The sequence below is a fragment of the Actinoallomurus sp. CA-142502 genome (assembly GCF_050936355.1).
GTDB lineage: Bacteria > Actinomycetota > Actinomycetes > Streptosporangiales > Streptosporangiaceae > Actinoallomurus > Actinoallomurus iriomotensis.
The window spans coordinates 5300531-5413233 of the sequence record NZ_JBNJMY010000001.1 but is presented as its reverse complement, the minus strand read 5'-3'; the positions used below and the strand labels follow the sequence as shown (position 1 = coordinate 5413233).

Here is a 112703-nt window from a genome sequence, read left to right as displayed (position 1 = left end):
CCGCGCCCCGCGCCACGTACGCCCGGCTCCGCGAACAGGGACCGGTGCACCGCGCCCTGGCGCCGGACGGCACCCGGGTCTGGCTGGTCACCCGGTACGAGCACGTGCGCCAGGCGCTCGCCGATCCACGCCTGTCGCTCGACAAGGCCCATTCCAGCGGCGGGTACAAGGGGTTCTCGCTGCCGCCCGCCCTGGACGCGAACCTGCTGAACATGGATCCGCCGGCCCACACGCGGCTGCGCCGCGTCGTGGCGAAGGGATTCACGCCGCGTCAGGTCGAGCGTCTCCGGCCCCGCGTCCAGGAGATCGCCGATGAGCTGCTGGACGCCCTGGACGGACGCGAGGAGATCGACCTGCTCCCCGCGTACTGCGCCCCACTGCCGATCAACGTGATCTGCGACCTGCTCGGCGTCGACGCGGCCGACCGGCGTGACTTCCGCTCCTGGACCGACGGCCTTCTCGCGCCGGACACCCCGCAGCAGGCGCGCGACGCGTTGAGCTCGCTGTACCGCTTCATCCTCGACCTGATCGCGGCCAGGCGAGCCGCGCCGGGCGAGGACATGCTCAGCACGCTGGTCCGGCTCCGCGACGGGGAGGACCGGCTCAGCGAGAACGAACTGACCTCGGCCGCGTTCCTGGTCCTGTTCGCCGGCTATGAGAACACCATGAACCTGCTGGGCAACGGCCTCGTCGCGCTGCTGACCCGGCCGGACGCGCTGGCCCGGGCACGCGCGGGGCTGACCCCGGCGGCGGTGGACGAGCTGCTGCGGTTCGACCCACCGCCGCAGCTGGCCATCCGGCGCTTTCCCGTGGCGGACGTCGAACTCGGCGGGGTGACGATCCCGGCGGGTGAGACGGTCATGCTCTCCCTGGTGTCCGCGCACCACGACCCGGACCGGTTCCCCGACCCCGAACGGCTCGACCTGGGCCGTGCCGACAACCCGCACCTCGGCTTCGGGCACGGCCCGCACTACTGCCTCGGCGCGTCGCTGGCACGGATGGAGGTCGAGGTCGGCATCGGCGCGCTGCTGCGGAGGTTCCCACACCTCGCGCTCGCCGTCGCCGAGGACGACCTGCACTGGCGGAACTCCTTCCGCAACCGCGGGCTCCGCACTCTCCCGGTCACCCTGCGGGCCGCCGACGGCCGGCGCCAGGCCTAGGCGACGAGGGAGCGCAGGCGGGCCAGGTCGACCTCGAGCAGGGAGGACACGACCGTACGGCCCGGGGCCTCGGGGATCGGGACGACGCTGGGCACGGCGACGACGTGGCAGCCGGCCGCGGTGGCGCTGTCGGTGCCGCTCGGGGAGTCCTCCAGCGCGACGCAGCGGCGCGGGTCGACGTCCAGGAGCCGCGCCGCGGTCAGGTACGGCTCGGGATGGGGCTTAGTGTGGGCGACCTCGTCGCCCGCGACCGTGAGGGTCAGACGGTCGCGGCCGATGCCGTCCAGGGCGTACTCCATCAGCGCGCGATGGGTGGAGGAGACCAGCGCGGACGGGACGCCGGCCTCGCGTACCTCATCGAGCAGTTCCTTGGCGCCCGGCATCATCGGGACGTTCGCGCGCAGCCGCTCGGCCATGCCGGCCAGCAGCCGGCGGCCGAGCTCCTCCGGGTCGGCGACCGGGCCGGTACGCGCCAGCATGTAGGCGACGGTGCGGGCGATCGAGCCGCCGACCAGCGTCTCCTGGTCCTCCGGGCCCCACGAGGCGCCCAGGTCGGCCATGATCTCGGCTTCGCTCTCGAACCAGAGGCGCTCGGAGTCCACGAGCAGCCCGTCCATGTCGAACAGGACCGCCTGAAGCACCTGTATCGCCTCCTCGGCGAGCGGGGGAATCGGGATGCCCGAGCCTACGTGAGGCGCGTGACCGTTCACGCCACCGGCCGTCCCGTACGGCGGGTACGGGACGGCCGGTGGCGTGAACGGGCCCTGGTCAGACGGAGGCGCTGGTCAGCCGCTCCAGCTCGTCGGCGGACAGGGTCAGGTCGGCGATGGGCAGCAGCCCGGCGAGCTGCTCGGTGTTGCGGGCGCTGGCGATCGGCGCGACCACGGTCGGCTGGGCCAGCAGCCACGCGAGGGCCACCGCGCCCAGGCTCGTGTCGTGGGCGGCGGCGATCTCGTCGAGGGCGCCGAGCACCGCCACGCCGCGGCGCTCGTTCAGGTACTCGCGGGCGCGTTCGGCGCGCGGGCTGTCGCCCTCCGGCCCGCCCGGCCGGTACTTGCCGGTGAGGAACCCGCGGGCGAGCCCGAAGTAGGGCAGCACGCCGAGGTTCTCCCGTGCGCACAGGTCGGCGAGGTCCTCCTCGAAGCCGCGCTCCATGAGGTTGTAGTGCGGCTGCAGGGCCACGTAGCGGGCCAGGCCCTCGGTCTCGGAGATCTTCAGGGCGGCGGCGAGGCGCGGGGCCTCGTAGTTGGAGGCCGCGATGTGACGGACCTTGCCCTCGCGGACCAGCTCGTCGAACGCGCTCAGGGTCTCCTCGATCGGCGTGCCGAGGTCGTCGCGGTGCGCGTAGTACAGGTCGATGTGGTCGACGCCCAGGCTCCGCAGCGAGTCCTCGGCGGCGGCGCGGATCGTCTCGGGCTTGAGGTTCGCCCGCTCCCCCGCCATCCCCACCTTGGTGGCGATCACGATGTCGTCGCGGCGGCCCCGCCGGGCCAGCCACCGGCCGATGATCTTCTCGGACTCGCCGCCGGCGTACAGGTCGGCGGTGTCGATGAAGTTGCCGCCCGCCGCCACGTACGCGTCGAGCACCGCGAAGGACGCGTCCTCGTCCGCGGTCCAGCCGAAGACGTTGCCCCCCAGGCAGAGCGGGAAGACGTCGAGTTCGGTATCAGAGATCTTCGTCATGTGGCCGACTCTACGACCGCGTTCCCGCTCGTCGCCGGGCAGGTTGGGGTGTCGGGACCCGGCCGGGTGATCGACCTCACGGTCGCCGCGTCACCGTTGGGGCCCCGGCGCGTTGTCCTACTGACAGAATCTCCAACAAGCAGACAAACGGCGGCCCTAAGGAGCATCCGTGGCTTCGTACCGCAAGGTCCTCGTCGGCACCGACGGTTCCCCCTCATCGTTCCGCGCCGTCGAGGCCGCGGGACGCGTCGCGGCCGACGCCGGGGCGAAACTGATCATGGTCTGCGCCTACCATCCGATGTCGGACCGCGAGCGCGCCCGCGCCGGCGATCAGCTCGGCGACCTGGCCTACAAGGTGGAGGGGTCCACCCCCGCCGACGACGCCCTGCGGGCCGCGCGCGACCGGGCCATCGCCGTCGGGGCGAAGGACGTCGAGGAGGTCGCCGTGGCCGGCGACGCCGTCGACACGCTCCTCGAACTGACCGAAGAACGCGGCGTCGACCTGCTCGTCGTCGGCAACCGGGGGCTCAACAGCCTCGCCGGCCGTCTTCTGGGTTCCGTCCCGGCCAACCTGTCCCACCGGGCCCGCTGTGACGTGCTGATCGTCCGTACGACCGACGGCAAGTGACGCTCTCCGGCCCACCCGGATGATCTCGGGTGGGCATCGAGCGGCTTACAGGACATAGGCTTGAGATGTCGTGTAACGGACGCACCGATGGGGAGGCAGCGTGGTCGAGCTCGACGATGTGCCCGAGCTCGTCGAGCCGGTGGTGATCGCCGCCTTCGAGGGGTGGAACGACGCCGGTGAAGCGGCGAGCGGTGTGATCCAGCATCTGGAGGAGAGCTGGGGGGCCACCCCGCTGGCCGCGCTGGACCCGGACGACTACTACGACTTCCAGGTGACGCGGCCCACCGTCGAGCTGGTCGACGGCAAGACCCGGCGCATCAGCTGGCCGACGACGAGGATGTCCCTGGCCAAACTGCCCGGCTCCGACCGCGACGTGGTGCTCATCCACGGCATCGAGCCGAACATGCGCTGGCGGTCGTTCTGCCAGGACATCGTCGGGATCATGCTGGAGCTCGGCGTCGAGACGGCCGTACTGCTCGGCGCGCTGCTGGCCGACGCGCCGCACACCCGGCCCGTGCCGGTGACCGCGGCCTCCTCCGACACCGGCCTGACCAGCCGTCTGCAGCTCGAACCGGCCCGCTACGAGGGCCCCACCGGCGTGCTCGGCGTGCTGCAGGACGCCTTCGCCACGGCCGGGCTGGAGACCGTGTCGCTGTGGGCGGCCGTCCCCCACTACGTCGCCCAGCCACCCTCCCCCAAGGCGACGCTGGCGCTGCTCCGCTGGGTGGAGGACCTGCTCGACGTGTCGGTGCCCATGGGCGACCTGCCGGAACAGGCCCGCGCCTGGGAACGCGGCGTCAACGAACTGGCCGAACAGGACACCGAGGTGGCCGAGTACGTCCGGGCGCTGGAGGAGCAGAAGGACGCCACCGAACTCCCGGAGGCCAGCGGCGACGCGATCGCCCGCGAGTTCGAACGCTACCTACGCCGCCGCGGCGGCGGCGACCCCGGCTGAGCCACCCGGGTCACGCCCCGCAGCGGACACGTTGAAGGAAGCCGTCTCTCCCCCGGTCCGACAGACCACTGACACCAAGCCCTGGAAATCACTCATCTAGTCGCTCGCAGGCGCCCCGTCCTCGGTCGTGAAGGTCAACGTCTGCTGTCCCGCGCGTACGCCGGTGACGGTCATCGGGCCGAAGCCCGGGAGCGGCGTGGCGCTCACCTGGCCGGTCGTCGCGTCCCGGTGGAGGCCGAACAGTACCGTGACCAGCGCCGGGGACACGGCGGCGCTCCACGCCTGCGGGCGGCAGGCCGGCGGGTACGGGACCGGGGCCGCGCCGTCGCGCCGGGTGTGGCCGCCGAACAGCTCCGGGAGCCGGTGGCCGAACGCGGGCGCCACGGCGATCAGTCCACGGGCCAGCTCCGCCGCCTGCTCCCGATGGCCCGTACGGCTCAGGCCCAGCATCGCGATCGCCGTGTCGTGCGGCCAGACCGAACCGCGGTGGTACGACAGCGGGTCGTACCCGGCGGCCTCGGCGGTGAGCGTCCGCAGGCCCCACCCGGAGTTCAGCTCGCCGAGCCGCCGCGCGACGCGAGCCTCCTCCTCGCGGTCGAGCAGGCCGGTGCCGAGCAGGTGGCCGGCGTTCGAGGCGAGGCCGTCGACCGGCGCTCCCGTTCCGTCCAGGGCGATCGCCGGGTAGCCCTCCTCCAGCCAGAACCGGGCGCGGAACCGGGCGGCCAGGCCCCGCGCCCAGCTCCGGTGCCGGTCGCCGTCCCGCCCGTACGCCTCGAGCAGGTCCGCGCCGAGCATGGCCGCCTGGTAGGCGTACGCCTGCACCTCCGAAAGGGCGATCGGCGGGGTCGCGCACGTGCCGTCGAGGTGCTGGATGCCGTCGCTGGAGTCCTTCCAGCCCTGGTTGGGCAGCCGTTCGGCCGAGCCGCGGTAGGACACGAACTCCTCGAAGGTGCCGAGCCAGGCCAGCGCGCGCTCGGCGGCCGGCAGCAACGCCTCGACCTCTTCGGCGGGCATTCCCCAGTGCCACGCCTCGGCGAGCGTCACCACGAACAGGGCCGTCGCGTCGACCGAGCCGTAGTAGACCGGCGGTAGCCGCCCCGGCGCGTACGCGGGCCGCAGCTCGTGCGGGATCTTGCCGGGTTCCGCCTCGGTGACCGGGTCGTGGCCGGTGCCCTGGTGGCGGGCCAGCGTCCGCAGGGTGCCGGCGGCCGGCTCGTGGCCGAGCGGGAGGGCCAGCCGGGCGGCCCACAGGGCGTCGCGGCCGAACAGCGTGAGGTACCAGGGGCTGCCGGCCGCGCAGTACAGGTCGCCCTCGTCGGCGAGGAGCAGGGCGCCGAGGTCGGCGACTCCCTGGGACACCAGGGCGTCCAGGCGCGGGTCCGCCGACCGTACGGTCAGGGGCGTCCGCGCCCACGGCGGCGGGCCGTCCGGTGGCGCGGGGCGGAACCCCGGCACCGGCGGCGGCGCGGCTCGTACGGTGAGGGTCGTGGTGAACCGGTCGCCGGGCGCCAGCACCAGAGCGGCCTCCGTACGGCCCTCCAGCCGGACCTCGTAGCCGTCGGGGCCGGTCAGGACGGCGCCGTCGCGCAGCGGCGTCTCCGGCGGAGGCGGGTCGCCGGCCTTGACGTCGCTGATCTGGGCGAGATCGGCGGCCGCCGCGACTTCGAACGTGACCGTGGCGGTACCGTCGCCGTCGTTGCGCACGGTGATCCGCTCGGTGCCGCCGTCGTGCCGCACGGTACGAACGCGCTCGACCGTCAGGGCGTCGCGGGCGGCGGTGAAGCGCACGCGGTCGGCGCCGAGCGTCTCGGCGTCCCGGGGCTCGGGCTCGGCGCCGTCGAGGGTCACCACGAGCCGCGACAGCACGCGGCGGTCGGCGACGTACAGTCCGCCGGGACCACCGGCGAGCCGGCCGCCGGGCGGGGACAACCAGGTCGCGGGGGCCGCGACGCACGTCAGATGGTCGTGCAGCTCCGATCCGGACGCACCGACCGGACGGGGGGTGGAGGCGGGCACGTGGTCTCCTCCGTTCCGCGGGAGATTCACCCCATGATGACGTCCCCCCGCATCCTCCGCACATGCCGATCCCCGGCGCACCGCGCGGTGGACGCCCCGATCGACGGGTTCGCGCGGACGCTCGCCCGGCGCTCCCCCGATGAGGGAGGGCCGGGCGAGCCCGCGTCAGCGGAGGGTGACCACCAAGGTGGACCGGCCTCCGCGTGAGCCCGCGTCGGCCACGACCTCGCCGCCGCGCGCGGTGCGCCGCACCTCGTACGGCACCGACCGGCCGTTCAGCGTCACCGCGGCGACCGCGGCTCCGGAGGGCAGCACCTGGCCGATGAGCAGGCGTGTTCCCGGTCCCCGTTCGGTCACGACCGTGCGCAGCGACGTCGCGGACGCCGCCGCGGAGACGTCGACCGAGCCCGTGCCGACGCGGATGTTCCGGCCGGCCACGCTCGGTTGTCCCGGCGGGACCTGCGGGACGACCTCCAGCCGGCCTCGTCCCAGGTCCGGGGCGACGCCGAGCTGCTGGCTCACGACCGGCCACAGGTTGCCGTACGCGCCCCACGCCTGCAGGACCATGGAGCGTCCCGTCTCCGGCCGGTCGATGTTCGGCGGGTCGAAGTCCGGGCTCGGCACGATCTCCGGCATCGCGCCGGGCATCTCGTACAGCGACGGGTCGAGCTGCTGTCGCGCGTTGTCGTCGGTGTAGCGGCGCTGCTGCGCGAGCCGCCCGTAGTTCCCCTCGGCGACCGCCATGATGCCGGTGTTGATGGTGAACGCCTCGCGGTCGCTCTGCACGCTCGACACCGCGCTGTCACACGCCGGGCCCTTGTTGCCGCCCTCGGCGGAGGTCGGCCCCGTGCCGGTGTGGTACAGCCCGTTCTCTCCCGTGTAGCAGGGGCGTTCTCGCTGGTCGAGTACCTCACGGGCGTGCGCGTCGGTGGCCAGCGGGCGCGTGGCCTGCCCGGACCGTACGAGGAGAGCGTCCAGCGGTGTCAGCCCGATCCAGTGCCGCTGGAAGATCTTCGTGTTGTCGTTCGCCGGGTTCGCCGGGTCGTCGAGGGAGTCGGCGAACTGGTGCGTGTCGCCGCCGTACCACCACGCCTGGTCGAACCGCTTCACCAGGTCGTCCCCGTGCGAGGTGGCCCAGGTCGCGGTCGCGGTGTCGCCCTTGGCCCGCGCCATGTCGGCCAGGTCGTACAGGCCGCGGACGGTGTAGACCGTGTTGTCGAGCTTCTCCACGCCCATGCCGGGCCGCTCGACGTTGCCGAGCCCCTCGGGCCAGCCGTCGCCGTCCGCGTCCAGCTTCTCGACGACGTAGCGCATGTTCCGCCTGGCGAAGTCGTAGACGTCGTCCAGGAAGCGGCGGTCGCCGGTCCAGCGCCACACGAGCGCGGCGGCGCTGGGGTACTTGGCGGTCTCGTCGGTGTTGCCGGCCTCGTCGTTCGCGCCGAAGTACACCGAGCCGTCCGAGACGACCTCGTGCACCACCTTGCCGCTCCTGTCGTTGACGACGTCGCTGACGTCGCGGAGCGTGCGCAGATGGTCCTCGATCGCGGGGAACTGCCCGGCGGCGACGGTCGCGAACGCGGTGAACTCCCCGTCCGTGCCGAAGATCCACGGGTAGTCCGGCCAGCCCGCGCCGATCCAGCGCGCCCGGGCGAGCGTGCCCTTCGGCGGCGGGTACGCCTTGCCCTCCTCGGTCGCCCGCAGGCGCAGGTCATCGGCCTGCTGTACGGAGTCGGCGAGGTTCTGTTTGCTCCACTCGACGCTCTGTTGCAGCAGCCGGTCGCCGGGCAGGTCGACGACCGTGTTCGCGGCGACCGACCGGCGCGCCGCGACCTTGCGGGCGAGCAGGCCGGCCGGGTCGTGCAGCGCGGCGCTCAGCGCCGTACGCGCCTCGGCCGTGCCGTGGTCGGAACCGGCGACCGCGAGCCAGACGGTCGTGTCGTGCCCGGCGGGCAGCTTCACGTCATAGGACAGCCGGCCGCCGGTGCCCTTGCCGAAGTCGGTGTCGTCGCACCGGTCCGGCGGCGTGCCGGTCGAGGGGCAGATCACCGGCGGATCCTGCGGCCCGCGGTGCCCGGCGCCGAGCTGGTGGGCGACCGGCGTACGGTCCGCGGCGACCATGGCCGCGAAGTCGTGCGCGGTGGCGTTCGCGACCCTCGGCGTGCCCTGCTCGCGGAACACCAGCGCGCCACCCTCGTACGCGCCGGTGTCCGGCAGGTTGGCCGCCTTCTGGTCCGGCGTGGTCGAGCCCCACGGGTAGGCGGTCATCAGCTCCGAGTGCGCGTCGACGTCCAGACGCACCGTACGGGCCGTCGGCGAGGTGAGCCGCAGGCCGATGAGCCCGGCGCGCACGCCGTCGGGCGCGACGTCCGTCCGCTCGACGCGCACGCCGCCGGTCTCGTAGGCGATCCGGGTGTAGCCCTGGCCGGCGGTGAAGCGCTCCGCCTTGGCCTGGGCGCCGCCCAGCCACTGCCCGCCCAGGCCGAACCACACGCCGTCGAGCAGTTTCAGCGGCGGCGTCCAGAACCCGCCCATCTCCCCCTGGGTGTGCCAGCCGGACGCCGGGTAGAGGCCGTCCTCGGTGGAGACCGAGTAGAAGCGGTCGCCGATGACGACCGCACGCCGATCCGGCAACCGGGTCGTCGTGGACAGCTCCGCGGACTTCGGCGGACCGGCCGCCCGCGCCGGCGCCGCGTGCGCGGCGCCGGCGACCAGGATGAACGTGACCGCGAACGCGACGGCACGTCTTCGCATGGGAATTCCTCCGAACAGAGATCTCCCCCGAGGTACAGGACGGTCGGCCGCCGGTCCGCCGTCAGTCGTCGACGGCGAGCCAGACGGCGGTGTCGTGCGGCAGCGCACCTCCCTCGAGCGGACCGCTGGCGAGCAGGACCTCGTGGTGGGCGGGCAGCGGGTACGGCGCGCCGGACAGGTTGACCGCGCACGCGAAGCCCGGCGTGCGGGAGAACAGCAGCACGCCCTCCGGGGTCTCGTGCCAGCGCAGCGTGCCCTCGCCGAGCGCCGGGTGCTCCCGCCGTACGCGCAGCGCGGCGCGGTAGAGCGCGAGCATCGAATCGGGGTCGGCGGCCTCCGCCTCGGCGGTGAGGCCCGTCCAGGACGCCGGCTGCGGGAGCCAGGTCGTCACGCCGTCCGGGCTGAAGCCGTAGGGCGGCGCGTCACCGGACCACGGGAGCGGCACACGGCATCCGTCGCGCCCGCGCGAGGTGTGCCCGGAACGTTCCCACACGGGGTCCTGCAGCGACTCCTCCGGGATGTCCTCGACCTCGGCGAGCCCGAGCTCCTCACCCTGGTAGACGTAGGCGCCGCCGGGCAGGGCGAGCATGAGCAGGGCGGCCGCGCGGGCGCGGCGCACGCCGAGGGCCAGGTCGAGCGGCTCGGACGTGTCCGCGCGCGGGCCGTGGCCCTCGGTGTGCGGCCGCCCGTACCGCGTGACGTGCCGGACGACGTCGTGGTTGGACAGCACCCAGGTCGCGGGCGCGCCGACGGCGCCGAGGGCGTCCAGGCTCCGGTCGATCACCTCGCGCAGCCGCGCGGCGTCCCACGGCGCGCGCAGGAAGTCGAAGTTGAACGCGGTCTGCAGCTCGCCGGGGCGCACGTAACGGGCGAGCCGCGCCGGGCCGCTGACCCAGGCCTCGGCGACGAACGCCCGGTCGCCCTCATAGCGGTCCGCGACCCGGCGCCACTCACGGAAGATCTCGTGCACGCCGTCGCGGTCCCAGTGCGGGTGGTCCTCGCGCTTGGTCGGCTCCAGCACGTCGACGGACTCCCCGGCGTCGGGCAGGCCCTCCTGTTTGATCAGGCCGTGCGCGACGTCGATGCGGAACCCGTCGACGCCGCGGTCGAACCAGAACGCGAGGATCTTCTCGAAGTCGCGGCGGACCTCGGTGTTCTCCCAGTTCAGGTCGGGCTGTGCCTCGGCGAACAGGTGGAGGTACCACTCGCCGTCGGGCACGCGGGTCCAGGCGCCGCCGCCGAACGCCGCGCGCCAGTCGTTCGGCGGCAGTTCGCCGTGCTCGCCCTTGCCGGGCCGGAAGACGTAACGGTCGCGTTCGGGGCTGCCCGGACCGGCCGCCAGCGCGGCCTCGAACCAGGCGTGCCGGTCGGAGCTGTGGTTCGGGACGATGTCGAGGATCACCCGCAGCCCGTGGTCGTGCGCCTCGGCGATGAACGCCTCGGCGTCGGCGATCGTGCCGAACGCCGGCTCGATCCCGGTGTAGTCGGCGACGTCGTACCCCGCGTCGACCATGGGCGAGGGGTACCACGGCGTGATCCATACGGCGTCGACGCCGAGGTCGCGCAGATACGGCAGCCGGGACCGGATGCCGGCGATGTCACCGACGCCGTCGCCGTTCCCGTCGGCGAAGCTGCGGATGTAGATCTGGTAGATGACAGCGCTGCGCCACCAGGGCGCGGAGTCGGTCGCTCGCACGTCGTCCTTTCGTGATGGTGGGGAGGTGGTCACTTCACGCCACCGGCGCTGAGGCCGGCGATGATGCGCCGCTGGAAGATCAGCACGATGATGACGAGCGGGACCGTGACGATCACGCCGGCCGCCATCTGCGTGCCGAACGGCTGGTCGAACCCGTACGCGCCGGTGAACTTGGAGATCGACACGGTGGCGGTCTGCATCTCCTTCTTGTTCACCATGCTCAGCGCGATGATGAACTCGTTCCAGGCGGCGATGAAGGTGAGGATCGCGGTCGTGAAGACGCCCGGCGCGGCCAGCGGGATGATGATCTTGCGGAAGGCCTCGCCGCGCGTGCAGCCGTCGACCATCGCGGCCTGCTCCAGTTCGAAGGGCATCTGGCGGAAGAACGCCGTGAGGTTCCAGACCGCCAGGGGCAGCGCGAACGACAGCGTCGGCAGGATCATCGCCTGGTAGGTGTTGATCCATCCGATGTCGCTGAACAGCTTCAGCAACGGGATGATCAGCGAGATGCCGGGGAACATCGACGTCGCGATGACCATGCCGAGCACCGCGTTCTTGAACCGGAACCGCAGCCGGGCCAGCGCGTACGCGGTCACCGTGCCGACGATCAGTGTGATCGCGGTGGTGAACCCGGCCACGACGACGCTGTTCAGCAGCGCACGCCCGAAGCCGACGCCAGGCTTGAAGACGGCCGAGAAGTTCCGCACCGACCATTGACTGGGCAGCGGCGCGTTGTCGAACTGGTCATCCGGGCGCCGGAACGCCGACACGACCATCCAGTAGAACGGGGCCAGGCAGTACAGCACCACCACGACGACGCCGACATGGGTGAGGACCCGGCCCGTGGTCCGCCTCCACGTGCCCGGCCTCCGGCGCGGCGCGGACGTCACGGCCGCCGTCATGCCGCCACCTCCCCGGCCGCCGCCAGGGGCCTTCGCTTCGGGCGCGCGGGCCGGGAGGCCCGCGTCTGCCGCATGTCGCCGATGATGTCGGCGCCGAGCAGCTTGACGAAGGTGTACGCGACGACGGCGACGTAGACGAACAGGATGGTGGCGTACGCGGCCGCGGGGCCGTACCGCAGGTTGGTCGCCTCGTCATAGGCGATCATGGTCAGTGTCTCGACGGAGTCCTTGTGCAGGCCGATCAGCACGGCCGGCAGGTCGAACATGCGCAGCACGTCGAGCAGCCTGAACAGCACGGCGACCAGCAGCACCGGCTTGACCATCGGCAGCGTGATCCGCCAGAACGAGTGCCAGGCCCCCGCGCCGTCGACGCGGGCGGCCTCGTGCACCTCGCGTGGGATCACCTGGAGCCCGGCGAGGACGAGCAGGCCGACGAACGGCGCCGTCTTCCAGGTGTCGGCGATGATGACGGCGAGCTTGGCGTGGAAGCCCTCGGTGGTCCACAGGACCTGCTTGCCGATGATCGCGTTGGCGACGCCGTCGGCCTGGAAGACCCAGCGCCAGAGCAGGCCCGAGACCACCGTGGGGATCGCCCACGGCACGAGGATGCTCGCCCGTACGAGCCCGCGGCCGCGGAAGGCGCGGTGCATGACGAGCGCCATCGCCACGCCGAGGACCGTCTCCAGCACGACGGTCACGACGGTGAAGAAGGTGGTGTTCCAGAAGGCGTTCCAGAACGCGTCGGAGTTCGGGCCGGTGAAGATGTCGGTGTAGTTGCGCAGGCCGACGAACTTGTCGCCCTGCACGACGAAGCCCTGCGCGTCGAGTCCCTGACCGCGCTGGTACAGCGACTCGCGGAACGCCGAGATGACGGGATAGCCGACGACGAGCGCGAGGACGATGAAGGTCGGCGACAGCAGCGTGGCGGCCAGCCGTCCGGACCCCTGCACGTCGCCCCGCCGTCTCCTGCGGGCCGCGGCCGGCCCGGCGGTGGTTGTGGTCGTCATGAATCCTCCTCCGGAAGCCCGTGGCGGGACGCCCTCGCGTCCCGCCACGGTGCGCCGCTACTGCTGGGTCAGCGGCCCGAGCTTGGACTGAAGGCCGGCGAGCGCCTGGTCGGTGGTGCTCTTCCCGGTCAGTGCCGCGTAGACCGCCTCCTGGATGGCGGTGGTCACGTCGTTGTAGCGCACGGCCTTCGGCCGGGGCTTGGCGTTGAGGAGGGAGGCCTTGAGCGTCGGCAGGTACGGGAACTTCTTCTGCAGCGCGGGCTCGTCGTACAGCGAGGCGAGCGTCGGGGCCTCGGAGCTGGCGAGCAGGTTGGCCCGCTCGGTGTCCTGGCTCGTCATGTACTTGATGAAGTCCAGCGCGGTGGCCTTGTTCTTGGCGAAGGAGGAGATCGCCAGGTTGTGCCCGCCGAGGGTCGGCGAGCCGGGACCGTTCAGGCCCGGCAGGGGTGCCACGTCGAACTTGCCCTTGACCTTCGGCGCCTTGCTCGACAGCGCCCACTGGTACGGCCACTGGCGCAGGAAGACGAGGTCGCCCTTCTCGAACGCGCGGCGGGCGTCCTCCTCCTCGTACGTGATGGCCTCCTTGGGGATCATCCCGCTCTTGAAGCCCTGGACGAGGAAGTCCAGGCCCTGCTTGGCCTGGGGCGTGTTGACGTTCGGCTTGCCCGACTCGTCCACGACCTCGCCGCCGGCGCTGTCCACGGCCTCGGAGAAGTTGCAGGTCAGACCCTCGTACTTGTCGAACTCCCCGGCGTAGCAGCCGACGCCCTTGATCTTGCCACAGTCGGTCTGCAGTTCGGACCAGGTCTTCGGCGGCGCGCTGATGCCCGCCTTCTCCAGCAGGTCCTTGCGGTAGTACAGCAGGCCGGCGTCGGTCTTCCACGGCGCGGCGTACAGGTTGTCGCGGTACTCACCGGTCTGCACCGCCGCGGGCAGGAACTTCGACAGGTCGAACTGGTTCTTCGGCAGCGCCGTGACCCACCGGTTGGCCGCGAACTCCGCGGTCCACACCACGTCGAGGTTGAGCACCGTGTAGGCGTCGGACTTGGTCTGGGCGTTCTGCACCATCTGCTGGCGCTGCTGGTCGGCGCTCTCCGGCAGCTCGATGAGCCGGACCGTCTCCTGGGGATGGGCCTTGTTCCACACGTCGATCTGGTGCTGGACGTTGCCCGAGGTGTCCTTGCCCTGGGCCAGCGTGATCGGGCCGCGCCCGGTGAGCGCCTGGCTCGTGGGCGTGCTCTTGGTCTTCGAGCCGCTGCCGCAGGCGGCCGCGAGCGTCACCGTCGCGACGACGGCCACCACCCCGCGTGCGATGGTCGAGATCGATGCCACTTTCACTCCTCGTTCTGGGAATCACACTCAGTGCACGGGCTCGGGCCCCCGCCACTCCCGTATGACGAGATCTGGACGCAGCATCACCCCCTCCCGCGGAGTCTCCGCCCCACTCAGCCGGTCGATGAGGAGTCCGACGACACGCCGCGCGACCTCGTCGAGCGGCTGGCGGACGCTCGACATCGGCGGCGACATCAGCATCACGGCCGGCGAGTCGTCGAAGCCGACGACGTCCAGGTTCGGCCACCCGTCCGGGCCGATGCCGCCGGCGAGCCGCGCGCCGACCGCGAAGGTGTCGCTGCCGCAGGCGAACGCGGTGGGCGGTTCGGAACCGGCCAGCAGCGTCCGCGCCGCCGCGGCCGCAGCCGCGACGTCCTCGGCGCTGCCGGCCACGAGGTCGGCGGCGTCCAGCCCGTGGCGCCGCACCGCCTCCTCCCAGCCCGCGCGCCGGTCGTCGCCGAACCCGTTGCCCGGCGGCCAGCCGAGGTAGGCGACGCGGCGGTGACCACGGGCGACCAGGTGGTCCACCGCGCGCGCGACGCCGTGCGCGCCGTCCACGTCGGCCCACCAGAAGCGCCCGCGGGCCTGCCCGCGCGGCCGGCCGAAGCAGACGAAGGGGATTCCGCGGCGGGTGAACCACGGCAGGCGCGGGTCGCCCACCTCGACGTCGACGAGGACCAGCGCGTCGACCGTGCCGGTGCGGATCAGGTCCTCGGACGTGGTGAGCTCGTCACCGGCGGCGCCGAAGAGCAGCACGTGGTATCCGGCGGCGCCCGCCGCCTCGGTGAGCGCGTGCAGGAACCGGTCGAACAGGTCGCTGACGCCGGATGGGGAGACCATCTTGAGCCCGATGCACCGGCTCGTGCGCTGCCGGAGGTTCTGGGCCGCGCGGTTGGGCCGGTAGCCGAGCTCGTCGATGGCCCGCCGCACCCGCGCCGCCGTCTCGGGCGCGACCCGCTCGGGCGCCTTGAGCACGTTGGAGACGGTCTGGCGCGAGACCCCGGCCGCGGCGGCGACCTCGGAGATCGTCACACCGGTCGCGTCTCCGCCACGGCCCATGGGGAGTCTCCCTTGGCACGGATTTCCGGCGGTCGCCGGTTTGATCGTTCAAATTGTCACCGGGCACACCCGCATGTCAAGGACAGATCGCCATTTGTTTCGCGTCTGTTGTGCAGACCGGGCAGATGACGCGTATCCGGCAGACGGGTGGTGCGCGGGCGGCTACACGGCGACGCCGAGCAGCGCGTCGACGGCGACGCGGAACAGCTCCGGAGCCGTGCCCTCGTCCTCGCGGTCCTCGGCGACGACGCTGAGGGCGTGGTCCACCCACCGGTCCACCGCGGCGAGGGCCGAAGGGGCGTCGAGGTCGTCGGCCAGGTGCCGGCGGAGGTCCGCGACCAGGGCCACCGCGGACGGGCCGCCGGCCAGCCGCGCGGCCTCGCGCCAGCGGGCCAGGCGGGCCTCGGCGGCGGTCAGGTCGTCGGCGGTCCACTCCCAGTCGGACCGGTAGTGGTGCGCCAGCAGCGCCAGCCGGATCGCCATCGGGTCGGCGCCGTCCCGGCGCAGGCCCGAGACGAACACCAGGTTCCCCCGCGACTTGGACATCTTCTCGCCGTCGAGGCCGACCATGCCCGCGTGGACGTACGCCTTGGCGTGCGGGCGCTCGCCGGTGGCGATCTCGGCGTGGGACGCGCCCATCTCGTGGTGCGGGAAGACGAGGTCGGAGCCGCCGCCCTCGACGTCGAAGGACATGCCGAGGTTCTGCACCGAGATGGCGGCGCACTCCACGTGCCAGCCCGGACGGCCGGCACCGAACGGGGAGTCCCAGGACGGCTCGCCCGGCCGCTCCGCCTGCCACAGCAACGGGTCGAGGGCGTCCTTCTTGCCCTTGCGGTCGGGGTCGCCGCCGCGTTCGGCGAACAGCGGCAGCATGTCCGCCGTCGTCAGGCCGCTCACCGAGCCGAACTCCGGGTCGGCGGAGATCGGGAAGTACAGGTCGCCGTCGAGGTCGTACGCGGCGCCGCGCGAGCGCAGCCGTTCGACGAACTCGATGATCAGCGGGATCGACTCGACCGCGCCGGCGTACTCGCGCGGCGGCAGAACGCGCAGCGCGGTCATGTCGTCGCGGTAGAGCTCGATCTCCCGCGCGGCCAGGGCGCGCCAGTCGTCACCGGTCTCGGTGGCGCGTTCGAGGAGCGGATCATCGATGTCGGTGGTGTTCTGCACGTAGTGCACCTCGTGACCCGCGTCGCGCCAGACCCGGTTGACCAGATCGAACGCGAGGTAGGTCGCGGCGTGCCCGAGATGGGTGGCGTCATAGGGGGTGATGCCGCAGACGTACATCCGGGCCACCGGGCCCGGAGTGACCGGGCGCAGAGCGCCCGCGGCCGAGTCGTGCAGTTTCAGCAGAGGCTCCGCGAGCGACAGGCCGTGTCCGGCCAGGCTGGGGACCTCGGGGGCAGGCCACGATCGCATACCCCGCAGCCTATCCGCGACGGACGGCGGCGGACGACGGGGATCGGGACGGTAAAGACTTGTCCTGGTGAGCCGAGGCTGCCGACCGGCCCGGCGCGAGTGTGCGAATCTGGTGGCGCTCCGCCCCCTGTCATGACTGATCGCCGGGATTTCGCCTGCAACGTGTCGAAACACCGTAGACCCCAGCATCGTGGCCGGCGCCTCGCCGGTCTTTCGCTGTGGGCGGGAACACTCGTCCTCGCGCTCGGCACGGCCTACGCCTCGGTCAACGTCGGCGCGCACCACGGATCCTCGGCCGACACCCGCGGGGCGCGGGAGACCGACACGCCGTCGCCGGCCCGCCCCGGGCTCAGCCGGATCGAGGTCACCGACCCGGCCGACCACAAGGACTACGGCGTGTACGTCTGGCGCCCGGACGTGCCGGAGACGCGGACGCTCCCGGTGCTGTACTTCCTGCACGGCGTGCCGAGCGACCCCGAGACGATCGTGCGGTACGAGGGGCTGGCCGACCAGGTCCGGTCCTATGTCGCGCACGGCGGCACGCCCTTCGTGCTCGCGGTCCCCGACGGCAACGGCAGCCACCACGACGACACCGAGTGGGCGAACGCCGCCGACGGGTCGGACCGGGTCGAGGACCGCCTCCTCGACGAGGTCATCCCGGCGGTGGAGGGCGCGCATCGGCGCGACGCGGCGCACCGGGCGATCGCCGGTTTCTCGATGGGCGGCTACGGCTCGATGAATCTCGCCCTCCGTCACCCGGACGTCTTCGGCTCGGTCGCCTCGATCTCCGGGTACTTCCACGTCGACGACCCGTCGCACATGTTCGGCGACGAGGCCGAGGTGATCGCGGCGAACCGGCCGGACGAGCACGTCGCCGCCGCCCGCCGCCTGCACGTCTTCCTCTCCGCCGCCGCGGACGAGACCAACCCGGTGGTCGACGGCGAGCCGCAGCGCTTCAAGAAGCTGCTGGACGACGCCGGCGTGCCGGCGACGTTCGTCGTACGGCCGGGCGGGCACGACTGGGACTACGTGCGGAGCGTGCTGCCGGACGCCTTCGCGTTCCTCGCCCGCGGCTGGGCGGACGCCCGCTCATAAAGGAGTCAGGCCAGCGGTATCGGCCGCCAGGCCGCCGGATCGCCGGGGTCCGCGGTGAAGTCGTAGCCGGTCATCGCGTCCACGCCGAGGGTGGTCAGCGAGATCGAGGTCGTGCCCCAGACCCGGCCGCCGTCGAGCTCGCGGCGGACGATGAGCGCCCTGGCGTCGGCGGGATCGAGCCCGTCTCCGTCGAGCAGCCGCCGCCAGCTCGCGCGGTCGCGGGCGGCCGCCTCGAACAGCGGGCGGAAGTGGGCGACGCGGGCGGACAGGCGGTCGTCGCCGCCGCACGTGCCCGGTTCGGCCAGGCCGCTGTTGACGACGATGTGCACCCCGGGTTCGAGCGTGCGGGCGGTGAGCCGTTCACCGTTCCAGCTCCAGAGGCGCACTCCCCCCGGCTCGGCGCCGATGAGGTGGAACGGGTCGTACCGGCCGAGGTCGCCGTCCAGCCGGCCGCCCTCGGCGATCAGCAGCGGCAGTTCCCCACGGGAGCGGCGGCGCGCCTCGGGCGCCGGGGGTCCCTCGCCGTTGAGCACGCACGCCACGCGCGGCGTGGACGGGGCGGCGGCCAGCCACGTGCCGCCGGCCAGTTCGTCGCGGCCGCCGACCAGGCCGGGGCGGTCGGGCCAGTGCCGGGCGGGCGGGACCCACGCCCGGTCGAGCATCTCGTCACGTACGCCGGCGAGGAACACCGGGATCGGTGCGCGCGGGTCGTACCCGACGATCGCCGTGCACATCTACACGGGGGGCCAGGGAATGGCGGGCCAGTCCTCTGGGGGGTAGGGGTGGATGCGGTGCTTGAGCATGAGGTCGACGCGGCCGACGGTGGCCTCGACCTCCTCCTCGCTCAGCAGCGCCCGCAGCCGGGCGGTGAGGCCGTCGCGGTCGAACGCGTGACGGAGCCGCTGCAGCGCCTCGACCGCCTCGCCGGTGAGGTCCTTGCCGCGCCACTGCCACAGCACGGTGCGCAGCTTGTACTCGTCGGAGAAGCAGACGCCGTGGTCGCAGCCGTACACGTGGCCGGACGTGGTCGGCAGCAGATGCCCGACCTTGCGGTCGGCGTTGTTGACGACGGCGTCGAAGACCGCCATGCGGCGCACGGCCGGATCGTCACCGCGCGACAGCGCCAGCACGTCGACGTCGGGGTCGTGGTCGATCCACAGCTGCACCATGCCGGGGCCGAACGGGCCGTCGCGGTGGACGGTCGGCGGCACGATCCGCCAGCCCATCTGCTCGGAGATGACGTACGCCGCGACCTCACGGCCGGCCAGGGTGCCGTCCGGGAAGTCCCACAGCGGGCGCTCGCCGGAGACGGGCTTGTAGACGCAGTTCGCCCGCAGACCGTCGAGCTCGATGGCGCAGTACAGCGTGGCGTTGGTCGCCGCGACGAGCCGTCCCTCGACGGTGATCTCGCCGTGTTGCAAGAGGCGGGTGGCGGTCTCGACGTCGGCCGGACCGACCGAGCCGTCACCGCCGACGCCGTACCGGGAGGGCTGACTCATGGCTCTAGTGTCCGTGCGATCGACATTTCAGCCAAGATGGCCGTTCTGCCGCGGGCAGACGTGGCCCTGGGCGTCCAGCGGCAGCCCGCACAGCGGGCAGGGGGGCCGCCCGGCGGCGACGATCTTCAAGGCGCGCTGGGCGAAGGCACGGGCCTGACCGGCGGTGATGCGGACGCGGAGCACCACGGCGGCGGGATCCTCGCTGCCGATCTCGGACTCGTCCTCCTCACCCTCGGTGACCTCCTGCGCCTCGATGACCACCCGCTCATCTTCGGGATCCCAGGCCAGCGCCATCGTGCCGACGCGGAACTCCTCCTCGATCGGCTGTTCGAGCGGCTCGTCGTCCTGCAGCTCGACCGGCGCGACCGCGGGGACCGCAGTCGTGCCGCCCTGGCGCAGCACCTCGTCCAGCAACTCCTCAAGGCGCTCTGCCAGCAGCGTCACCTGGAACTTCTCCAGGCCGACGCTCGTGACGCGGCGCCCCGCCCGAGCCTGCAGGAAGAACGTGCGGTCGCCAGGCTGGCCGACGGTGCCCGCCACAAACCTTTCGGGCATGTCGTATGCGATGACCGGCATGAGGACGACCCTACGCTCCGCCACCGACGGGCGCGTCACTGTCCTCGCCGGACTTCGCAAGAAGATCGTCGACTTTCCCGCCATTGTCGTTCAGACGGAGGACGAACGGACGCGTCTCGGTGTAACGGATCACGGTCAGTGACGCGGGATCGGCCTGAATGCGCTGGAACTGGTCCAGGTGCAGGCCCAGGGCGTCGGCCACGATGGACTTGATGATGTCGCCGTGGCTGCACACCAGGAACGTCGCGTCCGGCTTGAGCGTGTCGTTCCACTCGCGCACGGCGGTCACCGCCCGGTGTTGGGCGTCGGCCAGGGCCTCACCGCCGGGGAACCGCGCGGCGCTGGGGTGGGCCTGGACGACCTTCCACAGGTCCTCCTTGGCCAGTTCCTGGAGCGGGCGCCCGGTCCAGTCGCCGTACCTGACCTCGCCGAACCGGTCGTCGGTGCGCACCTGGAGGCCGTCGCGCCCGTCGAGGAGGGCCTGCGCGGTCTCCTGGCAGCGTTCCAGGGGGCTCGCGAGGGCCAGGTCGATGGGCAGGGGCGCGAGGCGCGCCGCGAGCTCGGCGGCCTGCTGACGGCCGCGCTCGTTGAGGTGCACCTCGGGCGTCCAGCCGGCGAGCACCGGCCCGGTCAGCTCGGTCAGCCCGTGACGCACCAAGAGGAGAGTTGCCACGTCGTGAACTGTAGCCGCACCCGGCGCGGCGATTGGCATCCAAGGTCACGGGTAGGTCATGTGGCGCCCCTGCCCACGCCTGCTCCGGGACAATGTCGTCATGATCATGGATTGCGCCATCTATCGGAAGGGCGTCCGCGACGACGTCGACGGCGATCTCAGCGACGCCCTCGACGCCGCGCGGGAACTCGGTGACAGCTTCATGTGGATCGGCCTCCACGAGCCGAGCACCGAGGAGTTCGACCAGGTCGCCGGCGAGCTGCAGCTGCACCCGCTCGCGATCGAGGACGCGGTCCACGCGCACCAGCGGCCCAAGCTCGAACGCTACGGCGACGTGCTGTTCGTGGTCATCAAGTCGCTGCGCTACATCGACGAGACCTCCGACATCGAGGTCGGCGAGATCATGCTGTTCCTCGGCAAGGACTTCGTGATCACCGTCCGGCACGGCGAGGGCGCGCCGCTGAAGGCCGTGCGCCGGCGGCTGGAGGGCGACCCGGACCTGCTCCGTCACGGGCCGAGCGCCGTGCTCTACACGGTGCTCGACGAGGTCGTCGACCAATACGGCTCGATCGCGCACGAGGTCGAGACCGACATCATCGACCTCGAGCGCCGCGTCTTCGCCCCCCAGCGCACCACGGTCACCGAGGACATCTACGAGCTCAAACGCGAGGTGCTGGAGTTCCGCGGCGCCGAGGACCCGCTGATCCCCGTGCTCCAGGAGATCGTGAAGGGCCGCGTGAGCGTCGCGGAGGGCACGCTGGAGTACTTCCGCGACGTGCTGGACCACCTGCTGCGCGTCGACGAGCAGGTCGACTCGCACAACGAACTGCTGACGAACGTCCTGAACGCGCACCTCGCCCAGGTCGGCATGCAGCAGAACGAGGACATGCGCAAGATCTCCGCCTGGGCGGCGATCCTCGCCGTGCCGACGATGATCACTGGCGTGTACGGCATGAACTTCGACCACATGCCCGAGCTGCACCAGTGGTGGGGCTACCCGGCGGCGATGATGGTCATCGTCGGCATCTGCGTCGGCCTGTACCGCTGGTTCCGCAAGAGCGGCTGGCTGTAGCCGGCCCAGCACTCCAGCACCGGATTTCGGCTGGACTTTCCGGAGCTGAGCTGGGCACATGGCGCCCGAGTCCATTGTGGCCCATACGGTCCAGAACTTGTGTTGTGCGGGCGTGCCCCGGCCTCGTGAGTTCGATGAAGATCGCGTGATCCTCGCCATCCGCGACGACGTTCCTCGCCTCGGACGCGTCGAGCTACGTCAACGGTGCCGAATTCTACGCCGACGGTGGATCCGCGCGGGCATGAGCGCGCTTCAGCCGCGCCATACGCTGATGCGTGGTGATGAACCGTCGCAGCCCCGCCGCCGGCGACCGGAGGTGCCGCCCGCCGGCGTTCATCCTGACCGCAGGCCGGGCAGCGCCTTAGGAGCCGGTGCGGCGGAGGAGGTCACGTGTCTCGGCGTGGAGGGCGTCGCCGGCCGGTGCCAGGCGCGGGAGCAGTTCGGGTTCGCTGGTGAGCGCGCGCAGGGCGAGCGCGACGGTCACGTCGTGGTCCGGGCGGCTCACGATCGTGATCGGGTCGCCGGCGCGGACGTCGCCCGGCTCGATCACCCGCAGGTACGGGCCGGGCACCGCGGCGGCGATGAAGCGCTTGATCCAGCCGGGCACGCCCAGCCGCCCTTGGAAGGTCACACACGGGATTCGCGGAGCGGAGACCTCCAGCACGACGTCGCGTCCGATCCGCCAGCGTTCGCCGATCAGGGCGCCGTTGACATCCAGGCCCTCGGTGGTGAGGTTCTCCCCGAAGACGCCGTTCGGCAGCGGCCGGTCCAGCTCGGCCGCCCACCGGTCGAGGTCCTCGCGGGCGTAGGCGTAGACGGCCTGGTCGGTGCCGCCGTGATGCCTGACGTCGTGGGCCCGGTCACCGGCGAGGCCGACCTCGCCGGCGCCCTTGGGCCCGGGCGCGGTGACGGCGACCGGGCCCTCGACGGGACGCTTGTCGATACCTGTGGCGGGCAGGCGCTTCCAGGGATTGGGCCGCGGCCTGCCCACGTTGACGGTGAGCACCCTCATGCCACGACCGTACGCCGCCTCGGGCCCTACGTCGCGGCGATGGCTCCGGCGGCGAGCAGGCCGATGAGGATGCCGCCGAGCGCCACCCGGTAGTAGACGAACACCAGCGTCGAGTGGCGGACGAGGAACTTCAGCAGCCACGCGATCGAGGCGTACCCGACCACGAACGACACGACGGTGGCGACGGCCGTACCCGCGACGGGCAGGTTGCCCTCACCGACCTTGCGCAGCTCGAACAGGCCGGACAGGACCACGGCGGGGATGGACAGCAGGAAGGAGTAGCGGGCCGCCGCCTCACGCGTGTAGCCGAGGAACAGACCGCCGGTGATGGTCGAGCCGGACCGCGACGAGCCGGGGATCAGCGCGAGGCACTGGAACCCGCCGATGATGAGGCCGTCGCGCATGTTGAGGTCGCCGATCTCGCGCTTCTGCCGGGCGGCCCACTCGGCGATCAGGAGCACCAGCCCCATGACGATGAGGCTGCTCGCGTTGATCCACAGGTTGCGCGCCGGCCCCTCGATGGCGCTGTTGAACGCCAGGCCCGCCACCGAGACGGGGATCGTGCCGAGCCCGACGTACCAGCCCATGCGCGCGTCGAGGTGGTGGCGCAGGTCCGGGTTGAACAGGCTGCGGAACCAGGTGACGGTGATCCGGACGATGTCGCGCCAGAAGTAGATGAGCACCGCCAGAATGGTGCCGAGCTGGATCACCGCGGTGAACGCCGCGCCCGGGTCCTTCCAATCGAGCAGCCGGGGCACGATCAGGAGGTGGGCCGAACTGGAGATCGGCAGGAACTCGGTGAGTCCCTGGACGATCCCGAGCACGGTGGCTTGGACGAAGTTCACGGGTGGTGGCTCTTCCTCGTACCGGTGGAGTCGATGTCGCAGGCAGCCTAGCGAGCAGTGCGAGTACGTGCGGACGAACCACTCCGGCCGCTACGCTGCGCAGGCGTGACTCCTCCGCTCCCTGAAGGGAGCGGCTTCTCGCCAAGCCGCCTGCGCACCTTGGCGTGCAGGGCCGCGAACCCCGCCACCCCTTGCGCCGTCGGCCGTGCCGTCTGCGCGAACGCCGGGCGTCCCTACCTCACGCACCACCCGGTGGTGCCCGAAGTCACACACCGCACCCGGCGAGAACCGCATCTAACGAGTCACACCATCATTGATGACAGCGTCGCAAATCCCACCCGCGGTGAACGGAGACCTCTGATGCGCAGACCTGACGGGCCCACGCACGCCCGAGCCTTGGCGCACCTCTCGCCTTCGACTCCTCCGTCGTCCGAAGGCGACGGTCCCCTCCGGAGGTCGTGATGGAAGAGCGTCACCTCGGCCGGAGCGGCCTGTCCGTTTCCCGCCTCGGCCTGGGCACGATGACATGGGGCGGCGACACCGACCCCGAAGACGCGGCCGAGCAGCTCACGACCTTCGTCGAGGCGGGCGGCAGTCTCCTCGACACCGCCGACGTGTACTGCGGCGGCGACAGCGAGCGGGTCATCGGCGAGCTGGTCGGCCAGGTCGTCGACCGTGACGACCTGGTCATCGCGACCAAGGCGGTGCTGACCGCCGAGGGGACGCGTGACGCCTCGCGGCGTCACCTGCTGCGCGCGCTGGACGCCTCCCTCGATCGCCTCGGCGTCGACCACGTCGACCTGTGGCAGCTCCACGCGTACGACTCGCGCACGCCGATGGAGGAGACGCTGTCCGCGCTGGACGACGCCGTCGCCTCCGGCCGCGCCCGGTACGCCGGGGTCTCCAACTACGCCGCGTGGCAGCTCGCCACCGCGGCGACCTGGCAGCGCGCCTGGCCGGGCCGTACGCCGATCGTGTCCACGCAGGCGGAGTACTCCCTGCTGCGGCGTGACGCGGAGGACGACCTGGTGCCGGCGGCGCTGCAGCTCGGGGTGGGCCTGCTCCCCTACTCTCCGCTGGGCCGCGGGGTGCTGACCGGCAAGTACCGCACGGGCATCCCGGCCGACTCCCGCGCGGCCAGCGCGCACTACGCCGAGTTCGTCCAGCCGTACCTGAACGACCGCTGCGCGCGGATCGTCGAGTCGGTGTCGACGGCCGCCGAGGGGCTCGGCGTGTCGCCTCTCGCCGTGGCGCTCGGCTGGGTCCGCGACCAGCCGGGCGTGGTGGCGCCGATCGTCGGGGCGCGTACGGTCAAGCAGCTGTCCGTCATCCTGGAGGCCGAGGAGATCACCCTGCCCGGCGAGATCCGCGAGGCCCTGGACGACATCTCCTCCGACGACGACCGGGACGACGACTGATCTCGGCATGGTCGGCAGCGCCGCAGGCGCCTGACACCGTAGGGTGACCGTCGATGACTGACACATCCTCCACTCCGCCCGCGGACCTGGTCGAGCTGTTCGCGTCGGCCGAGGTTCCGGCGCGGCTCGCGCACCAGGTGGCGGCGTGCCTCGGTCCGGGCGCCGCGCGGGAGCTGCGCGACAACCCCTGGCGGCTCCTCACCGTGCCCGGCGTACGGCCCGAGCAGGCCGACTTCTTCGCCCGCAGGCTCCTCGGCGGCGAGGCCGCGCCGCACGACCCGCGCCGCGTCGGCGCGCTGGCCGTCCATCTGCTGCTGCGCGCGGCCGGCGACGGTCACACCGTGACGTCCGCCAAGTCGCTGCTGTCCGCCCTGGATGCCTACGACCCCGGCGACGCCGTCGAGGCGGTCCGCGCCGCCATCGGCGCCGGAGAGATCGTCGCCGTCATGCACGAGGCCTCGGAGACCGAGCTGCTCGGCCTGGCCTCGCTCGCGGCGGCCGAGGAGACGGTCGCGGAGGGCCTGGCCCGGCTGACCGCGATGGCCGACCCGCTGCCGCCCTCCGACGGGGTGCCGGCGGAGGTGTTCGAGCACGGGGTCAGCGTGCTCACCGGACCGCCCGAGGCCGTCGAGGAGGTCGTACGGGCGCTGGCGGGCCGTCCCGGCGTCGTCGTCACCGCGGCGACCGACCGGGCCGCCAAGGACGTGGGCGGCGCGGCCGGTTCTCGCGGAGGCGTCCACCGGCTCCTGGAGCCCGGCCCGGACGGGTACGCACGCGGCGTCGAGCATCCGATCGAGGCCGACATCGTCGTGGTCGCCGAGGCGAACACCCTCGACGTCGAGCGCGCGGCGGCACTGGTCGACGCGTGCATGGACGGCACCCACCTGGTGCTGACCGCCGACCCGGCGGCACCGTCGTCGCTCGCCGCCGGCCGCGTGCTCGGCGACGCGATCGCCTGCGGCGTCCTGCCGGTCGTCGCGCTGCCCGCCGAGCCGGGCGGCGCGATCGGACGGGTGGCCGCCGCGGCCCGTGAGGGCGGTCTCGTGCCGGTGGACCCGGCCGACCGCGAGGTCGTCATCGTCCCGGCCGGGGAGGCGCGGGAGGCGGCCCACCGCACCGTGCAGCTCGTCACCGACTCGATCCCCCGCGCGCTCGGCATCCCGGCCGAGGACGTCCTGGTGGTCACGCCCGCCCGCCGCGGCGAGGCGGGGGCGGACGCCCTCAACCAGGCGCTCAAGGCGCGCCTGAACCCCGGGCCGGGCCCCTACGACGCGGGTGACCGCGTGGTGGTGGTCACGGACCTGCCCCTGGCCGCCGCGGGCGAGTTCGGCAGCGTCGTCGCGGCGAAGCCGGACGAGGAGGCCGTCGAGGTCGCCTTCCCCGGCGGCACGGCGTCGGTGCCCGGCACGTCGCTGCGGCACGGCTGGGCGGTGACCGTCCACCGCGCGCAGGGCGCCCGGTGGCCCGCCGTGGTCGCCGTCCTGCCCGGCGAGGCCGCAGGCGCGTTGACCCGCCCGGTGGTCGTCGGAGCGTTCAGCCGCGCGCGCCGGCATCTGTCCGTCGTGCACGCGGCAGGGCCCGAGCTGGCCCGCGCCGTACGCGAGCGTGAGGAGCCGGCGCGCCGCACGAGGCTCGCCGACCTGCTCCGGGAGAACCTCGCCGACGTGTGACGCCGAGCCTCCGACAGCGCGTTGACTCATCCGTAAGTGAGCTGTAAGTAAGGGCTCGCCTGGGATCCTGCTTGGACGTGATGTTCACCGTCGGAGGGGAGCGATATGGCGCTGAGACGAGACCGGCGCGTCGTGGTGGCGTCGGCGACGTTGTCGGCCGGCGCGCTCGTCTTCTTCACCGCGCAGGCCGGGCCGGCGTCCGCGGCGACCGAGAGGACCACCGTGGGCGAGTGCAGGCTGGGCAGGCTGCTGTGCGGCCTCCTCGGCGCGGGGAAGGGCGTACCGGGGGCGCCGCCCAGGCCCTCCGCGAAACCGTCGAGCAGGCCGTCCACCGACCCGCCGCCGAAGCACCGGCACAAGGCCGCGAAGAGGCCCGCGCCGCGCCCGCGTCATCAGTTCGCGGTGCGCCGCCCGGTGGATCTGCCCGCCCCGCCGGCCGGCGCGCGTCCGGACGTGTCCGTGCCGGAGTCCTCACCCGCACCCGCGCTGCCCGACGTCCCCGACCGGGCTCCGGTCGTGGTGCCCAGGTCCACGGCGAGTGCGCCGGCGGAGCGCCTGGCCGCGGAGCCGGCGCTGCTGGTCGCGGAGTCGGCGCCGGACGGTGAGCCGTTGCCGCCCCTGCTGGTGGCGACCGCGTCGGGCCTCATCGGCGCGCTGGCCGCGCTGAACCTCAGCCTTCTGTTCCGCCGCCGCGACCGGTGAACGGCGGGACCCCCGCCCGGTCGCGCGACGAGCGGGGGTCCGGGCGGTCACTCAGCCGACGGCGTGGACTCCGCCGTCGACGTGCACGATCTCTCCGGTCGTCGCCGGGAACCAGTCCGACAGCAGCGCCACACACGCCTTGGCGGTGGGCTCGGGGTCGGCGACGTCCCAGCCGAGCGGCGCGCGCTCCGGCCAGACGTCGGTGAACTCCTCGAAGCCGGGGATGCTCTTGGCCGCCATCGTCTTGAGCGGGCCGGCCGCCACGAGGTTGACCCGTACGTTGTCCGGGCCCAGGTACTTGGCGAGGTAGCGCGAGGTCGACTCCAGACCGGCCTTGGCGACGCCCATCCAGTCGTAGACCGGCCACGCCTGGCCCGCGTCGAAGTCGAGGCCGACCACCGAGCCGCCGGACTTCATCAGCGGCAGGCAGGCGGCGGTGAGCGACTTCAGGGAGTACGCCGAGATCTGCACCGCGGTCGCCACGTCGCCCCACGGCGTGTTCATGAAGTTGCCGCCCATCGCGGTCTGCGGCGCGAAGGCGATCGAGTGCGCGACGCCGTCGAGGCCGTCGACGTGCGCGCTCACCTGGTCGGCCAGGCCGGCGAGGTGCTCGTCGTCGGTGACGTCGAGCTCGATCACCGGCGCGGGCTCGGGGAGCCGCTTGGCGATGCGCTCGACGAGCGACATGCGGCCGAAGCCGGTCAGCACGACCGTCGCGCCCTCCTGCTGTGCCATGCGCGCGATGTGGAAGCCGATGGAGGCGTCGGTCAGGACGCCCGTGACGAGGATGCGCTTTCCGTCGAGAATGCCCATTCAGTGCCCCATTCCAAGGCCGCCGTCGACCGGGATGACCGCCCCGGTGATGTAGGCGGCGTCGTCGCCGGCCAGGAACCGTACCGCCTTGGCGATCTCCGCCGGCTCGGCGATCCGGCCCAGCGGGATCTGCTTCTTGATCTCGGCCTGCCGGTCCTCGCCCAGGGCCGCCGTCATGTCGGTGGCGACGAATCCGGGTGCGACGACGTTGACGGTGATGCCGCGCGAGCCCAGTTCGCGGGCGAGGGACCGGGCGAAGCCGATCAGCCCGGCCTTGGAGGCGGCGTAGTTGGTCTGGCCTCCGGAGCCGAGCAGCCCGACCACCGACGAGACCAGGATGATGCGGCCCCTGCGCTTGCGCATCATGCCGCGCACCGCGCGTTTGGCGACGCGGTACGCCCCGGTCAGGTTGGTGTCGAGCACGGAGGAGAACTCCTCCTCGCTCATCAGCGCGAGCAGGTTGTCCTTCGTGATGCCGGCGTTGGCCACCAGCACCTCGACGGGTCCCTGCTCCGCCTCGACCTTCCCGAACGCGGCGTCGACGTCCTCGGCGCTGGTGATGTCACAGCGCACGCCGAACAGGTCTTCGGGCGGCTCGCCGGAACGATAGGTCACGGCGACGGCGTCCCCCGAGCCCTTGAGCTCGTGAGCGATGGCCAGCCCGATTCCCCGGTTGCCACCGGTGACGAGGACTGAGCGAGTCATTCGGAAAACCTCCAGTCGGGATCCTGGCGAGCCTATTGCGCTACCAACGGGTAACACGAGCACGCCACCGCCAAGGGTGACCTGCCGCTCTTTGTAGGACGCGATAGGTTGCAGCAGTGCGACAGATCGATCAGGAGTTCACCGCCCTGCCGTTGCGCGCGCTCGCCGACGCCGCGCTCTCCCGTGCCCGCGACCTCGGCGCCGAGCACGTCGACTTCCGCCTCGAACGCGTCCGGCGCCAGACGCTGCGGCTGTCCGACGCCCGGCTGGAGACCGCGGCCGACGCCGACGACCTCGGTTTCGCCGTCCGCGTCGTAAAGGACGGCACCTGGGGCTTCGCCGCGGGCATCGACCTGACCCTGGACGCGGCGGTACGCGTGGCCGAGCAGGCGGTGGAGGTCGCCAAGGTCGCCGCCGCCATCAACCGCGAGCGCATCGAGCTCGCCCCCGAGCCGGTGCACGGCGAGCGGGTCTGGGTGTCCTCCTACGAGGTCGACCCCTTCTCCGTGCCGATCGCCGACAAGGTGGAGCTGCTGGCCGACTGGAGCCGCCGGCTGCTCGCCGACGACCGCGTCGCCCACTCCGACGCCTCACTGCTGCAGGTGAAGGAGAACAAGTTCTACGCCGACGCGGCGGGCACGGTGACCACGCAGCAGCGCGTGCGCCTCGCGCCCGTGGTGACCGCCGTCGGCGTCCACGAGAGCGGCTTCGACACGATGCGCAGCCTGGCCCCGCCCGCCGGGCGCGGGTACGAATACCTCACCGGCACGGCCTGGGACTGGGACGCCGAGCTGGCCCGCATCCCGGACTACCTCGCCGAGAAGCTGGCCGCGCCGTCGGTCGAGGCGGGCGTGTACGACCTCGTCATCGACCCGTCCAACCTGTGGCTGACCATCCACGAGTCGATCGGGCACGCCACCGAGCTGGATCGCGCGCTGGGCTACGAGGCGGCGTACGCGGGCACCTCGTTCGCGACGCCGGACAAGCTCGGCAGCCTGCAGTACGGCTCCAAGGTGATGAACATCGTGGGCGACCGCACGGCCGAGCACGGCCTGTCGACCATCGGCTACGACGACGAGGGCGTCGAGACCCAGAGCTGGGACATCGTCCGCGACGGGCGGTTCGTCGGCTACCAGACCGACCGGCGCATCGCGCACCTGACCGGGCGGGAGCGCTCGAACGGCTGCGCGTTCGCCGACTCCCCCTCCAGCATGCCGCTGCAGCGCATGGCGAACGTCTCGCTCCAGCCGGCGCCGGACGGGCCCTCCACCGAAGAACTGATCTCCGGCGTCGACCGCGGCATCTACATCCTCGGCGACAAGAGCTGGTCGATCGACATGCAGCGCTACAACTTCCAGTTCACCGGCCAGCGCTTCTACAAGATCGAGAATGGACGGCTGGCGGGCCAGCTCCGCGACGCGGCGTACCAGGCGGTGACCACCGACTTCTGGAACTCCATGGAGGCCGTGGGCGGTCCTCAGACCTACGTCCTCGGCGGGGCGTTCAACTGCGGCAAGGGCCAGCCGGGCCAGGTCGCGCCGGTGAGCCACGGCGCGCCGTCCGCCCTGTTCCGCGGCGTCAACATCCTCAACGCGGTCAAGGAGGCCGGCCAGTGAGCACTCCTCAGGAGACCGTCGAGCGGGCGCTGGGGTTCTCCCGCACCGACGGCTGCATCGTGATCGCCGACGAGTCCAGCGGCGCCAACCTGCGCTGGGCCGGCAACACGCTCACCACGAACGGCGTCACCCGGTCCCGCCGGCTCACGGTCATCGCCATCGCGGGCGAGTCGACCGGCATGGTCTCGCGGGCCGGTGTCACGCCGGATCAGGTCGAGGACCTCGTACGCGCCGCGGAGCGCTCCGCCGAGGAGAGCGGCCCGGCGGAGGACGCGGCTCCGCTGATCGACGCCGCGCGGGCGGGCTCGGGCGGCGCGTGGGACGACCCTCCGGCCGAGACCTCGGTCGGGGTGTTCGAGGGGTTCGCGCCGGCGCTCGGCGAGGCGTTCGCCGCGGCGCAGGACGACGAGCGGCTGCTGTACGGCTTCGCGCTGCACGAGATGAACTCCACCTTCCTGGGCACGTCGGCGGGGCTTCGACTGCGCTTCGACGAGCCGACGGGCAAGGTCGAGCTGAACGCCAAGAGCACGGACATGGCGCGGTCGGCGTGGGCGGGCACGGGCACCGCGGACTTCCGCGACGTGGACGTGGCGGGCATGGCCGCCGGCCTGAGCACGCGGCTGAAGTGGGGCGAGCGCCGGATCGACCTGCCGGCGGGGCGTTATGAGACGCTGCTGCCCCCGGGGTCGGTCTCGGACCTGATGACGTACATGTACTGGTCGGCGGGCGCCCGGGACGCGAACGACGGCCGTACCGTCTTCAGCCGCCCCGGCGGCGGCACACGCGTCGGCGACACGCTGTCGGACCTGCCGGTGCGTCTCTACAGCGACCCGGCGGCACCGGGTCTGGAGTGCACGCCGTTCGTGGTCGCGCACGCCTCCAGCCGCGAGGCCTCGGTCTTCGACAACGGCCTGGCGCTGAACCCGGTCGACTGGATCTCCGATGGAAAACTGGCCGCGCTGCTGCAGACACGCCAGTCCGCCGAGCTGACCGGCCTGTCCCTCACGCCCGGCGTCGACAACCTCCTCATGGAGGTCCCCGGCGCCACAGCGTCGCTGGACGACATGGTCGCGAACACCCGTCGCGGGCTCCTGCTCACCTGCCTGTGGTACATCCGTGAGGTCGACCCGCAGTCGCTGCTGCTGACCGGCCTCACGCGCGACGGCGTCTACCTCGTGGAGGACGGCGAGGTCGTCGGCGAGGTGAACAACTTCCGCTTCAACGAGAGCCCGGTCGGTCTGCTGTCGCGGGTCGCCGAGGCGGGCCGTACCGAACGCGCCCTGAGCCGCGAGTGGTCGGAGTACTTCACCCGCACGGCGATGCCGCCGCTGCGCGTGGCCGACTTCAACATGTCGACGGTGAGCAAGGCCAACTGAGTCCCACCCGTGTGCCGCGGCCCCGGTCCGCCCCGGGGCGCGGCGTGCGGGTCAGGCGTCCTCGAGCCGGAAGCCGACCTTGAGGCCCACCTGGTAGTGCGCGACCTCGCCGTCGACGATCTGGCCGCGTACCTCCGTCACCTCGAACCAGTCCAGGTGGCGCAGCGTCTGGCCGGCGCGCCGGATGGCGTTGCGGATGGCCGAGTCCACGCTCTCCGGCGACGTCCCGACGATCTCGGTGACCCGATAGGTGCGCTCCGTCATGGTGCCTCCCGTGCCGTGATAATGATCGGGTGATCGTCCTCCTTCCCGCATGCCCTCGTGACCATGCGGCGTCCCGCGGGCCGCGGTGACCGGTGTCCGTCCGTCCCTACGCCGAACTCCAGGACCGCGCACGGCAGGCGCTGGATCCGGCCGTGTTCGACTTCTTCGCGGGCGGCTCGGGTGACGAGAGCACCCTCGCGGCGAACACGGCCGCCTGGCGGCACGTCGCCCTGCGCCCGCACGTGCTGCGCGACGTCTCCTCCGTCGACACCCGCGTGCGGGTGCTCGGCGACGAGCTGCCCGCTCCGGTGTGCGTGGCGCCGATGGGGTACCAGGTCCTCGCCCATCCCGGCGGGGAGGTGGCCGTGGCGCGCGGGGCCCGGCGGGCCGGCGCGCTGCTGACGGTGTCCTCGCGCAGTTCGCGGCGGATCGAGGAGGTGGCGGCCGAGGCGGGCCCATGGTGGTTCCAGGCGTACGTCCTGCGCGACCGCGGACTCACGCGTGAACTCGTGCGACGCGCCGCCGCCGCGGGCGCGTCCGCGCTGGCGCTGACCGGCGACACGCCGTACCTGGGCCGGCGACGGCGCGACCGCGACCCGGCCCTCGTCCCCGACGAGATCTTCGGCGTGAATTTCGGTGCCGGCTTCGACCGGGCTTTGGCCGAGCAGGCCGCCGACGTCACCTACGACGACATCGCGTGGCTGGCCGAGATCTCCGGACTGCCCGTGGTGGTGAAGGGCGTACTGCGCGGAGACGACGCGCGTGACTGCGCCGCCGCGGGAGCGGCCGGGGTGTGGGTGTCCAACCACGGCGGACGGCAGCTGGACGGCGCGGTGGCGACCGCCGCGGCGCTGCCGGAGGTGGCGGACGCGGTGGGCGACGACGTCGAGGTCTACGCCGACGGAGGGATCCGCACGGGAACGGACGTGCTGCGGGCCCTGGCACTGGGCGCGCGGGCGGTGTTCGTCGGCCGTCCGGTGCTGTGGTGCCTGGCGACCGGCGGCGAGGACGCGGTGGCGGACCACCTGGCGAGCCTCTCGGACGACCTGGCCCACACGATGGGCCTGGCCGGCGTGCCGACCACCGCCGCCATCGACCGAAGCCTGTGCACCTCCCCCACCGAAGGCACCTGACCGGGAACGACGAACTCCGTCCAACGTCCGCACCGCCCCTACGCCAGCACCCGCACCGACCACCCGCACCGACCACTGGCCACCGGACACCGGCACCGGGCACAGGCACCGAGCACCGGCGGCTCAACCGTCCCGCATTACCGGCACACGAACGGCGCCTCCGTCCGACGCCCACCGACACCGACCGGGCACCCACCGACCCACGCACCCGCCTTGGGCGACCGCCGCACATCTGTCACTCGCCCGTTCACACGACCGACCCCGGCCACACGGGCCAGGCCACCCTCGCCGTACGGCATCGACCCACATCCCTCGCCGACGACGTCCGCACCGGCAGACGCCCGTACCCACCGCTCACTCGCCCGCAGGACCCGCACACGAACGGTGCCTCCGCCCGACACCCCACCGGTCCGCACACCTGCCCTACTCGACCGCCGCGCACCTCCCCTCACCCGTCCGCACCACCGGCCATGACCGGCGCACCCCGCCGTACGCGGCCGAGCCCAACCCGCACCCGGCCGACGCTCAAACCGCCTGCACCGACCACGCGCCGCACGGCCGGCGCATCCCCGCCGTACGCGACCGCCGCACCCCGTCGCAGGCGTCCGAACGCACCCGCACGACATCCACACCACCGGATCGACCACGCACCGCGCCGCTGACGCACCCCGGCATGCGCGATCGACGCATATCCCCGTACCGGCCCGCCCGTCGGCGCGGCCGACATCGGCCACACTCCGCGCGGGCCGACGCACCTCCGCCGTACGCGGCCGAACCCGACTCGCGTCCCGCCGACGTCCGAACGGCCGACACCGGCCACACGCCGCGCCCGTCGACGCGTTCCGCCGTACGCCATCGCCACACATCCCTCGCCCCGCCGGCGCCCACACCGGCCACGCGGTCGCGGCCGATCAACGCGCGGCGCCAGGGCCGCCACCGACCGGCCGGGACGCGTGTCGGGCGGGTCGGGTCGGGCTTGCCGGGGGCGATGCCATCCCGGCGGCGGAGGCGAATAACGTGGAGGTGTGAAGGGCATCTTCCGGCGGCGTGAGCATGACGCCGTCTACACGGTCACTGACGCCCGGCGGCCGATGTCGGAGGACATCGGGTACCGCGAGCGCCGCTACCTGCTCACGATGGGCGTCCGTGCCCTCTGCTTCGTCCTGAGCATCGTGTTCGCCGTGACCCTGCACGGCGCCGGACGGTGGCTCGCGGTGCTGGCGCTGGTCGGCGCGGTGGTCCTGCCGTACATCGCGGTGATCTTCGCCAACGGGGGCCGCGAGCCGGACAGCTCCGCCCGTTTCGCCCCATATGAGGCGGAGCCGAAGGACCAAAAGCGGATTTCTGGACCTCGGGATCAAATCGGCTCGTGACAATGTCTTGACTAACTCAGGGGGGGTTCGGTGTACGATTTGTACCGGCGCTCTGGTCCCCCGTCGGGGCGCCCGTGCCGGTGTTCCGGGCCCCCGTCGGAACACCGATGATTGCGACGCCGGGAGGATTGCCCCCGTATCCTCCCGGCGTTGCCATTTCTTGAGTCTTTCCAGAAAATGCCCTGGCGACGTGCGAAGACAGACATCGCGGGCCCGGCCGGTCGGCCGGGCCCGCGATGGCGTCCTGGCGGCGGCCACCCGCCCCGGAACCCCGGACGCGGGCTCCCCGGCCGGTACGGTCAGGCGTCGCGGCTCCGCAGCTGCACCGCCGCGATCACCAGCAGCACCGCGGTCCAGATCGCGAAGACCCCGTAGCCCTGCCAGGGCGTGAGAAGGTCGGTGTCGGCCTGGTGCGCCCTCGCGATGAGCTGACCCGCCTCCGAGGGCAGGTACGCGTGGACGTGCTTACCGAGGCTTCCCGGCAGCAGCGAGGCCAGCGGGGCGAGCACGAGGACGAACCCGATGACGCCCGTGATGCCGGCCGCCGTGTGGCGGATGATGGCGCCCAGCGCGAGCGCGAACAGGCCGAGCATGGCCAGGTAGAGCCCACCGCCGACCACGGCGCGCAGCACGCCCGGGTCGCCGAGCGCGACCGGCGCCTTGTCGTGCAGGATCGGCTGGCCGATGAAGAACGACGCGAACGAGACCACCGTGCCGAGCACGAAGATCAGGAGGGTGAACACCACGGCCTTGGCCGCGAGCATCGACACCCGGCGCGGCACCGCGAGGAGGCTCGCCCGGATCATCCCGGTGGAGTACTCCGACGCGATCACCATGACTCCCAGGACGCAGACTGTCAGCTGGCTGAGAAAGAATCCGCTGCCGAGGATCGTGCCCGTGGGATCGGCCTTGACCGTCGCCTGCGCGGCGGCGTCGGTCTTGCTCCACTGGGCCGCCGTCAGGCCGCAGAGCAGGGCGGTGAAGCCAAGATCGAGGATCACGAGCAGCACGAGCGACCACACGGTCGACCGCACCGAACGGATCTTGGTCCACTCCGACAGCACCACACGGCCGAAACCGGCCTTACGGATGTCGGGGGTGGTCCCCGCGGCGTGGGTGGCGGTCGTCATCGCGTCTCTCCCTGTGGCTCCGGCACGGCCTGCGGCTGGGGTGCGGCCTGCGGGGCCGCCTGAGGTGTGGCGGCCGTGCCCCCGTACTCCACGCTCTCCCGGGTGAGCTCCATGAACGCCTCTTCGAGGGACCCGCGCTTGGGCGTGAGCTCGTGCAGGACGAACCCGCCGGCCGCGGCGAGCTCGCCGACGCGGGCGGCCTGCATGTGAGTGACGGACAGCAGGCCGTCCTCGCCGAGGGTCGTCTTGCCGCCCTCGCGTTCGACCGCCGCCGCGATGCCCTCGGTGTCGGGGCTGCGGACGACGACGACCTCCTCGGTGCTGCGCTCGATGAACTCCTCGGTGGAGCAGTCGGCGATGAGCCGGCCCCGGCCGATGACGATGAGGTGGTCGGCGGTGACGGCCATCTCGTTCATCAGGTGGCTCGACACGAAGACGGTGCGGCCCTCGGAGGCGAGCCGCTTCATCAGCGTGCGGATCCAGACGATGCCCTCCGGGTCGAGGCCGTTGACCGGCTCGTCCAGGATGAGCACGGACGGGTCGGCCAGCAGCGCCGCGGCGATGCCCAGGCGCTGCCCCATGCCCAGCGAGAACCCGCCCGCGCGCTTGCGCGCCACCTCGGTCAGGCCGACCAGGTGGATGACCTCGTCGATCCGCTTCTTGCCGACACCCTGCGTCTGCGCGAGGGCGAGCAGGTGGTTGTACGCGCTGCGGCCCGTGTGCACGGCGCGGGCCTCCAGCAGGGCCCCGACCGTCTGCAGCGGGCGGGGCAGATCACGGTAGTGCTTACCGTCGATCGTCGCGTCGCCCTCGTTGGGACGGTCCAGCCCGAGGATGAGGCGCATGGTGGTCGACTTGCCGGCGCCGTTCGGGCCGAGGAAGCCGGTCACCCTCCCGGGTTCGACCCTGAAGGACAGGTCATTGACGGCGATCTTGTCGCCGTAACGCTTGGTGAGGTTCTTTGCCTCGATCATTCGCAGATCCCGCGTTCGGTTGATGGCAGTGCGTAAGGCTGATCACGTTAATCGTCACAGGATCCGGGCGGATCCATCCTTCGGTTGATATGAGCCGCCACCCGGCTATGTTTCCGTCTCCACCCGGCGGTGGGGAGCCCCCGGCCGGCGGTGCCACGCCGACGGTCGGCGCCCGCAGCCGCTTGTCGCCATAATGGCCGTCGGACAGGAGGAGGGACCCGAAGATGCCGCTTCCGGACGAGTCGCTCGTCGGGGCGCCGCGCCGTCTTCGCCGTGCGATCGAACGCGTCGAAAAGGAGTTCCGCGGGTCGGCCGTGACCGCCAAGGGCGCCCGAGCGTACGCACGCGCCATGGGGCTGGCGCTCGACACCGATCCGGCACTCGCGGTCGCCCTGTTCGCGTCGTACGACGCCCGTGTTCCCGGCGACCTGTACGCGGTGGCGTTCGAGCCGGAGGATCGCCAGACGCTACGGGAACTGGCGCGACGCGAGGACCGCGACACCCTGAGCACCGTGTTCGAGCTGGCGACGCGGCTGCGAATCGAGGATCTGCGGGCCGAGGCGCTCGACCGGCTGGCCGGCGTGCTCGGTCGCGAGGGTGACGCGAACCGGCTGGTCACCCACCTGCAGCGCTGGCAGGATCTGGGCCTGCTGGAGGCCGCGACGCTCGGGCGGGCGTTGCGCGGGCACCTGACCCGCGTCTCGCTGGACCGTGACGCGCCGCTGTGGTCGGCCTATCTCGCTCAGGTGCCGGAGAGCCTGCTGCCGGAGTCGTTCGAGGTGCACTGCTTCCTCGGGCACGGCGCGGAGGCGGTACGGCTCGCCGACACGAGCGACCGGCGGGCGAAGGCCCTGGAGTGCTGCCTGGCGTCAAGGCGTCCCGCCGACATCGAGGCCGGGCGTGAGCTGGCCCGGTCACTCGGTGACGAGACGGCGGCCCGTACGCTCTCCGGGCACCTGGCGGACCTGCTGTTCGCGGCCGGCCGGTACGCCGACGCCCTGCCCGCGTTCCAGGAGGCCGGCCTGGCCGACCGGGCGAGCGCATGCCTCGAACGGCTCGGTCGGGTCACCGAGGCGCTGGCCACCTGTCCCGCGGATCGTCCGGACGACCTGGCGCGGCTGGCCGGGGCGTGCCGCCGCGAGCTCGACGAGCGGGTGGAGAACCGCGACTTCCTCGCCGCGGCGCGGCAGGTCCAGGAGATCATCGGCCACCTCGATCGTGCCGTGGAGTCCACGGAGGCGGTGACCGATCGCCGCGAGGAGATGTCCGGACTGCGAACCGCGATCCTGACCGCCGGGCGCCGGCACTTCCGCGCGTCGGCACGGAAGGACGGTGACGACGACCTCGCCGTGCTGACGGAGTGGAGCCGCTTCGAGGAGCACGCCGGTGAGGACGGTGAGGCCGCGCGCCTGGCCGAGGAGGCCGGCGACCTGTACCGGGCCTACCGGCTCTACCGGCGGGCGGAACGCTTCGGCGAGGCGGACCGGGTGCTGCGCGGCGAGGACACCCCCGAGGGCCGCACCGCCCGCGCGGAGGCGCGTGAGGCGGGCGGCGACCTGGTCGGGGCGGCCCGGCTGCACCAGGAGGACGGACGGCCGGACGCCGCCACGGCGCTGTTCATGCGCGCCGGCGACTTCGCGGCGGCCGCCGCCTGCCTGTCGGAGTGGCTGGGTGAGGACGCGATCGAGGACCCCCGGCTGGCCGAGTGCCTCCGCCGTACCGGGGACCTGGAGGAGCTGGCCCGTCGTTGCCTCCGAGCCGTCGACCGCGCCGGGCACGACGGGCGGATCGCCGACGAACTGCGTGCGGTCCGCGACGCGGACGCGCTGTCCCCGAGCCTGCAGGCCGAGGTCTCCGCCGCGCTGGACGCTCTGGACCTGCACGGACGCCGCCCGTTCGAGGAGCGGGCGACGGTGTGGGTGGAGCGGGCCCGCGCCGACATCGACCGCCGCTTCGCCCAGATCTGGGGCCTGGACCTGGGCACCACGACGAGCGCGGCCGCCATCTACGACACCGAGCAGGGGCACCCGGTGCTGTGCCCGTGGAAGGGCCACGGGCAGTTCCCCTCCACCCTGAGCCTCGACGAGGACGGCAACGAGCTGGTCGGGCTGGCGGGCGAGGAGATCTTCGCGGGCCGCCTGCTCGGGCACATCGGCTCCGCCAAGCGCAAGATGGGCGGCAAGGCCGTCTTCCGCGTCCGGGACCGCACGTACCGGCCGGAAGAGGTCGCCGCGCGCCTGATCCACCATGCCCGCGGCATGGTGGAGGACCTGCTCGCCGAACGCGTGCGCGAACGCGTCGCCGACCTGGCACGGGCCGAGCTGGGCGAGGTACGGGACTCATGGCTCGAATGGCTGCGGGACAACCACGACCTCCGGCTGGCCCGCCCACGCGCGATCCTGACGATCCCCGCGTACTTCCGTAACAACCAGAAGCACGCCACGCGGCACGCGTGCGAGATCGCGGGCGTGGAACCGGTACGGCTCATCCACGAGCCGACCGCGGCCTGCATGATGGCGGCCCGCGAACGTCGTCTCGACGGCACCGTGGCCGTGGTCGACCTCGGCGCCGGCACCCTCGACGTGAGCCTCCTGGAGGTCGGGGACGGCGTCCACGAGGTTCGCCGGACCATGGGCGACAACGCCTACGGCGGCAACGACTTCGACGGCGTCATCAGCCGCCACCTGGCGGAGCAGTTGGAGGGGCAGGGCGTCACCGTGCCGCCGTCCGGCCTCGCGCGCCGCCGGCTGGAGGTCGCCGCCGAGTACCTGAAGATCGCCCTGTCGGGCCAGGAGCAGGCGCACTACTCGCTGGTGCACTTCGTGGACGGCCGCGACGTGACCGTGGAGCTGAGCCGGGCCGAGCTGACCCGGCTGCTGGAGCGGCCGCTGAGGACCCTGCGAGACCTCTGCACGACGTTCGCGGCGGAGACGGCGGGAGCCCCGGACCACCTGGTGCTGGTCGGCGGGCCCATGCTGTCACCGCCGGTCCGCGCGCTGGTCGAGCAGGTCTTCGGCCGGCAGAGGACGGTGATCCAGGATCCGCGGTCGGCCGTCGCCTGCGGCGCGGCGCTGCAGGCCGCGTTGCTCGACGGGAAGCTCACGGACATGCTGCTCCTCGACGTGACCCCGTTGCCGATGGGGATCAAGGTCAAGGGTGACGACGACCGCCCGGAGTTCTCCGAGGTGATCGCGGCCAACACCACCATCCCCACCCGGGCGGCGGAGAGCTACACGACGACGCGGGACAACCAGACCCAGGTCGAGATCGAGATCTTCAACGGGAGCGTGTCCGCCGAGGCGAAGGTGGGACAGTTCCGTCTCGTCGGGATCCCGCCGTCGCCGAAGGGCACCCCGGAGATCGAAGTGACGTTCTCCATCGACGAGAGCTGCGTGCTCGAGGTCACGGCGCAGGACACGAAGACGGGGAACTCGAACTCGGTCCGGATCTCCGACACGACGTTGCTGTCGCCCCGGGAGCTCGACGCGATGACACGGCGGCGCGAGCGGCAGATCGAGGGCGAACAGGTCCGCCGGCGGCTGTCCGAGCTCGCCGATGAGGCGGAACTCGCCGACCCGGAGGCGCTGTGGCAGGAGTTCCAGAGCCGGTTCGCCGCGTACCGGCCGCAGTCGGTGCCTCCGGACGAGGCGACCCAGCGGGTGATGTTGGAGATCTTCAACGGCTCGAACGACGCCGGGACCGAGCTGATGCTGGCCGGCGGACCGCTGCGCGACCTGGCCGCGGCGGCACGCGATCACCTGCGGCGGCCGGCCGCGGACGACGATCTGGACGAGGCACGGCACCTCGAACGCCGGTTGCGCGAGGGCCTCGACCGGCTGGCGGAGCACGTCGGGCGGGTGACCCGCTGGAACGCCGTGCTGAAGAAACTGGCCGGTACCGAGACCGATCCGCTGCACCGCTTCCGGAACCTGCACGACACCGGCGCCTACGCACGCGCCCTCGAGGCACTGGACGCGCTACCGCATCCGCCGGAGGAGCCCGAGGACGTCGAGCGGAGGCTCCGCTGCCTGGCCGAGACGGGCGATGCCGACGGGTACCGAGCGGCGTTGCTCGCGTCGGCCGGACGGCTGGGCTGCGCCGTGCTGGACGCCGACGGGACCGGCGCGTTCCTCGCCCGTGCGGGACGAGCGTTCGTGAGCGTCACGGTGACACGGGCCGACGGCGCCCGTACCGTCACGGGCAGCGGATTCCTGGTCGGTGACCGGCTGGTGGTCACGAACCGGCACTGGCTCGACGACCCCACGGCCGAGCACGGCCTCGCCGAGCCCGCGCGGATCCGAGTCGGCATGGAGACCGGCACGACCGAGGTCCGGCGCATCGCGTTGCCCGACTCGCCCCACCTGGACGTGGCGGTGCTGCGCCTGGACGAGCCGGTCGAGGCGAGCCCGCTCCGGATCGGGCACGGCGAGCTCGTACGGGTCGGCGACCGCGTCCGGGCGCCCGGACCGGCCGGCGACGGCCCACCCGTCCTGCTCGACGGCGTCGTCGACGGATTCGAGTCCTTCCCCGAGCAGGGGCTCCGGCTCTACCGGACCGGGCTGCGGGTCGGCCCCGCCGGCAGCGGCGGGCCGCTGCTGAACGCGCTCGGCGAGGTCGTGGGCGTGCTGACGGTCGGCGAGGAGAGTGGCCCGGCGACCTTCGCCCTGACCGTCGACGGACTCCGGTCGTTGCTGGACGGTGAGTCCGCCCGGTGACGTGGCGGGAGCACTCGGCCGATCCGGGCCGCGGCGTCCAGCGGTGCGGTGATCCGCCAGACTGGGGCGGTGACCACCGATGAGCCGCTCCAGTGCTCGGCCAAGGGCTGCCGTGCCGACGCCCGCTGGGCCCTGCGCTGGAACAACCCCAAGATCCACGATCCGGACCGGCGCAAGATCTGGCTCGCCTGCGACGAGCACCGCGATCACCTGACCGACTTCCTGTCCCGCCGGGGCTTCCTCCGCGACACCGTTCCGGTCGACGAGATCGACTGACCCCCGCCGGGACGACCGGCCGCGGCGAGTGGGCGGCACGCCGGCTCGCGTGTCGTACGGCGGCGCGGCGGGGATAACCGGCGCGGAGACAGGGCCGTCGAAGGTGTCGGGGGGCGCCGCCATGGCCGAGCGGCGGACACCGCGGACCGGACGGCTCACGGCGGCCGTCGTCCTGCTGGCGTTCGGTTCCGGTGCGGTGGACGCCTTCAGCTTCGCCGGCCTCGGAGCGGTGTTCGCGAGCGTCATGACGGGGAACCTCGTCCTGCTCGGCGTCTCGGTCGTCCACGCGCACCTCGACACGGCCGTGGCGGCCGTATCCGCGATCACGGCGTACGTCGGAGGAGTCCTCGCCGCCTCCCTCTGGCTACGTACGCACCCCGACACCACCGAACGGAGCCGCACGCGGGCGCCTCGACCTCGCGCCGGCGACGCCGGACCGGTACGCGTGCGGCCCTCGTACCGGCGGGGCCGGGAGCCGCCCTCCGGCGTCCCTACGCATCGGTACGGCGGCCGTTCGAACCGGGCGTACGGGCGCGGCCGGCCACGCGCGTCCGGCGACACCTATCTCGGCCGGACCGCGCCGCTTCCGAAGGGCACGGGGCGGACCGGCCGTACCTTCAGGACGTCAGGGCTCGCGACGGCGGAGTGGCCGGCGCGCGTGCGGGCGGTGCTCACCGTGGCCCCCGTCGCGCAGGCGGCCGTACTGGGCGGATGGCTGGTGACCGGCGGGCGGCCCGGGCCGGCCGCGCAGAGCGGGATGCTCGCGCTCTCCGCGTTCGCCATGGGCGCGCAGAGCGCCGGTGTCAACACCCTGCCCCTCACCGGTGCCGCCACCACCTACCTCACCGGCACCCTCACCACGCTCGCCACCGAGGTCGTCTCTCGGGTGTATCCGACGAAGCCCGTACGCGGCGAGGCCGCGTCGGGGCGTCGCGCGGCCGGACGGCCGATCGGCCGGGCACGCCCTGGCGGCGCGGCCGCGACCATGCGGCGGAGGCTCGCCATCCTGGCCGCCGCGCTCGCCGGCGCCGGGCTCGACGCCGTCCTGCTCACCTGGCTCCGGCCGGCCGCTCCGGCGCTGCCCCTCGCCGTGACGCTCACGGTCGTCCTCGTCCTCGCCCGGAACCGGTGATCATCCCCGGAACGCCGAGGCCGCCGCCCCCGGAGGGAGCGGCGGCCTCGGCGTCGTGTGATCCCTACGACTGCTGCTCCTGCAGGTCCTTCGGCAGGCGTTCGAGGAGGGACTTCAGGTCGTCCGCGTGGTCCTCCTCATCGGCCAGCAGTTCTTCGAAGAGGCGGCGCGTCGTAGGGTCGCCGTCGCCGATCCACTGGGCGATCTCCGTGTAGGAGGCGATCGCGATGCGCTCGGCGATCAGGTCCTCCTTGATCATGTCGACGAGGTTCTCGCTCCCGTCGTACTGGGTGTGGGACCGTACCGACAGGCGCGCCGGGTCGAAGTCCGGTGAGCCGCCCAGCTGGGCGATCCGCTCGGCCAGCCGGTCGGCGTGCCGCTGCTCGTCGGCCGCGTGCTCGAGGAACTCGGCCGCCACCGGCTCGGAGTGGATGCCGCTCGCCGTGTAGTAGTGCCGCTTGTACCGCAGCACGCAGACGATCTCGGTGGCCAGCGCCTCGTTGCAAACATCGATGACCCGCTGGAGATCGGCGCCGTACGCGTCGGTGATCGCGCCCTTCTCGATCTCTTCCCTCGCCCGCTTGCGGATCGTCTCGATATCGGTCAGAAAGTCGGCCATGCCCTGCCTCCGGATCGTCGTTCCTCTGTCACCCCCCTACCACGTCATCGCGCGATTACACCCGTGCGTCCGAGCTAATCCGATGGAGGCGGCGTGGCACCGGAGGCCGACCGGTCAGGCCAGTTCTCCGCCATCTCGGTGAGGCGGGCGGCGGCGTCCCGTACGGGAGTGCCGCGGCCGACGGCGAGGCCCATGAGGTAGGCGGTCAGTGGGGCGGCGGGCCTCGCGACGCCGTGGGCGACGTCGCGAGCCACGTCGAGGATCAGGTCGCGATGCATGTCGGCCGGGTCGATCCCGAGCTCGGCGCACGCCGCTCGGATCCACTCGTCAAGCACGGTTCTCTCCGATCATCCGGGACGCCGTCGCGATGTCCGACGGTGTGTCGCAGTCGTACCAGGGCGCCTCGCCCTCCGGGGCCGGTACGAGACGGGGCGCCAGGGGATCCATCAGACCGCGCAGCGACGTCGAGCGGTAGCCGGCGAGGGCCTCGGCCAGGTCCGCGGTCCGCCAGACGCCGGCGAGCCACTGCGGCCGGCCGTCCGCGTCGACCAGCACCGCCCCGGTACGGCCGGCCGCCTCACGCAGCAGCCCGGCCACGTGCGCGGGCCGCAGGAAGGGCAGGTCGGCGGCGAGAACGGCCGTCCACGGCGCCCGAACCCGCGTCAGCCCGGCTCGCAGCGCGGGCACCGGTCCGCCGCCGGGCGGATCCTCGCGGACGACGATCGCCTCCGGCAGTTCGGGACGGGCCGGGCCGACCAGAACGATCCGCTCCGCGGAGGCCACCGCCGCACCGACCCACGCGACCAGCGGACGGCCCCCGACCACCACGCCGGGCTTGTCGGCTCCGGCGAGCCGCCGCGCTCCCCCACCGGCGAGCACCACGGCGTCGTACGGCTCCGGATCACTGGTCGTCATGAGCGCTCTTGGCGTTCTCCCGCTCGTACGCGCTGAGGTTCTGCTCCAGTGACTTCATCAGTTCCCAGACCTGGGTGGGCGGGATGCGGACGCGGGCGACCACACGCGCCGGCACGTGGAGGTAGCGGGTGCCGCTGTCCGGGTCCTCGGCCACCTCGGAGGGACGTACCTCGGTGGAGAAGTCGATCACGAAGGAGTCCTGGGTACGCCAGACGGAGGCGAAGCTCGCGTGCGCTCCGACCTCGTGGTCCGGCGGGACCGTGATCTCGACCCGATGCTCCTGCGGCTGTTCGGTCACGGCGCCTCCTTCGTCGGCACCGCGACCAAGGTGCTGTGCTTGCTGGTTCCCTCGCTTCGCTCGGTCACAGCACCTCCTTCGTCGACACCGCGACCAAGGTGCTGCGCCCACCCGTTCCCTCGGTCACGGCACCTCCTTCGTCGGTCCGGCGCCCAAAGTGCTGTCCCTGCCGGTTCGCTCGGTCACGGGTCCTTTCTACCCGCCGATGGCGGACATCGGACGTGCCGGCTGCAGGAAACTCGGATCATCGATGCCGTGTCCCGGCCGCTTCGTCGCGACGGCGGCGCGCCAGCGGGACGCCAGCTCCTCGTCCGAGGCGCCCGCGCGCATCGCGTCGCGCAGGTCGGACTCCTCGCGGGCGAACAGGCAGTTGCGGATCTGGCCGTCCGCGGTCAGCCGTACCCGGTCGCAGGCCCCACAGAACGGCCGGGTCACCGAGCCGATGACGCCGACCGTCGCCGGGCCGCCGTCGACGACGAACCGCTCGGCGGGGGCGCTGCCGCGCGCCTCGTCGGGCTCGGGCGTCAGGTCGAAGGCGGCCGAGAGGCGGTCGAGGATCTCGTCGGCCGTGATCATGCCCTCGCGCCGCCAGCCGTGCTGGGCGTCGAGGGGCATCTGCTCGATGAAGCGCAGTTCGTACCCCTTCTCGAGGCAGAACCGCAGCAGCGGCACGGCGTCCGCGTCGTTGATCTCGCGCATGAGCACGGCGTTGACCTTGACCGGGCGCAGGCCGGCGCGCTCGGCCGCGGCCATCCCGTCGAGCACGTCCGGGAGCCGGTCGCGGTGCGCGAGCCGCTTGAACGTCTCGCGGTCGAGGGTGTCGAGCGACACGTTGACGCGGTGCAGCCCGGCCTCGGCGAGCGGGGCGGCCAGCCGGGCCAGCCCGATGCCGTTGGTGGTCAGCGAGATCTCCGCGCCCAGCGCGGACGTCCGCGCGACGATGTCGACGAGGCCCCGCCGCAGGAGGGGCTCGCCGCCGGTGTAGCGGACCTCGGTGACGCCGAGCCGCTCGACGCCGATGCGTACGAGGCGGACCAGTTCGTCGTCGGTGAGCAGCTCCGGCTTGGGCAGCCAGTCGAGGCCTTCCGGCGGCATGCAGTAAGTGCAGCGGAGATTACAGCGGTCGGTGAGCGAGACCCGCAGATCGGTCGCGACCCGGCCGTAGCCGTCCACCAGCAAGGAACGTTCCCCCTTGAATAGCCGCTGATCCCTTCAGCCTATGCCGTACCGGAACCGCGACGGCGGGTCTGGTGTTCCCCGGCCGGGACAACGATCATGGCGGGCATGGAATGGGACTTCACCGGTGCGCGCGAACGCATCACCGCCCGCGAGTGGCCCGCCGGCTCCCCGCGGTGGGTGGCGCTGCTGGCGCACGGCTACGGAGAGCACATCGGGCGGTACGAGTACGTCGCGGACACGCTGCTGCGGCACGGCGCGGTGGTGTACGGACCGGACCATCTCGGGCACGGCAAGTCGGGCGGCGAGCGGGTCCTGGTCCACGACTTCGAGGAGATCGTCGCCGACCTGCACACCGTCGAGGAGCACGCGCGCGAGCGCCACCCCGGGCTGCCCGTCGTGCTGATCGGGCACTCCATGGGCGGCATGATCGCGGCCCGCTACGCGCAGCACCACGGCGACGGGCTGGCGGCCCTCGTGCTGTCCGGGCCGGTCCTGGGACCGTGGGGGGCGATCACGGCGCTGCTCGGCGTGGAGGAGATCCCCGACGACCCGATCGACACGGCGACGCTGTCCCGTGATCCGGCGGTCGGCGAGGCGTACGCCGCCGACCCGCTCGTGTGGCACGGCCCGTTCAAGCCCACGACGGTGAAGGCGTTCGACCACTGCCTGTCGGCGATCGCCGGCGGCGGGCGGCTCGGCGCCCTGCCGACCCTGTGGGTGCATGGGGAGGCCGACGAGCTGGTCCCGTTGCGCGAGACACGCATCGGCGTCGAGCAGATCCGCGGCGACGACCTGACCGAGATCCTCTACCCGGACGCCCGGCACGAGGTCTTCAACGAGACGAACAAGGACGAGGTCCTGGCGGACGTCACCGCGTTCGCCGCACGCCACGTCGGTGGGTGAACGACGGCGGCGGCGCCCCGGGCGGGGCGCCGCCGCCGGTCAACCCTTGACGCAGACGAGCTGGCGCAGGTGAGCCACGACCTCCACGAGGTCGGTCTGCGCCTCGATCACCGACTCGATGTCCTTGTACGCGCCGGGGATCTCGTCGATGACACCCGAGTCCTTGCGGCACTCGACGCCCCGCGTCTGCTCGATCAGGTCGTCGACCGTGAAGGACTTCTTGGCCCGGTTACGGCTCATCCTGCGGCCCGCGCCGTGCGACGCGGAGTTGAAGGACTTCTCGCTGCCGAGGCCGCGGACGATGTAGGTGCCCGTCGCCATGGAGCCCGGGATGATGCCGAGGTCGCCGTCGCCCGCGCGGATCGCGCCCTTGCGGGTGACGAGCAGCTCGACACCGTCGTAGGTCTCCTCCGCCACGTAGTTGTGGTGGCAGGAGATGATGTCGTCCCAGCGGACCCGCTTGCCGGCGAAGTATCGTGTGATGACGTTCTGGGTGAGCGCCATCATCACGGCGCGGTTGCGCCGCGCGTAGTCCTGCGCCCAGAACAGGTCCCGGCGGTACTCCTCCATCTTGCGCGTCCCGCTCAGGAACACCGCCAGGTCGCGGTCCGGCAGGTCCTGGTTGTGCGGCAGCCGCATCGCGGCCTCGATGTGGTACTCGGCCAGCTCCTTGCCGATGTTGCGCGAGCCCGAGTGGAGCACGACCCACACCGCGCCCTCGTCGTCCGCGCACACCTCCAGGAAGTGGTTGCCCGACCCGAGCGTGCCGAGCTGGGACGTCGCGCGGCCCCGGCGGGACCGGGCGATCGGCGCCAGCTCGTCGTAGCCCTGCCAGAACTCGTACCAGCCGCGTTCCTTCAGGCCCGGCACGGCCGAGGGGTCCACGGCCGTCTTGTGCGCACCGCGCCCGACCGGCACGGCCTTCTCGATCTTGGCGCGCAGGCGGCTCAGGTCATCGGGCAGGTCGTCGACGGTGAGGCTGGACCGGACCGCGGTCATCCCGCAGCCGATGTCCACGCCGACCGCGGCCGGGGCCACGGCGTCGCGCATCGCGATGACCGAGCCGACCGTCGCGCCCTTGCCGTAGTGCACGTCCGGCATGACCGCCATGCCGTGCACCCAGGGCAGGTTCGCTACGTTGCGCAGCTGGTCGAGCGCACTCGCCTCGACCTCGGCGGGATCGGTCCAGATACGGATCGGGACGTGACCGCCTCGCATCGTGTACGGCATCACCATCTCCTCTCCGAAACATCCGGTGTGCCGTGACTATGACGCCAGAAAATGATCACCCGTTTCAACTGGTTTTGCCGCGCCGCGCCGCGCCGACGTCCGCGAAGCCGCGCTGAAGCCGTCCCCCGCGTGATCACCGACAACGGCACCTCGCAGGTCGCCAACGACGAACCGCTGATGATCAACAAGCCGTCCGTTCCCACCGGTGTCAGGGGCCGCACCGGGAACCCCGGAGGACGCGCGGCCGTCACACGAGGAATGAATACGACGCCAAGGGCACAGGCCGCGATTCTCCTGATCGGCGCGATCATCGTGCTCCTTCAGGCGGCATGGGCGGCGACTCTGGCCGTGGCGTCCGGGGAGCCGCTGATCTGGCTGGTGTCCGGCACGGCCGCCGCCGCCGGCGTCTGGCTGTTGCGCCGGTGGCTCACGATGCGCCGCTCCTGAAGGCGTTCCCGGTGGTGCGGCGCTCCTTGGAGGTGATTCCTCCCGACCGGGAAGACCCGGACTCTCGCGACCATTCGTTCCCTGCGACCGGGGCGCGGTCGAGGTCAACGAGGGCGGCGGCTCCGGGGGCGCAGGCGTACGGCGGGCAGGACCGGTGCGGGGATGCGCTCCCCTCCGTGGCCGGGGACCGTGCCGAACCGGTCGCCGTCCTCCCATTCGGCGCGGGCGGCGGCGATCTCCTCGTGGTCGCGGCCGACGAAGTTCCACCACATGACCAGGTCGTCGGGGAACGGCTCGCCGCCGAGCAGGACGGCACGCGCCTCGGCGGTGGCCGAGACGGTCACGTCGTCACGGCCGGTGCCGAGGTACAGCAGCGGGCCCGCGGCCAGACGCGTCCCGGCGACCTCCAGCTCACCGGACAGGACCAGCAGGCCGTGTTCGAAGTCACGGCGCAGCGGCACGCTCGCGACGGTCCCGGCGGCGAGTGCCAGGTCGGCGCCGACGAGCGGCGTGTACACGGTGGCGGGCGAGACCGTGCCGCCGAGCGCGCCGGCGAAGACGGTCGCCCGCAGGCCGCCGTCCTCGTACACGGGCAGCTCGGTGTGCTGCTCGAACCCGGCCTCGATGGCCGCGCGGTCCGCGGGCAGCGCCAGCCAGAGCTGGAGGGCGTCCAGCAGCGGCGACTCACCGACGGAGAACTCCGAGTGGGACACGCCGTGGCCCGCGGTCATGAGGTTCAGCTGCCCCGGGCGCAGGAGCACGTCGTTGCCCAGGCTGTCGCGGTGCCTGATCTCACCACGCAGGGGCCAGGTGACCGTCTGCAGGCCGGTGTGCGGATGGGGCAGCACGCGCATGTCGGTGCGCTGCGGGCCGAACCGGTCGAGGAAGCACCAGCCGCCGACGGTGGGCAGCGACCGGTGCGGCAGCAGGCGGTCCACCCGCATGCCGCGAACACCGCCGAGGGGCACCTGCCGGGACTCGTAGAGCTCCAGCACCGCGCCCTCGGTGACCGCCGGACGAGCGTCCAGGTCGCTCATCCCGCGCCTTCGGGCCAGCGGACGTGCTCCTCGTACTCGGGATGCTTGCGCAGGTAGCCGGCGATGAACGGGCACAGCGGGACGATCACCCGGCCGCGGCGCACGGTGTCGTCGAGCGCGGCGGCCGCCAGTGCCTTGCCGACGCCCTTGCCCTCGAAGGCCGCCTCGACCTCCGTGTGGGTGAAGATCGTGCGGTCGGCCCGCTCCCGGTAGTAGGCCACCCCGGCGAGCGTCTCGCCGGACCACGCCTCGTACCGCTTCTTCTCCTCGTCGTGCCGCACGTCGAGTGCCGCGAGCTCTTCGGCCATGTGTCTCCCTTCGCCGCCCGGCCATCGTGTCAGAGGCCCCCGGCGGGCCCTCCCCCGGCCCGGAGCGTACGGCGGTCGCCGGTGCGGACGGTGAGCCCGCGGCGGTCCAGGTGTTCGAGCAGGGGCACGGCCACACGGCGGCTGGTGTCGAGGGCCCTGCGTGCCTCGCTGACCGTGAACGGCTGCGGCAGCGACGCGAGGACGCGCGCCGCCCGGTCGTCGGCGCCCGCCAGCAGCACGACGCCCTCGGCGACGCGCAACAGCGCCCCGGACCGCACGGCCGCTCCGAGGGCGCGTCCGGTGAGCCCCAGCTCGGCGAGCCGGTCGGCCTCCGGCGCGCGGAACGGGGCGCCCTCCAGGTCGGCGCGCAGCCGCCGTACGGCGTCGGCGACCGCGGCGGGCAGGCCCGCGGCGTCGCCGGCGTGCACGCGGCCGGACTCCAGGCGCAGCGGCGGGCCGGCGAGCGCGTCCACGAGCCGCCGGTCGGGCAGGTTCAGCAGGGAACGGGCGGCCTCGACCGGCAGGCCGGGTGCCAGCGGGTCTGCCTCGGCGTGCCGCGCGACCTCTTCGCCGAGCCGGCGGCGGAGGGACGCCCAGTGGGCGGGATCGGCGAGCCAGTCGCCCGCCACCGGCGCGCCCTCGGGCCGCACGCCCATCGCGACCAGCTCGGACCGGCGGATCAGGCCGTGCCTGCGCACCAGCTCCGCGGCGCCGGGCACGCCGGCGGCCAGCTCGCGGGCGCGGGCGGCCGCCGCGCCACGCCGCCGCAGGGCCGGCGGGCGCACGTCGAGAACGTCCGCGCCGGTGACCCGGCGGGCGCCGGGGTCGCGCAGCAGCAGCCGGTCGCCGACGTGCAGCGGCAGGGGCCGGGTGAGCGTGAGCCGCGCCGCGTCGTCGCCCAGCGGGCGCAGGCGTACGGGCACGGCGGCCGAGCCGATGTGCAGGATCGGCTCGCGCGGCAGCCGGGCGGCGTCCTCCACCCGGACGTCGACGAGGCCGGTGACCGTCCACTCGCCGGCGTGCAGCGCCATGCCGCGGAACACCTCGTCACGCTCGACGCCACGCAGGTTGATCGCGACGCGGGCGACGGCGGAGACCTCGGCGGCGTTCTCCTTCAGCGTCTGCAGCCCGCGTACGCGGACCGGGCGGCCGTCGAGGAGGAGTTCGCCGCCGGAGCGTACGGTGCCCGCGGGCAGGGTGCCGGTGACGACCGTGCCACTGCCCTTGATGGTGAACGCGCGGTCGACCCAGACGCGCACGGGGGCGTCCGGGTCGGGGGCGGGCAGGCGGGCGACGAGACGGCCGAGCGCGGCGCGCAGGTCCGGCAGCCCTTCGCCGGTGGCGCCGCTGACGGTGACCGCCTCGACGTCGCCCAGGGAGGTGCGGGCGATCTCGGCCCGCGCCTGCGCGAGGGCCTCCGCCGGGTCGGCGCGGTCGCAGCGGGTGACGACGAGCAGCCCGTGCCGTACACCCAGCGCGTCGACGGCGGCCAGGTGCTCGGCGGACTGCGGCATCCAGCCCTCGTCCGCCGCCACGACGATCATGACGGCCGGGACCGGGCCGACCCCGGCCAGCATGTTCGTGACGAACCGCTCGTGCCCGGGGACGTCCACGAACGCCAGCCGCTCCCCCGCCTCCAGGCCCGTCCAGGCGAACCCGAGGTCGATCGTCATGCCGCGGCGGCGCTCCTCGGCCCAGCGGTCGGGCTCCATCCCGGTGAGCAGCCGGACGAGGGTGGACTTGCCGTGGTCGACGTGGCCCGCGGTCGCGACGACGTGCATCAGCGCTCCCCGAGAACGTCGCGCACACGGGCGGCGAGATCGGCCGGATCCAGCTCGGTCGGGACCGCGCGCAGGTCCAGTAGCACGCGGCCGTCCTCGACCCGGCCCACGATGCCGGCGTGGCGCAGCGGCACGGCGCAGTCCCCCGGGAGGCTGACGGCCGCGCTCGGCAACTCCACGCCGGGCGCGCCACCGCCCCCGACCCGGGCGACCGAGTCGACGACCCGCGCGTCGTGGCCGGTGAGCTCCTTGGCGAGCAGCCCCGCCCGCTCGCGGACGATGACCGGGTCGGCGTGCAGGGCCCGCACGGCCGGCGGTTCCGGCCCGCGCAGCGAGGCCTCCAACGCGGCGAGGGTGAGCTTGTCGACGCGCAACGCCCGCGCGAGGGGATGCCGCCGCAGGCGTTCGACCAGCGCCGACCGGCCGAGCAGCAGCCCCGCCTGCGGGCCGCCGAGAAGCTTGTCCCCGCTGGCGGTGACCAGGTCGGCGCCCTCGGTCAGCGCCGTCGCGGCGTCGGGCTCGGCGGGCAGCAGCGGTTCGGGCGCGAGCAGACCGGAGCCGATGTCGGCCACGACGGGCACGCCCAGGCCGGTCAGGCTCCGTACCGGCGCCTCCGCGGTGAACCCCTCGATCCGGAAGTTGGAGGGATGCACCTTGAGCACGAAGCCGGTGTCCGGGCCGACCGCCTCGGCGTAGTCGGCGGCGGTCGTACGGTTGGTGGTACCCACCTCACGCAGGCGCGCGCCGGTCGAGGCCAGCAGCTCGGGCAGCCGGAAGCCGTCGCCGATCTCCACCATCTCGCCCCGGCTGATGACGATCTCCCGGCCCTGGGCGAGGGCGGTGGCGACGAGCACGAGCGCCGCGGCGTTGTTGTTCACCACGTGCACCGCCTCGGCCGCCGGACACGCGGCGGCGAGGGCGGCGAGCGTGCCGCGCCCGCGCCGGCCGCGCCCGCCGGTCTCCAGGTCGAACTCCACGTCGGTGCAGCCCGCCGCCTCGGCCAGCGCCACGCGCGCGGCCTCGGACAGAGGCGCGCGGCCCAGGTTGGTGTGCAGGAGGACGCCGGTGGCGTTGATCACGGGCCGCAGGGTCGCCGCCGTCGCGGGCAGCTCGGCCACGGCCGCGTCGACGACGTCCTCGGCGGGAATCTCACCGGCGCGGGCGCGTTCCTGCGCCCGGTTGACGGCCGCCTTGACGATGCCCCGCCCCAGCCGTCCGGCCGCCTCGACGAGACGCGAATCAGCGAGCACGGCGTCGGTACGCGGCACGCGGCGTCGGGTGTCCATGCACTGAAATCTATGACCGCGAACGGACACGCGCCACGCACGGCGACACCGCTGCCGAAGATCAGCGACGCGACGCTCCCACTCGGCTGAGACTGGAGGCACCGCGAACGGGAGATCCGTAACCGCGAACCGGCACACGTGGCGCCACCGCCTTGAGGATCGGCGACGTGGCAGTCCCGCTCGACCACCGAGCCGAAAAGAACACGCGCCTGCGGCCGCTGCGCGCATGCTCACGGACAGAGTCAGGCCACACGCGGCGACACCACTGCCAGGATCAACCGTCCTGCTCAACCACACCGACCCAAAAGCCGAACGCCCGCCTGCGGCCGCTGCGCGCGCGGCATTCATGATCACGAACAGACGCACGCCACACCCGGCGACACCACTGCCAGGACCAGCCGTCCTGCTCAACCACACCGACCCAAAAGCCGAACGCACGACTGTCGCCGCTGCGCGCGCGGCATTCATGATCACGAATAGACGCATTCCACACCTGGCACCATCGCTGCCAGGATCAGCCACGTGACACTCCTGCTCAACCGCACCGAGCTGACGGAACTCCTGGAGCCGGACGCGTGCCTGGAGGCACTGCGCGCCGGGTTCTTCGCGTCGGCTTCCGCCGTTCGGCCGCTTCGGGTCCGCACCGACCTGCCCGGCCCGGGCACCGCCACCGCCCTCATCCCCGGGCTGCTCGACGGCGTGCCCGCGTACACGGTGAAGGTGAACGCCAAGTTCCCCACCGCGAACCCGGCCCTGCGCGGTGTCGTGTGCCTGCACGACCTGGCGACCGGGGAGCTCCTGGCGCTGCTGGACTCGGCGACCGTCACCGCGTACCGGACCGGCCTCGCGGCGGCCCTGGGCACGCACGTGCTGGCCCGTGCGGACGCGAGCACGGTCGCGGTCATCGGCGCGGGCGCCCAGGCCGACCTGGTGATCCGCGGGCTGCGCCGGCTGCGTCCGGTGCACGACCTGCTCGTCACCGACCGCGAACCGGCACGCGCGGAGACGTTCGCCGCGCGGCACGGCGGCCGGCCCGTGACGCGAGCGGAGCTCTCGACGGCGGAGATCGTCGTCACCGCCACCTGGTCGCGGGAACCGGTCCTCCGCGGCGACGACGTCGCGCCGGGCACGCACGTGACCTCCCTCGGCGCGGACGAGCCGGGCAAGGCCGAACTCGCCGCGGACCTGCTGCGGACGAGCCGGGTGTTCGTCGACGACGTGGCGCTGTCGCTGGAGATGGGCGCACTGGGCAACGCGGGCCTGGACGCCGCGGACGCGGCCGGGACGCTGAGCGAGATCCTCGACGGCACGACCGGCCGCGCGAGCGATGCGGAGGTGACCGTGTACGCGCCGGTCGGCCTGCCGTGGCAGGACCTGGCACTGGCCTGGCTCGCCTTCCGCACCATGCGGTCCGGAACGCGCTTCGACTTCCTGGCCTGATCCGCCGCCACCCGCAACAGACGGCGACGGCCCTCTCTTCCGACCCGTCGCAGCGAACTCCCTACGAGCAACACGCCAGACCCACCGGCAACGAACATTCCGCCGACAGCACCAGCCCCGCCGCCGAAGGCCCCGCCGTAGCGGACGCCCCGCCGTAGCGGACGCCCCGCCGTAGCGGACGCCCCGCCGTAGCGGACGCCCCGCCGTAGCGGACGCCCCGCCCGCCCTGGGGGCTCCACCCCACTCCCATTGTCCAGGGCGGTTTCCCCCGGCGGAAGTACGCCCTGCCCGGCTGTGGACAACCCCCGCAGGTCCCGAAGGCTTCGGTGTCGCAGGCGGTGAAAGAGCGCCTTCCCGTCGACACGCAACGCGCTCGCACGGATACTGAGGGTGACGGCTCGTCCTCGCGGCGAGACGGGGAACCGGACGACGGGCGTGGCCGTGGCGTCATTCGCATGCCGCATCAGCCGCGGCGTCACAACCCGCTGCCGGGCCCCTCGCTCGCGGCGAGACCCCAGGCGACTCCGTCGGACCCGACCGAACCGGCAGACAAGGAACGCGATCGGATGACCGAAACCCTCCCAGAGGTCGTGGCACCGCACACCCTCCGCGCCACGGCCGCCCATCGCACCGACGGTGACGTGACCCTGTACGGCGTCCAGCTGTCCTGGACCGTCGGCGACAACGACGGCGCGGACTGGCCTCCTCCGGCCGACTGGAACGACGGCGACGCCCCCTATCCGCACTACTACGAGGTCTGGCTCAATGACGGGCAGATCAGGCAGACCGCCGTGCTGTACTGGCCGGCCTGGGCACCGGGCTGGCAGCTGGCCCGTACTCACTGGGTCTGCCTGGGCGCCCACCCCTACCCGCAGTACCGGGTCAAGGTCCGTGCCAGGCTCTCCGACGGTTCCTGGAGCGCGTTCACCAACGAGGTCGCCGTCGCCGTCCGCTCGGGCGACAGCCGTCCGTACGTCGACCCGATCCGCGGGCCACGGACCGCCGCGCCGCCGCGCGGGAACACCCGGCACGGAAGCGCCGGTTCGCCTCCCAGCCGCGCCGTACGGGCGATCCGCGACAACGATCCCGCCGAGGTCTGCGAACGCGCACGGCAGCTGAACACCAGCCGTACCTGGCAGGAGGTCGTCCCGCCGGCGGAGGCGATGAAGGCCGATCCGCCGTGGAACGGCTCCTACCTCGAATACCGCAAGTTCTTTCGCGGCGGTGACATCGCCTCGGCCGCCAACCCCGCATTCGCCGGACTCGACCTGGTCGGCGACTGGCCGGCCGCCACACTGCCGTCCTCGGCCGGCGAGTACGCCTTCTCGTACGCCTTCACCGCCCACCACATCGGTGAGACCTGGACGCACCAGTGGTTCGTCACCCGGGACGACTGGGATCCCAGCACGCCGCTGACCTGGGAGGACTTTGAGCCGACCCCGTTCATGACGGAGATTCACGGCGATCCCGGCGTCACCCGCCACACCACCGGGGCGCTCCCGCCCAAGGTCGGCCGGCACGTCATCGTCAACATCTGGGGCGGCCACGGCGGGCCGATCGACGACAACGGCAGGATGACCGGCGAGTTCTTCGTCTCCTGCTGCGACGTCGAGTTCACCGACGGGGCGGCGGTCTGACGAAGGAGAGGGCCGTGGAGGCGCGAGACACGCGCCTCCACGGCGTCTCAGCCGAGGCGGGGACCGAGCAGGTGACGTTCCTCGGCGTGGCGCAGGAAGTCGTCGACCATGCGGTGGCACAGCACGGCCAGGTCGTGGCGGTCCTCCTCCGACCAGGCCGCCAGGGCCTCGGCCATGCGGCGGCGGATCACCGCCCGGAGGCACTCCACCGCGTGCGCGCCCTCGGCGGTGATGCGGACGAGCTGGGCCCGTCCGTCGTCGGGGTCGGGGACGCGTTCGACGAAACCGGCGCGTTGGAGGCGCTGCACCTGCCGGGTCACGTGGGGCGCCTCGACGGCGAGCCGGTCGGCGAGGGCGCCCATGCGTACCGGCCCCGGCGCGTCCGCGAGGGCGCGCAGCAGCGGCGCGCTCGCCCGGTCGACGGCGACTCCCGCCTCCCCCACGATGCGGTCGTGCTGCCGGGCGCGCGTGAGAAGGTGCGCGATCCGGGTGAGGGCCCGCTCGATCTCGATCACGTCTTCGGGAGCGGTCATGGAGTTCATTCTAGTTAATACTTACTTAACTTAAGTAAGTAAGATATGGACGAAAACCGCATACCGGAGGAGACCCCCCGATGGTCGACATCGCCGCCAGACCACGCACCGACGGCGCGAGAACCCATACCGGGCTGACGTTGCTGGCCCTGTCCGTGTCCGGGATGGTGGTGTCGGTCCAGCAGACGCTCGTACTGCCGCTCCTTCCCCAGCTGATGCGGCACTTCCAGACCTCGGTCGGCTCGGTCACCTGGGTGTTCACCGCCTCGCTCCTCGCCGGCGCGGTCGCCACTCCCCTGCTGTCGCGGCTCGGGGACATGTACGGCAAGAAGAACCTCATCCTCGTCACGATGGGCCTGCTTCTGGCCGGCTCGATCGTCTGCGCGCTGTCCGGGTCCCTCCCGGTGCTCATCGCCGGCCGCGCCCTGCAGGGCACCTCGTCGGCCCTGATCCCGCTGGCCATCGGCATGATCCGGGACAGTTTCCCCCCGGCGAAGGTGACCTCCGGCATCGGCATCGTCAGCGCCACGATGGGTGTCGGCGGCAGCATGGGCATGATCGTGACCGGCTTGATCGCCGACCACACCTCCAGCTACCGGCCGGAGTTCTGGATCGCCGCGGCCCTCGCCGCCGCCGGGCTGGTGATGGTCGTGCTGAGCGCCCGCGACATCGGCGGGCGCACCGGCGGACGGCCCGACTACCTCGGCGCGGCCCTGCTGGCCGGCCTGCTCGTCTGCCTGCTGCTGGCGATCAGCGAGGGCAACGACTGGGGCTGGTCCTCTGGCGGCGTGGTGGGGCTGTTCGCCGCCGCGGCCGTGCTGACCGCCGTATGGGTACTGGTCGAACTGCGGGTGCGCCAGCCGCTCGTCCGGCTGGGGCTGCTCATCGGCCGCCAGTCACTGTCGGCGAACTTCGCCTCGATGCTGCTCGGCTTCTCGATGTTCGCGGCGTTCACGCTGATCTCCACGTTCGTGCAGACACCCCGCTCGGTCGGCTACGGCCTGGGCGGCGACGTGCTGGACGTCGGCCTGTACATGCTGCCCAGCACGGTCACCATGCTCGTCTGCTCGGCGCTGGCCGGCCGCATCGCGCAGCGGATCGGCGCGGCGAACTCCCTCGCGATCGGCTCGGTGTTCGCCGGGCTCAGCTACCTCTGGCTCGCCCTCTCCCACTCACACGCGTACGACATGCTGGGCTTCAGCGCCGTCCAGGGCATCGGCTTCGGCGTCGCGTACGCCGCGCTCGGCACGCTGGCCGTGCAGCACGTGCCGATGGACCAGAGCGGCATCGCGAGCGGCATCAACTCCCTCGTCCGTACGGCGGGCGGCAGCGTCTCGGCCGCCGTCACCGCGGCCGTGCTGACCGGCGAGACGATCCCGGCGCTGCCCGGCGTACCGCAGCTGCACGCGTACGTGCTGTGCTTCGTGATCGTCGCGGTCGGCGCGTGGCTCGCCGCGGCCGTCGCGGTCGTCCACGGAATCCGGCACCCGGCGCCCGCCCATGGCATCGAAGCCCGGGAGACGTCTTGACGTAGGGGCGCACGCGATCGCCATAGTGGAGTCCCCCTTTGGCGGAGGTGCGACATGGGCCCCTACACGGCCGCGTACGAACGCAGTCTCGGCGATCCGGCACGGTTCTGGGCGGAGGCCGCCCGGGACATCCGCTGGCGCACCCCTCCAGAGCGGGTCCTGGACGACGGCGCCGCGCCGTTCTACCGGTGGTTCACCGGAGGGGAGCTGAACACCTGCGAGAACGCCGTCGACCGGCACGTCGAGCAGGGCCGCGGCGACCAGCTCGCGCTCGTCTACGACAGCCCGGTCACCGGCACGCGGCAGAAGTACACCTACCGGGAGCTGCGCGATGAGACGGCGCGGTTCGCGGGGGTGCTGCGCGGCCTCGGCGTCGAACGCGGCGACCGCGTCGTCCTCTACCTGCCGATGATCCCGCAGGCGGTCATCGCGATGCTGGGATGCGCGCGCATCGGCGCGGTGCACTCGGTGGTGTTCGGCGGCTTCGCACCGCGCGAGCTGGCCGTACGCATCGACGACGCCCGGCCCAAGGTCGTGGTGTCCGCGTCGTGCGGCATCGAGGGCAGCCGGGTGATCGAGTACAAGCCGCTGCTGGACGAGGCGCTCGACCTCGCCGCCCACAAGGTCGGCGGCTGCGTGATCGTCGGTCGCCCGCAGTCGCCCGCGCCCCTCGTCGACGGCCGTGACGTCGACTGGGACCAGGCGATGGCGGAGGCGCTGCCGGCGGACTGCGTGCCGGTCGCCGCCACCGATCCGCTCTACATCCTCTACACCTCCGGCACGACGGGGCGGCCGAAGGGCGTCGTACGCGACAACGGCGGGCACGCGGTCGCGCTGCGGTGGACGATGACGAACGTCTACGGCGTCTCGGCCGGCGACGTGTTCTGGGCCGCCTCGGACGTCGGCTGGGTGGTCGGGCACTCCTACATCGTGTACGCGCCCCTGCTCGCGGGCTGCACGACGGTGCTGTACGAGGGCAAGCCGGTCGGCACGCCGGACGCCGGGGCGTTCTGGCGGGTCGCCGCCGAGCACCGCGTGAACGCCCTGTTCACCGCGCCCACCGCGATCCGGGCGATCAAGAAGGAGGACCCGGAGGGCCGTCTCCTCGCCGGGCACGACCTGTCGGCGCTGCGCACCCTGTTCCTCGCGGGGGAACGCCTCGACCCGGGCACGTACGAATGGGCCACGCGCGTCCTCGACCGCCCGGTGATCGACCACTGGTGGCAGACCGAGACCGGATGGCCGGTCGCGGCGAACCTGCGGGGCCTGGATCCGCTGCCCGTCAAACCCGGCTCGCCGACCGTCGCCGTACCCGGCTTCGACGTACGGGTACTGCTGCCCGACGGGTCGATCGCCCCGCCCGGCGCGGAGGGCGACATCGCGATCCGGCTGCCGCTGCCGCCCGGGACCCTGCTCACGCTGTGGAACGACGACGAGCGGTACATCGAGTCCTACCTGTCCCGGTACCCGGGCCACTATCTGACCGGCGACGGCGGCTCGATCGACGAGGACGGCTACATCTGGGTGATGGGCCGCACCGACGACGTCATCAACGTGGCCGGGCACCGGCTGTCCACCGGAGTGATGGAGGAGGTGCTGTGCGCCCACCCGTCGGTGGCCGAGGCCGCGGTGGTCGGGGTACGGGACGCGCTGAAGGGACAGGTGCCGCGCGGCTTCGTCGTCCTGAAGAGCGGCACCGACCTGGACGAGTCGCGGCTGCGCGGCGAACTCGTACGCGCGGTACGTGAACAGATCGGCCCGGTCGCGGCGTTCAAGGAGGTCTCGGTCGTCCCGGCCCTGCCGAAGACCCGATCGGGCAAGATCCTCCGAGGGACGATGCGCGGCATCGCGGACGGCGACGAGGTGCCGGTCCCGTCCACCATCGAGGACGCCACGGTGCTGGACCGCCTACGCCCGATCCTCCGGCCGCCCACGGCGCACGAGACGCGCTAGGTCTTCCTGGGCCAGAGCGTGGTCACGATCAGCACGCCGATCACGGCCACGATGATCTGGAAGATCGTCTCCCAGAAGTTGAAGCCGTGCGTCCTGAGGTTGAGCAGGTGAGAGATCCACGTGCCGATGAAGGCGGCGATGATGCCGACCAGGATGGTCAGCCAGATGGGCATGTTCTGACGCCCGGGCACCAGCAGCCGCGCGATCGCGCCGATGATGGCACCGAAGATGATCGCGGTGATGATCCCGCCAATGGTCATGACGACCCCCCGTGTTCGCGAGAACGACCCCGAAGGACATCCCGTTACCGACCGCATACCCCTGGCAGTGATGCATGACACCATCGCGGGACACAGACCGGCCTGAGTCGCGTCCGGTCAACGGGCGCGGTGCCGCCCGTAAAGCCAGCCGGAGACCCCGCCCGCCCCGGCCGCCGCCAGCCAGACGATCCCGACCCTGACGAGGCTCGAGCCGGCAGGCGACCGGTGTGCAGCGCTCGGTGTACCGGCGCTCGAAGAGCACGCGCGAACGTACTCCGCCTCCGCGACCGCGGCGAATCGCCGCTGCCGTCTGCTCCCCACACCGATCCGATAACTGTCGCGCGCCGTCCTCCACCACTCACGCGTCTCGTCCTGGCGGAAGAACCGATCGAGGATCTCACGCAGCTCCCGCTCGGTCAGGTTGCCGAGGCCGAACTGAGAACGCCACTTGCTCATCCAGAGATTCATGAGCGTGTCGCGACGCGCCTGAGCGAGCGAACTCGGTGACGCTATGGTCCCGTCCACCGTGATGAGTTCGGGATTCTCGATGGCGATCCGCGCCAGCTCGATCTGCGTCAGCAGGGCGGTCTGTTCCTGGCCCGTGTGCACCTCCCGGCGCTGGGCGAGGAGTGAGATCATCACTCCCCCGAAGGTCGGCACGGTCAGCAGGGCGGCGACGGCTTCGTACGTCTGGCCGACGTCGGCGAGCCCGGCCCAGTCGAGTCCGGGCAGCCGATCGATCGCCCGCAGCGCGAACGGAGACATGAGCACGGCCGCCAGACCGACGACAGCGGCCGTCGTCCAGATGACCAGCAGAACCGGGCGGGCGGCCCGCTCCGGAAGACGCCAAGGCCGGCGAAGCCTTTCACCGCTCACGTGAAACCCTCCAGCAGCGTGGCCGAGGGACCTTCACGCGCCGATCAGGGAGCGAGGAGAGCGGCCTGTCGGCAGAACCCTCGGGCCCGGCTCATCAGGCCGGGCATCCGGACATCGGTGGTCCATGAAGAATATCGGCCCACCTCCTCCGTAGAAAAGTACGATCGAGAGGAAGTGGGCCTTGAAGTGCCGATGGTCACCATGACTCGACGCCATGCGGATCATCCGCACATTATTAATTCGCTATATCAAACCCGCGGCGACTCGTTCGCCGAAGCCACCAAAGCAACTTCAATGCACTGATTGTTCGCCATACTACGAGAGCTTTTCCTCCAGTCGAGGCCAGGACGCCCCACTTTTTGATCCATCACGGCTCACCCCCCTCCTTTTCATGATGTCCACATCTCCCGGGCGATCCTGGATATTCGCTCCATGGACTCCGCCGGCCCGAGCGCCTCTGCACTGAGTCGTTCGAAACTAAGCCTATACCGGTAGGTTTCGGTTGCCTCTTCTAGATACGAACACCCGTTGAGGTGCTCGATATACACGACATCATGAAACTGAATCCCGCCCACCAACGGGAATTGCAGAAGCGTGAAGGACCCCGTCGCGATGGGATGAGGTCCATCAAGTGGAAGAACTTGGAGGCTCAGGTTGGGGAGAACGGAGAGCTCTTCGAGGTGCTGCAACTGCTCGGTCATCACGGAGGCGTCGCCGTACCGCCTGAGGAGGAGGGCCTCGTCCAGCACGACCGACAGCTGGAGGGGCGTCTCGCGGGTGAGCACCGACTGGCGGGCCAGGCGGGCCTCCACCCGGGCGTCGACGCGGCTCGGCGGGATCACCTCGGTCGAGTGCGAGCGTTGCTCGACCGCCTGCGCGTACGCCTCGGTCTGCAGGAGGCCGGGTACGACCTGGGTCTCCCACTGCCAGATCTCCTCGGCCTCGATCTCGAGGCCGATATAGGAGGCGTACTGCTCCGGCAGCGCGTCGGAGAACGCCTCCCACCAGCCGCGACGAACGGCGTCGCGGGCGAGCTGGAGCAGCTGTTCGCGGTACGAGCCTTCGACGCCGTACAGGTCGAGCAGCTGCCGGACGTCGGCGAAACGCGGAGCCTGGCGCGCATTTTCCAGCCGGCTGACCTTGGAGGCGGACCATCCCAGCCGCTCGGCGACGTCGTCACCGGTGAGATTGCCGACCTCCCGCAAACGCCTCAGCTCTGCCGCGAGCCGACGATTACGGACAGTGGCACTTCCGGGCCGGGGCAACCCTGAATCCTCTCCCACCCGGGCCGATGGCGTATTCCCGTCAGCCGAAATCTACAAATCTGGCGCAACTGTTATAGAGGCAGGAAGTAACGGAGTCAAGAAACCGCCGCTACACCTTTTAGTGAAACTTGCGAACGAGACGACCTTAGCGGACAACGCACCAAACAGCCAAGCGGTCAATCCGCTATCGGACACCTTGCGAAGATTGTGGACCGATACAGGTTCACAACAGAGATTCGTGTGACTTTCCTTCCCTGTGAGAACCATTGTGACACCTGAGGCGGGGGGTACACGAATGCCGCGCACGCCAGGCCGCCCCGCCTGCGAGGCACGGCGGTGCAGGATCGTACTGGATGTCCGGCCACAAGGGCGTGCGAATGGTGACAGTGGGGCCACGGATCGCACTCCCGCCCAGGTCAGACACCTCCGCCGGAGCCTCCCCACAGCGCGTGCGTGGACCGCGAACGCCCGCGAGACACGCGAACCCGCCCGGGCCTGCTCGCGTCGATACCTGTACGGACCGGCCGTAAGGGGCCGGCCAGAAAGGAGCCGTCGCATGGTGCCGAGGCGGACGTTCGTGTTCGGGGGCGCGGCGCTGGGGGGTGTCGCGGTCGCCGGCGGAGCCGGGGCGTTGCTCGTCGAGGAGGACGTCCTGCCGGGCAAGGTCGCGTTCGACCGGGCGATCGGACGGTGTCGCACGCTGCCGGAGGCGCCGGCCACCGCGGGCGTCGTCCGTTCCACGACCTTCCACTCGCGCCGCCGGCGCACCGACGTCACCGCGACCGTCGTGCTGCCCGCGGGCGTCACCTCGCCGCGCGGCCTGCCGGTCGCCGTCGCGCTGCACGGGAACGGCGGCACCGGGGCGAACACGGCCCGCGGCCTGCGGCTCGACCGCTATCTCACCGAGGCCGTACGGACCCGGAGCACGCCGCCGTTCGCTCTGGTGGCGGTGGACGGCGGGCCGAACTCCTACTGGCATCCGCGGGCGAGCGGCGACGACCCGCTCGGCATGATCACGGACGAGCTCCTGCCGCTCCTGAGCCGCCAGGGCGCCCGGACCGACCGGTTCGGGGTGATCGGCTGGTCCATGGGCGGGTACGGGGCGCTGGTGGTCGCCGAGACGGTGGGCGCGCCGCGCGTGGCGGCGACGGTCGCGGCGTCGCCCGCGGTCTTCCCCTCGTACGCGAACGCCCGCCGGACCAACCACCAGGCCTTCGACGGCCCGGGAGACTTCGCGCGGTACGACGTGTTCCGCGGGCTGGGACGGCTCCACGGAGTCCCGGCCTGGGTCGACTGCGGGACGAGCGACCCGTTCGCCCCGATGGTGCGGCGGCTGCGCGACCGGCTGCGTCCGGCCGGGGCGATGACGCGCGGATGCCATGACGGGGCTTTCTGGCTGCGGCGCCTGCCGGCCCAGCTCGCCTTTCTCGGCGACCGGCTGACATCCGCCTGAACACCATGCGACCTGGGACGACTTCCCCGGGGCGCGGCGGCGAAGGTAGACTCCGAAAACAAGGTCGAATGACGTCCGGCCGATTTCATCGTGGCAGTGGGCGCGTTTCTCGATGCGTTGATTGACAATCGGGGGGCGACCGGATTCATGGGCGACACAAAACTGATCAGTCCGGCCCTGTTGCAGCGACACCTTCACAAGGCCGGGTTTCCCGCCACCCGCGGCGAACTCCTCGCGCACGTCCGCGAAGAAAGCGACCGCGTGATCGCGGCCCTGCGTGAGCTTCCGGACCGGCGGTATTCGCGGCCCACGGAGGTGAGCCGGGCGTTCGCGGAGTCGGTGAGCGGTTATCTCGGCGATATGTCCTATCCGACGCGCCGGGACGATCTCGCCGGGCACGCCGAGCGTCAAGGCGCCCCCTGGCCGGTGGTCGAGGCGCTACGGCGAATTCCGGACCGCCGGTACGACCGTCCCGAGGCGGTCGCCGAGGCCGTCGCCGAAGAAGAGGAATGACCGCGCCTGCCATCCATGGCATCGCGCCGGTCGTAGCCGACGAACGGGGGTCCGAGAATGAGCGAGCGAATCAGAAAGCCGGCGCGTCTGGTCGCCTCTCCTGTGAAGGAGGCCTCATGAGCGAGCGGAGCGCCATCGGCCCGCACAAGGTCGTACTGGGCACCTACAGCAGTCACGAGGCCGCCCAGCACGCGGTGGACCTGCTCGCCGAGCACAAGTTCCCGGTGGAGCACGTGACGATCGTGGGCACCGGGCTGAAGCTGGAGGAGCGCGTCCTCGGCCGCTGGACGCTGGGCCGCGCGCTGCTGACCGGCGCGAGCACCGGAGCGTGGATCGGGCTCCTGGTCGGCCTGATCTTCTGGATCGTCACTCCCCGTCTGGTGGAGGGCGCGGTGATCTCGGGCGTCATCCTGGGCGTCCTGTTCGGCGCGGCCTTCTCGGCCGTCGCCTACTTCCTCCAGAAGCGGGCGTACACCTCGATGCGGTCGGTGGTGGCGGACCGGTACGACCTCCTGGTCGACGCGGAGTTCGCCGAAGAGGCCCGCCGGCTCCTCTCGGCCGTGCTGTCCACCCCCGAGAGCGCTCGCTGACCGGGCGGTCTCAGGGCAGGCTCTGCACCGCCAGGCCGAGGGTCCTCCACTTGGCCGCCGCTTCGGCGCTGGTGACGATCGGCCAGCCTCGGTCGGCGGCCGCCCGCGCCACGTGCGCGTCGACGATGTCGCGGATGCCGGCCTGGCGGGCGGCGTCACCGATGGCGAACGCGTTGCGCTCGTCGAGGGCCAGCACGACCACCGAGGCGCTCTCCACCGCCCAGGCGAGCTCCTGGAGGCCGCGTTCGTCGGCCACGGCCGCGGCCTTCGTCAGGGCGGTCGCGGGCGCCACCAGGCTGTAGCCGCGGGCCGCGACGAAGCCGACCAGCGCGCGCATGTGCTGGCTACGGCCGGTCGCGAGGTCCACCAGTGCGGGAACGTCCAGGACGCGGCCGGAGAGGTTCACCGAGTCCGCCGGGAGTCCCCGTCGGCACTCTCGAAGATGCGGCGCGCCCAGTCGGTCGCCTCGTCGTCGAACGGTCCCCAGCGGCTCTCCACGGCGGCGACGAGCCGGTCGCGCGCCGCGCGGTCGCGTACGGCTTCGGAGACGTAGGCCGAGACGCTCGGCGCGGCTCCGGACGCGACGGCGGCGCGGGCGCTCTCCAGCACCTCCGCGGGCACCGTGACCGTGATCTTCTCCGTGGCCATGGACCCATGGTATGGCCAAAGCCGCAAGAAAGTATGGCTTCGCTGGTGAATACGGTTCCGCGCGTCAGAGACAGGGGCCGTCAGGCGTGAGCTCGGACTGCCGGAGCACCCGGTTCTCCCGGCGCCACAGCAGCCGGATCTCCTCTCGCAGCGCCGGATCGCTGCGGACCCGCGCGGCGAACTCCGCGGAGTCGCGGGTGCCGGCGAGCCGGCCGAGCCCGGGCAGGTCGGCGAGCAGCACCGTCAGCAGCGCGGCCTGCGAGGTCAGGCGGAACGGCCGGCCCTCGCGGTCGGTGAGGCAGCCGTGGCGCCCGGCGTACAGGCCGCAGCCGACCGGCACGCCGTCCAGGGACACGCGCACGGCGGCCGGCGTGCGGAGGCGGTGGTAGTTCGGCTCGGTCGCGTCCACGACGGCGAGCTGGTCGTCGTCGAGCCACAGGACGATGAGCCGCGCGGTGGCGCCCGGCACGAGCACTGGGGCCGCCGGGACGTATCCGGGCCGGCTCACGTGTGCGGACACGCCGGGCACGAGACCGGTCACCTCGGCGTACGTCATCGGCACCAGGATCGGCGCCCGCCCCGCGAGCTTGCGGTGCACCTGGGCGGGCGAGCCGTTGGACCCGACCGCCAGGACGGGGTGCCGGTCCGCGAACCGTGACCCGCCCGCGTCGCGGAGCGCGTCGTCGAGGGTCTCCCCACCGGGGAGGCGCCGGCTTCCCGGCGGCGCCCCGGGTTCCTCCCGCAGCGCGAGGAAGCGGTCGCCGGCCAGCAGCCCGGACTCCGCCGGCGGCCGTCCCGGGTAGACCAGCGGGTCGCCGATGGGGTCACGCGCCAGGCCGAGCGCGCCGAGGCTCCCTGCGGGGCCCGGTTCAGCCACGCGTCACGACCACGGCGGTGGCGTCGTCGTGCGGTTTGCCACGCGTGGCCGGCGCGGCGAGCTCGGCCGCCCGTACGAGGTCGATCACCCGGCCGGGTCCGGCGCTCCGCAGCTCCCGCAGCAGGTCGGGCCACGTGCCGCCGAAGCGTTCGACCAGCCGCGTGACGCCGTCACTGAGCAGCGCGAACATCTCGACCTCCGCCCAGGGGAACGTCGCGGTGACCGCCTCGTACGCGGCGGCGCGGCTGGTACTGGCCACCCAGAAGCCGCCCGGCCGGTTGCGGTGGGTCCGGACGGTCTCCAGCGTGTACGGCGGGCCGCCCGGGAGCCGGGTGAGACGGTCGTCCTCCACGACGACGACCGAGCCGTCCGTGCGCCGCACGACGACGGGCGAGTCGGCGAGCACGAGGCACTCCAGCTCGCCGCGGTCCCAGCGGGCGATCGCGACCGTCGAGGAGGGGCTGTCGGGGTTGGCCAGGTCGCAGGTGTCACCGTGCGCGGCGCAGACGTCCTTGATCGCGTCGGCCAGGACGTCGGGGAGGCCGCCGTCGGACCCGGCCGCCAGCCGGGCGCTCAGCGCCGCCGCGAGCCGGTGCACCAGCCAGGCGACGTCGTGCGCGCAGCCGCTGTCGACGCCGGCGGGCGCGGTGGCGCCGTCGAGCACGACCGCCCAGCCCGGACCGGCCACCACGTAGTCCTCGTTGACGGCGCCGGGTGCGGGCCGCGTCGCGTAGCCCACCTGGGCCGGCGTCTCACCGGGAGCGCTCACGAGCCCTCCATCGCCGGAAGGAGGGCTCGTGCGCGTGTGGTCGTCGATTCGCTCATGTCGTCCGCGATCGTAGCGAGGGCCGGCGGATGACCTGGGGGCGGTCCGGAGACGCGCGACTCACCGACTGTCGACCTTACGGGCGAAATGACAGGGAATATGACAAAGTTCGACCGGCGGTTAACTTTCCCAGACAGGTCCGTGGCTTCGGTGATTCTGGCTTCCTCGCGCCGGTTCCGGTGCTGGTGCACGGTGTGGAGCGCACTGGCGGTGACCGCCACGGCGGTGTGCCTCTGGGCGGCGTTCCTCGCCTACTCCCCCGCGATGGTGATGGCGGTCACGACGGGCGCCGCGCTGGCCGTCTACCCGGCCGTCCTGGCGCGCAGCCGGTTGTCCCTCACCGCCGCGGACCTGCAGGCGCGCTGGCCGCACAGCACGGCCGGCCCGCCGATCCCGTGGGCGGAGATCACCGGCGTCGAGCTCCGCCGGGGGCTCCTGCTGGAGAAGGTGCAGGTCATCACCGACCGGCCACGGGTGTTGTTCGCGCCCGCGCGGTTCCGGTACCGCGCCGATCCGGTCTTCGACGCGGCCGTGGCCGAGCTGTCCCGGCGCAGCGGCCGACCCGTGGGCGCCGCGCGTCCGCGGCTGGGCGCCGTCGCCGCCGGCGGTGCCGTGTGGGTCGCGTGCCTCGTGCTGCTGACCGCGATGGAGGCGCCTTGGAACGATCCGTCGTGGCCGTGGCGTCACGAGGCGGGGCGGCTGCCCGGCCTCTGCTCCATGTTCGCCTCGACCGCCCGGGTGCTGCTGCCGCCCGGCGACCGTACGCCCGACGCCGACCTGCTCCTGCTCGGCTCCGTCGCCCGGCAGGAGGGCTGCACCTGGAGAAGCGGCGTGGTCGGGACCTTCTCGGTCGGCCTGGGGCTGACCCACAAGGGCCCGTTCAGGAGCGCCGGCGCGACGGCGCATGACGGCTTCCGCCGTACGGTGGCCGGGGCCCGTCGCCCGGACCGGCACGCCACGCCGGTGAGCGGTCTCGCCGACGAGGCACGGGAGATCATCGACGGCACCGGCGGGATCGGCCTGACCACGGTCGACCTGATCGCCCGCCGGGCCAACGTGATCGTCACCGTCCGCCTCATCTCCACCGCCCCCGCGCCGGACGCCGCGCGTGCGGTCGAACGCGCCGCCCGCACCGCTCTGGCGAATGTCAGGTTCGGCTGACCCCGGCGGCGGCCACCGGAGTCCGTCTTCCGGAGAAAAGGGTTTGCCGGCAGGCTCCGGACGACTGTAGGACTGGCGTCCCGGCCTCACGCGAGGCCTGTGACGTACGAGAGGAGGGCAGGCCGATGCATCCCATGATCACCGCGCTCCGCCCCTCCCGGGACGTGGACCACCACTGATCCCGGCACGGACGGGCGCACGCCTCCACCGGAGAGTGCCTTGACCGTAGAACGGAACGACCTGACCCTCCGCCCGCTCACCGGGCCCGACGAACTCCCGCTCTTCACCCGGCTCCCGTACCGGACGAACGACGAGCTCGCGGCCGACCTCGCCGAGGGGCGACGCCGCCCCTCGTGGATGTGGATGGCCCTGCGCGGCGACCGTCTCATCGCGCGGGCCGCATGGTGGAGCCGGCCGCACCAGGACACGCCGCTCCTCCTCGACGTCTTCGACCTCGATGACGACGCGCCGGACCGGCTCGACGCCGGCGCCCGCCTGCTGAGGACGGCGATGGCCGAGGTCGTCCCGCCGGGCGCCCCGATCCCGGAGTACATCCGCTTCGTCCCGCCGGACTGGCGCGAGTCGCCCGGTCCGCGCCGGGCCGCCGAAGAACGCAGGTCCGTCGTCGAGAGCCTGGGCGCCCGGCCGCTCGTCGAACGCCTGCGGATGGAGTGGCGACGCGGTGGCCCCGTCCCCGAGCCGGGCGGGCGGCTCGCCTTCCGCCCCGTCGGCGACACCGAGGAGCTCATCGGCCTGATGACCGAGGTGCTGGACGGCACGCTCGACGCCCACGGCCGCGCCGACCTGACCCGCATGCCGGCCCGCGCGGCGGCCGAGGCGCACTACGAGGACGAACTGGCCCGCTATCGGAGCCCGCGGGAGTGGTGGCGGATCGCGACGCTGCCGGACGGCGATCCGGTGGGGTTCGTCGTCCCCGCGCACAACGGATACAACCCGGTCATCGCTTACATCGGTGTACGCCCCGCGCATCGCGGTCGAGGGTACGTCGACGAGATCCTCGGGGAGGGCACCCGGGTCCTGGCCGCGCAGGGCGTGGACCGGATCCGGGCGTCGACGGATGTGGGGAACACCCCCATGGCGAAGGCGTTCGCTCGCGCCGGCTACCCCGCCTTCGAGCACCAGCTCGACATGACGTGGAGTTAGCGCCCATCGTGCCTGCCGCGGATGCGCGGTCCGCGCATCCGCGGCAGGGCGCCGGGGCCCGGGTCAGAGGGCGGCCTTGGCGATCTTGTCGACGTAGTCCTCCGTGAACCAGAGGTTGTCGTCCTGGGCGACGGTGATGTCGAACGGCCCGGCCAGCGTGTTGGGCAGGGCGTACTCGTTGACGGTGCCGGATGTGGTGCTGCTCGCGAGATTGCCGGCGACCTGTTCGACGAACCAGAGGTTGTCGTCCGGGCCGGTGGTGATGCCCCAGGGGAAACTGTTGGGGTCCGACAGCGGGTATTCGGTGAAGGTTCCGCTGGTGGTGACGGACCCGATCTTTCCGGCTCCGTCGGTGTACCAGAGCTTGCCGTCGGGGCCGGCCGTGATCCCGATGGGCATGGCTCCGCTGCTGGGCACGGTGTATTCGGTCACGGACCCCGACGTCGTGACCTTGGCGACGCCGCCGGTGAGCGCCTCGGTGAACCAGAGGTCGCCGTCCGGGCCGGTGGTGATGCGCATGGGGTAGGCGCCCGACGACGGCACGGTGTACTCGGTGATCGTCCCGGAGGTCGTGATCTTACCGACGTCGTTGCCGGTGAGGTCGGTGAACCACAGGTTGCCGTCGGGGCCGGCGGTGATGTCCCAGGGATAGGCGCCCGCGCCCGGGAGGGCGTACTCGGTGAAGGCGCCGGTGCCGGTGATCCGGCCGATCTTGCCCGCGTTGGCCTCGGTGAACCACACGGCGCCGTCGGGTCCGGTGGTCAGGTGTGCGGGCTGGGAGTCGGCGGTGGGTACGGAGTACTCGGTGAACACCCCGGCCAGGGTGACACGCCCGATCTTGTTGGCGTAGTTCTCGGCGAACCACAGGTCGCCTTCGGGGCCGAGCGTGATGCCGACGGGTGACGACGGGCTGGTGGGGATGGACAGTTCACTGATCGTGGGAGCTTGCCTCATCCGGGCCGTCCGTGCGACGGAGTCCGGCCCTGGGGGCGACGGGAAGTGGCAGCGGATGGCGCGGTGACGCGGCATCCGTTTGATGGTGAGGCACAGTTTCACCCACGGACGCATCCGGTCGGGATGAGGTATGGCGGATGCCGCGGCCACGGACGCGTTCACCGCGAGGACGAGCGCGGTGAACGCGCATAGGAATCGAAATGACGTGAATCTGTGACGCATGACGTCCCTTCCACCGAAGAATGAAGTGAGCAGACGGGCGGCCAGGCGACATTTCGGGGCTTGAAGGTCGAGATCGCCGGATTTCCCTGTTGGTCCCGGCGTGACGCTTGGCGGCCGTTCCCGGACACCATCGCGAGTACGCTTCAGGGCCGGCGGTCCAGACATCTCCAACAGCGCGGGAAGATATGCTCGCGGCCGGTTATCGGTCCGTCAATTATTACGACTCATTTTCAGGCGACGGCGTGGGTGATGGTGCCGGTGTAGGTGCCGGCGACGGCCGAGCCCGGGACCGTGACGACCAGCGTCGGGGCCCAACTGGTGGAGGTGACCCCCGCCGCCTTCCCGGCGGTGAAGGCGGTCACCGTTCCCGACAGGGAGACGCGCTGGGCCGCGGTGGGCTCGCCGGCGGTGCGGGTGCCGGCGCCGGAGAAGGCGGTGACCGGGCCGGACCAGTAGGCCACGGCGCTCTTGGCGATCGTCTCGGCGGAGGTGCCCCTGCCGGTGGTGAAGTTGGTGGCCGAGACCGTCGCCGTCCAGCCGGCGACGCCGGGGCGGCCGTCGCTCACGGTCACCGTGCCCATCGACGCGCTGATCGTGCCGCCCAGGGGGCCGCTGCCCAGATTGGCGGTGTCGGGCACGGTGATCGTCAGCACGGACGCCCGTGCCGCGGTCATCGGCCGGCGAGACGCCCGGGCGTCGCCGGCCGCACACGATGAGCGGACCGTCCGCGACCCGCGTCGCTCACCGCGTGGGACGGCGACGAACGCGGCAGGCCGGACGCGGTCCTTGGGATCGACCGGCGACCCGCGACGGGCGCGTCGTGGCCGCCCGCTCAAGATCGCGCGCCCGTTCCGGCCCGCTGAGGCGGCAGGGGTGACTCCCCTGTCGCGCGTGGCGTCTTCCGAAGGGGACGGGTCCGGCCGCTTCCGCGTGGTGGGCTCATCCGCCGGATCCGGCGATGGGGAGGCGAGCAGCGAGGGCACCGGGAGACCGGGCGAAGCCGGGGCCGTCGCCCGGCCCGGTCTCATCGGACCGGCGGACGCGGCGTGCCGCGGTGCGTCCGGCGGGCACGAGACGCTCATCGGGGACATCCGCCATGGTGCGTGGCCGCCGGGTGTGGCCCGAGCCGCCGGAGTGCCCGACGTGACGGCAAGAGCGACCACCGCCAGCACCAGGCCGGCCCGGTCGCACTGGCTCATCAGCTTCACCGATCCGTCTCCTGACCGTCGCGTCGGCCGTCTCACAGGCCGGTACAGCGTAGATCTCCGGATCGGGCCATGCCAGCCGGCCACACCTCCCGGCGGTAAATCGCGAACAAAGACATCATCGGGCACGGAACCCGCATCATTCACGGCGGGCTCCCGAGCCGGTTCGGACGGCATTCCGGATTGGTCCGGTGCTGAATTATCCGGAAATCAATCCTGTTCCATCAACTGGGCAACCCCGCCATTCCGGCGGGACACATCATCATTCGCATCCGCCGCCGATCGGCGCACTTCGGTATTCCTCACCGACCAAGCAGTGATCAAGCAGCGGGCAAAACTGACCGGCCGGTGTCACGGACGGTTTCGGCGCGATGATCGCTGAGCAAGATCTGATCGCCTGCATCAGCCCGACGTCATGGGGCGGGGCGTGCATCGAAGGGAATGGCCACGTTGTCCGGAACACGCCGTCTCGGCACCGCCCTAGCGGGCGTTGCCGCCATCACCTCCGCCGTGCTGGTAGCACCGGCCTCACACGCGCGGGCCGGTACCTGCCCCGCCTCGACCACCTGCCCGACCACGGTGACGTTCGCGGTGACGGCACCGGACTCGTTGACGATCACCGTGCCCGATGGGCCGGTCAACCTCGGCGGTAACACGCCCGGTAACCAGATCACCGGGCAGCTCGGCCTGGTCACGGTCTCCGACCAGCGTGCCTCGCTGACGGCCACCTGGACCTCCACGGTGTCGGCGAGCAACTTCACCACCGGCGGCGGTACCGGCGCCGAGACCATCCCCAGCAGCAGCGTGCAGTACTGGTCCGGCCCGGCCACCGCCACCACCGGCACCGGCACGTTCGTTCCCGGACAGGCCAACGCCGCGGCGGCCGTCACGCTGGATCAGCCCCGGACCGCGTTCAGCAAGACCACCGGGTCCGGCGACAACTCCGCCACCTGGAACCCCACGCTGATCGTCAACGTTCCCACGCAGGCGGTGGCCGGCACCTACACCGGCACGGTCAGCCACCAAGTTGCCTGATACGCCCGCACCGTGGCGCGCTCGCGCGGTCGCCGCCATGCTGACCGCGTACGCCTGGACCGGGCCGGCTCCGGTCCAGGCGCGAGCCGACGCCGCGCCGCCCCCGGACGTCCCGAACTCCATCGCGATCGGCCTGACGGGCATCCCGGCCAGCCGGCTGGACGACCCGCGCGCACGACTGTTCATCGATGACCATGTCAACCCCGGAACCACCTTCACCCGGAGCCTGCGCGTCTACAACACCTCGGACAGGCCCCAGCGCCTTCGGCTGTACGCCGGCGCCGCCACGATCAGGAAGCACCGGTTCGGCTTCCCCCCGCCCGCCGCCCCCGGCAACGAGCTGACCTCCTGGATCCACCTCGACCACACCGCCCTCACCGTCCCGGCGCACGCCGGCGCGCCGCTGGCGGCCAGGTTCACCGTGCCGGCCTGGGCGCAGCCCGGCGAACGGTACGCCGTCATCTGGGCGCAGGTGTCCTCCGAGAAGGCCGGGCCCCACGGCAACGTCACCCTGGTCAACCAGGTCGGCACCCGCGTGTACCTGCACGTGGGGCCGGGCGCCGAACCACCCTCGGACTTCCAAGTCGGCCCGCTGCGGGCCCAGACCACTCCCGACGGTCACCGCACGCTGACCGCCACCGTCGCCAACACCGGCCAGCGCGCCATCGACCTGGAGGGCCGGCTGTGGCTGACCGGTCCCAGCAACCTCAGCGCCGGTCCCTTCACCATCACCCGTGGCACGACCCTGGCCCCCGGCGACCGCGGGCCCGTCACCGTTCCGCTGGGGCCCGACGTGCCGGACGGGCGCTGGAACTACCGCCTCACCCTCCGCAGCGGCCGCGTCACCCGCACCACGACCGGCACTCTTCTCCTTGCGGAGAGGGCGGGTGCCTCCGGGCGGCTCGCCTCGCTCACCCGCCTGTCCACGATGCCGCTCACTCTCGTCCTCGCCGGCATCGTCTCGGCCGCGCTGCTGGTGCTCATGCTCGCCGTCCGCCGACGCCGGGCCCGACGGAGCCCGTGAGGCCGAAGCCGCGAGGACGAGGCCGCGGAGGAAACGGCCACGACGGATAATCCGGGTGTGGACGTTCCTGAGCTTCTCGCTCGCGCGTGCGAAGTCGTCCCGGGCGACGTGCGGAGCAACGCCGGGTTCTCCCCCGACGACGTTCGCGCGTGCCTGCACCGCGCCGAGTGGGACTCCGCTCTCGAGCTCCTCGTGGACCTCCCGGACTCTCCGTGGCAGACCGTCGCGTTCTGGCACCTGCTCGAACGGGCCGCCGAACTCCTGTGGATGCACCGGGACGCGGCCTGGTGCCGGTGGCGCGGCCGGGAGGTCCGCCACGGCGTCATCCGCGCCGAGCTGCGGCTCGTCCCGCCCGAGGCCGCCGGTGGCCGTCGCCTGCCGATCCCCGGTGCGGGACAGCTGCGTCCGATGTGGGCCGTCGGCGCTCCCGACACCGAACTGCGCATCGCGCGGGTCTGGGTCGAGCGCGCACCGGAGATCCCACCGGGCGGGCGCGGCGTGATCCGGCTCGCACCTCTCAGCCCGGCCGCCTGGAGCCACCTCGAACGAGGTGCGCTGATCACCATGCACGAGGGAAGGCCGGTGGCCGGCACCGCGACGATCGTTCAGGTCACGCCCCCGCGGGAGCCACACGTCGAAGGGCCCGAATCACCGTGAACCACCAACTCGGCGGCCGTTTGGTGCATCTTTTCCTGTGAGGGGAGGCACGATGCCGATGAGCCGACGCCGCCGGGACGCCGACGAGCGCACGGTCGCGGGCCGCTATCGCCTGGAGGCCAAGCTCGGCGCGGGCGGCATGGGCGAGGTGTGGCGGGCGCGCGACGAACGCCTGGGCCGTACGGTCGCGCTGAAGCTGATCAAGGGCGGGGACGGACCGGACTCACCGGCCGGCCTCGCACGGTTCGAGCGCGAGGCCAAGGTGACGGCGATGCTGTCCGGCCATCCGCACATCGTGACCCTGTACGACTTCGGCCGAGACCCGATCTTCGTGGTCATGGAGATGCTGACGGGCCGTACCCTCGCCGACGTCCTGCGGGAGGGACGGCCGGAGATCGGCCGGGTGCTCCGATGGTGCCGGCAGGTCAGCGAGGCACTGGCCGCGGCGCATTCGGCCGGCATCGTGCACCGGGACATCAAGCCGGCCAACCTGCACGCCGGGCCGGACGACACGGTCAAGGTGCTCGACTTCGGCATCGCCGCCCTGACCGCGGACGCCGGCGACCACACCCGGATGACCACGACCGGCGTCGTCATCGGCAGCTGCCCGTACATGGCGCCGGAGCAGATCCGGGCCGAGCCCGTGGACGGGCGCACCGACCTGTACGCCCTCGGCTGCGTGCTGTACGAGCTGGTCGTCGGCGAACCCCCCTTCGGCACCGGTCCGATCTATTCCGTGCTGGAGGGCCACGTCAACGGCGAGGCGATCGCCCCGCGCCTGCGCCGCCCGGACGTCCCCGTCGGCCTCGACCGGCTCATCCTCGCCCTCCTCGCCAAGCGGCCCGCCGACCGCCCGGCCGACGCCGCGACCGTACGGGACTGGCTGGACGACCTCATCGCCGGTAAGCGAGGCGGGCCCGCCGCGGCGTCCCGGCTCGCGTCCCTGGACGACGTCCTCACCGAGCTGGCCCGCGCGGACGGCCGGGACGACCCGGCGGCGGCCGTGGCCGCGTACGCCGACGCCGTGCCCGATCTGGAACGAATGCTCGGCGAGGATCATCCGCAGGCGCTGGACGCCCGGCGCCGGCAGGCGGGATGGACCGCGGCCGCCGGCGACCCGGAGCGGGCCCGTGACCTGTACGCCCGGCTCGTCCCGGACATCGAGGCCGTCGTGGGGCCGGACGACCGGGGCGCACTGATCGCACGCCGCGACCTGGCCGAGCAGACCGGGCAGGCGGGCGACGCGCGAACCGCGGCGCGGCTGTACGAGGAGCTTCTCCCGGCGCTGGAACGCGTGCTCGGCGCCGACGATCCGGTGACGCTCAACGGCCGGGCGCGGCGGGCGGACTGGGTCGGCCACGCCGGCGACCCGGTCGCGGCGATCCGGCTGTTCGACGAGGTCATCCCGCAGATGCGCCGGGTCCTCGGCACCGATCACGTCGAGGTGCGGAAGGCGTTCGACGCGAAAGAGGTGTGGCGGCCGGCGGGCCAGGCCGCCGACGACCGGCGGCTCGAGCGGCTCGAACACCGCCTCGGCGACGCCGGGCTCGTCCAGAGATCCGGGGAGCGCGAACGCGCCGCGGAGCTGTTCCGCGCGCTGATCTCCGACCTGCTCGACGAGGTCGGCCCCGACCACGCGCTGACCGCGCACGCGCGGCTCGGGCTCGCCGACTGCCTGCGCGAGCTGGACGACTGGCCGGGCGCCGTACGGCTCGCGGGCGAGCAGGCGGAGTCGTACGCGCGGTTCCTGGGGCCCGACGACCCCAGGACGCTGGACATGCGGCTGATGCACGCCGGCTGGACCGACCGCATGGGCGACCCGGTCGCCGCCGTCGAGCTCTACCGCCCGCTCGTGGCCGATCTGGAGCGGGTGCTCGGCCCCGGCGACCGGCGTACGCTCATCGCCCGCCGGGATCTGGCCGACTGCGTCGGCAAGGCGGGGGACGCGGCGGAGGCCGTCGAACTGCTCGGCGACGTGGTCGCCGACCTGAACGGCGCACTCGGCCCCGGCGACGGCGTCACCGTACGCGCGCGTGAGCGGCTCGCGTGGTTCACAGCCGACACCGGAGAGAAGGCCCGGCTGTACGAGGACCTCCTGCCCGCCCTGCGGCGGGTGGTCGGCGAGGACGACGAGGTGACCCTGCGGGCGCGTCAGGCACTGGCGGGCTGCCGGGAACGGCCGGCGGAGAAGGCGGAGGCGCTCCGGCCGGTGGTCGCCGACATGCGCCGGGCGCTGGGCGCGCGGCACGGCACCACTCTCAACGCCCGCGCGGCACTGGCCTTCGCGACCGGCCAGGACGACCCGGCGGAGGGCGCCCGGCTGTACCGCGAGCTCATCCCCGACCTCGCCGAGGCCGACGCGCGGGCGACGCACGGCGGCATGGACGTGCTGCTGGCGTCGATCAACCTGTCGAGCACCACCGCCCGGACCGGCGACGCCGCGGAGGCCGTCCAGATCCTGGGCCAGATCATGCCCAACGTGGAGGAGGCCTTCGGCGCCGACCACTTCCTCACCGTGAACGCTCGCCGCAGCCTCGCCGAGCTGCGGCACCGGCTGGCCGACCCGGCTCCGACCTCGGCCCTGAACGACCGGTTCCGCGCGATCCTCGCCGACGACGCCGACCCGGCCCGTACCGCCGCGGCACTGGCCGAGCTCGTCGCGGACTTCGAGGCCGCGGTCGGGAGGGACCATCCCGACACGCTCCGCTGCCGCGAGCGGCTGGCCGCCATGACCGCGCGGGCCGGCGACCCGGCCGCGGGTGCGGAGATGTACCTGGCCCTGCTCCCCCGGTTCGAACGCTGCCTCGGCGCCGAGCACGCCGAGGCGGTGGCCGCCCGGACCAACGGCGCCCACGTGATGGACGACGCGGGCCGGTACGCCGAGGCCCTGGACACGTTCCGCCGCACGGTGCCCGACCTGGAACGGATCTTCGGCGTGGACGACCGGCGCGTGCTCGACGCCCGGTGGGCGGTCGCCTGCCTGCTCGTCCGTACCGGCGACCAGGACGGAGCCGATCGCGAGCTCGCCCAGGCGCTCCCGGTCATCGAGCGGGTGTTCGGGCCGGACGCCCCGGAGACGCGCCGGGCACGCGAGTTGCGGGCACGCTCCGCCGCTCCCCGGGAAGAGGTACGTTCGACGGCCGCCGGCGACACGAAGTTCCGGTTCACCGACGCGGCCCGGCGGGCGCTGGAGGGCGCCGTCCGGCACGCCACCGCCGAGGGCCATCCGGAGGTCACCGCGGTCCACCTGCTGCTCGAACTTCTGGGGGACCCCGCGATCGGCACGGACCTGGTCACCGTCGGCGCGGATCCGGACGCCATCCGCGCCGACGCGATGGCGGCGATCGCCCGGCTGCCGCGCGCCACCGGCTCCTCGATGGGCCGGCCGGCGGCCGACCGTGCGCTGGTCCGGGCGGCACGTGAGGCCGGGGAACACGCTCGGCAGCGCGGCCAGGAGTTCACGTGGGCCATCGACCTGCTGACCGCGCTGTCGGCGGGGTCCGGCGACGCCGCCGCGGCGTTGGTGAAATGGGGCGCGTCGAGCGGGACGCTGCGTTCGGTGGCACGCCGGCACGGCATGTGAGGGCGGTCGGCGGCCGGTGTGGTGCGTCCAGTCCACGCGTTCCGACGACGTTCGCTCCCGGCCGTACTCGGCCATCTCGCGGAGGGCACGAGCCGCCGCCCCGGCGACGCGCGACGCGTCCAGCGCCGCCGCGAGCAGCCGGAGGTCCGGAGCGGCCGGCGGCCACGTCACCAGCGCCGTCCTCGAGGAAACCGGCGTCCGCTTCGAGGCCGAAGCACTGACCGGCGTCTACGAGAACATGAAGCGCGGCATCGTCTCGCTGGTCTTCCGCTGCCGGCCGACGGCCGGCGAACCACGCCCAACCGACGAGGCCGTGGCTTTCCGTTCCGGCCGCTACATCATGCCCGCTCCCGCCAGAATCCGTTCCGCTCCAGTCTCGCGGGCCGTACGCCACGGCCAACCGGCTCTCGCCGGCTGCCGGGCTCCCCTCGGGGAAGCCCGGCAGTGGCTCGCCTACGGTGTGATCGCCCAGCCGTAGCGCGCGTCCGTCGGGTTCTGGCCGAACGCCGCCGGGCCGAACGTCATGGCGTTCTTCGTCGTGGTCCCGGAGTTCGACCCGCGCAGCGTGGTGACGACGCCGGCACCGTACGGCGCGCCGTCCCAGGACTTGTTCTCGCCGACCGCCGAGGCCGTCAGATCCGCCCGGCCGTCCGCGTTGTGGTCGATCAGGGAGACCAGCCAGCCGAACTCGTCCCCTTGCTCCGCGGTGTCCGGGACGCCAGAGCTGTCCTGGGTGAACGCCTTGGCTTTCGCGGTGGTCAGGCCGCTCCCGCCACCGCGCAGGACGACGACCTCGCCGGCGGCTGTCGCGCCATGAACGGCCTTGCCCTGCGCCCCGACGGCGACGTCGGGGTAGCCGTCGCCGTCGACGTCACCGACCGCCACGGCCGAGCCGAACTGGTCCCCGTACACGCTGGTCCCCGGCACGCCGGAGGTGTTCTGGTCGATCGTCTGGACGCGGCCGCCGGTGAAGCCGTTCGCGGTGCCGTACTCCACCTCGATCTGTCCACCGGTGTAGCCCGCGGGCTGGCCGGCGACCAGGTCGGCGTGGCCATCCTTGTCGATGTCGCCGACGGCGATGCTGACGCCGCCGTCCACCAGGACCCGGGCGTCACCCTGAATCCCGTTCGCCGAGCCGGGAAGGTAATAGACCTCCGGCGTGCCGCCGACCGCGGTCCAGGCGGCCAGCACGTCGGTGTAGCCGTCCCCGTTGACGTCGCCGGTGATGATTCCGTCCTCGCCGCCCCAGCCGTCTTCACCGCCGAGGGAAATCGCGGGATTGTCGTAGCCGCCGTGCGGGAAGCTGTAAGTGTCGACCGTCCCGGTGACGTAGACCGAGCGGGAGCCGACCAGCAGGTCGACCTGACCGTCGCCGTTGACGTCCCCCGCCCCGACGGCGCTTCCGATCGCCCTGTCGCCGGGCACGAGGTACCCGTTGCCGAGGCCGTCCGCGCTGCCGAACAGCACCGTCACCGAGCCGCTGGTGGTGTTGCCGTCGATGCTCTCCCCGAGTGAGCCGACGGCGAGGTCGGCGAAGCCGTCCCCGTTGAAGTCGCCGGCCGCGAGGGAGGATCCAAAGGCGTCGCCTTCCTCCGGATCGTCCGGCACTCCGGCGCTCGCCTGGCTGATCGTCACGCCGTTCGCCGGGTCGAGCCCGTTCTTCGAGCCGTAGACGATGGTGACGTATCCGGCGCCCCCGAGGCCGTCGACCGTGCCGCCTGGCCCGCCGATCGCGATGTCCTGGTAGCCGTCCCCATTGAAGTCATGCCCCGGTTGTGCCGACGTCGCCGAGTGGGCCGGCCCGGCGATCACCATGAGCGCGGCGGTCGTCGCGAGCGCGGCAGCCCCCCGTGTGAACAGACGTCTTCTCATTCCCCGTACTCCTTCCAACGTCTGCACGGAAGACGCTCACGCCGAAACGGCGGACCACAGAAACCAAACAAATGGCGCATTACGGCCACCCGGTGCACCGAACACCTGATCAGCCCGTCGGGTCCAGCCCACTTACGAGCTATTTTGCGGTTCGCCGGAACTTCGGACCCTCACCGAGGCAGGACCGAGGTCGCTGTGGTGACCGGGTCAGCCGCGAGTCGACCGGTGTGGTGAGCGCTGGCATGCTGAGCCGATGGGAATATTCAACCGAGGAAATCCCGATTCAAGGCATTACACCGCGCCAGGATGCTCGGCGCACGGGCCTTGCCAGGCGCTGGGGGCGATGCGTCCGGAGGTGCGGGACGCGCAGTTGTCCCTGATCATCAGTCGTCAGCAGGACGGCGGGCTCGGGTCCGACCCGGTCGCCTATGACATCGGCGAGGGGCTGTCCGCCGTCCTCGTCGTCAAAGCCGAGTCACGTCGGCGCGGCGGCTCGCACGAGGCGATGACGGTGGCCCAGCATGCCGCGGCCCAGTGGGGCGCCGACCCCGGTGCGCTCTGGCAGCGCGCACTGGCGAACATGCGTCAGGACAAGCTCAACATCCGGGCGTTCGACACCAACGTCGGCGTCAAAATGCACGTCGTGAACGGCACCGGCTGGCCCGCTGTCGGCCAAGCGCTGCGCGTCGAGGAGGTGCTGGGCACCTCGCTGCCGAACGGCGCGATCGTCACCCTGCCCACCAACAACTCCTTCATCGCCCTGCCGATCCAGTCGCGCCAGGCGCTGAACATGATCCCGTTCCTCGTGCAGACGAGCCGGCAACTGATGAAGGGCGATCCGGCGCCGATGAGCGACGGCGTGTTCTGGTACTCCCGCGGCCGCTTGGAGTCGATGGGCGTCACCCTGAAGAGCGACCAGGACTTCGGTATGAGGTTCTCCGGCACGTTCAAGCAGATGCTGGACTCCCTCCCGCAGAGCTGACGGACGCCCGAGACGGAAACGGGCCGCCGGCAGCGCTGGCGAGCAGCTCACGGCGCGCGTCGTCGACGTGCCGAACCGCTCGGCGACCTTGCCGGGCCTTGTCCGCGCCGCGGCATCTCCCCTGGTCAGTGCGGCACTAGAGAAGGTGGCGGAGGCGTACGGGAATCGAACCCGCCCACGACGCCGAGCGCCGTGCAGTGGTTTTGAAGACCATGGGGGCCACCAGGCACCCTCCCGCCTCCGCCCGTGAGCCTACTCAGGTACCCGCGGGTGTGCGCCAGAGGATGGCGCGTTCGGCCGCGGTCCAGAGGGTCGTGGTGAGGACGTACAGGCCGGCGGCCAGGGGAACGTACGCGGCGACCAGCAGGGTGCCGTACGGAAGGACGCGCGTCACCCGGCCGAGGGGGCCCGGCGGTGTCGGCGCCTGCCGGGACGTCCACCAGGCCACGACGGCGAGCAGCGCGAACAGGCCCAGGAAGACCAGGCCGTGCGGGCCGAAGGCTCCGGCGGACAGGAGCCAGCGCGCGCCCAGGGGCGTGCCGAGCAGCGTGTGGGCCAGCAGCAGGTTCGCGTGCCCGCCCACGGCCGGGGACAGGAAGATGCGGTAGACGACGGCGAAGACCGGCATCTGCAGCAGCGACGGGCCGATCCCGGCCCACATCGAGGTGCCTTCGGCGCGGTAGAGGGCGCCGATCTCCTGATGCGCGCGGACCGGGTCGGCGCGGTGACGTTCGCGAAGCTTTTTGACCTGCGGTTCCAGGCGCAGGCGCGCCTGGTTGGCCCGGGCCTGCCGGACGCTCAGCGGCAGGAGCGCCAGGCGGACGCAGGCGGTGAACGCGATGACGGCGACGGCGGCGCTGAGGCCGCCCGTGAGCGGTTCCAGCAGGGACATGAGGCCGGTGACGAGGTGGTACGCGACGCCGACGGCGGCGTCGAACAGTGCGAACATGCGGTGAGGAGACCCTTCGGCTCGAACTCCTGAGAGGACAGGCGGAAGGGCCGCACCCGCGCGGCGGCCACGGGGCCCGGCGGACGGTGGAGGCCAGGGGCCCCACCCGCTCGGCGGGGCGTCTCCCCGCGGAGCGGAATGAACCGGTCAGGCGACGACACGGCGAGCCCGCCGCGCGGCGGGCTCGGGAGAACCGGCGCTAACGATGTGCGGCCCGGGTACGGGCCGACGGCGCTCGGGGACGTGGGCGGCCCGCGGCGTTGGGGTCGCACAGCCGGACGATGGCGGTACGGCGGGCACGCGAGCGCATCGCCGGCGACGGCCCGGCCCCCTCCGCGGCGAACCGCACTGCGGGACGGCGCGCGGCGAGCAGCACCAGCCCGGCAACGGCGAGAGCCGCCGCGGCGAGCAGAACCCCGGACGGCGTGAGCGCGTCGGCGACGTCCCAGCCCGCGACCAGCACGGTGACGGCGACGGCCAAGATCCGGGTCATGCCCTACAGACGCTCACCGCCTCACACCGGTTCCCCGGAACCTCCGGAATCTCCGGTAAGACGAGCAATCCACCGAACGGCACCTTGGCCGGGCCCGACAGAATTCCGGCGACAGGCCAACGACCGAAGGACACGAAAGGAATGGCCGGTCACCGTCGGCGGGACGGCGAGAACCAGCCGGCGCGGGAGACCCGGCATGTCCTCGAAGCCGAATGACGGACCCCGCGCCATCCGGCGTCCGGGTTCCCCAGGGGACGCCGGGCCCTCTGCGTCGGTTCGTGTCAGTCGTCCTGCTGGTGAGGCGGGCGTCCGTCGACGCTGAGCGTCATCGGTTCCCTGCGCCGCCCGGCGAGCGACCCATCGGCAGGCGGTCAGGCGTCGTACAGGGTCGCGAACGTGTCGGCGTACTTGGCGTGGATCACCCGGCGCTTCAGCTTCAGCGTCGGTGTCAGCTCCTCGCTCTCCGCCGTCCACTCGTCCGGCAGCAGGCGCCAGCGTTTGACCTGTTGTACGCGGGCCAGTCGGCCGTTGGCCGCCTCGACGGCGTGGGCGATCTCCTCCAGGACCAGCGGATGGGACGCCAGGGCCGCCAGGTCTCCCTCGACGCCGCGCGCCGCGGCCCACGCCGGTGCGACCTCGCCGTCCAGGGTCAGCACGGCCACCACGTAGCGCCGCCCGTCACCGTACGCCAGGGCCTGGCCGACCAGGGGGTGTTCCTTCAGCAGGTTCTCGATGAGCGACGGGGCGATGTTCTCCCCACCCGCCGTGATGATGATCTCCTTCTTGCGGTCGACGACCTTCAGGAAGCCGTCGTCGTCGAGTTCGCCGAGGTCGCCGGTGTGCACCCAGCCGTCGGCGTCCAGCAGGTCGTCCGAGGGCCGGTTGAGGTAGCCGGGCGTGCAGATGGTGCCGCGGATGAGGATCTCACCGTCGTCGGCGATCCGGATCTCGATGCCCGGCATCGCCCGCCCCACCGTGCCGAGCTTGAAGGAGTCCGGCCGGTTCGCGGTGGCCGCGCCGGTCGTCTCCGTCATCCCGTACACGTCGAGGATGCGCAGGCCCAGGCCGGCGAAGAAGCGCGCCACGTCGATCGGCAGCGGCGCGGCGGCGCTCAGCGTCTGCCGTACGCGGTCCAGGCCGATCAGGGCGCGCATCGGCGCGAGCACGGTCTCGTCGGCCCGCTGGAACGCCTCCAGCACGGCCGGGGTCGTCTCCCGCCCGTACTCGCACGACTCGACGTACGCCCGTCCGGCGTCCATCGCGGCGGTGACGGCGGCGCGCCGGGAGTCGTCCTGCTCCGCGGCGAGGACGGCCTGGATGGCGGCCATCATCTTCTCCCACACGCGGGGCACGCCGAAGAAGCCGTGCGGGCGCGCCCGGGCCAGCGTGGCCGCGAGTCCGCCCGGGTCGGGGCAGAAGTAGACGTGCGTGCCGCGGACGACCGGCAGGTAGATGCTGATCACCCGGTCGGCGATGTGGGCGAACGGCAGGTAGGAGACACCGACGCTGCCCGCCGGGAGCTCGGACGTCATGTCCGACACGCAGCACTCGTACAGCGCCATGCGGTGCGTGACGATGACGCCCTTGGGGCGGCCGGTCGTCCCCGAGGTGTAGAGCACGGTCAGCGTGGAGTCCGGCGTGAGGTCGCGCCAGCGTTCGACGCCGGGCTCCCCCATGCGCAGGAACTTCTCCCACGACATGTACGGATCGCCGGACGGGCAGTCCTCCAGCACGATCACCGCCCGCAGGTCCGGCAGCCGGGACAGGACCGGCGCCCAGCGCTCGACCTGGGACGGGCCGTCCAGGACGGCGTACCGGGCGTCACAGTCGCCGACAACGTACGCGATCTGCTCGGGTGCCAGCGTCGCGTACAGGGTGGTCGGGACGCCTCCCGCGTGCACGACGCCGAGGTCGGCCAGGACGTGCTCGGTGCGGTTGGGCATCATCAGCGCGACCGTGCCGCCCGGCTCCAGGCCGAGCGCGGTGAACGCCGCGGCGATCCGCAGCACCCGATCCCGGGCCTCGGACCAGGTCAGAGTCTCCTCACCCTGGGTGAAGGCGGGGGCGTCCGGATGCCGCGTCGCCGTCTCCAGCAGCGCGTCGGCGATCGTGGCACCCGCGATCATCTTCTCGACCTCGGCCCGCTCCTCCAGCACGCCCATCACACGCCTCCGGTGTCAGTGCTCGCTTACAGGGCAGCATCGCACCATGGAGAACTCCGCTCGGACAAGGGTTACGGCAGGATGAGTTCCGTCGCGGAACACCGACGCGGAGGGGCCTCATGAAGTATCGGCTCACGCAGTACGCCCACGGCGGCGGCTGCGCCTGCAAGATCCCGCCGGGCGAGCTCGAGTCGGTCGTGGCCGGGCTCATCGAGGCCCCTCGCCCGGACGACCTGGTCATCGGCCTCGACGACGGCGACGACGCGGCCGTCGTGCGGATCGAGGAGGACAACGCCGTGGTCGCCACGGCCGACTTCTTCACGCCCGTCGTCGACGACCCGTACGACTGGGGGCGGATCGCCGCGGCCAACGCCCTCTCGGACGTGTACGCCGTCGGCGGCCGTCCACTGGTCGGCGTGAACCTCCTGGGCTGGCCGCGCGACACGCTGCCGATGGAACTCGCACGCGAGGTCCTGCGCGGCGGGCTCGACGTGGCGCGCGAGGCGCGCTGCCACGTCGCGGGCGGGCACAGCGTGGACGACCCGGAGCCGAAGTACGGCATGGCCGTGACCGGCCTCGCCGACCCGGCGCGGCTGCTCCGCCTGGACGCCGGACGCCCGGGCATGCCGCTCTGCCTGACCAAGCCGCTGGGCATCGGCGTGCTGAACACGCGGCACAAGACGACCGGCGAGGTCTTCCCCCAGGCCGTCGCGGCGATGACGACCCTCAACGCGGGCGCCTCACGGGTCGCGCTGGACCGCGGTCACGCCTGCGCCACCGACGTCACCGGCTTCGGCCTGCTCGGCCACCTGTACAAGATGGCGCGGGCGAGCGGGGTCACCGCGGTGATCGACTCGTCCGCCGTCGACTACCTCGACGGCGCGCGCGAGGCGGTACGGGACGGTTTCGTCTCCGGTGGCACGCGACGCAACCTCTCCTGGGTGAGCCCGCACACCGACTTCGGCGGCGTCGCGGAGGAGGACCGGCTGCTGCTGGCCGACGCGCAGACCTCCGGAGGTCTCCTCGTCGCCGGAGAGATCCCGGGCGCCCCGGTCGTCGGCGAGCTCATCGGGCGCGAAAGCCACACCGTGATCGTTCGCGAGTAGATCGCCGAGGGTACGAAGCAGGCACACTCTCATGGCCGCTGCGGAGATTCGGGGGAGACCGCATGGCCGCATCGGCGACCGACGCATGCCGCGAACGCCGCTTCCTGGGGCATCCGCGGGGGCTCGCCACCCTGTTCCTGACCGAGATGTGGGAGCGCTTCAGCTTCTACGGCATGCGCAGCATCCTCGTGCTGTTCCTCGCGGCCCCCGCGGCCGAGCACGGCCTCGGCCTCGCGGATGGCACGGCCAAGGCGCTGGCCGGCGTGTACTCGGCCATGGTCTACCTGGTCACGCTGCCCGGCGGCTGGATCGCCGACCGGATGCTCGGGCCGCGCCCGTCCGTCCTGTACGGCGGCGTGATCATCATGCTGGGGCACATCGCCATGTCGATGCCCGGCGGCGCCGGGTTCGTCTACCTCGGGCTCACCCTGATCATCGCCGGCACCGGGCTGCTCAAGCCGAACATCGCCACGCTCGTCGGCCACCTGTACGGCGAGGACGAGGACGCCCGCCGGGACGCCGGGTTCTCCATCTTCTACATGGGCATCAACCTCGGCGCGTTCCTCGCACCGCTGGTCGTGGGCACGCTCGGGCAGAAGGTGTCCTGGCACCTCGGTTTCGGCGTCGCCGCGGTCGGCATGGCGCTGGGCCTGGCCCAGTACGTCCTCGGCCGCCGGCACCTGCCCGGCGGGCGGCCGTCCCGCCGGCTCGACGACCGGGAGCGCCGCCACCTGCACACGGCCGTCCTCGCCGGCTCCGCCGCCGTCGCCGCGATCGTCCTCCTCGGCGCGGCCACCGGCACGCTCACGCTCGACAACATCACCTGGGCGGTCGCCGTCGTCCCGCTCGGCGTCGCCGTGGCCTACTTCGCGTTCATGTTCTTCGGCAGCCACGAGATCACCTCGGAGGAGCGCGCCCGGCTGCGCGCCTACGTCTGGCTCTTCGCCGCGGCGTCGGTGTTCTGGATGGTCTACGACCAGGCCGCCACGGAACTCACGACGTTCGCGCAGCACAAGACCGACCTCTCCGTGGCCGGCTGGGACGTGCCGTCGAGCTGGCTGCAGGCGATCAACCCCATCATGGTGATCGTGCTCGCCCCGGCGTTCGCCGCCCTGTGGGTACGGACGGGCGACCGGCTGAGCACTCCCCTGAAGTTCACCGCCGCGATGGTGCTCGTCGGCCTGTCCTTCGTGGTCATGATGTTCGCCGCGGCCAAGGCCTCTCACGGCGTCCGGGTCTCCGCGCTGTGGCTCGTCGTCACGTACCTCATCCAGACCACCGGTGAGCTGTGCCTGAGCCCGGTCGGGCTGTCGGTGACGACCAAGCTCGCGCCGCGGGCGTTCGCCAGCCAGATGATCGGCCTGTGGTACCTCGCCATCGCCGTGGGCGACGCCGTCGGCGGCCAGATGACCCGGCTGGCCGGCACCGTACTGTCCGAACCGGCCTACTTTCTTACCCTGGCGCTTCTCGCGCTCGTGACCGGCGCCGCCCTCGCGGCCGGAATCCGGCCGTTGCGCGCCCTGATGGCCGAGCACCCCGCGAGCGGCTGACCCGCACCGACACGCCCGCACCCCCTCTGTCTCAGTGATGACCGAATTCGGTCATCAGAGCGTTTCGCCGGGATCCAAACGGTAAACACCACCGTCGAAGGTAAAAGAGCAATTTGCGCAGTGGGGCGAGTCCTAGTTGGGTAAGAGGACACGTTTTACGGGGAAAGAAGGGGCGGCCGTTCGTGCATGAGCAACCCGAGGGCTACGGCCAGCAGCCACAGGGACAGGGGCCTGGCGGCTATCCTTCGCAGCCTCCGCCCTACCCGGGCGGACAACCGGGACAGCAGCCTCCGTACGGGCAGCAACCGCCGTACGGCCAGCAGCCCTCGTACGGCCAGCAGCCTCCTTACGGCGCGCAGCAGCCTCCCGGCGGTCCTCCGCCCTGGGGCCAGCCCGGCGCCGGCGGGTTCGGGCCGCAGGACCCGATGGGTCCCGGCGGCTGGGGACCGCTTCCGCCTCCCGGACCGCCCGGCAAGAGCAACTCCGGGCCGATCGTCGTCGTCGCGATCGTGGCGGCGCTGGTGCTGCTGGGCGGCGGCGGCGCGATCATCTGGGCGCTGAGCAGCGACGACGGCAAGAAGCCCGTCAACCCGGTGGCAGCCAGCACGCAGCCGACCGCGGCTCCGAGCTACACACCGCCGAACGACGTGCCGAGCACCCTCCCGACACCGTCCGACTCCGCCACGCCGTCGGGCTCGCCCACGGTGGACGAGTCGATGTTCGTCCAGGCCGGTGACTGCGTACGGATCGCGGGCAAGGCACCGGACCTGAAGATGTTCAAGACCGACTGCGACTCGGCGCCGTACAAGGTGCTCAAGCGGTTCTCCGGCACGTCGGACAAGAACAAGTGCAGGAGCGTCTCGGGTTACACGACGGCGTTCTGGGCCAAGAGCAAGAAGTACACCTTCCTCAGCTACGTGCTCTGCCTCAAGCGCCAGTAGCCCGGCGGGCCCGCTGGGGCACCACGGTGTACTTGGGGTCCTCGGCCGAGGCGAGCCCGGCGTAGAAGACGCCGAACCGCGTGCACAGCGCGCCTCCGGTGAGGGCGAGCCCGGACACCACCGCGGCGGTACGGCTGCGGCCGGCGACGAGCGTGCCGGCCGCGCCCGCCGCCGTGAGCCCGCGGCCGAGACGCAGCAGCGTGCCCGCGCGCCCCGTCCGGTACGGCTCGGAGATGAGTTCGGCCTGCTCGCGCATTCCCGCGCCCTTCTCCAGGGTGCCGGCCGCGGCGAGCTCCAGGCCCGCGCCCAGCAGGGCCATCCGTCGCGCCGGCCCGGCCTGCCCGCGCGGGACGGCGGCCATCCCGACGGCGCCCGCGCTCGCGAGCGCGCTGCCCGCGAACAGCAGCGGGAGGTGACGGTACCCCTCGTGCCAGGCCGGAACGGCCGTGTCGGCCATCAGCACACCGGTGTAGGTGGCCAGTACGGGGCCGGTCAGCGCGGCGCCCGCGCCGGCGGCCCGGCCGAGCCACGGCGCGATCCCGGTCACCCCGGAGGCGGCCGACAGGCCGGTGAGACCTCCGTGCGTGGCCAGCACCCACGACCCGACGCTCATCGGCGAGGTCGGCTTGAACACCCGCAGCATGTTCAGGAACCGCTCCGGTCGCCCCAGCTCGGCGATGAGCAGCGCCGAGCCCGCGGCCGCGGCCGTCGCGGCGGTGACCCGGCCGGTGAGCGAGAGCCGCCCGCGCCCGGTCGCGTCGGCCATCGCCGCCATCGCCGCCGCGGCTCCCGACAGCCCGCCGAAGTAGAGGTAGCCGGGCAGGTGGGGCGCCTGCCAGCGCGGCCGTTTCAGCACCGGCCGCCCGTAGTAGGACCCGAACTCCGCGCGCGGCACCATCGACCGCTCGCCCCCGCGGTTCGGCATCAGCGCCTCCCGAGAAAGGACACGGCGACGCAGCCGGCCAGGGCCGCCGCGGCGCCCCCGGCCCACTTCCACATCGCGGGCAGGTCGCGCGTGGTCACCACCGGGTCCGGCGGCAGGCCGTAGGTCTCCGGCTCGTCCAGCAGCAGGAAGAACGCGCCGTCGCCGCCGACGCCGTCGTTCTCGTCCTCGCCGTAGAGGCGCGCCTCCGCGACGCCCTCCGCGTGCAGCTCGTCGAGGCGGGCACGGGCGCGTTCGCGCAGCTCGTCCAGTGGCCCGTACTGGATCGAGTCGGTCGGGCAGGCCTTGGCGCACGCGGGCTCCATGCCGTCGCCGATCCGGTCGTAGCACATCGTGCACTTCCAGGCGCGGCCGTCGCCCTCACGCCGGTCGATCACGCCGTACGGGCAGGCCGACACGCAGTAGGCGCAGCCGTTGCAGACGTCCTGCTGCACGACGACGGTGGCGAACTCGGTGCGGAACAGCGCGCCGGTCGGGCACACGTCGAGGCACGCGGCGTGCGTGCAGTGCTTGCACACGTCCGAGGCCATGAGCCAGCGGGTGCCGCCGTCGCCGTCGCCGACCTCGCGGGGCCGGGACTGCTCGATGAACGCCACGTGCCGCCACGTGCTCGCGCCGAGCTGGCCGGTGTTGTCATACGACATGCCGGTCAGCGCGAACCCATCGTCGGGGATGGCGTTCCACTCCTTGCACGCCACCTCGCACGCCTTGCACCCGATGCACACCGACGTGTCGGTGAAGAACCCGGCGCGCGCCGGCGGGTCGGCGTACCCCGCGTCCTCGGCGACGTCGTGCAGCGGCCCGTACAGGCTGTCGCTCATCTCAGTCCTCCGGGATTCCCGCCTGGCGGCGGTAGCGGCGTACGAGGGCACCGAGCGCGGCGCCCTGGGGACGGCGGCCGGGGCGGATGTCGCAGGTCGCGGCCTTGCTCTCCTGAATGTGGGTGTTCGCGTCGAGCACGATGGGCAGCAGGTCGTTGGCCGAGTCGCCCCGCACGACGCCGGAGGTACCCCAGTGGTAGGGCAGCCCGACCTGGTGGACGGTGCGGCCCTGGATCCGCAGCGGCGACATCCGCTCGGTGACCAGCACCCGCGCCTCGATCGCGGTCCGCGCGGTGACGATCGTGGCCCAGCCGCCGTTGGTGAGCCCGCGCTCGGCCGCCAGGGCCGGGGACACCTCGCAGAACATCTCCGGCTGCAGCTCGGACAGGTACGGCAGGAAGCGGCTCATGCCGCCCGCCGTGTGGTGCTCGGTGAGCCGGTACGTCGTGAAGGCGTACGGGTACACCGTGCTGCCGGCGGGGTGGTAGCGGTTGCCGCGCCGCGGATACAGCTGCCGGGCCGGGTTGTCCTGCTGGGCGTAGAGCGGGTTCGCGACCGGCGACTCCTGCGGCTCGTAGTGGGTCGGCAGCGGCCCGTCGACGAGTCCCTTGGGCACGAACAGCCACGCCTTGCCGTCGGTCTGCATGATGAACGGGTCGGTCCCGGCGATGGCGTCCTGCGCCGTCGCCCCCTCCGGAGGCTCGTACGACGGCGGCTTGGTCTTCTCGAAGTCCGGCACGTCGTGGCCGGTCCACTGCTCGCCGTCCCACCAGACGTAGGCCTTGCGCTCGCTCCACGGGCGGCCCTCGGGGTCGGCGGAGGCGCGGTTGTACAGGATGCGGCGGTTCGCCGGCCAGGCCCAGCCCCACTCGGGCGCCACCCACGACTGCTCCGGGCCCGGCCTGCGGCGCGCGGTCTGGTTGACGCCGCCGGTGTAGCAGCCGGAGTAGATCCAGCAGCCGGAGGAGGTCGAGCCGTCGTCCTTCAGCGCGGTGAAGCCGGAGAGCGGCCTGCCGTCGCCGTCGTATCCGTTGATCTCGGCCAGCACGGCCTCGGCGGACGGGTCGTCGTGCGGCCCCTCGACCGGATAGTCCCAGGTCAGCTCCTGGATCGGCCGGTCGTTCCGATCCGTTGAACCGGCCAGCCGCTCACGTACGCGCAGGCCCAGGTGGTAGATGAACCACAGGTCGCTGCGCGCGTCGCCCGGCGGGTCCAGCGCCTTGTGGTGCCACTGGAGCAGACGCTGGGTGTTGGTGAACGTGCCGTCCTTCTCGGTGTGCGCCGCGGCGGGCAGGAAGAACACCTCGGTGGCGATCTGCTCCGGGCTGGTCTCGCCGGCGGCGATCTCCGGGGAGTTCTTCCAGAACTCCGCGCTCTCGATGAGGTTCAGGTCGCGCACCACGAGCCACTCGGTCGCGGCGAGGCCCTGCCGCTGGAGCCGCCCGCCCGCCGACCCGACGGCCGGGTTCTCCCCCATGAGGAAGTAGCCCTTGACCTTGCCGGCGATCTGGTCCAGCACCGTGTGGTAGGTGCCGTGGTCGCCGGTCAGGCGCGGCAGGTAGTCGAAGCAGAAGTCGTTGTCCGCGGTGGCGGCGTCGCCCCACCAGGCCTTGAGCAGGCTGACCATGTAGGCACGCTTGTTGCCCCAGAAGCCGGTGTCTCCGGCCGCGCGTTCGAGGTAGGTGTCGAGGTCTTCGTGCTCGTGGGCGTACGGCATCGGCAGGTAGCCCGGCAGCAGGTTGAACAGTGTCGGGATGTCGGTGGAGCCCTGGATGCTCGCGTGCCCGCGCAGCGCGAGGATGCCGCCGCCCGGCCGGCCGATGTTGCCCAGCAGCAGCTGCAGGATCGCGGCCGTGCGGATGTACTGGGCGCCGACCGTGTGCTGGGTCCAGCCGACGCTGTAGACGAACGCGGTCGTCCGGTCGCGGCCGGAGTTCGCCACGATGGCGTCGGCGAGCTCGGCGAACCGCTCCGGGCCGATGCCGCACATCTCCTCGACCAGCTCGGGTGTGTACCGCGCGAAGTGCCGCTTGAGGATCTGGTAGACGCAGCGCGGGTGCTCCAGCGTCTCGTCGCGGCGCGGGGCGTGCCCGGTCTGCGACGGCGTCGCCTCGAACGTCGCGCCCGGCCCGTGTTCGTGGGACCGGTCGTCGTCGGTCTTCGCCTCGTCCCGCGCACCGGCCGCGGCCTGAGCGTCGCCGTTCTGGTACGCCCAGCTCGTCGGGTCGTACTCCCGTTTTTCGGCGTCGTAGCCGGAGAACAGGCCGTCGAGGTCCTCGGTGTCGCGGAAGTCCTCGCCCACGATCGACGCTGCGTTGGTGTAGTTGAGGACGTACTCCCGGAAGTCGTGGCCGCCGCTCAGCACATGGTTGACCAGCGCGCCGAGCAGCACGATGTCACTGCCGGCCCGGATGGGCAGGTGGCGATGCGCCACCGCGCTGGTGCGGGTGAACCGCGGATCGACGTGGAAGACCTTCGCGCCGCGCGCCTTGGCCTCCATCACCCACTGGAACCCGACCGGGTGGCACTCGGCCATGTTCGAGCCCTGGATGACGATGCAGTCGGCGTTCGCCAGGTCCTGCTGGAACGTCGTGGCGCCGCCGCGCCCGAAACTGGTCCCCAGACCGGGGACGGTGGCGGAGTGTCAAATACGGGCCTGGTTCTCGATCTGGATCGCGCCGAGCGCGCTCCAGAGCTTCTTGATGAGGTAGTTCTCCTCGTTGTCGAGCGTGGCGCCGCCGAGGCTGGCGATGCCCATCGTGCGGCGGACGGGCTTGCCCTCGTAGGTGTCCTCCCAGCCGCTCCGCCGCGCGTCGACCACCCGGTCGGCGATCATGTCCATCGCCTCGTCGAGGTCGAGCGACTCCCACTCGGTGCCGTGGGGACGCCGGTAGAGGACCTTCGTCTGGCGGCCCGGGGAGGTGACGAGCTGCTTGCTGGCCGACCCCTTGGGGCAGAGCCGTCCGCGCGAGATCGGGGAGTTCGGGTCACCCTCGATCTGGATGACCTTCTCGTCCTTGACGTAGACCTTCTGCCCGCATCCGACCGCGCAGTAGGGACACACGGATTCGACGACCCGGTCGGCCTGGCCCGTCCGCGCCCGGAGCGCGTCGGTGTCCTTCGACCGCGCGGCCTTGCCACGCCCCAGCCGGTCGGAACCGGTGAGCTGGCGGAGTACCGGCCAATACTCGATGCCCACCCGCTTATTGAACATCCTTTATGGGGGATCTTGCCACCACCCCCGCCCACGACCGTGTTCTCACCGCTCAACGGGGTAGCGTCGGGCGCATGGGCCGAGTGACGGTGCGGCGGCGGATCGCGCACATCGACGAGCGGGGCGCGCGCGGGCGGCCCGACACGCTGGTGGTCGAGGAGCCGTTGGAGATCCGGCTGGCCGGGCGCCCGCTGTCGGTGACGATGCGCACCCCCGGTGACGACTTCGACCTGGTCGCCGGGTTCCTGCACGGCGAGGGCGTGGTGCGGTCCGCCGACGACATCCGGGCGATGCGCTACTGCGCCGACACCGACACGATGAACGTCATCGACGTCACGCTCGCCGAGGGTGTCGAGCCGCCGGAGGTCTCGGTCGACCGGTCGTTCCTCATGACCAGCGCGTGCGGGGTGTGCGGCAAGACGAGCATCGACTCGATCCGGCAGCGGTCGCGGTACGACGTGAGCGCGGACCCGGCGCGGCTGGCCCCGGAGACGCTGGCGCGGCTGCCCGAAACGCTCCGCGACGCGCAGCGGGTCTTCGACCGCACCGGCGGGCTGCACGCGGCCGGGCTGTTCGACGCCGAGGGCACGCTGCTGGCGATGCGTGAGGACGTCGGGCGGCACAACGCCGTCGACAAGGTGGTCGGGTGGGCGCTGAAGGACAAGCGGGTGCCGCTGACCGGGCACGTCCTGCTCGTCAGCGGGCGCGCCTCGTTCGAGCTGACGCAGAAGGCGCTGCTCGCGGGCGTGCCGGCGCTGGCCGCCGTGTCGGCGCCCTCCTCGCTCGCGGCCGACCTCGCCGAAGAGGCCGGGATGACCCTCGTCGGCTTCCTACGCGGCGCGTCGATGAACGTCTACGCCGGCGCGGACCGGATCGAACCTGGCCCTTGACCCGATGGTGCCGGACCGGCATATATTGGACGCCGTGTCCAATGAGCGGAAGCGAACGAGCGAGCGGAGTGGGCGGTGAGGGACGAGCCACCCGCGGAGCGAGTGAGGAGCGGACGCGACCAAGGGACACGTGCCGATGCTCAGGCCGCGGAGCACTCGCGGCGGATCCAGGGGGACGGCGTCGATCTGGCCGTCCACGAACGTGGCCGGGGTCCTGCGGTCCTCCTCGTGCACGGCTTTCCGGACACCCACGCGGTCTGGGACGGGGTCGCCGAGCGGCTGGCGGCACGGTTCCGGGTGATCACCTATGACGTACGCGGCGCGGGCGCCTCGTCGCGGCCCCGGCAGCGCGACGCGTACCGGTTCGAGCACCTCGTCGCGGACATGCGGGCGGTGCTCGACGCGGTGAGCCCGGGCGCGCCCGTGCACCTGGCCGGCCACGACTGGGGGGCGATCCAGTCGTGGGAGGCGGTCTGCGCGATGCCGGAGCGGTTCGCCTCGTTCACCTCGATCTCGGGCCCGTGCCTCGACCACGCCGCGCGCTGGATGCGCGCGGGCCTGCGCCGGCCCTCAGGCGTACGGGCGGTCGCCCGGCAGCTCGCGCACTCGTGGTACATCGCCGCGTTCCAGACCCCGGTCGTGCCCGAGCTGGTCTGGCGGCACATGCTCGCCCGCCGCTGGGCGAGCCTGCTCGAACGCACCGAGGGCGTGGCGGTCCGCACGCACCCGGCGCCGACGCTCGCCGAGGACGCCGCCGCCGGGGTGAACCTCTACCGCGCCAACATGCTCGGCCGCCGCCGCGCCCCGGGCGAGCGGCGTACGACCGTGCCGACCCAGGTCGTGGTCGCGACGGGGGACGCGTTCGTGACTCCGGCGCTGGCCGCCGAGGCCGCCCGCCCGTTCGCCGAGCGGCTCCAGGTGCGCCCGGTCCGCGCTCCGCACTGGGTGCCGCTGACCCAGCCCGGCGAGATCGCCCGCCTGATCGCCGAGCACATCGCCCAGGCCGGCACGAGTGCCGCGCGCTGACCGGGTTGCTTGCGGAGCGGCACGCTGGACACCTCGCACAAGAACGCCAGGTCCGGGTCGTACTGACCGCTTCGCGCTCGGCACCGTTCCGCCACGGTCACGCGCGCCCGGCCGGTCTGCCCGTACCCCGCGGACGCGCGCCACGCCGGCACGCGCCGGGCAGGGGTCCGGGCTCAGACGGTCAGGGTCGCCGAGGCGAGACGGCGGACGAGCGGCTCGTCGATCTCGTGGCCCAGGCCGGGCGTCTCCGGCACCGGCACTCGTCCCTCCGTCGCGCGAATCGGGGGTTCCACCACGTCGTGGGCGTAGTACTTGTCCGAGCCGGACACGTCGCTGGGCAGCGTGAACCCGGGCAGCGCGGCGATCGCCACGTTGGCCGCACGGCCCACGCCGAACTCGTGCATGCCCCCGCACCACACGCGCCAGCCCGCCTCGACGGCGCGGTCGTGCGCGATGCCCGCCACGGTCAGGCCGCCCATCCGCGAGACCTTGATGTTGAGGACGCGTCCCGCGCCGAGCCCCAGTGCCGTGTCGAGCTGGTCCAGGTCGTCCACGGACTCGTCGAGACAGACCGGCGTCTCCAGACGCGCCTGGAGACGGGCGTGCGCGGCCAGGGCGCCCGGCGCGTACGGTTGCTCGATCATGGTCAGGCCGAAGCGGTCGAGCGCGGTGAAGACCTCGGACTGGTCCTCGCCGTAGGCGCCGTTGGCGTCCACGTGCAGCGGCAGGCCGGGATGGGCCGCACGCACGGCGCGCACGGGCTCGACGTCCCAGCCGGGCGCGATCTTGAGCTTGATCCGGCGGTAGCCCTCCGCGGCGTACCGGCCCACCTGGACGAGCAGATCGTCGATCGTCGGTTCGATGCCCAGGCTCACGCCCGCCTCGATGGCCCGGCGGTCGCCGCCGAGCGCGCGGGCGAGCGGCGTGCCGGCCGCCCGCGACCACAGGTCCCAGCAGGCGATGTCCAGGCCGGCCTTGGCGAAGTGGTGGCCGCGGACCCGCTTCCAGAGCGCGCGGACCTGGGCCGGGTGGTCCCAGTCGGCGCCGCGCAGGGCCGGCGCGAGGTACCGCTGGAGCGTCAGCCAGCAGATGTCGACCGTCTCCGAGCAGTAGTACGGGTCGCTGGGCGAGGCGATCTCGCCCCAGCCGACGGCGCCGTCCGCGTCGGCGACGCGGACGAGGATGTGCTCGAGGTGGGTCTTGCGGTGGGAACTCGTCTGGAAGGCGTGGACGAGCGGCAGGCTCAGCCGGAACGCCTCGACCGTGGTCACGCGCGGCACTCAGCTCTCCTCGCGGCTCGGGCGGAAACGGTAGACGGCCGTGTGACCGTCGCAGACACTGCAGGAGATCGCCTGCAGCCCCTCCCCGGTCAGCCGGGTCAGGGCGTCGGCGACGTCGTCCCGCAGGTGGTACGCCGCGGCCCGGTCGCGGGCGACCAGGCCGTCCCAGTCGCGCGGCATGCCGACCAGCACGTCACCGCCGGCCTCCCGGCGGGTCTCGCCCCAGCCGACGTGCGGCGGGCGCGGCAGGTCACGCGAGGCGTCCGCCAGCAGGTCCCACTCGACGATCAGCCGGTCGGTGCGCATGCCGGGATCGCGGCCGGAGTCCTCGACGCCGTACAGGTCGCGGGTGAACCAGCGGCCCGTGGCGCCGAGCACGTCGAAGTTGAAATGGGCGTTGTGCGTGCGCACCGGGTCGAAGGCCCAGCGCATGACGGTCACACCGGTGGACAGGACGTAGTCCCGCTGGCTGAACTTGAGCGTACGGCCGATGCCCCGGCCCTGCCAGCCGGGCAGCACCGCCGCGACCTGCGAGTAGTGGTAGACCGTCGTGGTGTCCGAGCCGAGGAAGCCGTACGTGAAGCCGACGAGGTCCTCCCCGGCGAAGGCGCCGATCACCGAGCCGGCGTTGCGCGAGAGCGCGGCGAGCAGCCGTGGGCTGACCGCCGGGTCGGTGGCGGACAGTGCGAACGCGGTGCGGTAGACCTCCACGCCCGCGCGCATCTCGGCGGCGGTGGTGAGAGGTCGCACGGTGATCGGCGGGGAGAGTGTCAAAATCTTCTCTTCTACGGCAAATGACGATCAGTACGGCGATTTCACGGCAAGTTTAGTATCAAATCCATGGACAACGACCTGGCGCGACGCCTGACCGCGGCGGCGACCGACCTGCTCCCCTTCGGCCGGGAACGGCTGCGCGCGTACGCGCTCGCCGAGTCGCCGTCCGGTGACGCCGAGGCGCTCGCCCGATGCGCCGACCTGATCGAGGCCGGGCAGCGGGAGGCGGGCGGCCGCGTCTACCGCGACGACGGCCACCTCGTCACCGACTTCGGCCCGCAGGACGGCCCGCATCTGCTCCTGGTCGGCCACTACGACACGGTCTGGCCGGTCGGGCGGCTGGCGACCATGCCGTACACCGACGACGGGGCGACCATCGCCGGGCCGGGCACTCTGGACATGAAGAGCGGCCTGGTCGCGGTGGAGATGGCGATGCGCGCGCTGGAGACGGCGGGCGCGGCGCCGGCGCGGCGGGTGCGCCTGGTCACCGTCTCCGACGAGGAGGTGGGCAGCCCGCGCGGCCGCACGGTGGTGGAACGCCATCTCGACGGGGCGGTGGCCGTGCTCGGCCTGGAGTCGCCGCACCCGGACGGCGCGCTGAAGAGCGCGCGCCGCGGGAGCACCCGTGTCCTGCTGAGCGTTCGCGGGCGTGAGGCGCACGCGGCGCTCGACCCCGGCAAGGGGATCTCCGCCATCGACGAGCTGCTGGACCAAGTGGCGGCGGCGCGCGCGGCGGTGCCCGACGACGGCACGACCCTGTTCAACGTCGGGCGGATCGAGGGCGGCAGCCGGGCCAACGTCGTCGCCGGGAGCGCCTCGGCCGAGATCGGGCTCCGGTTCGCCTCCGCCGAGGCCGAACGTCGGGTGCTCGACGCGCTGACCGGAGCCCGGGCGCGCCGGCCGGGCGCCGTCGTGACGGCCACGGTGCTGTCGAGCCGCCCGACCTGGCCCGAACGCGACGAGAACCCGCTGCTGGAGAGCGTCACGCGGATCGGGGCGGCGCTGGGTCAGCGGATCACCGGCCGCCCGGCGGCGGGCGCGGGCGACACGAACCTGCCGGGCTCGCTCGGCCTGCCCACGCTCGACGGCTTCGGCCCGCGCGGCCGGGGCGCCCACGCGGAGGACGAGTCGATCGCGGTGCCCGCGCTCGCCGAACGCGCGGCCCTGCTCGCCGCGATCATCGCCGGGCTGTAGCCGCGACGCGTTCTACACGTAGGCGGGCCGGGGCGGCTGGGCGACGGCCGCGCCGCTCCGGGCGGCGGCCAGGCGGGTGACGGCCTCGCGCAGCTCCTGCGGCGGCAGGACGTACGGCACGCGCAGGTGGTCGTCCAGGATCCCGTCCACCCCGAAGGCGGTGCCCGGGACGATGTGCAGGCCGTGGGGCGCGGCCGCCGCGGCGAGGGCCGTGCTCGAGATGCCCGGCAGCCGGACCCACAGCGACAGGCCGCCCGGCGGGACGGTGAACGCCCAATCCGGCAGTTCCTCGCGCAGCGCGGCGACCAGGGCCTCACGCCGCTCCCGCAGAACCGCGCGGCGGGCCGCGACGATCGGCTCGACGCGGCCGAGCAGCTCGGTGACGATGAGCTGTTCGAGTACGGGGCTGGCCAGGTCGACCGCGTCGCGCGCCTCGGCGAGCCGCCGCACCAGCGCCTGCCCGGCGCGGATCCAGCCGATCCGCAGGCCGCCCCACATCAGCTTGGACACCGAGCCGATGCTGATCACGCGGCCGTCGGTGTCGTGCGCGGCGAGCGGCCTCGGGCGTGGCACGTCGTCGACGGCGAGTTCGGTGAAGGTCTCGTCGCTCACCACGTACGCGCCCGTGGCGCGGGCGGTGGCCACGAGCGCCGCGCGGTCGTCGTCGCCCATGAGGCGGCCGGTGGGGTTCTGGAAGTCGGGGATCAGGTACGCCAGCCGGGCCGCGCCCTGCCGCATGCCGCCGGCGATCAGCTCCAGGTCCCAGCCCGCGTTGACGCCGGCGGGCACGAGCCGGGCACGGGCGAGGCGGAGCGCGTCGAGCGCGTGCGGATACGTCGGCGACTCGACGAGGACGGCGTCGCCGGGCCGTACGAAGGTCTGCAGCACCAGATACAGGGCGTGCTGCCCGCCGGTGGTCACGAGGATCTGCTCGGGCAGGGTCGGGACCCCGCGCGCGGTGTACCGCTCGGCGATCGCCCGGCGCAGGACGGCCAGACCCAGCGGCTCGTACCCGGGTCCGCCGGTGTGGCGTGGCAGTTCCGCGACGGCGGCGGCGACGCACTCGTCGAAGCCGGGCGGCGCGGCGGGCGCCACGCAGGCGAGGTCGATGAGCGTGCGGTCCTCGGCGAACGCGTGACGGGCGGACGGGGGCGTGCCGTTCGGCAGCGCGGTCCAGCTCCCGGCGCCCTGGCGGCTCTCGACGTACCCGTCCGCGCGCAGCGCGTCGTAGGCCGAGGTGACCGTCGTGCGGCTCACGCCGAGGGCGGCGGCCAGGTCGCGCTCGGCGGGCAGCCGCGTGCGCAGCGGCAGGCGGCCGTCGAGCACGAGGCCGCGCAGCGCGGCGGCGATCGCGGCGTAGTACGGCCGCTCCGGGGGCGGTCCGCCGAGGAGCCGCGCGAGGTTGGCCGCGTTGATGGACCTGGTCGACATAAGGCCACTTTTCCTGATTGGCCCTTATCTTTCAAGCCACTCTTCTGTCGTAATGGCCTCGGCGCGCACAGACGAAGGGGAACCCACGTGCTCATCCGCAGATTGGCCCAGCTGTACGTCGGATTGGCCCTGTACGGCCTCGGCATCGCCCTGCAGGTCGCCTCGCGGCTGGGCAACGACCCCTGGGACACGCTCCACCAGGGCCTCGCGCGTCAGACCGGCCTGTCGATCGGCACCTGGATCATCATCGCCGGCGCGCTGGTCATGCTGCTGTGGATCCCGCTACGGCAGCGTCCCGGGCTCGGCACGATCAGCAACGTCGTCCTCATCGGCGTGTTCGCCGACCTGTTCCTCTGGCTGCTGCCCGACCCGCACGGCCTTCCGCTGCGCTCGGCGTACCTGGTCGCGGCCATCCTCGTCGGCGGCTTCGCGACCGGCTGCTACATCGGGGCGGGCCTGGGTCCGGGCCCGCGCGACGGGCTGATGACCGGTCTCGCGGCGCGCGGCCACTCCGTACGGGTCGTGCGCACCGGCATCGAGGTGAGCGTACTGGTGCTCGGCTGGGCCCTCGGCGGCACCGTCGGGGCAGGCACGCTGCTGTACGCCGTGGCGATCGGCCCGCTCACCCAGCTCTTCCTGCCACGGCTGACGGTCGGGCGATCCCCCGCGGCGGCGACTCAGCCGCCGGGATCGAGCCGGTCGCTCGGGCGGCGTACCGACGACAGGGGCGCGGCGACGTCCTCCAGCGAGGCGCGCTCGGCCCGTACGCCCCAGAACGCCGCCACCACCCCGGCGGCGCCCATCACCCCGGAGGCGACCAGGTAGGCGACGAACAGGCGGGTCCGGTCCGGATGCGCCTGCTCGCCGATCAGCGAGCCGAGGATCGCCGGGCCGAACGAGCCGAACACCTGGGCGATCGCGAAGAACAGGGCGATCGCCTGGGCGCGCAGCTCCATCGGGAAGATCTCGCTGACCGTCAGATAGCCCGAACTGGCCGCCGCCGACGCGATGAAGAAGATCACCGACCACATCACGGTCTGGGTGAAGGCGGTCAGCAGGCCGCGTTCGAACAGGTAACCGCTGACGGCCATCAGCGCGCCCGCGACGAGGTACGTGCCGGAGATCATCTGCCGGCGGCCGATCGTGTCGAACAGCCGGCCGATGAGCAGCGGACCCAGCAGGTTGCCCACGGCGAACGCGAAGAAGTACTTGGGCACGTCGTGGTCGGCGACGCCGTAGAAGTGCTTGAGCACCAGCCCGTACGTGAAGAAGATCGCGTTGTAGAGGAGCGACTGGCTGATCATCAGGGTCGCGCCGAGCACCGAGCGCTTGGGGTAGTCGCGGAACAGCGTCCGCGCCACCAGCGTGAATGGCACCTGCTCGCGCGCTCGCACCTCGATGTAGCGGCTCTCGTCGACCGGGGGCAGGCGCCCCCCGGACGCCGCGACCTCGCGTTCGATCCCCGCCAGCGTACGCTCCGCCTCGCGGGCGCGGCCGTGCATGAGCTGCCAGCGCGGGCTCTCCGGCAGCGTGCGGCGCAGGCCCCAGATGGCGACGCCGATCAGCGGTCCGATGAGGAACCCGATGCGCCAGCCGACGTCCGGCGGCAGCAGGCGGGGGTTGAGCAGCACGTACTCGCCGAGCGAGGCGAGGATCGCGCCGAACCAGTAGGTGCCGCTGACGGCGAGGTCGACCCGGCCGCGGTACCGCGCGGGGATGAGCTCGTCGATCGCGGAGTGGATCGCGGCGTACTCCCCGCCGATCCCGGCCCCGGCCGCGAACCGGAAGACCAGGAAGATCGAGTAACCGAAGGACAGCGCGGTCAGGGCGTTGGCGGCCAGGTAGAGCCCGAGCGTGACGATGAACAGCCGGCGCCGGCCGAGCCGGTCCGAGATCCGGCCGAAGACCAGCGCGCCCAGCACCTCGCCGAGCAGGAAGACCGTCCCGGCGAAGCCGACCTCGCCCGAGCTCAGCCGAAGGGTGTCCGCACGCTGGAGCACCGGCCCGACGATGCTGGCGATCTGCACCTCGAGCCCGTCCAGGATCCACGCGACGCCGAGCGCGGCGATCATCCGGGTGTGGAACCGCGACCAGGGCAGCCGGTCGATCCGGGCGGGCACCAGGCTGCGCACGGTCTCGTCGGTCCTGCCCATTCCGCCGCCCCCGATCCGGTGCCGTTCCGGCCTGCGACGAGGCGATCCACCAGAACGGCGACGGTCTGATTACTTACCGTCATCGACATAGGTAAACAGCCGGTCAGGTCGGCAGATTCGCCGGGTACGGGGCGCGGCGCCGCGTTACCGTACGCACTGGGTCGATATCAGCCACGACAAGGGGGAATCGCATTGTCTGCGCCCATCGAGGACTATGCGCTCATCGGTGATCTGTTCAGCTGTGCTCTCGTAGGGCTGGACGGTTCGATCGACTGGCTGTGCCTTCCCCGGCTCGACTCGCCCGCCTGCTTCGCCGGCCTGCTCGGCGACCCCGGCAACGGCCGTTGGCAGATCGCGCCGGTGGCCGGCGGCAAGGCGACCCGGCGGCGGTACCGGGGCGACACGCTCATCCTCGAGACCGAGTGGGAGACCCCGGAGGGCACCGTCCGCGTCGTCGACTTCATGCCCGAGCGCGGTGAGGCGGCGGACGTCGTTCGCATCATCGAGGGCGTCTCCGGGCGGGTGCCGATGCGGCTGGACCTGCGCATCCGATTCGACTACGGCCGGGCCATCCCGTGGATGCGGCGGATCGGCGACCACCTCGCCGGCATCGCCGGCCCCGACTCGGTGTGGCTGCGCAGCCCGGTCGAGCTGGAGGGCCGCGACTTCGCCCACCGCGCGACGTTCGTCGTCTGCGAGGGCGACTCGCTGCCGTTCGTGTTCACGTGGCATCCCTCGCATCTGCCGGCCCCGCGCGACGTCGACCCGTACGAGGCACTCGCCGGCACCGAACGCTTCTGGACCGAGTGGGCCGCGCAGTGCACCTACTCCGGCCCCTACCGCGACGCCGTCGTCCGCTCGCTCGCCACGCTGAAGGCGCTGACGTACGAACCGACCGGCGGCATCGTCGCGGCGGCCACGACCTCCCTGCCCGAGGCGGTCGGCGGTGTGCGCAACTGGGACTACCGCTTCTGCTGGCTGCGCGACGCCACGATGACCCTCGAAGCGCTGCTGCGCAGCGGCTACCGCGACGAGGCCAAGGCCTGGCGGTCGTGGCTGATGCGCGCGGTCGCCGGCAGCGCCGAGGACCTGCAGATCATGTACGGCGTGGCCGGCGAGCGCCGGCTGGAGGAGTACGAGCTGGACTGGCTGGCGGGCTATGAGAACTCCCGTCCGGTCCGCGTCGGCAACTCCGCGGCCAAACAGCTCCAGCTCGACGTCTACGGCGAGGTCGCCGACTCGCTGTTCCTCGCCCTCAACAGCGGCATCCAGCAGGAACGGCACGCCTGGTCGCTGCAGAGCTCGATGATGGGTTTCGTCGAGCGGCACTGGAGCGACCCGGACGAGGGGCTGTGGGAGGTCCGCGGGCCACGGCGGCACTTCGTCCACTCCAAGGTCATGACGTGGGTGGCGGTGGACCGCGCGGTCCGCATGGTGGAGAACTTCGACCGGCGCGGCCCGGTCGAGCGGTGGCGCGCGCTGCGCGACGAGATCCACCGTGAGGTCTGCGCGAAGGGCTTCGACGCCGAACGCGGCACGTTCACCCAGTCGTACGGCTCACGCGAGCTGGACGCGGCGCTGCTGCTCATCCCTCGCGTCGGCTTCCTGCCCCCGAACGACCCCCGGGTCATCGGCACGGTGGAGGCGGTGCAGCGCGAGCTGACCAGCGACGGGTTCGTCCAGCGGTACGCCACGGGCGACGACGAGCACGGCGTCGACGGCCTGCCCGGCCGCGAGGGCGCGTTCCTCGCGTGCAGCTTCTGGCTGGCGGGCGCGCTGCAGCAGATCGGCCGCGCCAAGGAGGCGCGGGACCTGTTCGAGCGGCTGCTGGACCTGCGCAACGACGTGGGCCTGCTCGCCGAGGAGTACGACCCGCGGCTGAAGCGCCAGGTCGGCAACTTCCCGCAGGCGTTCAGCCACGTGCCCCTGGTCCTTACCGCCTACGACCTCGAAGGCCACGACGGCCTGCGCGGCGCCCGCCACGCCGCCGCCCGGCCCTAGCCAGGAGCCTTGTCGCACGCGCCCCGGCCCGGCCGCCCTCTCAGGCGGTCGGCCGGGCCGCGTCGAACCGGCGGCGGGCCTCCTCTATGTGGGTCAGGTGCCGCCGGGTCCAGCCGCACATGCCGTTGACCATGGCGCGCAGCGCCTGGCCGGGCCCGGTGAGGACGTAGTCCACGCGTGGCGGCACCGTCGGGTGGACGGTTCGCTCGACCAGGCCGTCGCGTTCGAGGACCCGCAGGGTCTGCGTCAGCATCTTGTGGCTGATGCCGCCCACCTCGGCGTGCAGTTCGCCGAAGCGGAGGGTCCGCTCCCCGAGCACGTTGATGATCAGCAACGCCCACTTGTTGGCGACGTCGGCGAAGATCTCGCGTGCCAGGGAGTCGGCGCGGGTCAGGTCACCGTCGTCCGGCGATCGGGTGATGCTCACCTTGGGGTGCCTCTCTCACTGAAAAGTGCGTTCTTGCACCTCACAGCCTACTTTCCTACGGTTCCCCAGTAACCGAAGGAGAGTGATGCGGCGATGACCGTCCTGAAGACCTACGCCCGCCTGTGGGCGGACGACACCGACCAGGTTCTGCCCCTGCTCCGCGACCTCACCGGCGCGGAACCGGACCTGCGCTTCGCCTTCGACGGTGTCGAGCTCACCGCCGTCGGCGACTTCCTCCTCATCGCCGGACCGCCGCGCGAGCGCGCCCGGTACGCCCACGCGACCGCGACCGCGATCGTCCTTGACCTCGACGAGGTGACCGCCGCGCTCCGGCGGGCCAGGGCGCGGATCACCACGCCGGAGTCCACCAGCGCCACCGGGCGGTTCCTCTACGCCCGCCATCCCGGCGGCGCGGAGATCGAGTACGTCGAGTGGGTGCCCGAACTCGTGGAGCGCGTCATCGGGCCGTGAGCTCCCGCGACGGCGGCACGTCGCGGGCGGCCGGCGCGGTCAGAGGTGGGGTTCCAGGTCGGCGAGCAGGGCCCGCTTGGATCGGGCGCCCACGATCTGGTGGACGACCTCGCCGTCGCGGTAGAGGTTCAGCGTGGGGAAGCCGAGCACCCCGTACCTGCGCGCGATCTCCGGGTGGTCGTCGCCGTTGATCTTGGCGACGGTGAGACGGTCGCCGTACTCCGCCTCCACCTGCTCGAGGATCGGCGCGATCATCCGGCACGGCGGGCACCACTCGGCCCAGAAGTCGACCAGCACGGGCCGGTCGCCGTGGAGTACCTGCGCGTCGAAGTCGTCGGTCGTCAGTTCGATCATCGTCTCTCCCCTTGATCCGTATGGCCGCCACCGACGCTAGGCCGTGACACCGGCGTCAAGGTCAAGCCCCGGGCGGCGGCGGATCAGGGAAGGGAGGCGACGAACCGCATGAACTCGTGCGGCAGCTCGGCCCGCCCGGTGTTCGCCCGCTCCAGCAGCGTGAGCGTGCCGCGGCGCCACCAGAACAGCTCCGGCGTCAGGGAGCCGGGCCCGTCCTCGTGGGCGTCGCCGGCGAAGGCGCGCAGGCGCTCGGCACTGATCAGCGCGGTGTCCTTGCGGATCGTGCACGCGGCGATCGTGCTGCGGGTGGGTGCGACGGCGAGCGCGCCGTAGGGGCCGGGGTCGAGGTAGGACTCCAGCCACACCAGGTGCGTCGCGGCGTAGAACGTCGAGCCCTCCAGCACGCGGATGCCGGTGTCGTCGATGACGTCGCACTCGAGCGGGCCGTCGGCGCGGACGCCGTCGCGGCCGACCGCGAACAGCTCATCGGCGGTCACCGGCCAGCCGACCACGTCGTCGGTGACGACCGTGCGCACGGTCGTGGGCGTGTCGGCGACGATCGCCTCGATCAGGCCGGGCGCGAACGGCCGGGAGATCAGCCGGCCGGTGCGGGCCTCGGCCGGGTAGATGCGCGAGCGCAGCAGCCCGCGTACGAGCGCGAAGTCGCTGAGGTCCAGTGGTTCTTCGATCGCGGTGATGATCGTGCCGACGTGGTCGGCGACCAGCGCCGGCCAGTCGTCGCGCGGCACCTGCCGGGCGAGCTGGCGCAGGTTGCGCATGCCGATGTGCAGCCGCTGCGGGCCGTCGAGGAGCATCACGTCACCGGGAACCGCACGGCAGCCGTAACCGTGACTCTCGGCGACCAGCACCACGAGCGAGTCGAGAGCGGGGTCGGAGCCGGCGGCCGTGGTGGACCTGCGGTCGCGCCTCTCGAAGGTGGTCACGGTGTCTCCTCGCCAGGGTGGGAAGGCCCCTCCGCGCCGCCGCCCGTGCCGGGGCCGAGCACCCGCGCGTCCGCGTCGAGCTCCACGTCGGCGCCGAGCCGGATCGTACGCTGCCCGGGACCGTGGCCGACCGGGACGCCCGCCAGGATCGGCACGCCGATCGGCACGAGGCGGTCGGCGAAGACCGCCTCGAGGTCGCCGCAGCCGATCCAGGTGCCGAGCACGATGCCGGCGACGCCCTCGAACCAGCCCGCCTGAAGGAGCTGGGTCAGCATGCGATCGACGCGGTACGGCGCCTCGTTGACGTCTTCGATGAACGCGATGCGGCCCGTGGCCGGCTCCGGGGCGTGCGGAGTGCCGAGCAACGACGTGAGCAGCGCCAGGTTGCCGCCCGTCAGCGTTCCCCGCGCCCGGCCGCCGCGCAGGGTGCCAGTGCCGCGCACCGTGACGTCCGTTCCGAACAGGGCCTCGCGCAGGTACGCGATCGTCTCCGGCTCGCCGTCGGCGAGGGTGGAGACGACCATCGGCCCGAAGGACGTCGGCACGCCGAGGCGCTGGGCGAAGGCGACGTGCAGGGCGGTGATGTCGCTGGAGCCGTGGAAGAGCTTGGGCGCCGCGCGGGCCATCGTCTCCCAGTCGAGATGGTCGAGCACGCGGGCCGCGCCGTAGCCGCCGCGTGCGCAGAACACCGCAGAGATCGCCGGGTCGCACCATGCCGCCTGCAGGTCGGCGGCGCGTTCGTCGTCGGATCCGGCGAGGTAGGCGAGGCCGGACGGGGCGCGGTCGAGCGCGTGCTTGCCGACCATCACTTCGAGACCGAACGAACGCAGCACGGCGCAGCCGCGCTCGAGCCGCTCCGGCTCAGCGGGATAGCTCGGAGCGACCACGGCGACCCTGTCCCCCGCCCGTAGTGAGGGTGGTCCGCCCCCGAGGTCACCCATGTAACTCTCCTTGTTATGTGGTCGGTCAGAGCATGACACCAGTGCACCCCGAAGCGGAAGAGGTCATAAACCACACGCTTGGAATTCGTCGTCAACAAGTATCTGACACGAGTGTCGGCAGGACTGTGCTGATCGGCTCGCGTACGATGGCGTCGGCGAGACGGTCGTACGGCGTCTCCTGCGCGTTGATGATGACGAGCCGCGCGCCGCGCTCGACCGCCTCCACGCAGAGCCCGGCCGCCGGCTGCACGCCGAGCGAGGAGCCGATCGCCAGAAAGAGGGCGCACCCGCGCGCCGCCCGCTCCGCCGCGGCGAAGACGTCCGGCTCCAGCGCCTGCCCGATCGCGGCCGCCTGCGGGTCCTTGGTCCACACGCCCTGCGGACCTCGGAAGTCGGGAATGCCGCTCTCCGTGCTGATGCCCGCCCCGGTGAGCACGGTGACCGCGCCCGCGTTCCGGAGCCATTCGCCGATCATGATCAAGAGCCTATGCCGTGTCCGGTACCGGACATTCACCCGCGGGTCCGCGCAACGCGGAGCCTCCCGTACGAGCCGGTCAGAACCAGGTGCGGACCAGGTCGACCACCGTGTCGCCGGCCACGACCGGAAGCAACTGCCACTTGTCGAACACCGTGCACGGGTGGGAAGCCCCGCAGTCGACCCAGTCGCCCACCTCCACCGTGGTGCCGGACCCGAGCCGCAGGAACGCGTGCTGGTCGTTGAGCGCGGTCACCCGGCTCCCGGTCGCGGGCGAGCGGGAGCCGTCGGCGTGGCGTACGGTGTGCGGCTCCGGCAGGCCCTGGTCGAACGAGATGTCGCGGCGGCCGAGGGTGAGCAGCGCGAGGCCGGGTTCGGGACGGGAGGTCACCTGTGCCCACGCGTGCAGCGCCGGCCTGAACGGCGTGTCCCCGGCCCGGCGAAGTGGTGAGACGTCGCGGTAGAAGCCGTCGTCGTGGGTGATGTAGGCGCCGCTGCGAAGCACGGTGCGGGCGCCGTCGAACACGTCCGCGACCTGGTCGAAGTAGGCGCTGCCGCCCGCGCTGAGGATGGCGTCGTCGGGCAGGTCGAGCCGGCCGGCCAGGTCGCGCAGGTCCCGCAGGTAGCGGTCGACCGTCGCGAGGCTCTCCGGCGTGGCACCGTGCGCGATCGCACCTTCGTACCCGGCCACCCCGGCGAGCCGGAGCCCGTCCGCACCCCGGACCGCCCGGGCCACCTCCTCGGCCGTGGCGACGTCGCGTACGCCGGCGCGCCCGTCCGGCGCCCCGAGCTCGACCAGCACGTCCACCGGCCGCGGCACCCCGCGCAGCGCCGCCGCCATGATCTCGACGCCGCGCACCGAGTCGGCGAAGCAGTACAGCGCGAACTCCGGGTCGCGCGCGAGCTCACCGGCGACCCAGCGCAGCCCGGCCGGGTCGACGAGCTGGTTGGCGACCACGACCCGCCGGACACCGAACGCCCGCGCCACGCGAAGCTGGGCGAAGTTGGCGACGGTGATCCCCCACGCGCCGTGCTCGAGCTGCCGCGCGAACAGCTGCGGGGCCATCGTGGTCTTGCCGTGCGGCGCCAGCAGTACGCCGCGCCGCTCGCACCAGTCGCGCATGGTCGCCAGGTTGTGCTCCAGCGCGGCGGCGTCGAGCACGACGAGGGGCGGATGGAAGCCGCCGTCGAACAGATCCCGCCGCTCGGCCGCGAGCTCCGCCACCGTCATCCCGGCGGCGTCGGCGGGCATGCCCTTGAACCGCCAGTCGATCCGTTCCTCGCCCAACCGCCGCAGCGCGCCGGCATCCACCACGGTCCACCACCCATCGCCCGTCGTGCCGCCTCCGCGGACGCCGGGCGGCGTCCCCACGCTATGCCCCGGTGACGCGGCCCCACGAATCCGGGGCCGTGCGCAGGTGGGGAAGCCCGCCGGAGAGCTCTCGCACGCGGTCGAGCACCCGTCGCGCGTACGCTTCGTCGGTCTCGATCTCAGTGAGCGGCACGACCGGCAACCTGGCGCGGGTCAAGAGCGGAACGCGCCGGAAAGGGAGACCGGTGCCAGGTCCGGCGCGGGAAGATCTTCCAGCTCAACCCAGACCTTCGGGCTGAGTTCCCCGGCCAGCCGCACCCGGAACTCACCGTGCCTGCATCGGTACCGCGCCGGCGGACATTCCGTATCGCGCGGATCAAGGCACGACCCCTGCCAGCTCTGCCACCTGTCGACCCATTGCCGGGCTCCGCCCTTGCTCGCCCGTTCCACCGCCGACACGGTCGCGGCACTGACCCCCGACGCCGTCGCGAGTTGCTTGAGGGTGAGGTCTCGGCCCATGCGAGCGTCGCGGATCAACGCACCCACACGCGGCGCACAAGACGATCGGCCACGCCCCGGCCCGGCAGCGGATTCGGCGTTCACGCCCCAAGGCTCCCCGACGGGTTCCTCGCCTGTCGACCCACGCCGCCCGCCTGTGGACGACCCGGCTCTGGGGGTCGGTAGTCCTCGAAGACCCCGCCTCCTCGTGCCTGGGTCCCCCGCCCGCCGCCGCGGATTCGGGATCTCACCCTTCCGGCGGGTCGGCACCCCGAACGTCCGACGGCGCGGCGGTCACAGTCCCTGGAGGAAGGCGAGGGCGCGCTCCCAGGCCTTTCGTGCGGACGGCTCGTCGTGGTCGGCCAGGTCCGGGTCGGTGAACAGGTGGCCCGCGCCCGGGTAGCGGAACAGTTCGGCGCGCGCGCCGGCGCGGCGCATCCCCTCCTGCCACTCCCCCAGCCAGTCGGCCGGTTCCCACTCGTCCGGGTCGGCGACGTGCAGCTGCACGGGCAGGCCGGGGACGGCCGTGCCCTCCGGGACCTCCGCGGTGCCGTGCATCAGCAGCAGCCCCCGCGCGCCGCCGCCCAGCGCGAGGCGCTGGGCCAGGCTCGCGCCGAGGGAGAGGCCCGCGTACACCGTGCTCTCCCCCGCGTACGGCGCGGCCGCGGCGGCCGCGCGCCGGGCCAGTTCCTCCGGGCCGATCTCGTCCCTGATCTTCAGGCCGGTCTCGGCGTCGTCCGCCGTGCGGCCGTCGTACAGGTCGGGGACCACGACCTCGTGCCCGGTGGTGGCACGGATGCGGGCCGCGGCGTCGAGCACCGCGGCCCGCAGGCCGTACATCGAATGCAGCAGAACAACGGTCATCCCGCCATCGTGGCAGCCCCGCGTGACCGCGGTCACGCCTCGATGAACACCAGATCCTCGGGCGGGTGGGTGAGCCGGATCTTCTGGCCGGACACGGCGGTGACGGTGTCCAGGCCGGTCGCGTGCGCCTCGGAGATGACGAACAGGCGGTCGTTCCGTGCGGCGAGGAAGGCCGTGAACCGGTCGAGGGACACGTCGCCGGCGCCCAGGGCCAGGTAGTCCACGAGCCGGCGGAACAGCTTCGGCAGGATCACGATGTGGTCGTCCAGGTCGGCCAGGCTGGTCACGGTCGCGCCGCTCGTGGTCGCGTCGCCGCTCCACACGCCGTGTCCCTCGGCGCGTGCGGCCTGGGCGGCGGTGGTCAGCTCGGCGCGCAGGTCGGGGTACAGCTTGCTGTAGAACGTCGGGTACACCAGCCCCTCGGAGAGCAGCCGGTGGTTCACGCTCTCGCGCACCGTCGCCGCGGTGGCCCGCACCTGCGCGAGATCGGTCTCCTCGCTCGCGCCCGCGTACGCGAACGCCACCGGCCGCCCGTACTTGTCGGCGAAGCGGGTCAGGATGTAACCGGGCGTCTCGTCCGGCGTGGCGCTCGTGACGGTCTCCCGCTCCCGCTTGACGTCGCTGAAGCCCAGCAGGGCCAGCAGCCGGTCGGCGGCCGCGTGTGCGAGCGGGAGCGGCTGGTGCTGGGTGAAGCCCCCGTGGCCGTGCGGCGTGTAGTGCGTCTCCAGCGCGTCGATCGCGTCGAGTCGCAGCTGCACGCTGCCGACGGCGCTGAGATGCGCGTTCATGCGCAGTTTGACGAACGCCTCCGCGTCGTCGGGGAAGAAGTGGATCGAGTCACCATCGGGCTGGCTGTGCAGGATCCGGTAGGAACCTTTGATCAGGCGTAGCGGCATCATCGCCCCCCTCCGCGCGGCGGCGTTCACCGCCGCGCACGTGCCCCCGACACCGGCGGCCAGCGCCGGCGTCTGCGATCGGCCGAGTCAACCAGCCGGAGCGGGCGTGATCTCGTACCCGCGCCGGTATCCGCAGGTCAGGGCCTGGTAAAGGTCTGTCCGGGGGGCGCCGGGGCGGTGATCGCCCTCGCCGTGTCACCGGCATCGGAAGGGCCGCGGGCGGGGCGGACGGGCATCGGCCCGGCGTGACCATGAAGGTCCCGAAGTCAGTACCATCCCTCTAGGAGCGCCGACGGCGCCGGGGCCATCCGGCCGGTGCCAAGAGATGAGTAACCCGCATGAGTGACAAGATCGCTTTTCACACCGCGAAGGCTCCCCGGCCGGCCGCGGCGTACAGCCAGGGCGTCCGCAAGGGCGGCATCCTCCAGGTCGCCGGTCAGGTCCCGGTCGACCCCGCCACCGGGATCGTCGTCGGCGAGACCGTGGGCGAGCAGACCCGCCAGGCGCTGGAGAACGTCCGGGCGGTGCTGGAGGAGGCCGGCTCCGGCTTCGACGACGTTCTGATGCTGCGGGTCTACCTCACGCGCCGGGAGGACTTCGCGGAGATGAACGCGGTGTACGAGGACTATGTCCGCGAGCCCTACCCCGCGCGTACGACGGTGTTCGTCGGGCTGGCCGAGGGTCTGCTCGTCGAGATCGACGCGCTCGCGGTCGTCGGCTGACGAGCGCCCGCGTAGCGGCCCCGCCCGAGGTGACACGCTGGTGACACCCCCGCGTTCCACGTCTCCGCACATCCTGGTGGTGAACGGCACCAAGGTCCGGCGCCCGGTCTTCCTGCTCGGCGCGCCCCATTCGGGCACGGATCTGGTCGCCCGCGCGATCCGGCACTCGACGGCCTTCCACCTGACGATGGGCCGTCCCAACGTGGTGCGTACGGTCTACGCGTTCGCCCGCCGCCCCTCGATCGCGAGCGAGCGGGGCGCGGGCGCCGCCCGGGTGATGCGCGACGCGTACGCGCAGAGCTGGCAGGTCACCCCGGACGGGTGCGGTGAGTGCCCGGCGCAGTGCCGTGACCTGGGGCGGCTCGGCCCCGACGGCGTCTGCGCCGACCCGCGCGGCATCCAGCGGTTCGCCGACGCGACACCCGACCTGATCTACAGCGCCGACGTCATCCTGGACGCCTTCCCCGACGCGCAGCTGATCCAGGTGATCCGCGACGGCCGTGACGTCGTCGCCGGGATGGTCTCCGACGAGCGCTGCCTCGCGTGGTTCCGTCCCGGCTTCGCCAACCTGGACGAGGTGTTCCCCAACGCCTTCCTCGGCGTCGAGGACGAGACCGAGCGGGCGCGCTGGCCGCGGGCGGGCGTGGCGGTCAAGTGCGCGCTGCGCTGGCGCGGGTCGATCCGGCTCAGCGCCCGGCTGCGCGCCCAGACGCCCGACGAACAGCTGTTCACCATCCGCTACGAGGATCTGGTCACGCGCACCCGCGAGATCCTGGGCGACATCTCCGACTACCTCGGGCAGCGGATCGCCAAGAGCGCGCTGCACGGCGTCGGCGACGACGACATCGGCATGTGGCAGGACCACCTCACGCCCAAGCAGGTCACCCAGGTGGAGAAGATCGCCGGCGCGGAGCTCCGCCGGCTCGGCTACCGGC

General features: G+C 72.4%; 105 protein-coding genes, 1 tRNA gene and 1 pseudogene (2 of these 107 running past the window's edge). 43 read left to right on the top strand and 64 right to left on the bottom strand.

What is annotated here, in order from left to right:
* Positions 1-1160, top strand: partial view of a cytochrome P450 family protein gene (locus ACQEV1_RS25770; RefSeq protein WP_285624672.1) — the 3' portion only. 34 nt of this gene lie to the left of the window's left edge; only the last 1160 of its 1194 coding nucleotides appear in the window; its start codon lies beyond the left edge, outside the window; its stop codon occupies positions 1158-1160.
* Here the strand turns inward: ACQEV1_RS25770 and ACQEV1_RS25765 are convergent.
* Positions 1157-1801 (bottom strand): HAD family hydrolase, encoded by a 645-nt coding sequence (locus ACQEV1_RS25765; RefSeq protein ID WP_433396626.1) that lies wholly within the window; start codon positions 1799-1801, stop codon positions 1157-1159. The genes ACQEV1_RS25770 and ACQEV1_RS25765 overlap by 4 nt on opposite strands.
* 127 nt (positions 1802-1928) lie before the next feature.
* Entirely contained in the window at positions 1929-2843 is a 915-nt protein-coding gene (locus tag ACQEV1_RS25760; RefSeq protein ID WP_433396624.1) for an aldo/keto reductase, read from the bottom strand.
* A gap of 169 nt (positions 2844-3012) precedes the next feature.
* Here ACQEV1_RS25760 and ACQEV1_RS25755 point away from each other — a divergent pair, with 169 nt between their 5' ends.
* Together ACQEV1_RS25755 and ACQEV1_RS25750 are read left to right on the top strand one after the other, a co-directional pair.
* Positions 3013-3471, top strand: a complete 459-nt coding sequence (locus tag ACQEV1_RS25755; RefSeq protein ID WP_285583247.1) for a universal stress protein — start codon at positions 3013-3015, stop codon at positions 3469-3471.
* Positions 3472-3571: 100 nt separating this feature from the next.
* On the top strand, positions 3572-4426 hold the full coding sequence (locus ACQEV1_RS25750; RefSeq protein WP_285583249.1) for a PAC2 family protein: 855 nt from the start codon (positions 3572-3574) through the stop codon (positions 4424-4426).
* A 96-nt stretch (positions 4427-4522) separates the two neighbouring features.
* Here ACQEV1_RS25750 and ACQEV1_RS25745 read toward each other — a convergent pair whose 3' ends face one another.
* From ACQEV1_RS25745 to mshC, 8 genes are all read right to left on the bottom strand, one after another.
* Positions 4523-6442 carry a glycogen debranching N-terminal domain-containing protein gene (locus ACQEV1_RS25745; protein WP_433396621.1) on the bottom strand — a complete coding sequence of 640 codons (1920 nt, stop codon included), beginning with the start codon at positions 6440-6442 and terminating at the stop codon, positions 4523-4525.
* A gap of 165 nt (positions 6443-6607) precedes the next feature.
* Complete coding sequence (locus ACQEV1_RS25740) at positions 6608-9193, bottom strand: hypothetical protein (protein ID WP_433396619.1); 2586 nt, start codon at positions 9191-9193, stop codon at positions 6608-6610.
* Between the two features lie 61 nt (positions 9194-9254).
* Complete coding sequence (locus ACQEV1_RS25735) at positions 9255-10889, bottom strand: glycoside hydrolase family 13 protein (RefSeq protein WP_433396617.1); 1635 nt, start codon at positions 10887-10889, stop codon at positions 9255-9257.
* 29 nt (positions 10890-10918) lie between these two features.
* On the bottom strand, positions 10919-11791 hold the full coding sequence (locus tag ACQEV1_RS25730; protein ID WP_433396615.1) for a carbohydrate ABC transporter permease: 873 nt from the start codon (positions 11789-11791) through the stop codon (positions 10919-10921).
* Positions 11788-12798 carry a carbohydrate ABC transporter permease gene (locus ACQEV1_RS25725; protein WP_433396613.1) on the bottom strand — a complete coding sequence of 337 codons (1011 nt, stop codon included), beginning with the start codon at positions 12796-12798 and terminating at the stop codon, positions 11788-11790. The genes ACQEV1_RS25730 and ACQEV1_RS25725 overlap by 4 nt, the downstream gene beginning before the upstream one ends.
* A 57-nt stretch (positions 12799-12855) precedes the next feature.
* The gene (locus tag ACQEV1_RS25720) at positions 12856-14130 is read right to left on the bottom strand and encodes an ABC transporter substrate-binding protein (protein ID WP_285583260.1); all 1275 of its coding nucleotides are present in this window, start codon (positions 14128-14130) and stop codon (positions 12856-12858) included.
* A gap of 27 nt (positions 14131-14157) precedes the next feature.
* Positions 14158-15189, bottom strand: coding sequence for a LacI family DNA-binding transcriptional regulator (locus tag ACQEV1_RS25715; RefSeq protein WP_285624694.1), 1032 nt, complete (start codon positions 15187-15189; stop codon positions 14158-14160).
* Between the two features lie 162 nt (positions 15190-15351).
* Positions 15352-16605: a cysteine--1-D-myo-inosityl 2-amino-2-deoxy-alpha-D-glucopyranoside ligase gene (gene mshC / locus ACQEV1_RS25710; protein ID WP_433396610.1), complete on the bottom strand. Its 1254-nt coding sequence runs from the start codon at positions 16603-16605 to the stop codon at positions 15352-15354.
* A gap of 132 nt (positions 16606-16737) precedes the next feature.
* Between mshC and ACQEV1_RS25705 the strand changes: the two genes are divergently transcribed.
* Positions 16738-17700, top strand: coding sequence for an alpha/beta hydrolase (locus ACQEV1_RS25705; RefSeq protein WP_433396608.1), 963 nt, complete (start codon positions 16738-16740; stop codon positions 17698-17700).
* Positions 17701-17705: 5 nt separating this feature from the next.
* Here ACQEV1_RS25705 and ACQEV1_RS25700 read toward each other — a convergent pair whose 3' ends face one another.
* The 4 genes from ACQEV1_RS25700 to ACQEV1_RS25685 are packed head-to-tail and all read right to left on the bottom strand — an operon-like array spanning position 17706 to position 20448.
* A complete protein-coding gene (locus ACQEV1_RS25700; protein ID WP_433396606.1) occupies positions 17706-18434 on the bottom strand; it encodes an NRDE family protein in 729 nt (242 codons plus the stop codon).
* Positions 18435-19199 (bottom strand): SCO1664 family protein, encoded by a 765-nt coding sequence (locus ACQEV1_RS25695; protein WP_285624705.1) that lies wholly within the window; start codon positions 19197-19199, stop codon positions 18435-18437.
* Between the two features lie 27 nt (positions 19200-19226).
* Positions 19227-19775: a DUF3090 domain-containing protein gene (locus ACQEV1_RS25690; protein WP_285583272.1), complete on the bottom strand. Its 549-nt coding sequence runs from the start codon at positions 19773-19775 to the stop codon at positions 19227-19229.
* A gap of 10 nt (positions 19776-19785) precedes the next feature.
* Positions 19786-20448, bottom strand: a complete 663-nt coding sequence (locus ACQEV1_RS25685) for a histidine phosphatase family protein (RefSeq protein WP_285583274.1) — start codon at positions 20446-20448, stop codon at positions 19786-19788.
* 100 nt (positions 20449-20548) lie between these two features.
* Here ACQEV1_RS25685 and corA point away from each other — a divergent pair, with 100 nt between their 5' ends.
* Entirely contained in the window at positions 20549-21520 is a 972-nt protein-coding gene (gene corA, locus ACQEV1_RS25680; RefSeq protein WP_285624707.1) for a magnesium/cobalt transporter CorA, read from the top strand.
* A 361-nt stretch (positions 21521-21881) separates the two neighbouring features.
* Here corA and ACQEV1_RS25675 read toward each other — a convergent pair whose 3' ends face one another.
* Positions 21882-22532 (bottom strand): MOSC domain-containing protein, encoded by a 651-nt coding sequence (locus ACQEV1_RS25675; RefSeq protein ID WP_285624709.1) that lies wholly within the window; start codon positions 22530-22532, stop codon positions 21882-21884.
* Between the two features lie 26 nt (positions 22533-22558).
* Complete coding sequence (locus ACQEV1_RS25670; protein ID WP_433396602.1) at positions 22559-23377, bottom strand: undecaprenyl-diphosphate phosphatase; 819 nt, start codon at positions 23375-23377, stop codon at positions 22559-22561.
* 461 nt (positions 23378-23838) lie between these two features.
* Between ACQEV1_RS25670 and ACQEV1_RS25665 the strand changes: the two genes are divergently transcribed.
* From ACQEV1_RS25665 to ACQEV1_RS25655, 3 genes are all read left to right on the top strand, one after another.
* Positions 23839-24795: an aldo/keto reductase gene (locus ACQEV1_RS25665; RefSeq protein ID WP_433396600.1), complete on the top strand. Its 957-nt coding sequence runs from the start codon at positions 23839-23841 to the stop codon at positions 24793-24795.
* A 53-nt stretch (positions 24796-24848) separates the two neighbouring features.
* Entirely contained in the window at positions 24849-26465 is a 1617-nt protein-coding gene (locus tag ACQEV1_RS25660) for a helix-hairpin-helix domain-containing protein (protein WP_433396598.1), read from the top strand.
* A gap of 105 nt (positions 26466-26570) precedes the next feature.
* Positions 26571-27167, top strand: coding sequence for a hypothetical protein (locus ACQEV1_RS25655; RefSeq protein ID WP_433396597.1), 597 nt, complete (start codon positions 26571-26573; stop codon positions 27165-27167).
* 51 nt (positions 27168-27218) lie between these two features.
* On the opposite strand, the gene fabI is transcribed toward ACQEV1_RS25655, so the two are convergent.
* Both fabI and fabG read right to left on the bottom strand, forming a co-directional pair.
* Entirely contained in the window at positions 27219-27980 is a 762-nt protein-coding gene (gene fabI, locus ACQEV1_RS25650) for an enoyl-ACP reductase FabI (RefSeq protein WP_285624718.1), read from the bottom strand.
* Entirely contained in the window at positions 27981-28685 is a 705-nt protein-coding gene (fabG, locus tag ACQEV1_RS25645; protein WP_285583290.1) for a 3-oxoacyl-ACP reductase FabG, read from the bottom strand. It abuts the gene before it with no gap.
* Between the two features lie 116 nt (positions 28686-28801).
* Between fabG and ACQEV1_RS25640 the strand changes: the two genes are divergently transcribed.
* Together ACQEV1_RS25640 and ACQEV1_RS25635 are read left to right on the top strand one after the other, a co-directional pair.
* Positions 28802-30301, top strand: coding sequence for a TldD/PmbA family protein (locus ACQEV1_RS25640; RefSeq protein ID WP_285624721.1), 1500 nt, complete (start codon positions 28802-28804; stop codon positions 30299-30301).
* Positions 30298-31677 carry a metallopeptidase TldD-related protein gene (locus ACQEV1_RS25635; RefSeq protein ID WP_285624724.1) on the top strand — a complete coding sequence of 460 codons (1380 nt, stop codon included), beginning with the start codon at positions 30298-30300 and terminating at the stop codon, positions 31675-31677. Before ACQEV1_RS25640 ends, ACQEV1_RS25635 begins: the two co-directional genes overlap by 4 nt.
* A 51-nt stretch (positions 31678-31728) precedes the next feature.
* Here ACQEV1_RS25635 and ACQEV1_RS25630 read toward each other — a convergent pair whose 3' ends face one another.
* Complete coding sequence (locus ACQEV1_RS25630) at positions 31729-31941, bottom strand: dodecin (RefSeq protein WP_285583297.1); 213 nt, start codon at positions 31939-31941, stop codon at positions 31729-31731.
* Positions 31942-32033: 92 nt separating this feature from the next.
* Between ACQEV1_RS25630 and ACQEV1_RS25625 the strand changes: the two genes are divergently transcribed.
* Both ACQEV1_RS25625 and ACQEV1_RS25620 read left to right on the top strand, forming a co-directional pair.
* The gene (locus ACQEV1_RS25625) at positions 32034-33074 is read left to right on the top strand and encodes an alpha-hydroxy acid oxidase (protein WP_433396593.1); all 1041 of its coding nucleotides are present in this window, start codon (positions 32034-32036) and stop codon (positions 33072-33074) included.
* Positions 33075-34099: 1025 nt separating this feature from the next.
* Complete coding sequence (locus ACQEV1_RS25620) at positions 34100-34447, top strand: DUF3099 domain-containing protein (protein ID WP_433396591.1); 348 nt, start codon at positions 34100-34102, stop codon at positions 34445-34447.
* A gap of 299 nt (positions 34448-34746) precedes the next feature.
* Here ACQEV1_RS25620 and ACQEV1_RS25615 read toward each other — a convergent pair whose 3' ends face one another.
* Together ACQEV1_RS25615 and ACQEV1_RS25610 are read right to left on the bottom strand one after the other, a co-directional pair.
* Positions 34747-35577 carry an ABC transporter permease gene (locus ACQEV1_RS25615; RefSeq protein WP_285624729.1) on the bottom strand — a complete coding sequence of 277 codons (831 nt, stop codon included), beginning with the start codon at positions 35575-35577 and terminating at the stop codon, positions 34747-34749.
* Positions 35574-36551, bottom strand: a complete 978-nt coding sequence (locus tag ACQEV1_RS25610) for an ABC transporter ATP-binding protein (RefSeq protein WP_433396589.1) — start codon at positions 36549-36551, stop codon at positions 35574-35576. Before ACQEV1_RS25610 ends, ACQEV1_RS25615 begins: the two co-directional genes overlap by 4 nt.
* 224 nt (positions 36552-36775) lie before the next feature.
* Here ACQEV1_RS25610 and ACQEV1_RS25605 point away from each other — a divergent pair, with 224 nt between their 5' ends.
* From ACQEV1_RS25605 to ACQEV1_RS25595, 3 genes are all read left to right on the top strand, one after another.
* The gene (locus tag ACQEV1_RS25605; protein WP_433396587.1) at positions 36776-41266 is read left to right on the top strand and encodes an Hsp70 family protein; all 4491 of its coding nucleotides are present in this window, start codon (positions 36776-36778) and stop codon (positions 41264-41266) included.
* A gap of 69 nt (positions 41267-41335) precedes the next feature.
* Positions 41336-41542, top strand: coding sequence for a hypothetical protein (locus ACQEV1_RS25600; protein WP_285624736.1), 207 nt, complete (start codon positions 41336-41338; stop codon positions 41540-41542).
* A 121-nt stretch (positions 41543-41663) separates the two neighbouring features.
* Positions 41664-42674: a DUF1275 family protein gene (locus ACQEV1_RS25595; RefSeq protein WP_433396585.1), complete on the top strand. Its 1011-nt coding sequence runs from the start codon at positions 41664-41666 to the stop codon at positions 42672-42674.
* A gap of 64 nt (positions 42675-42738) precedes the next feature.
* On the opposite strand, the gene ACQEV1_RS25590 is transcribed toward ACQEV1_RS25595, so the two are convergent.
* From ACQEV1_RS25590 to moaA, 5 genes are all read right to left on the bottom strand, one after another.
* Positions 42739-43293, bottom strand: a complete 555-nt coding sequence (locus tag ACQEV1_RS25590) for a ferritin-like domain-containing protein (RefSeq protein ID WP_285583310.1) — start codon at positions 43291-43293, stop codon at positions 42739-42741.
* Between the two features lie 74 nt (positions 43294-43367).
* A complete protein-coding gene (locus ACQEV1_RS25585) occupies positions 43368-43628 on the bottom strand; it encodes a DUF6457 domain-containing protein (protein WP_433396583.1) in 261 nt (86 codons plus the stop codon).
* Positions 43621-44208, bottom strand: coding sequence for a molybdenum cofactor guanylyltransferase (mobA, locus tag ACQEV1_RS25580; protein WP_433396581.1), 588 nt, complete (start codon positions 44206-44208; stop codon positions 43621-43623). Before mobA ends, ACQEV1_RS25585 begins: the two co-directional genes overlap by 8 nt.
* A complete protein-coding gene (locus ACQEV1_RS25575; RefSeq protein ID WP_285583313.1) occupies positions 44195-44506 on the bottom strand; it encodes a DUF3467 domain-containing protein in 312 nt (103 codons plus the stop codon). Before ACQEV1_RS25575 ends, mobA begins: the two co-directional genes overlap by 14 nt.
* A 195-nt stretch (positions 44507-44701) precedes the next feature.
* Positions 44702-45685 (bottom strand): GTP 3',8-cyclase MoaA, encoded by a 984-nt coding sequence (gene moaA / locus ACQEV1_RS25570; RefSeq protein WP_433396579.1) that lies wholly within the window; start codon positions 45683-45685, stop codon positions 44702-44704.
* A 93-nt stretch (positions 45686-45778) separates the two neighbouring features.
* On the opposite strand from moaA, the gene ACQEV1_RS25565 reads away from it, so the two are divergent.
* Positions 45779-46588 carry an alpha/beta hydrolase gene (locus ACQEV1_RS25565; RefSeq protein WP_433405969.1) on the top strand — a complete coding sequence of 270 codons (810 nt, stop codon included), beginning with the start codon at positions 45779-45781 and terminating at the stop codon, positions 46586-46588.
* A 39-nt stretch (positions 46589-46627) separates the two neighbouring features.
* On the opposite strand, the gene ACQEV1_RS25560 is transcribed toward ACQEV1_RS25565, so the two are convergent.
* A complete protein-coding gene (locus tag ACQEV1_RS25560) occupies positions 46628-47818 on the bottom strand; it encodes an RtcB family protein (RefSeq protein WP_433396577.1) in 1191 nt (396 codons plus the stop codon).
* 51 nt (positions 47819-47869) lie between these two features.
* On the opposite strand from ACQEV1_RS25560, the gene ACQEV1_RS25555 reads away from it, so the two are divergent.
* Positions 47870-48265 carry a hypothetical protein gene (locus tag ACQEV1_RS25555; protein WP_433396575.1) on the top strand — a complete coding sequence of 132 codons (396 nt, stop codon included), beginning with the start codon at positions 47870-47872 and terminating at the stop codon, positions 48263-48265.
* Between the two features lie 104 nt (positions 48266-48369).
* On the opposite strand, the gene ACQEV1_RS25550 is transcribed toward ACQEV1_RS25555, so the two are convergent.
* From ACQEV1_RS25550 to selA, 4 genes are read right to left on the bottom strand one after another with little or no spacing between them, the layout of a single operon-like run.
* Complete coding sequence (locus ACQEV1_RS25550; RefSeq protein ID WP_433396573.1) at positions 48370-49302, bottom strand: pirin family protein; 933 nt, start codon at positions 49300-49302, stop codon at positions 48370-48372.
* A complete protein-coding gene (locus ACQEV1_RS25545; protein ID WP_285583323.1) occupies positions 49299-49610 on the bottom strand; it encodes a GNAT family N-acetyltransferase in 312 nt (103 codons plus the stop codon). Before ACQEV1_RS25545 ends, ACQEV1_RS25550 begins: the two co-directional genes overlap by 4 nt.
* Before the next feature lie 29 nt (positions 49611-49639).
* The gene (gene selB, locus ACQEV1_RS25540) at positions 49640-51391 is read right to left on the bottom strand and encodes a selenocysteine-specific translation elongation factor (RefSeq protein WP_433396571.1); all 1752 of its coding nucleotides are present in this window, start codon (positions 51389-51391) and stop codon (positions 49640-49642) included.
* Positions 51391-52677, bottom strand: a complete 1287-nt coding sequence (selA, locus tag ACQEV1_RS25535; protein ID WP_433396569.1) for an L-seryl-tRNA(Sec) selenium transferase — start codon at positions 52675-52677, stop codon at positions 51391-51393. The genes selB and selA overlap by 1 nt, the downstream gene beginning before the upstream one ends.
* A 522-nt stretch (positions 52678-53199) precedes the next feature.
* Between selA and ACQEV1_RS25530 the strand changes: the two genes are divergently transcribed.
* Positions 53200-54117, top strand: a complete 918-nt coding sequence (locus ACQEV1_RS25530; RefSeq protein ID WP_433396567.1) for an ornithine cyclodeaminase family protein — start codon at positions 53200-53202, stop codon at positions 54115-54117.
* A 566-nt stretch (positions 54118-54683) separates the two neighbouring features.
* Positions 54684-55754, top strand: coding sequence for a lytic polysaccharide monooxygenase auxiliary activity family 9 protein (locus ACQEV1_RS25525; protein WP_285624768.1), 1071 nt, complete (start codon positions 54684-54686; stop codon positions 55752-55754).
* 47 nt (positions 55755-55801) lie between these two features.
* On the opposite strand, the gene ACQEV1_RS25520 is transcribed toward ACQEV1_RS25525, so the two are convergent.
* On the bottom strand, positions 55802-56287 hold the full coding sequence (locus ACQEV1_RS25520; protein WP_433396565.1) for a MarR family winged helix-turn-helix transcriptional regulator: 486 nt from the start codon (positions 56285-56287) through the stop codon (positions 55802-55804).
* Between the two features lie 80 nt (positions 56288-56367).
* Here ACQEV1_RS25520 and ACQEV1_RS25515 point away from each other — a divergent pair, with 80 nt between their 5' ends.
* Both ACQEV1_RS25515 and ACQEV1_RS25510 read left to right on the top strand, forming a co-directional pair.
* Positions 56368-57816: an MFS transporter gene (locus ACQEV1_RS25515; protein WP_433396563.1), complete on the top strand. Its 1449-nt coding sequence runs from the start codon at positions 56368-56370 to the stop codon at positions 57814-57816.
* A gap of 54 nt (positions 57817-57870) precedes the next feature.
* On the top strand, positions 57871-59769 hold the full coding sequence (locus ACQEV1_RS25510; RefSeq protein WP_433396561.1) for a propionyl-CoA synthetase: 1899 nt from the start codon (positions 57871-57873) through the stop codon (positions 59767-59769).
* Here the strand turns inward: ACQEV1_RS25510 and ACQEV1_RS25505 are convergent.
* From ACQEV1_RS25505 to ACQEV1_RS25490, 4 genes are all read right to left on the bottom strand, one after another.
* The gene (locus tag ACQEV1_RS25505) at positions 59766-60029 is read right to left on the bottom strand and encodes a GlsB/YeaQ/YmgE family stress response membrane protein (RefSeq protein WP_285624778.1); all 264 of its coding nucleotides are present in this window, start codon (positions 60027-60029) and stop codon (positions 59766-59768) included. The genes ACQEV1_RS25510 and ACQEV1_RS25505 overlap by 4 nt on opposite strands.
* A 117-nt stretch (positions 60030-60146) precedes the next feature.
* Entirely contained in the window at positions 60147-60905 is a 759-nt protein-coding gene (locus ACQEV1_RS25500; protein ID WP_433396559.1) for a DUF6082 family protein, read from the bottom strand.
* Between the two features lie 248 nt (positions 60906-61153).
* Positions 61154-61273: a DUF397 domain-containing protein gene (locus ACQEV1_RS25495; protein ID WP_432705584.1), complete on the bottom strand. Its 120-nt coding sequence runs from the start codon at positions 61271-61273 to the stop codon at positions 61154-61156.
* 21 nt (positions 61274-61294) lie between these two features.
* Positions 61295-62188: a helix-turn-helix domain-containing protein gene (locus ACQEV1_RS25490; protein ID WP_285624784.1), complete on the bottom strand. Its 894-nt coding sequence runs from the start codon at positions 62186-62188 to the stop codon at positions 61295-61297.
* A gap of 538 nt (positions 62189-62726) precedes the next feature.
* On the opposite strand from ACQEV1_RS25490, the gene ACQEV1_RS25485 reads away from it, so the two are divergent.
* The 3 genes from ACQEV1_RS25485 (at position 62727) to ACQEV1_RS25475 (ending at position 64726) form a co-directional block, all read left to right on the top strand.
* Entirely contained in the window at positions 62727-63623 is an 897-nt protein-coding gene (locus tag ACQEV1_RS25485) for an alpha/beta hydrolase (protein WP_433396555.1), read from the top strand.
* Positions 63624-63719: 96 nt separating this feature from the next.
* Positions 63720-64136, top strand: coding sequence for a DUF2795 domain-containing protein (locus tag ACQEV1_RS25480; RefSeq protein ID WP_433396553.1), 417 nt, complete (start codon positions 63720-63722; stop codon positions 64134-64136).
* Positions 64137-64252: 116 nt separating this feature from the next.
* Complete coding sequence (locus tag ACQEV1_RS25475) at positions 64253-64726, top strand: general stress protein (RefSeq protein WP_285624792.1); 474 nt, start codon at positions 64253-64255, stop codon at positions 64724-64726.
* 10 nt (positions 64727-64736) lie between these two features.
* Here ACQEV1_RS25475 and ACQEV1_RS25470 read toward each other — a convergent pair whose 3' ends face one another.
* The 4 genes from ACQEV1_RS25470 to ACQEV1_RS25455 all read right to left on the bottom strand — a co-directional run bounded on the left by ACQEV1_RS25470 (position 64737) and on the right by ACQEV1_RS25455 (position 67020).
* Entirely contained in the window at positions 64737-65132 is a 396-nt protein-coding gene (locus ACQEV1_RS25470; RefSeq protein WP_285583346.1) for a hypothetical protein, read from the bottom strand.
* Positions 65129-65374 (bottom strand): hypothetical protein, encoded by a 246-nt coding sequence (locus ACQEV1_RS25465; protein WP_285583347.1) that lies wholly within the window; start codon positions 65372-65374, stop codon positions 65129-65131. Before ACQEV1_RS25465 ends, ACQEV1_RS25470 begins: the two co-directional genes overlap by 4 nt.
* Before the next feature lie 64 nt (positions 65375-65438).
* A complete protein-coding gene (locus ACQEV1_RS25460) occupies positions 65439-66251 on the bottom strand; it encodes a hypothetical protein (RefSeq protein WP_285624796.1) in 813 nt (270 codons plus the stop codon).
* On the bottom strand, positions 66244-67020 hold the full coding sequence (locus ACQEV1_RS25455; RefSeq protein ID WP_285624799.1) for a protein phosphatase 2C domain-containing protein: 777 nt from the start codon (positions 67018-67020) through the stop codon (positions 66244-66246). Before ACQEV1_RS25455 ends, ACQEV1_RS25460 begins: the two co-directional genes overlap by 8 nt.
* A 267-nt stretch (positions 67021-67287) precedes the next feature.
* On the opposite strand from ACQEV1_RS25455, the gene ACQEV1_RS25450 reads away from it, so the two are divergent.
* Together ACQEV1_RS25450 and ACQEV1_RS25445 are read left to right on the top strand one after the other, a co-directional pair.
* Entirely contained in the window at positions 67288-68238 is a 951-nt protein-coding gene (locus ACQEV1_RS25450) for a hypothetical protein (RefSeq protein ID WP_433396551.1), read from the top strand.
* Positions 68239-68457: 219 nt separating this feature from the next.
* Positions 68458-69402 carry a GNAT family N-acetyltransferase gene (locus tag ACQEV1_RS25445; protein WP_433396549.1) on the top strand — a complete coding sequence of 315 codons (945 nt, stop codon included), beginning with the start codon at positions 68458-68460 and terminating at the stop codon, positions 69400-69402.
* Positions 69403-69465: 63 nt separating this feature from the next.
* Here ACQEV1_RS25445 and ACQEV1_RS25440 read toward each other — a convergent pair whose 3' ends face one another.
* Together ACQEV1_RS25440 and ACQEV1_RS25435 are read right to left on the bottom strand one after the other, a co-directional pair.
* Positions 69466-70356 (bottom strand): Vgb family protein, encoded by an 891-nt coding sequence (locus tag ACQEV1_RS25440; RefSeq protein WP_433396547.1) that lies wholly within the window; start codon positions 70354-70356, stop codon positions 69466-69468.
* Positions 70357-70808: 452 nt separating this feature from the next.
* Entirely contained in the window at positions 70809-71252 is a 444-nt protein-coding gene (locus tag ACQEV1_RS25435) for a hypothetical protein (RefSeq protein ID WP_285624809.1), read from the bottom strand.
* A 1041-nt stretch (positions 71253-72293) separates the two neighbouring features.
* On the opposite strand from ACQEV1_RS25435, the gene ACQEV1_RS25430 reads away from it, so the two are divergent.
* Genes ACQEV1_RS25430 through ACQEV1_RS25410 form a run of 5 tightly spaced genes read left to right on the top strand, consistent with a single transcriptional unit; the run spans position 72294 to position 78560 of the window.
* The gene (locus tag ACQEV1_RS25430; RefSeq protein ID WP_285624811.1) at positions 72294-72818 is read left to right on the top strand and encodes a hypothetical protein; all 525 of its coding nucleotides are present in this window, start codon (positions 72294-72296) and stop codon (positions 72816-72818) included.
* Positions 72819-72855: 37 nt separating this feature from the next.
* Positions 72856-73842 (top strand): hypothetical protein, encoded by a 987-nt coding sequence (locus tag ACQEV1_RS25425; RefSeq protein ID WP_433396544.1) that lies wholly within the window; start codon positions 72856-72858, stop codon positions 73840-73842.
* Between the two features lie 57 nt (positions 73843-73899).
* Positions 73900-74499: a hypothetical protein gene (locus tag ACQEV1_RS25420; protein ID WP_433396542.1), complete on the top strand. Its 600-nt coding sequence runs from the start codon at positions 73900-73902 to the stop codon at positions 74497-74499.
* 52 nt (positions 74500-74551) lie between these two features.
* Positions 74552-78082, top strand: a complete 3531-nt coding sequence (locus tag ACQEV1_RS25415; protein WP_433396540.1) for a protein kinase domain-containing protein — start codon at positions 74552-74554, stop codon at positions 78080-78082.
* A gap of 16 nt (positions 78083-78098) precedes the next feature.
* Positions 78099-78560, top strand: coding sequence for an NUDIX hydrolase (locus ACQEV1_RS25410; protein ID WP_433396538.1), 462 nt, complete (start codon positions 78099-78101; stop codon positions 78558-78560).
* Here ACQEV1_RS25410 and ACQEV1_RS25405 read toward each other — a convergent pair.
* Positions 78536-79954, bottom strand: coding sequence for an FG-GAP-like repeat-containing protein (locus ACQEV1_RS25405; protein WP_285624822.1), 1419 nt, complete (start codon positions 79952-79954; stop codon positions 78536-78538). The genes ACQEV1_RS25410 and ACQEV1_RS25405 overlap by 25 nt on opposite strands.
* Before the next feature lie 343 nt (positions 79955-80297).
* Here ACQEV1_RS25405 and ACQEV1_RS25400 point away from each other — a divergent pair, with 343 nt between their 5' ends.
* Positions 80298-80936 carry a hypothetical protein gene (locus ACQEV1_RS25400; protein WP_285624825.1) on the top strand — a complete coding sequence of 213 codons (639 nt, stop codon included), beginning with the start codon at positions 80298-80300 and terminating at the stop codon, positions 80934-80936.
* A 146-nt stretch (positions 80937-81082) separates the two neighbouring features.
* Here ACQEV1_RS25400 and ACQEV1_RS25395 read toward each other — a convergent pair.
* From ACQEV1_RS25395 to ACQEV1_RS25380, 4 genes are all read right to left on the bottom strand, one after another.
* A tRNA-Sec gene (locus ACQEV1_RS25395) sits at positions 81083-81178 on the bottom strand.
* A 14-nt stretch (positions 81179-81192) separates the two neighbouring features.
* Positions 81193-81885 (bottom strand): YidC/Oxa1 family membrane protein insertase, encoded by a 693-nt coding sequence (locus tag ACQEV1_RS25390; protein WP_285624827.1) that lies wholly within the window; start codon positions 81883-81885, stop codon positions 81193-81195.
* A 199-nt stretch (positions 81886-82084) separates the two neighbouring features.
* Complete coding sequence (locus ACQEV1_RS25385) at positions 82085-82378, bottom strand: DUF6412 domain-containing protein (protein WP_285624829.1); 294 nt, start codon at positions 82376-82378, stop codon at positions 82085-82087.
* Between the two features lie 371 nt (positions 82379-82749).
* Positions 82750-84540 (bottom strand): AMP-dependent synthetase/ligase, encoded by a 1791-nt coding sequence (locus ACQEV1_RS25380; protein ID WP_433396536.1) that lies wholly within the window; start codon positions 84538-84540, stop codon positions 82750-82752.
* A gap of 119 nt (positions 84541-84659) precedes the next feature.
* Here ACQEV1_RS25380 and selD point away from each other — a divergent pair, with 119 nt between their 5' ends.
* The 3 genes from selD (at position 84660) to ACQEV1_RS25365 (ending at position 88137) form a co-directional block, all read left to right on the top strand.
* Complete coding sequence (selD, locus tag ACQEV1_RS25375; RefSeq protein WP_433396534.1) at positions 84660-85646, top strand: selenide, water dikinase SelD; 987 nt, start codon at positions 84660-84662, stop codon at positions 85644-85646.
* A gap of 62 nt (positions 85647-85708) precedes the next feature.
* On the top strand, positions 85709-87196 hold the full coding sequence (locus ACQEV1_RS25370) for a peptide MFS transporter (protein ID WP_433396532.1): 1488 nt from the start codon (positions 85709-85711) through the stop codon (positions 87194-87196).
* A 182-nt stretch (positions 87197-87378) separates the two neighbouring features.
* The gene (locus tag ACQEV1_RS25365; RefSeq protein WP_285624840.1) at positions 87379-88137 is read left to right on the top strand and encodes an LppU/SCO3897 family protein; all 759 of its coding nucleotides are present in this window, start codon (positions 87379-87381) and stop codon (positions 88135-88137) included.
* Here ACQEV1_RS25365 and nrfD read toward each other — a convergent pair.
* From nrfD to fdh, 3 genes are read right to left on the bottom strand one after another with little or no spacing between them, the layout of a single operon-like run.
* Complete coding sequence (nrfD, locus tag ACQEV1_RS25360; protein ID WP_433396530.1) at positions 88124-89062, bottom strand: NrfD/PsrC family molybdoenzyme membrane anchor subunit; 939 nt, start codon at positions 89060-89062, stop codon at positions 88124-88126. The genes ACQEV1_RS25365 and nrfD overlap by 14 nt on opposite strands.
* On the bottom strand, positions 89062-89901 hold the full coding sequence (locus tag ACQEV1_RS25355) for a 4Fe-4S dicluster domain-containing protein (protein ID WP_285583385.1): 840 nt from the start codon (positions 89899-89901) through the stop codon (positions 89062-89064). Before ACQEV1_RS25355 ends, nrfD begins: the two co-directional genes overlap by 1 nt.
* Position 89902: 1 nt before the next feature.
* Positions 89903-93115: a formate dehydrogenase gene (gene fdh / locus ACQEV1_RS25350; protein WP_433396528.1), complete on the bottom strand. Its 3213-nt coding sequence runs from the start codon at positions 93113-93115 to the stop codon at positions 89903-89905.
* A gap of 74 nt (positions 93116-93189) precedes the next feature.
* Between fdh and fdhD the strand changes: the two genes are divergently transcribed.
* Positions 93190-94005, top strand: a complete 816-nt coding sequence (gene fdhD, locus ACQEV1_RS25345) for a formate dehydrogenase accessory sulfurtransferase FdhD (protein WP_433396526.1) — start codon at positions 93190-93192, stop codon at positions 94003-94005.
* 75 nt (positions 94006-94080) lie between these two features.
* Positions 94081-95031, top strand: a complete 951-nt coding sequence (locus tag ACQEV1_RS25340) for an alpha/beta fold hydrolase (protein WP_433396524.1) — start codon at positions 94081-94083, stop codon at positions 95029-95031.
* A 173-nt stretch (positions 95032-95204) separates the two neighbouring features.
* On the opposite strand, the gene menC is transcribed toward ACQEV1_RS25340, so the two are convergent.
* Both menC and ACQEV1_RS25330 read right to left on the bottom strand, forming a co-directional pair.
* A complete protein-coding gene (menC, locus tag ACQEV1_RS25335) occupies positions 95205-96311 on the bottom strand; it encodes an o-succinylbenzoate synthase (protein WP_433396522.1) in 1107 nt (368 codons plus the stop codon).
* Positions 96312-97085: a hypothetical protein gene (locus ACQEV1_RS25330; protein WP_433396520.1), complete on the bottom strand. Its 774-nt coding sequence runs from the start codon at positions 97083-97085 to the stop codon at positions 96312-96314.
* A 66-nt stretch (positions 97086-97151) separates the two neighbouring features.
* Between ACQEV1_RS25330 and ACQEV1_RS25325 the strand changes: the two genes are divergently transcribed.
* Positions 97152-98279 (top strand): M20/M25/M40 family metallo-hydrolase, encoded by a 1128-nt coding sequence (locus ACQEV1_RS25325; protein WP_433396518.1) that lies wholly within the window; start codon positions 97152-97154, stop codon positions 98277-98279.
* Positions 98280-98291: 12 nt separating this feature from the next.
* Here the strand turns inward: ACQEV1_RS25325 and ACQEV1_RS25320 are convergent, their stop codons facing one another.
* Positions 98292-99710 carry a PLP-dependent aminotransferase family protein gene (locus tag ACQEV1_RS25320; protein WP_285624860.1) on the bottom strand — a complete coding sequence of 473 codons (1419 nt, stop codon included), beginning with the start codon at positions 99708-99710 and terminating at the stop codon, positions 98292-98294.
* An 87-nt stretch (positions 99711-99797) separates the two neighbouring features.
* On the opposite strand from ACQEV1_RS25320, the pseudogene ACQEV1_RS25315 reads away from it, so the two are divergent.
* Positions 99798-100371 (top strand): annotated as a pseudogene (locus tag ACQEV1_RS25315) (YczE/YyaS/YitT family protein); the annotation flags it as partial.
* A gap of 16 nt (positions 100372-100387) precedes the next feature.
* Here the strand turns inward: ACQEV1_RS25315 and ACQEV1_RS25310 are convergent.
* Positions 100388-101863 (bottom strand): MFS transporter, encoded by a 1476-nt coding sequence (locus ACQEV1_RS25310; RefSeq protein WP_433396516.1) that lies wholly within the window; start codon positions 101861-101863, stop codon positions 100388-100390.
* Positions 101864-102055: 192 nt separating this feature from the next.
* Between ACQEV1_RS25310 and ACQEV1_RS25305 the strand changes: the two genes are divergently transcribed.
* A complete protein-coding gene (locus ACQEV1_RS25305; RefSeq protein ID WP_285624869.1) occupies positions 102056-103864 on the top strand; it encodes a glycoside hydrolase family 15 protein in 1809 nt (602 codons plus the stop codon).
* Positions 103865-103904: 40 nt separating this feature from the next.
* On the opposite strand, the gene ACQEV1_RS25300 is transcribed toward ACQEV1_RS25305, so the two are convergent.
* A complete protein-coding gene (locus ACQEV1_RS25300) occupies positions 103905-104291 on the bottom strand; it encodes a winged helix-turn-helix transcriptional regulator (RefSeq protein WP_433396514.1) in 387 nt (128 codons plus the stop codon).
* Between the two features lie 93 nt (positions 104292-104384).
* On the opposite strand from ACQEV1_RS25300, the gene ACQEV1_RS25295 reads away from it, so the two are divergent.
* The gene (locus tag ACQEV1_RS25295; RefSeq protein WP_433396512.1) at positions 104385-104762 is read left to right on the top strand and encodes a hypothetical protein; all 378 of its coding nucleotides are present in this window, start codon (positions 104385-104387) and stop codon (positions 104760-104762) included.
* 39 nt (positions 104763-104801) lie between these two features.
* Here the strand turns inward: ACQEV1_RS25295 and trxA are convergent, their stop codons facing one another.
* The 9 genes from trxA to ACQEV1_RS25250 form a co-directional block, all read right to left on the bottom strand.
* Positions 104802-105116: a thioredoxin gene (trxA, locus tag ACQEV1_RS25290; RefSeq protein WP_285624878.1), complete on the bottom strand. Its 315-nt coding sequence runs from the start codon at positions 105114-105116 to the stop codon at positions 104802-104804.
* 83 nt (positions 105117-105199) lie between these two features.
* On the bottom strand, positions 105200-106060 hold the full coding sequence (locus ACQEV1_RS25285) for a hypothetical protein (protein ID WP_285583406.1): 861 nt from the start codon (positions 106058-106060) through the stop codon (positions 105200-105202).
* Complete coding sequence (locus tag ACQEV1_RS25280; protein WP_433396509.1) at positions 106057-107001, bottom strand: S66 peptidase family protein; 945 nt, start codon at positions 106999-107001, stop codon at positions 106057-106059. Before ACQEV1_RS25280 ends, ACQEV1_RS25285 begins: the two co-directional genes overlap by 4 nt.
* A 91-nt stretch (positions 107002-107092) precedes the next feature.
* Positions 107093-107476 carry an SIR2 family NAD-dependent protein deacylase gene (locus tag ACQEV1_RS25275; RefSeq protein WP_433396507.1) on the bottom strand — a complete coding sequence of 128 codons (384 nt, stop codon included), beginning with the start codon at positions 107474-107476 and terminating at the stop codon, positions 107093-107095.
* A 79-nt stretch (positions 107477-107555) separates the two neighbouring features.
* Complete coding sequence (locus tag ACQEV1_RS25270; protein WP_285624884.1) at positions 107556-108791, bottom strand: amino acid deaminase; 1236 nt, start codon at positions 108789-108791, stop codon at positions 107556-107558.
* A gap of 58 nt (positions 108792-108849) precedes the next feature.
* A complete protein-coding gene (locus tag ACQEV1_RS25265; RefSeq protein ID WP_433396505.1) occupies positions 108850-108981 on the bottom strand; it encodes a hypothetical protein in 132 nt (43 codons plus the stop codon).
* Between the two features lie 20 nt (positions 108982-109001).
* The gene (locus ACQEV1_RS25260; RefSeq protein WP_433396503.1) at positions 109002-109391 is read right to left on the bottom strand and encodes a helix-turn-helix domain-containing protein; all 390 of its coding nucleotides are present in this window, start codon (positions 109389-109391) and stop codon (positions 109002-109004) included.
* A 189-nt stretch (positions 109392-109580) separates the two neighbouring features.
* On the bottom strand, positions 109581-110150 hold the full coding sequence (locus tag ACQEV1_RS25255; protein WP_285624888.1) for a dienelactone hydrolase family protein: 570 nt from the start codon (positions 110148-110150) through the stop codon (positions 109581-109583).
* Between the two features lie 32 nt (positions 110151-110182).
* Entirely contained in the window at positions 110183-111049 is an 867-nt protein-coding gene (locus ACQEV1_RS25250; protein WP_433396501.1) for a thermonuclease family protein, read from the bottom strand.
* 335 nt (positions 111050-111384) lie between these two features.
* On the opposite strand from ACQEV1_RS25250, the gene ACQEV1_RS25245 reads away from it, so the two are divergent.
* Both ACQEV1_RS25245 and ACQEV1_RS25240 read left to right on the top strand, forming a co-directional pair.
* Entirely contained in the window at positions 111385-111768 is a 384-nt protein-coding gene (locus ACQEV1_RS25245; RefSeq protein WP_285583418.1) for a RidA family protein, read from the top strand.
* 40 nt (positions 111769-111808) lie between these two features.
* Positions 111809-112703, top strand: the 5' portion of a protein-coding gene (locus ACQEV1_RS25240; protein ID WP_285583420.1) for a sulfotransferase family protein. It continues 41 nt past the right edge of the window; only the first 895 of its 936 coding nucleotides appear in the window; its start codon is at positions 111809-111811; the stop codon falls past the right edge of the window.

What these genes read in the sequence shown, in the direction of transcription:
- ACQEV1_RS25605 (WP_433396587.1), top strand. Translation starts at nt 36,776, where the DNA reads ATGCCGCTTCCGGACGAGTCGCTCGTCGGGGCGCCGCGCCGTCTTCGC.
- ACQEV1_RS25740 (WP_433396619.1), bottom strand. Translation starts at nt 9,193, where the DNA reads ATGCGAAGACGTGCCGTCGCGTTCGCGGTCACGTTCATCCTGGTCGCC.
- ACQEV1_RS25370 (WP_433396532.1), top strand. Translation starts at nt 85,709, where the DNA reads ATGGCCGCATCGGCGACCGACGCATGCCGCGAACGCCGCTTCCTGGGG.
- ACQEV1_RS25760 (WP_433396624.1), bottom strand. Translation starts at nt 2,843, where the DNA reads ATGACGAAGATCTCTGATACCGAACTCGACGTCTTCCCGCTCTGCCTG.
- ACQEV1_RS25390 (WP_285624827.1), bottom strand. Translation starts at nt 81,885, where the DNA reads ATGTTCGCACTGTTCGACGCCGCCGTCGGCGTCGCGTACCACCTCGTC.
- ACQEV1_RS25475 (WP_285624792.1), top strand. Translation starts at nt 64,253, where the DNA reads ATGAGCGAGCGGAGCGCCATCGGCCCGCACAAGGTCGTACTGGGCACC.
- ACQEV1_RS25630 (WP_285583297.1), bottom strand. Translation starts at nt 31,941, where the DNA reads ATGACGGAGCGCACCTATCGGGTCACCGAGATCGTCGGGACGTCGCCG.
- ACQEV1_RS25250 (WP_433396501.1), bottom strand. Translation starts at nt 111,049, where the DNA reads ATGATGCCGCTACGCCTGATCAAAGGTTCCTACCGGATCCTGCACAGC.
- ACQEV1_RS25695 (WP_285624705.1), bottom strand. Translation starts at nt 19,199, where the DNA reads ATGAGTCAGCCCTCCCGGTACGGCGTCGGCGGTGACGGCTCGGTCGGT.
- ACQEV1_RS25705 (WP_433396608.1), top strand. Translation starts at nt 16,738, where the DNA reads ATGACTGATCGCCGGGATTTCGCCTGCAACGTGTCGAAACACCGTAGA.
- ACQEV1_RS25515 (WP_433396563.1), top strand. Translation starts at nt 56,368, where the DNA reads ATGGTCGACATCGCCGCCAGACCACGCACCGACGGCGCGAGAACCCAT.
- nrfD (WP_433396530.1), bottom strand. Translation starts at nt 89,062, where the DNA reads ATGCCGAACCGCGGGGGCGAGCGGTCGATGGTGCCGCGCGCGGAGTTC.
- ACQEV1_RS25385 (WP_285624829.1), bottom strand. Translation starts at nt 82,378, where the DNA reads ATGACCCGGATCTTGGCCGTCGCCGTCACCGTGCTGGTCGCGGGCTGG.
- ACQEV1_RS25425 (WP_433396544.1), top strand. Translation starts at nt 72,856, where the DNA reads ATGCTGACCGCGTACGCCTGGACCGGGCCGGCTCCGGTCCAGGCGCGA.
- corA (WP_285624707.1), top strand. Translation starts at nt 20,549, where the DNA reads ATGATCATGGATTGCGCCATCTATCGGAAGGGCGTCCGCGACGACGTC.
- ACQEV1_RS25440 (WP_433396547.1), bottom strand. Translation starts at nt 70,356, where the DNA reads ATGAGGCAAGCTCCCACGATCAGTGAACTGTCCATCCCCACCAGCCCG.
- ACQEV1_RS25675 (WP_285624709.1), bottom strand. Translation starts at nt 22,532, where the DNA reads ATGAGGGTGCTCACCGTCAACGTGGGCAGGCCGCGGCCCAATCCCTGG.
- ACQEV1_RS25550 (WP_433396573.1), bottom strand. Translation starts at nt 49,302, where the DNA reads ATGAGCGACCTGGACGCTCGTCCGGCGGTCACCGAGGGCGCGGTGCTG.
- ACQEV1_RS25725 (WP_433396613.1), bottom strand. Translation starts at nt 12,798, where the DNA reads ATGACGACCACAACCACCGCCGGGCCGGCCGCGGCCCGCAGGAGACGG.
- fdhD (WP_433396526.1), top strand. Translation starts at nt 93,190, where the DNA reads ATGGGCCGAGTGACGGTGCGGCGGCGGATCGCGCACATCGACGAGCGG.
- ACQEV1_RS25485 (WP_433396555.1), top strand. Translation starts at nt 62,727, where the DNA reads ATGGTGCCGAGGCGGACGTTCGTGTTCGGGGGCGCGGCGCTGGGGGGT.
- ACQEV1_RS25320 (WP_285624860.1), bottom strand. Translation starts at nt 99,710, where the DNA reads ATGTCGACCAGGTCCATCAACGCGGCCAACCTCGCGCGGCTCCTCGGC.
- ACQEV1_RS25700 (WP_433396606.1), bottom strand. Translation starts at nt 18,434, where the DNA reads ATGTGCACGGCGATCGTCGGGTACGACCCGCGCGCACCGATCCCGGTG.
- ACQEV1_RS25610 (WP_433396589.1), bottom strand. Translation starts at nt 36,551, where the DNA reads ATGATCGAGGCAAAGAACCTCACCAAGCGTTACGGCGACAAGATCGCC.
- ACQEV1_RS25545 (WP_285583323.1), bottom strand. Translation starts at nt 49,610, where the DNA reads ATGGCCGAAGAGCTCGCGGCACTCGACGTGCGGCACGACGAGGAGAAG.
- ACQEV1_RS25465 (WP_285583347.1), bottom strand. Translation starts at nt 65,374, where the DNA reads ATGGCCACGGAGAAGATCACGGTCACGGTGCCCGCGGAGGTGCTGGAG.
- ACQEV1_RS25325 (WP_433396518.1), top strand. Translation starts at nt 97,152, where the DNA reads ATGGACAACGACCTGGCGCGACGCCTGACCGCGGCGGCGACCGACCTG.
- selD (WP_433396534.1), top strand. Translation starts at nt 84,660, where the DNA reads ATGAAGTATCGGCTCACGCAGTACGCCCACGGCGGCGGCTGCGCCTGC.
- ACQEV1_RS25405 (WP_285624822.1), bottom strand. Translation starts at nt 79,954, where the DNA reads ATGAGAAGACGTCTGTTCACACGGGGGGCTGCCGCGCTCGCGACGACC.
- ACQEV1_RS25380 (WP_433396536.1), bottom strand. Translation starts at nt 84,540, where the DNA reads ATGGGCGTGCTGGAGGAGCGGGCCGAGGTCGAGAAGATGATCGCGGGT.
- ACQEV1_RS25555 (WP_433396575.1), top strand. Translation starts at nt 47,870, where the DNA reads ATGATCACCCGTTTCAACTGGTTTTGCCGCGCCGCGCCGCGCCGACGT.
- ACQEV1_RS25310 (WP_433396516.1), bottom strand. Translation starts at nt 101,863, where the DNA reads ATGGGCAGGACCGACGAGACCGTGCGCAGCCTGGTGCCCGCCCGGATC.
- ACQEV1_RS25400 (WP_285624825.1), top strand. Translation starts at nt 80,298, where the DNA reads ATGCGTCCGGAGGTGCGGGACGCGCAGTTGTCCCTGATCATCAGTCGT.
- ACQEV1_RS25355 (WP_285583385.1), bottom strand. Translation starts at nt 89,901, where the DNA reads ATGAGCGACAGCCTGTACGGGCCGCTGCACGACGTCGCCGAGGACGCG.
- ACQEV1_RS25665 (WP_433396600.1), top strand. Translation starts at nt 23,839, where the DNA reads ATGGAAGAGCGTCACCTCGGCCGGAGCGGCCTGTCCGTTTCCCGCCTC.
- ACQEV1_RS25435 (WP_285624809.1), bottom strand. Translation starts at nt 71,252, where the DNA reads ATGACCGCGGCACGGGCGTCCGTGCTGACGATCACCGTGCCCGACACC.
- ACQEV1_RS25520 (WP_433396565.1), bottom strand. Translation starts at nt 56,287, where the DNA reads ATGACCGCTCCCGAAGACGTGATCGAGATCGAGCGGGCCCTCACCCGG.
- ACQEV1_RS25730 (WP_433396615.1), bottom strand. Translation starts at nt 11,791, where the DNA reads ATGACGGCGGCCGTGACGTCCGCGCCGCGCCGGAGGCCGGGCACGTGG.
- ACQEV1_RS25505 (WP_285624778.1), bottom strand. Translation starts at nt 60,029, where the DNA reads ATGACCATTGGCGGGATCATCACCGCGATCATCTTCGGTGCCATCATC.
- ACQEV1_RS25510 (WP_433396561.1), top strand. Translation starts at nt 57,871, where the DNA reads ATGGGCCCCTACACGGCCGCGTACGAACGCAGTCTCGGCGATCCGGCA.
- ACQEV1_RS25715 (WP_285624694.1), bottom strand. Translation starts at nt 15,189, where the DNA reads ATGGGCCGTGGCGGAGACGCGACCGGTGTGACGATCTCCGAGGTCGCC.
- ACQEV1_RS25560 (WP_433396577.1), bottom strand. Translation starts at nt 47,818, where the DNA reads ATGCCGTACACGATGCGAGGCGGTCACGTCCCGATCCGTATCTGGACC.
- ACQEV1_RS25275 (WP_433396507.1), bottom strand. Translation starts at nt 107,476, where the DNA reads ATGATCGGCGAATGGCTCCGGAACGCGGGCGCGGTCACCGTGCTCACC.
- ACQEV1_RS25255 (WP_285624888.1), bottom strand. Translation starts at nt 110,150, where the DNA reads ATGACCGTTGTTCTGCTGCATTCGATGTACGGCCTGCGGGCCGCGGTG.
- ACQEV1_RS25655 (WP_433396597.1), top strand. Translation starts at nt 26,571, where the DNA reads ATGGCGCTGAGACGAGACCGGCGCGTCGTGGTGGCGTCGGCGACGTTG.
- ACQEV1_RS25690 (WP_285583272.1), bottom strand. Translation starts at nt 19,775, where the DNA reads ATGCCGGTCATCGCATACGACATGCCCGAAAGGTTTGTGGCGGGCACC.
- selA (WP_433396569.1), bottom strand. Translation starts at nt 52,677, where the DNA reads ATGGACACCCGACGCCGCGTGCCGCGTACCGACGCCGTGCTCGCTGAT.
- mobA (WP_433396581.1), bottom strand. Translation starts at nt 44,208, where the DNA reads ATGACGACCAGTGATCCGGAGCCGTACGACGCCGTGGTGCTCGCCGGT.
- selB (WP_433396571.1), bottom strand. Translation starts at nt 51,391, where the DNA reads ATGCACGTCGTCGCGACCGCGGGCCACGTCGACCACGGCAAGTCCACC.
- ACQEV1_RS25525 (WP_285624768.1), top strand. Translation starts at nt 54,684, where the DNA reads ATGACCGAAACCCTCCCAGAGGTCGTGGCACCGCACACCCTCCGCGCC.
- ACQEV1_RS25295 (WP_433396512.1), top strand. Translation starts at nt 104,385, where the DNA reads ATGACCGTCCTGAAGACCTACGCCCGCCTGTGGGCGGACGACACCGAC.
- ACQEV1_RS25280 (WP_433396509.1), bottom strand. Translation starts at nt 107,001, where the DNA reads ATGGGTGACCTCGGGGGCGGACCACCCTCACTACGGGCGGGGGACAGG.
- trxA (WP_285624878.1), bottom strand. Translation starts at nt 105,116, where the DNA reads ATGATCGAACTGACGACCGACGACTTCGACGCGCAGGTACTCCACGGC.
- fabI (WP_285624718.1), bottom strand. Translation starts at nt 27,980, where the DNA reads ATGGGCATTCTCGACGGAAAGCGCATCCTCGTCACGGGCGTCCTGACC.
- ACQEV1_RS25590 (WP_285583310.1), bottom strand. Translation starts at nt 43,293, where the DNA reads ATGGCCGACTTTCTGACCGATATCGAGACGATCCGCAAGCGGGCGAGG.
- ACQEV1_RS25595 (WP_433396585.1), top strand. Translation starts at nt 41,664, where the DNA reads ATGGCCGAGCGGCGGACACCGCGGACCGGACGGCTCACGGCGGCCGTC.
- ACQEV1_RS25615 (WP_285624729.1), bottom strand. Translation starts at nt 35,577, where the DNA reads ATGACGACCGCCACCCACGCCGCGGGGACCACCCCCGACATCCGTAAG.
- mshC (WP_433396610.1), bottom strand. Translation starts at nt 16,605, where the DNA reads ATGCGATCGTGGCCTGCCCCCGAGGTCCCCAGCCTGGCCGGACACGGC.
- ACQEV1_RS25495 (WP_432705584.1), bottom strand. Translation starts at nt 61,273, where the DNA reads ATGGATCAAAAAGTGGGGCGTCCTGGCCTCGACTGGAGGAAAAGCTCT.
- ACQEV1_RS25415 (WP_433396540.1), top strand. Translation starts at nt 74,552, where the DNA reads ATGCCGATGAGCCGACGCCGCCGGGACGCCGACGAGCGCACGGTCGCG.
- ACQEV1_RS25245 (WP_285583418.1), top strand. Translation starts at nt 111,385, where the DNA reads ATGAGTGACAAGATCGCTTTTCACACCGCGAAGGCTCCCCGGCCGGCC.
- ACQEV1_RS25660 (WP_433396598.1), top strand. Translation starts at nt 24,849, where the DNA reads ATGACTGACACATCCTCCACTCCGCCCGCGGACCTGGTCGAGCTGTTC.
- fabG (WP_285583290.1), bottom strand. Translation starts at nt 28,685, where the DNA reads ATGACTCGCTCAGTCCTCGTCACCGGTGGCAACCGGGGAATCGGGCTG.